This is a genomic window from Catellatospora sp. NPDC049111 (assembly GCF_040648615.1).
GTDB lineage: Bacteria > Actinomycetota > Actinomycetes > Mycobacteriales > Micromonosporaceae > Catellatospora > Catellatospora aurea.
The window spans coordinates 1-91,304 of the sequence record NZ_JBEZEB010000032.1; the positions used below are offsets into that span (position 1 = coordinate 1).

Genomic DNA, 91,304 nt, shown 5'->3' on the forward strand with positions numbered 1-91,304 from the left:
GCCATCGTTCCGCGATGGCAAAGCGCCCCTTCTGCGCCCCGCGTGGGCCGGGCCCGGCCCGACCCGGGCGGCCGACACACCATGATCGTTCGACTTGCCGGGCAAGCGGGCGAATAGGCGGTCAAGATACGCACAGGTGCCTGGCAAGTCGAACGATCATGGGTCGGCGGCTCCCGGCCCCGGCCGGTCCGCTGGCGCGATGACGGGCGGTGGTCGGGGCGGGGTCGGGCTGGCTAAGCTCGCTGCACTATGAGCGAGCACCACGAGCGGCAGGCCGAACCGGTCGAGCGCACCGGCGATGAGGTACGGAGCAACTGGGTCCAGCGCCGCCGGGACAAGATCTACAACGAGATCTCGGCCAACCGGCGCGGCGAGTACACCGTGCCGACCTGGGTCCTGGCCGCGCTCCTCGGGCTGTTCATCGCCGGCTGGATCGCGCTGATCGTCTTCAAGTGAGCTCGGCTGCCGCCACTGGGCCCGGCTGCCGTGGCCCTTCGGCTTCCAGGTCGCGGCGCTCGTGACGCTCGCCGTCCTGGCCGCGCTGGCCACGCGCTCGGGCCGGGCGGCTCCCCGCCGCATCGCCTGCTTCGCCGAACGTGCGGCCCAGCTGCCTCGAACCGTTGGGAAGGGCACCTTCTACATCGCGAAGCGATAAGAAGGTGCCCTTCCTTCGGTTCAGAGGGTGGTGGCGTGACGGCCGGCGGCGGCGCAGGCGAGGAAGTAGGCGTGGTCGCCGTCGAGGTCGCGGCCCATGGTCGAGAGTTTGACCGGGGACGCGCGCAGTGCCTCGTCGAGGCCGGTGGTGGGGACGGCCACGATCCGGTGGCGGGCGGCCAGCGGCGCCAGGGCTCGGGCCACGTCGGTGGCGAGGGGTTCGGGCAGGTCGGCGGGGACGACGAGGTCGGCGGGGGCGAGCGCGACACGGCCAAACGAGGTCAGGCTGTGATGGGACACGCCGCGGTGGCGGGCGCGGGGGTCGGCGTCGGAGATGCGCAGCGCGCCGACGGGGCGGCCGCCGAGCACGGCTGCGGCGTTGACCGCCTCGCCGGCCGCGACGCCGGAGAAGCCCCAGGTGGTGCCGGTGCCGAGGTTGCCGGGGCCCTGGCTGAGGATGGTGATGTCGGCCCGCAGCACGTGCCGGGCGGCGAGCAGCCCGGTGTGGACGTTGACGGCTTCCAGGTCGCCGCCCCAGGCCTGACCGGTGGACACGGTGCCGGCCAGGCGGTCGCGCAGCGCGTCGAGGGTGCGAGAGAACCCGGCGGCCAGCGCGCCGCCGTCGGTGAGCAGGTACGCCACTCGTGCTGCCGGCGCGTCGGCGTGGATGCCGGCCAGGATCGCGGGCAGTGCCGAGTGCAGGTCGGCCACGACGACGGGCATGCCGCCGAGGTCCTGTGCGGCGGCCAGCGCCGCGCGGTGTGGGGAGGCCTCCTCGTCGGCGGCCACGCGGATCGTCTGCAGCGGGCTGTAGCGGGCTTTGACGATGTGTCCGGGCACGGGCGTGTCCTCGGGCAGCCGTCCCGGCAGCGCGACGACCATGGCGTAGCCGCCGGTGCCGAGGCCGAGGGCGAGGGCGTTGGTGTTCAGCAGCACCTCGTCGCCGACCTCGGGCTGCCCGACCAGGTCGGGGTAGGCGAGGGCGCGTACCGTCGCGGGGTCGTCGGGGGTGCGGGCGACGAGGGCGACGGTGAGTTCCTGCGCGCCGTGCCAACTGCGGCCGAGCCGCTCCACCGTGCCTGTACGCCACCGAATCACGCCCCGACCCTATCGGCCCGCCGACCGGTCCCCGCCCACGACGCCCCAGCACCGTCCCCGTGACCGGGCGTGGTGGGGCGGAGGACAGGGCGTGAGCAGGTGTCGGACTGCGGGTGCGCGAGTGGGGGAACCAGCGCTTACCGGTTACCGTTCCGGGCGCTCGCGCTGCTAGCGTGGCGGTCGTGTCGCGCAGTCGAACCGAACGCCTGGTCAACCTTGTGATCTGTCTGCTGTCCACGCGGCGCTTCCTGACCGCCGCGCAGATCGCCGCCACCGTGCCCGGATACGAGCACAACGCCGATGACGCCCGTGAACACGAGGCGTTCCAGCGCAAGTTCGAGCGGGACAAGGCCGAGCTGCGCGCGCTCGGCGTGCCGCTGGAGACCGGCACCGCCAGTGTCTTCGACACCGAGCCCGGTTACCGCATCGCCCGGCGCGACTACGCGCTGCCGGCGATCCCGCTCGCGCCCGACGAGGCCGCCGCGGTCGGCGTCGCCGCCCGGCTGTGGCGTCACGCCGGCCTGGCCGCCGCCGCCACCTCCGGCCTGGCCAAGCTGCGCGCGGGCGGCGTCGACGTGGACCCGCATGCGACCCTGGGCGTCGAGCCCGTCGTCGCGGTGGACGCCGCGTTCGAGCCGCTCACCGGCGCGGCGCGGGCCCGCCGCGAAGTGTCCTTCCCGTACCGGGTGCCCGAGGACGACGCGCCCACCACCCGGCACCTGCAGCCGTGGGGCGTCGTCTGCTGGCGCGGCCGCTGGTACGTCGTGGGCCACGACACGGTCCGCGACGCGCCGCGCTGCTTCCGGCTGTCGCGCATCGTCGGCCCGGTGCGCCAGGTCGGCGAGGACCGCGCGTTCGAGCCGCCGGCCGACCTCGACCTCATCAGCTACGTGGCCCGCTGGTCCGGGCCGGTGGAGCGCAACCGCACCACCCGGGTGCTGGTGCGTCCCGGCCGGGCCGCGGGCGTACGCCGCTGGGCGGCGAGCTGCACCTCGACCCCCGAGGGCGACGTGCTGGAACTGCGCTACGCCGACGCGGACGGCTTCGCCGCCTGGCTCGTCGGCTACGGCGCGGACGTGACGGTGCTGGAACCGGCCGAGGTCCGCGAGGCGACCATCGCCCGGCTGCGCGAGATCGCGGGCGTGACCACTTCCGCCGAACTGGCCGAGGTGGCCTGATGGGCGGTCACCGGGCCGAAGACCGCGTGCTCGCGGCAGTGGGCATGAATGAGCCCTGCGATCGGATCAGCAGGCGCGAGGCCGCCGAGGAGATGTCATGAGCAGCGCGAAGACGTCGGCGGACCGGCTTGCCCGGTTGCTGAACCTGGTGCCGTACCTGCTGGCCCGGCCGGGTATCGAGCTGGTCGAGGCCGCCGCCGACCTGGGCGTGTCCGAGCGGCAGCTGCGGGAGGACCTGGAACTGCTGTGGGTGTGCGGCCTGCCGGGCTACGGGCCCGGCGATCTGATCGACATGTCGTTCGACGGGGACCGGGTCACCATCACCTATGACGCGGGCATCGACCGGCCGCTGCGGCTGACCCCCGACGAGGCCACCGCGCTCGTGGTGGCGCTGCGCATGCTGGCCGAGACGCCGGGCGTGGCCGACCGGGACGCGATCCACCGCGCCCTGACGAAGATCGAGCAGGCCGCGGGCGAGATCGACGCGCCGGTGGCGGTGCGCCTGCCCGGCAACGACGACCGCCTGGCCGACCTGCGCGCGGCCCTGGAGCGCGGCAACGCGCTGCGGCTGAGCTACTACTCGGCGGCGCGGGACGTGTCCAGCGAGCGCGTCGTGGACCCGATGCGGCTGCTGTCGGTGTCCGGGCGCTCGTACCTGGAGGCCTGGTGCCGTTCGGCGGGGGCGGTGCGCATGTTCCGGGTGGACCGCATCGACGCGCTGACCGAGCTGGACTCCCCGGCCGCGCCGCCGGCCGAGGCGCAGTCCGGTGACGTCGCCGAGGGCGTGTTCCAGCCCGACCCGGACGCGCCGACGGTGACACTGCGGGTGGGCCGAGGCGGGCGCTGGATCACCGAGTACTACCCGTGCGAGTCCGTGGTCGAGGTGACGCCGGAGGAGTGGCTGGTCTCGCTGCGCGTCAACGACATGGACTGGGCCCGCCGACTGGTGCTCGGCCTCGGTCCGCAGGTCGTCGTGGTCGCCCCCGCCGAACTGGCCGACTCGATCCGCGACAGCGCCCTGCAGGCGCTCGCGGCGTACGCGTAGCGCGGGCCGCAGCCGCGCCGGGTCGGCCTTGATCATCCGACTTGCCTGGCACCTGGGCGTATCTTGAGTCGCCGTTCGCCCACCTGCCTGGCAAGTCGATGGACCTTGGTGCTCGATCGGCCCGCACTGAGCCACGCAGGCGCGAGTGGGCGGCACGGCGGGGCGCGGCGGGTGGGGCAGGGGTTAGGCTGCTCGCGTGGTGGCGTGGATCGTGCTCGCGGTGGTGTTGCTGAGCCTGGTGTTTCTGGGGCTCGTGCTGCGCGTGGTGCTGTGGCGCCTGGCGGGGCTCAAGGAGGCTGCGGCGGAGCTGCAGCTGGTGGCGGCGCGGGCGCAGGAGCTGGCGAAGCTCGCCGAGGGGTTGCAGGCCCACGGCGATTCGCTGAAGGTCCGGGCTGAGCTGGCCCAGGAGCGGATCGAGCTGATCAAGGCGAGCAAGGACTCCCTGAAGATCAAGAAGGCCTGATCGCCGTTCATCGGGTGGTCGATTGCTGGTCACACCGGTTGCTGCAGAAATCTGCAGCACCTCCCGCATCGCGTTGACGCTGCTTCCGGTGATGGTCGACACTTCACCTGCGGGCGCACCCCGCCGGGCCGCGTACCATTAGTCCGGAACAAGTTGGTTCAACCCCCCTCATCTCTGACTGGAGCAATCATGGGCGCCCTTAAGCCATGGCACCTCATCCTCGTGGTCGCGGTGCTGGTGATCCTCTTCGGCTCGAAGAAGCTGCCGGACGCGGCCCGTTCGCTCGGCCGCTCCATGCGCATCTTCAAGGCCGAGACCAAGGCGCTGTCCGAGGACGGCAAGGACGGCAAGGACGCGACCGCCGAGAAGGCCGACGCCCAGGTGACCGCGCAGCAGCCGCTCGACGGCCAGGCCTCCGCCAAGCCGGTCGTGGACCCGGTCCAGCGCCAGCAGTCCTGAACCCTTCCCCCGGGCTGAAGACGTGAAGAACCCCCTGGCACGTCGCGGGCCGTCCCAGCAGGAACGCGCTGCGGACGGCTCGATGACTCTCATCGAGCACATCCGGGAGCTGCGCAGCCGGCTGTTCAAGGCCTGCCTGGGCATCGTCTTGGGCATGGCGGTCGGCATCTACTTCGCCGAGCAGATCCAGAACTTCATCAACGCGCCCTACTGCAACTTCAAGGGCACGGCGATCGGCACGGCGAAGTGCTCGTTCAACTCGGTGTCGCCGGTCGACCCGTTCCTGCTGCAGCTCAAGATCGGCCTGTACGCCGGTCTGATCGTCTCCTCGCCGATCTGGCTGTACCAGTTGTGGGCGTTCATCGCGCCGGGTCTGCACAAGCACGAGAAGCGCTACAGCTACCTGTTCACCGCGATCGCGGTGCCGCTGTTCGCGGCTGGCGCCTTCCTCGCCTTCTTCGTGGTGACCAAGAGCCTGGTCTTCTTCATCGGGCTGTCCGACAACTACGAGATCAACATCGACCTGACGGGGTACTTCGACTTCGTCACCGGTGTGATGCTGCTGTTCGGGTTCGGGTTCGAGTTCCCGCTGATCCTGCTCATGCTCAACGTTGCCGGTCTGGTGACCGGCAGACGGATGCTGGGCTGGTGGCGGGTGGCCATCTTCCTGATGTTCCTGTTCGCCGCCATCGTGACGCCGACGCCGGACCCGTTCGGCATGAGCGCGCTCGCGCTGGCCATGGCGGTGCTGTACTTCATCGTCGTCGGCGTGGCCATGCTCAACGACAAGCGTCGCAACCGCGGCAAGTCGCAGTACGCGAACCTGGGCGACGACGAGACGTCTTCACTCGACGACTACGACACCGATAGCATCACGCCCGGCGAGCGCATCGAAGCGGTCGCGCCGGTCGCCTCCGCGGAGCCGATCGAGCGACGCTACGACGACATGACCTGATCGCGGCGGCTCGTCCCGCGGCTAGGAGTAGCGGCATGGGCGAGCCGAGCGGCATGAACGAGATCGTGGTGCTGCGGAACCCCGGCGCCGGCAGAGGCCGGCACCGGGGTTCCTTGCCTGGTGTGCTGGAACGGCTCGGGGCGGCCGGGCGGCCGGTGCGCGTGCTGGACGCCGCGTCCGCCGCCGAGGCCGAGCAGGCGTGCCGCGACGCCGTCGCCGCGAGCGCGGGCGCGCTGGTCGCGATGGGCGGTGACGGCACCGTGCACGTGGCCCAGCAGGCCGTCGCCGGGACCGCCGTGCCGCTGGGCGTGATCCCCGCCGGGACCGGCAACGACTTCGCCACCAGCGCCGGGCTGCCCGCCGACCTGTACGCGGCCGCGGACGCCATCGCCGCCGCGCTGCGCGAGGGCCGCACCCGAGCGCTGGACCTGGCCCGCATCACCTGCCTCGACGGCTCCCTGCGCTGGTACGGCGCGGTGCTCGCGGCCGGGTTCGACGCCATCGTCAACGAGCGCGGCAACCGCATGCGCTGGCCCCGCGGCCCGCTGCGCTACGACCTCGCCGTGTTCCTGGAACTGGTCCGGCTGCGCCCCCGCCGCTACACCGTCACCGTCGACGGGCAGACCAGCGTGCTGGACGCGGTGCTGCTGGCCGTCGGCAACACCGCGGCGTACGGCGGCGGCATGCGCATCTGCCCCGACGCCGACGCCACCGACGGCCTGCTCGACATGGTCTGGGCCGAGCCGGTCTCCCGGGCCACCCTGGTCCGCATCAAACCCCGCGTCTACCAGGGCACCCACATCACGCACCCGAAGGTGCGCTCGCTGCGCGCCCGCGAGATCACCCTCGCCGCCGAGGGCATCGTCTGCTACGCCGACGGCGAGCGCATCGGCCCGCTGCCCGTCACCGTCACGGCCGTTCCGGCGGCCGTCCACCTGCTCTCCTGACCTGCCAGAACGCCGGTAAAGCGATGGGAAGGGCACCTTCTACATCGCGTAGCGATAAGAAGGTGCCCTTCCTTCCGCCAGGCCGGTCAGGCGGGCAGGACGGCGTCGTAGGCGATCGGGAGGTGGATCGGGCCGCGCAGCACCGGGCTGGGCCGGTATGGCGGAGGGTCGGCCACCAGGCGCGGGTTCTGCAGGCGCCTGGCGAGCTGGGTCAGTGCGAGCTGGGCCTCCAGCCGGGCCAGCGGCGCGCCGAAGCAGTAGTGCACCCCGTTGCCGAAGCCCAGGTGCACGTTGTCCGGCCGGTCCGGGTCGAACCGGTCCGCATGCGGGATGCAGTCGGTGTCCCGGTTGCCCGACGCGAGGACCAGCACGATCGGGTGGCCCTTGCGGATCGTCGTGCCGCCGATCTCGATGTCGGCGACCGCGGTCCGGTTGGGCAGGAAGTGCACCGAGCCCTCGTACCGCAGCAGCTCCTCGACCATGCGGATCGCGTAGTCCGGCTCGGTGCGCAGCCGCGCCAGCGCCTCGGGGTGGCGCAGCAGGGTCAGCCAGCCGTTGGCGATCAGGTTCACCGTGGTCTCGTGACCGGCGATGAGCAGCAGGATCAGCGCCGAGAACAGGTCGCCGCCCTCCAGCCGCCCGTCCGGGCCGTCGTCGGTGACGAAGCCGGACAGCATGTCGTCGCCCGGGTTGTCCCGCTTGCTCTGCGCCAGCTGGAACATGTACATGCCGAGCTGCTGGAACGCGTCGGTGCGCTGCTGGGTCAGCTCGGGGGAGTCCTTGCCGGTGGAGTCGACGATCGGCCCGACCCACTGGCTGAACCGCGGCTCGTCCTCGGGCGGCACCCCGAGCAGCCCCGTGATCGCCGCGACCGGGAACGGGTACGCGACGTCGTCGACGAGGTCGCACTGCTGCCGGTCGGCGAGGCCGTCGATGAGCTTCGTGACGACCTCCTCCAGCAGCGGGGTCAGCTTCTCGATGCGGTCGGGCCGGTGCGGCGGCCCGAACTGGCGCATCGCGATGCGGCGCAGCGTGTCGTGGCGGGGCGGGTCGGTGCGGATGAAGCTCGGCGGCAGGTTGCTGCCGGCCTGGGCCAGCGGTCCGGCCTTGTCGGCGTACTCCGGGAGCAGGTTGGTCGGGTCGGAGCTGATCCGCGGGTCGTGCAGCAGCGAGTAGATCTCGCGGAATGTGCTGACCACGAACGAGCCGTCGGCCTCCTGCCAGACCGGCTGGCTGCGCAGCTTCTCGTAGAGCGGCCACGGGTTGGCCCGATTGTCGAACTCGGTGATCTCCTGGAACAGGCTGGGCTCGGTCATGTCGTGTCTCCTCAGCGTCGCCGGGACGAGCGGACCAGCACGGCGCGGCGCTCGCTGGGGTCGTGGCCGGTGACCACGACGGTCGCGTCGTGGGCGGGGAACACCCGCTCCGGGAACTCCGCCGGCACCGGCGTGCGGTCGGCCGGCGGGTTGGTCATGTCGTACGGCAGCGGGAACGGCGCCGCCTGCTCGATCAGCTGCTGGTAGAAGTCCAGCCACTTGCCCTGGTTCCAGCTCACCGCGCCGACGACGCGGCCCTTGTAGCCGTACGCGGCGACGAACTGCCGGCTCTCCACGGACCCCTGCGTGATCGCGATCTGGTCGGCGATCGGCGGCACGCCCACCGACTTGATGTTGTGGCCGAACTGCAGCGACCAGAACGCGGGCATCTCCAGGTGCGGCCAGCGGTCGGTCTCGCCGCTGATCATGTTGTGCGCGGCGACCTCGGCCTGGGTGACGGCGTTGCCCCAGTGCTCCATCGCCAGGAACTGGTATCCGAACATCGGCTGCGGCTGGCGGGCCACGTCCCCGGCGACGAAGACATCGTCGGTGACCAGCCCCGCGGCGGTGAACGCGCGGCAGCCCGCGTCGCAGGCCAGCCCCCATACGCCCACGGCCAGGCCGGCGCTCTCCAGCCACTCGACGTTGCGGATGCCGCCCAGGGCGACCACGACCACGTCCACCTCGAGGGTGGTGCCGTCGGACAGCACCGCCCGGCGCACCCTGCCGTCCTCGCCCTGCAGCGAGTTGACCTTCGTGTGGGTACGCAGGTCGACGCCGTGCTCGCGCATGATGCCCGCCGAGATCCGGCCGATCACCCCGCCCAGCGCCCCCGCCAGCGGCGCGGTGCCGGCCTCGGCGACGGTGACCGGAATGCCTAGCTCGACGCAGACCGAGGCCATCTCCGAGCCGGTGAACCCGGAGCCGATGACCAGCACCCGCCTGGGCTTCGCCAGCAGGCGCTCGCGCAGCCCCGCCGCGTCCCCTCGGGTGCGGATGGTGAACACGCCGTCCAGCGCGGCCTCCTCCGGCACCGGCCACGGCCGGGCGCGCACCCCGGTCGCGACGAGCATCCGGTCGAACTCGACCTCCTGCCCGTCGGCCAGCATGACGCGTTTGCGCTCCAGGTCCAGGCCGGTCGCGGCGACCCCGAGCTTCCACTCGGCGTCGATGTCGCGCCGCCGTGGCAGCGTGGTGTCGGCCGAGGTGACGAAACCGGTCTGCACCTGCTTCGACAGCGGCGGCCGGTCGTACGGCTCCGCCGGCTCGTCGCCGATCACGGTCAGCGAGCCGGTGAAGCCCTCGGCCCGCAGCTGTTCGGCGGCCTTCAGCCCGGCCAGCGACGCCCCGACGATCACGATGCGCCCGTCGCGGCGCAGCCGGTCGCCCTTGGCCGCCACGACTTTCTCCTCCGGCGGCGGGTGCGCCAGGTCGGCCACGTCCACCTGCAGCGCCTGCACCGGGCACGCCGCCGCGGCGCGCAGCACCTTCACTCGCTGGTCGGCCGACGGCGCCGGATCGAACATGAGCGCCTCGTCGCCGACCATCCGGAACGCCTCGGGAGCCAGGAACGCGCACTGCGCATACCCCTGACACTTGGTCAGATCCACCACCACACGCATGGCCCTATTGTTCGCGCCAAGCCGCCCGAATCGGCCCGAATCAGCCAACTCCGCGCCCGACGACCCCAACTCCGCGCCCCGCCCGCCGACCCCCTCAGCCCGCCACCCGCCCAGTCGTCGACGTTGGCCTATCTCATCGAGTTTCACTCGGCTCGTTTTCGATGAGATAGGCCGACGTCGAACAAGAGCGGGCGGGTGCGGTCGTCAGCGGGAGGTCGGGAGGGGCGGGATGGGTGGGGGGAGGGCCAGGGAGAGAGCGCGGTGGAGGCCGTTGGGGCGGCCGGGGGAGGCGGCGGGCACGACCAGGGCGGCGCAGCCGGCGTTGACCGCGCCCGCGTCGGCGGGGGTGTCACCGATCATGAGGGTGCGCTCCGGGTCGACCGACAGCATGCCGCAGGCCCGCAGGAAGATCTTGGGATCGGGTTTGATGCAGCCCACCTCGTACGACAGCAGGAGCGCGTCGAACAGTGCGGTCAGCCCCCACGCGTCCAGCAGCGGGCGCAGGTCGAAGCCGATGTTGCTGACCAGCGCGGTGCGCACCCCGGCGGCCCGCAGCGTGGTCAGCGTGTTCGTCACGTCGGGGTACAGCGCCCAGCCGGCGGGCGTCAGCACCCGGGCGTAGAGGGCGTCGGCCAGCCCGGGGACGTCGTTGGGCACGGTCGCGGCGAGCCCGGTGTACACCTCGCGGTGGGCGTGCTCGTAGAGGTCGCGGTCGGCCCAGGCCATGGCCAGTTGCGGAGGCACCCGCACCGGGGGCGACACGCCCGGGAGCGCACCGGCCGTGGCCAGGCGGTCGGCCAGCACCGTGGCCTTGCCCCGGTCCAGCGTGACGCCGCAGTCGGCGGCCGCCGCGCTGACCCACGCGACGGGGTCCACGGTCATGGCGAGCGTGCCGTGGAAATCGAAGAGCACGGCATCGAGGGCGCGGTGACCGTCGATCCGTGCCGGATGAGCGTACGGCTGCGGCGGGGACTCGGGCACGTCAGCAGGATACCGACCTGCGCCGACTGGCCTCTTTCGCCTAGCCTTTGCGGTATGACGAGCCCCGCCGAGCGTCGACCCGCAACAGGGTCGGACGCCCGACCAGCCCGACCCTCGACCACCACCGAAGGCCGTAAGACCCCCGTAGCCTCGCCACTGGTCGACGAGTTCGCCGCCGGGCTCAGCTTCGCCCTCGACCCCTTCCAGCGGACCGCCTGTGCGGCCCTGGAGCGCGGCAGCGGCGTGCTGGTGTGCGCGCCCACCGGCGCGGGCAAGACGGTGGTCGGCGAGTTCGCCGTGCACCTGGCGCTGCAGCAGGGCCGCAAGTGCTTCTACACGACGCCGATCAAGGCGCTGTCGAACCAGAAGTTCCACGACCTGGTGCAGCGCTACGGCGCGGACAAGGTCGGCCTGCTGACCGGTGACAACTCCATCAACGGCGACGCGCCGGTGGTCGTGATGACCACCGAGGTGCTGCGCAACATGCTCTACGTCGGCTCGTCCGCGCTGGCCGGACTGTCGTACGTGGTCATGGACGAGGTGCACTACCTGGCCGACCGGTTCCGCGGCGCGGTGTGGGAGGAGGTCATCATCCACCTGCCCGCCTCGGTCACCCTGGTGTCGCTGTCGGCGACCGTGTCCAATGCCGAGGAGTTCGCCGACTGGCTGGTCACCGTACGCGGCAAGACCGAGGTCGTGGTCAGCGAGCACCGGCCGGTGCCGCTGTGGCAGCACATGCTCGTCGGCAAGCGCATGTTCGACCTGTTCCACGACTCCGAGGCGGCCCGCGCCCACGAGGTGCACCCGGAGCTGCTGCGGCACACCCGGGAGATCGCCCGCCGGATGGACGCGGTCGACCTGCGCCGCGGGCGCGGCGGCCGGGGGCGGCGCGGGCCGGGCCCGAACCGGCCCGAGATCGTCGACAAGCTCGACGGCGAGGGCCTGCTCCCGGCGATCCTGTTCGTGTTCAGCCGAGCCGGCTGCGACGCGGCCGTGCAGCAGTGCCTGCAGTCGGGCATGCGGCTGACCTCGCCGGAGGAGCGCGCCGAGATCCGTACGGTGGTGGAGCGGCGCATCGCCAACATCCCCGGCGAGGACCTGGCCGCCCTGGGCTACTGGGACTGGCTGGACGGGCTGGAGCGCGGCCTGGCCGCCCACCACGCGGGCATGCTGCCCGCGTTCAAGGAGGTCGTCGAGGAGCTGTTCGTCCGCGGCCTCGTCAAGGCCGTGTTCGCCACGGAGACGCTGGCGCTGGGCATCAACATGCCCGCCCGGTGCGTGGTGCTGGAGCGGCTGGTCAAGTACAACGGCGAGGCCCACGTGGACCTGACGCCGGGGGAGTACACGCAGCTCACGGGCCGGGCTGGGCGGCGCGGCATCGACGTGGAGGGCCACGCGGTCGTGGTCTGGGGGCCGGAGGTCGACCCGCGCCACGTGGCCGGTCTGGCGTCCACCCGGACGTATCCGCTGCGGTCGAGCTTCCGGCCGTCGTACAACATGGCGGTGAACCTGGTCGGCTCGGTCGGCGCGGCGCGCGCCCACGACCTGCTGGAGTCGTCGTTCGCGCAGTTCCAGGCGGACCGCTCGGTGGTCGGCCTGGCCCGCCAGGTGCAGCGCAACAACGAAGTGCTGGCGGTGTACGACACCGAGCTGGCCTGCGAGCACGGCGACTTCGCCGAGTACTTCGCGCTGCGGGTGGCCATCGCCGACCGGGAGAAGCAGCTCACCCGCAACAGCCAGCAGGAGCGCCGGGCGGCCGCGGTCGAGTCGCTGGAGCAGCTCAAGGTCGGCGACGTGATCCGCATCCCGTCGGGCAAGCACTCGGGCCTGGCCATCGTGCTCGACCCGGGCGTGGGCGGCTTCGGCGAGCCGCGCCCGGTGGTGCTGACCGAGGACCGCTGGGCCGGGCGCATCTCGGCCGGCGAGTTCGCCGGGACCGTGGACGTGGTGGGCCGGGTGCGGGTGCCGCGCCACTTCAACCACCGCGCCCCAGCCGAGCGCCGTGACCTGGCCGCGTCGCTGCGCAACCTGGACGTGGCCCGCGGCGGCGGTCGCCGCCGCCGCGGCGGCAACGGCAGCCACGAGGACCGCGAGCTGCTGGCGCTGCGCAAGGCGATGCGGGCGCACCCGTGCCACGCCTGCCCGGAGCGCGAGGACCACGCCCGCTGGGCCGAGCGGCGGCAGCGGCTGTTCAAGGACACCGAGCACCTGCGCGACAAGGTGAACAACCGCACCGGCTCGCTGGCGCGCACCTTCGACCGGATCTGCGAGCTGCTCACCGAGCGCGGCTACCTGGGCCCCGACGGCGAGGTCACCGCGCCCGGCCGGATGCTGGCCCGGATCTGGACCGAGGCCGACCTGCTGGTCGCCGAGTGCCTGCGCACCGGGGTATGGGAGGGCCTGCAGCCGCACGAGCTGGCCGCCGCGGTCTCCGTGGTGCTGTACGAGGCCCGCCGGGACGTCGACGAGCAGGCGTCGGTGCCGCGCGGCCCCGTCGCGACGGCCGTCGACGCGACCGTGCGCACCTTCTACCAGCTGGGCGTGGACGAGCGCCGGCTCGGCCTGGCCCAGACCAAGGAGCCGGACCTCGGCTTCGTGTGGCCGATGTACCGCTGGGCCAAGGGCGAGCCGCTCGCGAAGGTGCTCGCGAGCGGGCACAGCCTGGAGGGCGACATGCCGGCCGGCGACTTTGTCCGATGGGCGAGACAGGTCATCGATCTTCTTGGACAGATCGCCGACGCCACCGGTGCACCGTCGTCGCTGCGTGAGACCGCGCGGACCGCGATGGACGCCGTCAATAGAGGGGTACTTGCGTACACTGCGGCGGTCTGACCGAGTTGCCAGCGGAAACACTCTTCCGGGATCATGCCAAAAAAGCGAACATCGCTCGCTCTATGAGCCGAAAGGGTCGACCGCATGGCCGACGTGCACCATTTCACTCACGGCCTAGTCACGCCCGGCGTGGCGTACGGGCTGTCCATCCTGGGCTCCTTGCTGGGCCTGCTCTGCACGGCACGCATGCGGACCGCCACCACGGGCAAGCAGCGTTTCTGGTGGATCGTGCTGGCCGCCTGGGCGCTGGGCGGTACGGCGATCTGGGCCATGCACTTCATGGCGATGCTGGGCTTCAGCGTGACCGGGGCGCAGATCCGCTACGACATCCCGCGCACGGCGGTGAGCGCGCTGGTCGCGATCGTCGTCGTCAGCCTGGGGCTGTGGATCGTCGGCTTCGGCCGGCCCAACATCGGCCGCATCGTCGTCGGCGGCATCTTCACCGGTGTCGGTGTGGCCGGCATGCACTACATCGGCATGTTCGCGATGCGGCTGAACGGCACCGTGTCGTACGACACGGGCCTGGTCGCCGCCTCGGTGATCATCGCCGTGGTGGCCGCGACGGTGGCGCTGTGGTTCACCGTCGTGCTGACCAAGCCGCTGGCCATCGGCGGCGCGGCGCTGCTGATGGGCGTCGCGGTGTGCGGCATGCACTACACCGGCATGGCCGCGATGTCGGTGCAGCTGACCACGCCGACGCTCGGCGGCGCGACGGCCGGCGCGTCCGCGGCGAACCTGCTGGTGCCGATCGGCGTGCTGGTGCTGCTGGTGATCGGCGGCCTGGTCTTCGCGATCGGTGCGGCCCCCACCAAGGAGGACCTGGAGGCCCGCGCGTACCTCGACAGGGTGCAGGCCGCCCGGGAGGAGGCCGCCATCGCCCAGCAGCGCGGCACGGTGCGCCGTCCGACCGCGTTCACCCCGCGCGGCAAATGACCCGCCGACCCTGATCGCCTCGTCCGCCCGTGCCGCTCCGGTGGCACGGGCGGACGCGTCTGGGGGCAGGTGTCCCAGGCCTGTGGCAGGCTGTCAGGCATGACCGCACCCCTGCTCGCCATCGACGCGCCGAGCCTGTATTTCCGCGCCTTCCACGGAGTGCCCGCCAAGGCGGCGATGGCCCCGGACGGCACCCCCGTCAACGCGGTGCGCGGCTTCCTGGACATGGTCACCACGCTGGTCAAGGGCCGCCGGCCGGGCCGCCTGGTGTGCGCGCTGGACTACGACTGGCGGCCGGCGTGGCGGGTGGCGCTGATCGGCACGTACAAGACGCACCGGGTGGCCCCGGAGGGCGGCGAGGAGGTGCCCGACGAGCTGGTGCCGCAGGTCGACCTGCTGCTGGAGGTGCTCGACGCGTTCGGCATCGTGGCGTACGGGGTGGACGGCAACGAGGCCGACGACGTGCTCGGCACGCTCGCGGCGACCCAGGCCGCACCGGTCGAGGTGGTCTCCGGCGACCGTGACCTGTTCCAGCTGGTCGACGACAAGCGCGGGGTGCGGCTGCTCTACGTCGGTCGCGGCGTGGCCAAGCTGGAGGACTGCGACGAGGCGGCGGTGCTGGCCAAGTACGGCGTTCCGGCGGGCGGCTACGCCGACTTCGCGGCGCTGCGCGGCGACCCGAGCGACGGCCTGCCCGGCGTAGCGGGTGTGGGGGAGAAGACCGCCGCCCGGCTGATCGAGCGCTACGGCAGCCTGGACGCGATCGTCGCGGCGGTGGCCGACCCGGCGACGGACTTCGCCCCCGGACTGCGGGCCAAGCTGGAGGCGGCCTCGGCCTACCTGGCCGTCGCGCCGAAGGTGGTGCGGGTGGCCACCGACCTGAAGCTGCCCGAGCACGACCTGACCCTGCCCAGGGTGCCGCGCGATCCGGAGCGGCTGTTCGACTTGGCCGAGCAGTGGAATCTGGCGAGCCCGTGCCGCCGGCTGGTGGACGCCCTGGCGGAGAACGCCGCCTGAGCCCGTCCGAGTAGGCATGATCTCCGTATCCCCGGGCATACCCTGGGGATGCGGAGGCTGACAGTGACTGACATCGACGGCGACCGGCGGCAGGAGCCGGCGGAGGACCCGGACGAGCGGTGGAATCGCAACTACTCGGAGCTGCTGCAGGAGCTGCGGGTGGCGCAGACCGGCGTGCAGATCCTGTTCGCGTTCCTGCTGACGCTGCCGTTCTCGGTCGGCTTCGGCAAGATCACCGGCACCGAGCGGGTGCTGTACGTCGTCACGTTCATCTGCAGCGCGGTCGCGGCGGCGCTGCTCATCGCCCCGGTCAGCTACCACCGGCTGTCGTTCCGGGAGGGGCGCAAGCCGCAGATCGTGCGCACCGCGCATGTGCTGGCGCAGTTCGGCCTGTTCTTCGAGATGGCCGCGATCGTGCTGGCCATCTACCTGGTCGTCGACGTGGTGGCGGGGGTGCGTTGGGCGGGTTTCCTGGGCGGCGGCATGGCCCTGGTCTACATCCTGCTCTGGTACGTGCTGCCGCTGGCCACCAAGCCGTCGCAACCGGGCGACTGACCGGCCCGACCCCGGACATACGGGAAGCCCGGCTTATCTCATTCATGAGATCGGTCGGGCTTCACTTCTCACGTTAGACCGGCATATCCGGCATGTCAATCCTTGGCCAGATTATTTCTTGGCCTCGCCGAGCCGGTGCGCGACGACCACCGGGCACCCGGCGTGGTGGATCAGCGCCTGGCTGACCGAGCCCAGCAGCAGGCCGGTGAACCCGCCCAGGCCCCGGCAGCCGACGACCACCAGCAGCGCGCCCATGGACTGCTCGGTCAGCGCGGCCGCCGCGGACGACTCCATGGTGATCCGCTGCAGGTCGAGGTGCGGGTAGCGGTCGTGCCAGCCCGCCACGGCCGTCTCCAGCACCGACTCCTCCTGGGCGCGCAGCGTGTCGACGTCGTACACGAACGGCATGCCCGCCGCGCCGGTGGTGATCGGCCCCAGCCAGGCGTGCACGGCGGTGATGCCGCAGCCGCGCCGGTCGGCCTCGTCGAAGGCGAACGCCAGCGCGTCGCCCGACTGCGGCGAGCCGTCCACGCCGACCACGATCCGGCCCACCGCGCCCGCGCCCGCCTGGTCCGGGGCCGCCGGCGGACGCACCACCGCGACGGCGCACTTGGCGTGCATCGACACCTGCAGGCTCGTCGAGCCGAGCATCAGGTCGTGGAAGCCGCCGTGGCCCCGGCTGCCGACGACGACCAGGGCCGCCGACTCCGACTCCCGGATCAGGCCGTGCGCGGGGTCGTCACGCAGCACCTCGCTGGTGAGCGTGATGTCCGGCCGTATCGCCCGGACCTCGGCCATCGCGTGCTCGGTCACCGTGTGCCCGGCCGACGAGATCGCCGCCTCCGCCGCGCCGTCGCCGAGCCGCGGTCCCGGGTCCTCGCTCACGTGGACGATCCGCAGGGGCAGTTCGCGCAGCGCGGCCTCGTCGGCCGCCCAGCGCAGCGCCGTCGTGGCGGCCGGCGAGCCGTCCACGCCCACCACCACCGGCCCGGTCAGCCCGACGCTCATGGCCCGCCTCCCTGCGCTCAGCTCACTTCCACTATGTCCTTTCCCGGCCCCCTCTGAGGGGAAACTGCGCGGCCGGTGGGGTGGGCAAGATCGCCGCTTCGGGTCAGAACCTGAGGTCTCGCCGCACATTTCGCCCTCAACCGGCGATCTTGCCCACCCCACCGGCCAGGCGCGACCACTTAATGAACGTTAAGCTGGCGTCATGCCCAGCGTTACCCGACTGCTTCCCACCCCCGAAGCACATGACCTGCTCGAACTCACCCGCGAGATCGCGGACAAGGAGCTCGCGCCGCACGCCGACGACTTCGAGGCGCGCGGGGAGTTCCCCCGCGAGCTGATCCGCACCCTGGGCCGCTCCGGCCTGCTCGGCCTGCCCTACTCCGCCGAGTACGGCGGCGCGGAGCAGCCGTACGAGGTCTACCTGCAGGTGCTGGAGATCCTGGCCAGCCGCTGGGTCGCCATCGCCGAGACGGTCAGCGTGCACACCCTGGCCTGCTACCCGCTCGCCCACCACGGCACCGCGGAGCAGCGTGAGCGCTGGCTGCCCGACATGATCGGCGGCGATCTGCTCGGCGCGTACTGCCTGTCCGAGCCCGCCGGCGGCTCCGACGCGGCGAACCTGGCCACGAAGGCCACCCGCGACGGCGACACCTATCGCGTCAGCGGCACCAAGGCGTGGATCACCCACGCGGGCGTGGCCGACTTCTACAACGTCTTCTGCCGCACCGGCGGCCCCGGCCCGAAGGGCATCTCCTGCCTGCTGGCCCCGGCGGACACCCCTGGCCTGAACCCGCAGGCGCGGGAGAAGACCATGGGCCTGCGCTCCTCGCCGGTCGCCCAGATCGCGCTGGACGACGCGGTGGTGCCCGCCGAGCGGCTGATCGGCGGCGAGGGCGAGGGCTTCCGGATCGCGATGGGCGCGCTGGACTCGGGCCGGCTCGGCATCGCGGCGTGCGCGATCGGCCTGGCCCAGGGCGCATTGGACTACGCCGTGAACTACGCCCGGGAGCGGGTGCAGTTCGGCAAGCCGATCATCGACCTGCAGGGGCTGGGCTTCATGCTGGCCGACGCGTCGACGCAGATCACCGCGGCGCGGGCGCTGATGCTGCACGCGGCCCGACTGCGCGACGCGGGGCTGCCGTACTCGATCGAGGCGGCCAAGACCAAGCTGTTCGCCACGGACATGGCCATGCAGGTCGCCACGGACGCGGTGCAGGTGCTCGGCGGGGCGGGCTACGTCGCCGACCACCCGGTCGAGCGCTACTTCCGCGAGGCCAAGGTGCTGCAGATCGTCGAGGGCACCAACCAGATCCAGCGCATGGTGATCGCCCGGTCGCTGGCCAAGGACTGACCCTTTCCGTCGTACGCCGGTCCGGTCCGTGGCACGCGCCACGGCCCGGATCGGCGTTTCCTGTTGTGCCCCGGCGGACCTGGTGGTGTAATTCCTACAAAGCCGCTAGGAAAAGCAGGTGATCCGAATGATCGTCACCACCGGGGTCCGAGCCGACCATCTGAATACCGCCCGTCGCCTGGCCGACAACCCCGGGGCCTGGCCCGTCGCGCCCCGATTCGACCCGGTGCGGCGCTGGTACCACCGCCTGCTGGGCGAGCCCGGGGTGGAGGCGTGGCTGCTCACCTGGCTGCCCGGCCAGGAGACCGACCTGCACGACCACGGCGGCAGTGCGGGCGCGTTCGTGGTCGTCTCCGGCACGCTGACCGAGCGCACCGTGACCGGCGCGGACGGCTCCGCGCGCCTGACCGGCCGGGTGCTGACCGCCGGGGCGGCCCGCCAGTTCGGCGAGCACCACCTGCACCAGATCGCCAACGAGGGCCCCGGACCCGCCGTGAGCGTGCACGTGTACGGCCCCGAGCTGACCACCATGACCCGCTATCGGCTCCAGGGTGGACGGCTGCTGGTGGCCGCGGTCGACCGAGCGGGAGCACAGTGGTGAGCGTGCACGCCGACCCCGCCGCCCCCGCCGGCTCGCGCGGGATCGACCAGATCCTCGCCGAGGCGCGCGCCCGCCTGACCCGTCTCGACGCGACCGAAGCCGCCGCCGCCCAGCGCGACGGGGCGCTGCTGGTGGACATCCGGCCGGCCGCCCAGCGAGCCGCGCACGGCGGCATCCCCGGCGCGCTGATCGTCGAGCGCAACGTCCTGGAGTGGCGCTTCGATCCGCGCAGTGACGCCCGGCTGCCGCAGGCCGGCCGGTACGACCTGCCGGTGGTGGTCTTCTGCCAGGAGGGCTACACGTCCTCGCTGGCCGCCGCCGCGCTGCAGGACCTCGGCCTGCACCGCGCCACCGACCTCACGGGCGGCTTCGCCGCCTGGCAGGCCGCGGGTCTGCCGGTCACCGCCTGAGCCTGCGCGACAGGGCGCCCCCGGCGGAGCCCCTCGGGCCATCGGCCGCCGGGACGCCCCAGGGCCCGCCCAGGAAGCCTCCGCTGCGGTTCGACCGGATCGATGTGCGGGTCAGGTCACCGACAGCCACCACGCGTTCACCTCTGCTGATCTTGCACGTGCGCTGCGGTCGTGGCAGGCTGCCGGGAGCCCCGTCGACGAGGAGGAGGGCACGCCATGGCCGTCGACCCCCGGACGCTGGTCGAGGAGTGGGACGCCTGGCGTGCCGCCCGCGAGCAGGAGCTGCGTGCCCCCCACGGGTGGCTGAGCCTCACCGCACTGCACTGGCTGCCCGCCGACGAGGTCGCGCTGCCCGACGTGCCGGGACGGTGGCACGTGCAAGCCGACGGCGTGCGGCTGCTGGCCGATGCGGGCGACGGGTTCAGCCATGCGGGTGAACCTGTCGAGGGCGAGCTGATGCTCAGCCCGGCCGAGGGCGGCGTCGGCATCACGCTCGACCACGGCGACCGGCTCGTCGAACTCATCCAGCGCGGAGGGGCGTACGCGCTGCGGGTGCGCGACCCCCAGGCGCCCACCCGGACCGGTTTCACCGGCGTGCCGATGTTCGCGCTCGACGCGCGCTGGGTGCTGGACGCGATCTTCGAGCCGTACGACACGCCTCGTCCGGTCACCGTCGGCGCGGTGATCCCCGGGCTGACCCACGACCAGATCGCCCGCGGGGTGCTGCGTTTCGAGATCGACGGGATCGCGCAGGCGCTCACCGCCATGGACGCGGCCGACGGCAGCCTGTCCGTCCTGTTCCGCGACGCGACCAGCGGGGTGACCACGCACGGCGGGGCGCGCTCGCTGACGGTCGCCGAACCCGGCGTGGACGGCGCGGCGGTCGTCGACTTCAACCGCGCGGTCAACATGCCGTGCGCGTTCACCGACTACGGCACGTGCCCGCTGCCGCCGCCGGAGAACCTGCTGGCGGTCGCGGTGGAGGCGGGGGAGCGGACTCCCCGCTGAGTCACCAGTGCTGGCCGCCGTGGCCGGAGGCCAGCGCCTCGGCGTGCGCGCGGCTCTTCTTGAGCTTGCGCGGCACGCGCTCCTTCTTGTGTTTGCCGTCCTGGTGCGTGCTCAATCCGGCCAGGGCCGTGTAGCTGTCCTCGGTGGCCTGCATACGGCGGCGTCGGTACGCCATCACGGCGCCGACTCCCGCGGCCGCCGCGGACACCACCCCGGCGGTGATCCAGCTGATCTTGCTCGTTGCCATCGCCCTCTCCTTCGTGCCGCCCGCGGACGTGGACCGGCCGTGGTCCGCTGCTCGACCATAGCCCGATCGGAGAGGATATGAGGCGTTTTGCCCATTCGGCCCGCGTCCTGCGGGCGGGGCTTCCATTGACATCGGCCTATCACGTCGAATCCGGGCGCCGGATTTTCGACGTGATAGGCCAGTGTCAATGATGACGCCGCCCCCGCCTGCCAGGCAGACGGGGGCGGGGTGTCGCGAAGGAGTGGATCAGGAGGCGGGGGTGGCCGCGAGCACGTCGACCACGAAGCGCAGCGGGCCGGGCACCTGCCCGTTGTCGCCGTACGCCAGCTCCGACGGGATGTCGATCTGCACCCGGCTGCCCACCTTGACCCCGACCATGCCCTGGTCCCAGCCCGGGATGACCTGGCCGACGCCGATCGGCGTGGTGAACGCCTGCCCGCGCTTCCAGGAGGTGTCGAACTCCTCACCGGTCGTGAGGCTCACGCCCACGTAGTTCACGGTGATGGTGTCGCCGGCCTTGACCGCCGGGCCCTTGCCCGCGATCAGCGGGGTGACCTTCAGCTGCTTGAGCGACGCGTTGTCCTTGGTGACGACCGGCTTGGTGCCCAGCGCCGGGTCGGCGCCCGCGGGCAGCGGCGGGAACTTCGCGTCGGGCTGGGGAGCGTTCGGGTCCGCGGCGTTCGGGTCGGCCGCCGAGTTCGGGTCGACGCTGGCCGACGCGTTGGGCTGCGCGCCCGTGTCCTCGCCCCCGCCGTTCTTGAAGACCACGAAGGCAAAAACGATCATCAAGGCCGTGCCGACGAACGTGCCGAGCGTGCCGTACAGGATCTTCCTGCGCTTGGCCGCCTTCGCCGCCGCGATGCGGGCATCACGCCGCTCCGCCTTGGTCGCCCGCCGGGTCTCCGCCCGGTCCTTCACCTGTCCGCTCACGAGTCCTCGAATCTCCGCCGACCGTCATCACATTGTGTGGCACCTGCCACGGCTGGGCACACGCTACCGGTTCCCGCGCCGGTCCGCGCGGGTCACTGCCCGGCGATCCGGTGCGGCTCGTACGGTTTCTCCAGCGCGGCGACCTCGTCCGCGCTCAGGGTGAGCTCGAGGGCGGCCACCGCGTCCTCCAGATGCTGCGGCTTCGTCGCCCCGACGATCGGCGCGACCACGCCCGGCCGGCTCGCCACCCAGGCCAGCGCGACCTGCGCCCGGGGCACCCCGCGCTCGCGGGCGATCCGGCCCACCTCGGCGATGACCGCCTGGTCGGCCGCCTCTGTCGAGGCGTACAGGCCCTCGCCGAAGGCGTCGTCCTTGGTGCGGGCGGTCACCGTGTCGGGCTCGCGGGTGAGCCGGCCGCGGGCCAGCGGGCTCCACGGGATGACGCCGACGCCCTCGTCGAGGCAGAGCGGCAGCATCTCCCGCTCCTCCTCGCGGTAGATCAGGTTGTAGTGGTTCTGCATGGTGACGAACCGCGTCCAGCCGTGCGCGTCGGCCATGTGCAGCGCCTTGGCGAACTGCCACGCGTACATCGAGGACGCGCCGAGGTAGCGGGCCTTGCCGGCCTTGACCACGTCGTGCAGCGCCTCCAGGGTCTCCTCCAGCGGCGTGTACGGGTCGAACCGGTGGATCTGGTACAGGTCCACGTAGTCCGTGCCGAGCCGGCGCAGGCTGTTGTCGATCTCGGTCATGATCGCCTTGCGGGACAGGCCGCGGCCGTTGGGGCCCTCGCGCATCACGCCCCACACCTTGGTGGCGATGACGACCTCGTCACGGTCGGCGAAGTCGCGCAGCGCCCGGCCCACGATCTCCTCGCTGCTGCCCAGCGAGTACACGTTGGCGGTGTCGAAGAAGTTGACCCCGAGCTCCAGCGCCCGCTTGATGAAGGGCCGGGACTCGTCCTCGGGCAGTGTCCAGGTGTGGCTGCCCAGGCTCGGCTCGCCGTAGCTCATGCAGCCCAGGCTCAGCCGCGACACGTCGAGGCCGGTGCGGCCCAGTTTCACGTACTCCATAGGGCTTGATCCTTCACGCTCGGGCGGTGGCTCGCGACAGGTCGGCGAAGAAATCCGGGTAGGTCTTCGCGACGCACCGCGGGTTGTCGATCTCGATGCCGGGCGAGCGCAGGCTGAGCAGCGACAGGCTCATCGCCATGCGGTGGTCGCCGTACGTGTCGAAGCGCGTCGGCGCGGGCCGCCCCGGCCGGATCGTGAAGCCGTCCTCGTGCTCCTCGGCGTCGATGCCCGCCCGGCGCAGTTCGGTGACGACCGCGGCCAGCCGGTCGGTCTCCTTCTTGCGGATGAAGCCGATGCCGCGCACCCGGGTCGGGCCGTCGGCGTGCACCGCGACCGCCGCCAGGGTCTGCGCGGTGTCGGAGATGTCTGCCATGTCGACGTCGACGCCGCGCAGCGGGCCGCCGCCGGTCACGGTGATGCCGTCGGCGCCGCGCGACACCCGCGCGCCCATGCGCTCCAGCACGTCGGCGAAGCGTACGTCGCCCTGCAGGCTGCCCGTGCCCAGCCCGGCCACGGTGATGCGCCCGCCGGTGATCGCCGCCGCGGCCAGGAAGTACGACGCCGCGCTCGCGTCGGGCTCGATCGCGTACTCGGTCGCGCGGTAGCGGCCCGGGGCGACGCCGAGCCCGACGGTCGGCACGCCGAACGCGGCCATCACCGCGGCGGTCATCGTCACGTACGGCACCGACACCAGCGCCGAGGTCAGTTCCGCGGCCAGCCCGTCGCGCATCAGCGGCCCGGCCATCAGCAGCCCGGACAGGAACTGGCTGGACAGGTGCCCCGGCAGCGGAACGCGGCCGCCGTGCACCGGCCCGGTCACGGCCAGCGGCAGGCGGCCCGCCTCGGCCGGCTCCTCGACCCGCGCGCCGAGCGTGCGCAGCGCCTCGACCTGCGGGCCGAACGGGCGGGCGCGCAGCTGGGCGTCGCCGTCGAGCACCCCGCGCGCCGGCCGCAGCGCCAGCGCGGGCAGCAGGAACCGGGCGGTGGTGCCGGATTGGTTGGCGAACACCGACACCGGCCCGGTCGCCGCGCGCGGGTCGGTGCCGCGCACCGTCACCGTCGCGGTGTCCTCGTCGACCGTCACCTGCGCCCCCAGCGCGGTGATCGCCCCGAGCATGGCCCGCGTGTCATCGGCGAACAGCACCCCCGTCAGCGTGCTCGTCCCCTCGGCGAGCGCCGCGCACAGCAGCGCCCGGTTGGTGATGCTCTTGGAGCCCGGCAGCTGCACGGTGGTGTCCGGCGGCTGCTCCACCGGCGACAGTGCGATCACGGACGGCAGCGAGTTCTCAGACACGGCCGCCAGTATGCGCCGCCCCCACCCCCCACGCCGCCCCATGACCACGCTCTGAGATCACTCCGCCATGATCAAGACGATCTCGCGCGAACTGTTGCCTTTATGCGGCTTTCAGGCGTGTCATACCCAGAGTCACGCAAGATCGTCGCGGCTAGGAGGTGGTCAGGGGGTGGCGGGGCGCCAGGCGGTGGTGGGGAGGGGGTGCAGGCCGGGTGGGTAGGTGGAGCCGTCGGTGGTGGTCCAGCCGAGGGAGGCGATCATCAGTGCGGCGGTGGTGTCGAAGACGTTGAGGCTGTCGCCGTCGCCGGCGACGAGGTTGGCGATGCGGCCGGCGGCGAAGAGGAAGAGTTCGCGGTCGCCGTAGCGGTGGGCGGTGAGGTGGGGGATGACCGGGCGGCCGGGGCCCAGGGCGGTGACGTCGATCTCGTTGTCGGTGTGGCCCGCGTTGAGCAGGATGCAGCCGTCTTTGGCCTGAACTAGGAGTGAGGCGGGGATCGAGTCGGGGCGGCCGGTCGCGGTGACGACGACGTCCGCGTCGGCGATCAGCTCTTCGGCCGTGCCGACGCGGTAGCCCTCGTAGGAGGCCACGGCGCGCCGGGAGGGGTCGGGTTCGGCGACGAGGATCTGGGCGCCGTACGCGCGGGCGGAGCGGGCCAGGCCTGCGCCGACCTCGCCGTAGCCGACCACCAGCACCGACTTGGCGTGCAGCGTGAGGTTGGTGCGGGCGGCCAGGGTGGCCCAGGTGCTGGTGCCGACGGCGAACCGGTTGTGCAGGACCGTCTTGAGCGGCACCGCGTCCAGGTCGAACACCGGATGGCGCACCTCGACCCGGAACAGCCGGTCGATGCCGGTGCGGGTGACCTCGACACCGGCCCGCAGCCCGGGATAGCCGGCCCGGGCGGCCGCCGTCATCACCACCGCGCCCATCTCCAGCGCGTGCGTCGGAGCCCACTCCACGCACGCCACGGCCGCCCGCGTCTCGTCCGCGAAGCGGGTGAACGCCGTCTCCACGCCCTCGGCGTGCAGCCAGCCGACGACGTCCCACTGCGTGGTGTGCGGGTTGGCCGGCACGACCGCCACCTGCGCTCCCGCGCGGGCGAACGCCTCGATCGCCAGCAGCATCTTCAGATCCAGGTGCGCGGTGCAGGCCAGCCGTACGCCGTGCATCGGCGGCAGCTGCGCCGCGACGCGCGCGGTCAGTGTCATGTTGCGGCGCGCCCAGGCGATGCGCTCGTCGAGCGCGATGGCCTGCCACGCGGTGGGCGCCTGGGACACCGGGTCACCGATCCGGGTAGAGGATCTTCGCGAGTTCGCCGAACAGCGGGGTCGCGTGGTCGGTGTCCAGGGACGACCGGTTCACCTCGACCACGATGACCGCCCCGGTGTCGGGCAGGTAGAACATCGCGGTGTTGTAGCCGATGATCGTGCCGTTGTGGCCCAGCCAGCCACCCCAGTCGGCGATGCCCAGCCCGTACGACACCTGCGCGCCCTGGGCCAACGGCACCGTCTGCAGCCGCTCGCGCTGCAGGCGTTCGCTGATCAGCGCGCCGTTGGCCAGTTCGGCGGCCCAGATCCGCAGGTCGTGCAGGTTGGACACCATCGCACCGGCGGCCCCCGCGTAGCCGGGGTTGGACTCGGTGACGTCGCGCGTCGCCGCGCCGTCGCCCGGGTCGGGCGTCTCGTCGTAGCCGCGCGCGTACGGCGGTTCCAGGGCGGACGTGGCCGGGTAGCTCGTCGAGTCCAGCCCGAGCTTGTCGATGATCTCGTCGGTGATCAGGTCGCCGACCGCCCGACCGGTGACCCGCTCGACGACGGTCTCCAGCAGGATGTAGTTGGTGTTGGAGTAGTGGAAGCCCTGCCCCGGTGGGAAGTACGGCTCGTGGTTGCGGGCGATGTCGAGGGCGTCGCGCGGGCCGAAGGAGCCGGCGGGATCAGCCTGATAGCGCTTCTCGAACTCGGGGTCGTCGGTGTAGTCGTACACGCCCGAGGTCATGTTCAGCAGCTGGCGGATCGTGATCGCGTTGCCGTCGGGCCAGTCGACGTACCGGCTCAGCGGCTCGTCCAGGCCGATCAGTCCCTGGTCGACCAGGCGCAGCACGGCGGTGCCGGTGAACGTCTTGGTGATGCTGCCGATCCGGAACCGGTCGGCGGCGTTCATCACCCATCCGGTCTCCTGATCGGACACGCCGACCACGCAGATCCAGGTGCCGCGGCCGGGCACGAACACCCCGGCGGTGATGCCGGGCGCCTTCGCGTCGGCGAGGGTCTTGGTGACGGCGGCGTGCATTCGGTCGCGTTCGTCGCCGGAGAAGCCGAAGGCGGCCTGCGGGCACCCGTCCGGGGCCGCCGCGCGGGCCGGAAACAGCCCGATGGTCAGGGTCAGCACGGCCGCGACGGCCAACGCCGCCACCATGTGCCAGGTCTTCACACCCGTTCCCCCGTCCTGTTCGGGGCGTAGCCCGTCCGGGGCACAGCTGTCGGGCTCAGTTTACCGGCGACGTATCCCTAACATGGACAAAACGCCAAGGCGTGTACCCGGCTCGGCCGCCGGGGTGTGCTGGTCAGCGCTCGGCACCGCGCCGCGTCGTGTCGAGCAGCAGCACGACGAGCCCGGCGAGCGCGTCCGCGGTGTGCGCGGCCGGGCGCAGCGGCAGCACGATGTGGCTCACCACGAGGCGGATCACGGTCTCGGCGGCGAACGCCAGCTCCTCGGGCTCGACGCCGGGCGCGAACGCCGCGGCCCACTCCAGCAGCGGCACCGCCGCGGCCGCCAGGACCACGTCGGACCGTGTCGTCAGGTACGGCAGCAGCGGGTCCGCGCCGCCGCGGGAGCTGGTCAGGATGACGCGGACCAGCGGGTTCTCCGCGGCCTCGTCCAAAGCGAAGCGCACCGCCGCGGCGACCCCGGCCCGCACGTGCGACCCGTGTGCGAACAGGATCGCGCGCACACCGGCGATGAACTGCTCGATCTCGGCGTCGGCCAGCGCGTCGGCGAGCCCGGCCCGGCCGCCGTACTCGTTGTAGACGGTCTGCCTGCTCACCCCGGCCCGCTCGGCGACGCCCGCCATGCGCACCTCGGCCCAGCCCCGGGTGATGGTCAGCTCGCGGGCGGCGGCGACGATCGCCGCCCGGGTGGCGGCACGGTCGGGCCGCACGATCGGGAGCATCATCCCATGACTTTACAAAATACTCGTGATTGTCGACAGTCGATGAGCATGGGACTCTCGGCGTACACCCCTCATCGCGGAGGCGACCATGAGCGAAGCGACCTGGCGCGACCCCCGCCGCCTGCTGTGGCCGGCGGCCCTGCTCGTGCCGACACTGCCCTTCCAGGGCCTGGCCCTGGCGAGCGGCGGCCACGCCTGGGGCTGGTGGCTCACCCCCGCCGTCGTGTTCGGACTGATCCCGCTGGTCGACCTGCTCGTCGGCGACGATCGCGCGAACCCGCCCGAGGAGGCCACGGCCGCGCTGCAGCGCTCGCGCTACTACCGCGTGCTCACCTACCTCTACCTGCCCCTGCAGTACGCGGCGCTGGCCGCCTGCTGCGTCGTGTGGGCGCGCGGCGGGCTGAGCCCGTCCGCCGCGGTCGGGCTGGTGCTCAGCATCGGGATCGTCAACGGCATCGCCATCAACACCGCGCACGAACTGGGGCACAAGCGCGAGCGCCTGGAGCGGTGGCTGTCGAAGATCGCGCTGGCGCCGACCGGTTACGGGCACTTCTACGTCGAGCACAACCGGGGCCACCACGTGCGGGTGGCCACGCCGGAGGACCCGGCCAGCGCCCGGCTGGGGGAGGGCTTCTGGGCCTTCCTGCCGCGTGCAGTGCTGGGCAGCCTGCGCTCGGCCTGGCGGCTGGAGACCGCGCGCTTCCGGCTGCGCGGGCGTTCCCCGTGGACCTGGCGCAACGACGTGCTCAACGCGTGGGTCATGACGGTGGCGCTGTTCGCCGCGCTGACCGCCTGGTTCGGGCCGGTCGTGCTGCCGCTGCTGGCCGCGCAGGCGGTGGTCGGGTTCGCGCTGCTGGAGGTCGTGAACTACCTGGAGCACTACGGACTGGCCCGGCAGCAGCTCGCCACCGGCCGCTACGACAAGGTCGATCCGCGGCACAGCTGGAACAGCGACCGCATCGTCACCAACGTCTTCCTGTTCCAGTTGCAGCGGCACAGCGACCACCACGCCAACCCGCTGCGCCGCTACCAGGTGCTGCGCACCTTCGACAGCTCACCGCAGCTGCCCGCCGGGTACGCCACGATGATCGTGGCGGCGCTGCTGCCGCCGCTGTGGCGGCACATCATGGATCGGCGCGTGCTCGCCCACTACGACCAGGATCTGAGCGCCGCGAACGTGCACCCGCCGGCGCTGGCCCGGCTGCGCGCCCGGTATCCGCTGGTCGCGCCGCCGGCGGGGTGACCGCGAGACGTCGAAGGAGTTCGTGTCGTCATGGCATAGTTGCACGTAGTGTAATTTTGCGCACTGCGCAAAATCGTGCGAGGCTCCCTCGCATGAGCACCGTGTCACCACCGGAACGCATGAGCCACCGCGAGATCCTGGAGTCCCTGAGCGGGCTGCTGCTCGTGCTGTTCGTCGCCATGATCAGCTCAACCGTCGTGTCGACCGCACTGCCGCGGATCGTCGGCGAGCTGAACGGCACCCAGACGCAGTACACCTGGGTCGTCACCTCGACCCTGCTCGCCGCCACGGCCACCACCCCCGTCTGGGGCCGGCTGGCCGACATGTTCAGCAAGAAGCTCCTGGTCCAGATCGCCATCGGCATCTTCGTGGCGGGCTCGCTGCTCAGCGGCTTCGCCCAGGACACCGGTCAGATCATCGCCGCGCGCGCGTTCCAGGGCATCGGTGTCGGCGGCCTGCAGGCCCTGGTCCAGATCGTGATCGCGGCGATGATCCCGCCACGCGAGCGCGGCCGCTACAACGGCTACCTCGGCGGTGTCATGGCCGTGGCGACACTCGCCGGGCCGCTGCTCGGCGGCCTGATCGTGGACACCTCGTGGCTGGGCTGGCGCTGGTGCTTCTTCATCGGCGTGCCGATCGCCGTGCTCGCCTTCCTCCTGCTGCAGTTCACCCTGCACCTGCCGGAGGGCGCCCGCTCGAAGGGCAAGGTGGACTACCTCGGCGCCGGGCTCATCGCCGTCGGCGTGAGCACGCTGCTGATCTGGGTGTCGTTCGTCGGCGACTCGTTCGCGTGGCTGTCCTGGCAGACCGCCGCGATGGTGCTGTCGGCGCTGCTGGTCCTGGCCGTCGCCGTGCTGGTCGAACGCCGTGCCGAGCGGCCCGTCGTGCCGCTGGACGTGATCCGGCGGCGGGTGCCCGCCCTCGCCATCCTGGCCAGCCTCGCCGTGGGCATGGCGATGTTCGGCGGCGCGGTCTTCCTCGGCCAGTACTTCCAGGTCGGCCGCGGCTACACGCCCACCGAGGCGGGCCTGCTCACCATGCCGATGATGCTCGGCGTGCTGATCTCCTCGACGGTCACCGGCCGCATGGTCACCACCTCCGGCAAGGTCAAGCCGTACATCGTCACCGGTGCGATCGTGCTGGTCGTGGGCTTTTTCGGGCTGTCGTTCATCGACCACGACACGCCGCTGACGTTCGTCGGCGCGGGCATGCTGCTGGCCGGGGCCGGCGTCGGCATGACCATGCAGAACCTGGTGCTCGCGGTGCAGAACACCGCCGCGCTGAAGGACCTGGGCGCGGCGACCGGAGCGGTCACCTTCTTCCGCTCCCTCGGCGGCACCATCGGCGTGTCCGTGCTCGGCGCGATCCTCGCCGAGCGGGTCAAGTCGACCATCCTGTCCCACCTCGCGGCCGCGGGACTACCGGCCGGGGCGGGTGGCGGCTCGCTCAACCTCCAGGCCCTGCCGCCCGCGGCCCAAGCCGTCGTCCGCGAGGCGTACGGCGACGCCACCGGCCACATCTTCCTGGTGTCGGCGGCGATCGGGGTGGTCGGCGTGCTCGCCGCGCTGGCCCTGCCGAAGATCACCCTGCGGTCCAGCGTCGACCTGCCCGCACCCGCTCCCGAGCCTGAGCTGGTCGAGGCCTGACGTCCGCCGACGGCCGAGGAGGCGATGGTCATGCCCTGCGGTGCGCTGCTGGCCGGGGTGCTCGCCGTGCTGTCCTCGGCCGTCCTGGCAAGGTGCCGCAGGCGGCGACGTCCGGCGCCACCACCACCCCGTGCGGCCCCTGCCGCGTGCGTTCCGAGCCGAGGACCTGTCGGGCGTACGCCCCGACGCCGAACGCGACAGACCCGATCCGCCCGCCGCCCCCGCAACCGCAACGCCGCCGACGCGTACCCCTGACCGGCCTTCGTTCGCGCTGCAGTTTCAAGGAAAGTGCGTCAATGCCGACGCTGATTCGTGCAGTTTCCCCGAAACTGCACGAATCAGCGAGGGTTGGCCGGGCACGGGTGATACCGGGTGGTGGGGTGGGTGGGGGATCGGGCACACTCTCGCGGGTGAACTCCACCCCTGCCTGGGCTTACGCGGCTGGATGCCGTCGCGGGCGGTCCGTGCTCGAATCGGGCGCGGAGCGCTGAGATGGCGGTCGAGGTGGCGGTGCTGATCGGGTTGCAGGCCGCGGGCAAGAGCACGTTCTGCCGGACGGTGCTCGCCGACGGGCGTGCGGTGGTGAGCAAGGACGACTTCCGCAACGCCCGTTACCGGCAGCGACGTCAAATGCGGCTGGTCGGCGAGGCGCTGGCCGCCGGGCGCAGCGTCGTCGTCGACAACACGAATCCGTCCCCGGAGCAGTGGCAACCGCTGATCGACGCGGCTCGGGAGTACGGCGCGGGCGTCGTCGGCTACTGGTTCCCGCCCGATCCGGCCGGGTCGGCGGCCCGCAACGCCGCCCGCGATGACCGCACGCGGGTGCCGGATGCCGGGCTGCGCGCCGTGCTCCGCGAGCTGCGGCGGCCGAGCCTGGCGGACGGGTTCGACCGGCTGTATGCGGTGAGTTTCGACGGGGCGGGCGGGTTCCGCGTCGAGGTGCTGGAAGAGGAGCGGTGACCGTGGACGCGGACGAGTTCGAGGCCGCGCAGCGGGCGCGGGAGTACTTCCACGGGCTGACCCTGCTGCCCGGCGCGTGGACGGTGCTGCGGCTGGACGGCCGGGGTTTCTCGCGGTTCACCGAGCGGCACTTCGACAAGCCGTTCGACGAGCGCTTCGGCGAGCACATGGTGACCACGGCGACGGCGCTGCTGACCGAGCTGGGGGCGCGGTACGCGTACACCGAGAGCGACGAGATCTCCGTGCTGCTGCCACCCGGCTTCGACCTGTTCGGGCGCGGCGTGGAGAAGCTCGTCTCGATCTCGGCGGGTATCGCGAGCGCGACGTTCACGCATACCGCGGGCGTGCCGGCGCACTTCGACTCGCGGGTCTGGCTCGGCGTCTCCGTCGCCGACGTGGTCGACTACTTCTCGTGGCGGCAGTCCGACGCGGCCCGGTGCGCGCTCAACGGCTGGTGCTACTGGACGCTGCGCAAGGCCGGGCAGAGCCGCTCGCAGGCCACGCGCACCCTCGACGGCGCGACGACCTCGGGCAAGAACGAGCTGCTGTACCAGCACGGGATCAACTTCAACGAACTGCCCGCCTGGCAGCGCCGGGGGATCGGGCTGTGGTGGGAGGCGTTCGAGCGGGCCGGGCACGACCCCGTCCGCGGCGTCGACGTCACCGCCACCCGCCGCCGGGTCCACGTGGAGCGCGAGCTGCCCATGAAGGACGCGTACCGTGCCCTGATCCACCAGGTGGCCGACGCCTCCTAGTCCTCGGGCACGAAGACACCCCGGCCCGGCACTCCGATGACCACACCCTGCAGCCGCAGCACGCCGATGGCGCGCGTGATGGTGGAGAAGTGGACTGAGTACAGCGTCGCCAGTTCGTTGTAGGAGGGCAGTTGCTGGCCCGGCTGGTACTCGCCGGATTTGATGCGAGCAGCGAGTTCTACCGCGATCTTCAGATAGCTCATGGGCAACGGCATGGCGACACTCCCGGGTTGGCACCCTGCAGATTCAGGGAAGATGCAGCAAAGCCTGCGCTAATAAGTGCAGATTCCCCGAAAGTGCAGGCGAATCGCGACGGCCGAACGCTTGGTGCGGTGGGGGCCGAGTGGCGGTGATCCGGTTTCAGGGCAGGATGCCGTGGCGTAGCCACAGGGCGTAGAAGTGCTCGTCGTCCTCGATACGTCTGAGCATGTCGAGGCCCTGGGGCGAGGTCGCGGGTCGGTTGGAGATCAGCCGCGTGATGTCTTCGCCGGTGCCGGACAGCACGGCGAGCTCCAGCGCCCGGTAATGGTCCAGCCAGGCTTTCGCCCCGGGCAGGAAGTCGCGGGACAGCACCTCGCACAGTTTGGTGCCACAGGCTTCGGCGTCTTCGACGGCGCTGATGGACCATCGGTCATCTGATCCGATGTCCGGTTCGCCTGCGAGCTGTCGCGGGACCCGCAGGCGGGCCCACCACTGGGCGGTGGCGGCGGTGGCATGGGTGCGTATGCGGGGGTCGGCGTACTTGGCCTCGCGGAACAGCAGCCAGCGGCTCGTGGAGACGCCGACGTTGACGTAGAAGAGCGAGGCGTGCTGCCCGCTGCCGGTCGACCCCTGCACGTCCAGCAGCGTCGCGTCGCCCTCGGCGTCGAACCTGCGGAACGTGCCCGACGAGCGGGTGAACCCGTGCGCACGCAACAGCGGAACCAGCTGAGACTTGATCATGTTGAGGTATGCCTGGCGGACTGGTCGTTGCACCACGCCACGCTAAGGGCCAGGTCTGACGCTCACACTGTCGGCACGACTCGATCGAGGGCCTTGATCGCCGGGATGACGGATTCGCCGTACGCGGCCAGGGTGTGGTCCATGTCGTCGTGCTGGAGGTAGACGGCGAACTGGTCCACGCCCAGCTCCTTGAGCCGGGTGAGCTTGTCGATGTGGGCCTGCGCGGGGCCGAGCACGCAGAACCGGTCCACGATGTCGTCGGTGACGAACGCGGTGTGCGCGTTGTCGGCGCGGCCGTGCTCGGCGTAGTCGTAGCCCTGCCGGCCCTTGATGTACTCGGCGAGCGCGTGCGGCACCGCGCCGTGGTCGCCGTACCGGGCGACGATGTCGGCGATGTGGTTGCCGACCATGCCGCCGAACCAGCGCACCTGGTCGCGCTGGTGGGCCAGGTCGTCGCCGACGTACGCGGGCGCGGCGACGCAGATCTTGACCGTGGACGGGTCGCGCCCGGCCTGCTCGGCGGCCCGGCGTACGTGCTTGATCATCCATTCGGTGATGTCGAGGTCGGCCAGCTGCAGGATGAAGCCGTCGCCGACCTCGCCGGTCACCTTGATCGCCTTGGGGCCGTACGCGGCGACCCACACCTCCAGCGCCGACTCCTTGACCCACGGCAGCCGCATCTCGATGCCGCGGTGCGTCGCCTCACGCCCGTTGGCCAGGGCGCGGATCACGCCGACGGCTTCGCGCAGGTGCGCGATGTCGACTGGGGGCAGGCCGAGGGTGCGCCGGGCGGAGTCGCCGCGGCCGATGCCGCAGACGGTGCGGTTGCCGTACATCTCGTTGAGGGTGGCGAAGGTGCTGGCGGTGACGGTGACGTCGCGGGTGCCCGGGTTGGTGACCATCGGGCCGACGATGACCTTCTCGGTGGCGGCGAGGATGGCGCTGTAGATGACGTAGGGCTCCTGCCACAGCAGGTGCGAGTCGAACGACCACACGTGGCTGAACCCGGCGGCCTCGGCACGCTGCGACAGCTCCACGACCCGCCGTGCGGGCGGGTCCAGCTGGAACACGACCCCGATGTCCACTGTGCGCTTTCCTTTCGAGCTGACGTTCTGGCTGGTGAACGGGGGTGACGAGTTAGGAAGGGCACCTTCTTTAACGCGGAGCGTTAAGAAGGTGCCCTTCCTTTCAGAGCAGGTAGGTGGAGAGGCCGCGGGGGAGGTAGCGGCCGTGGCCTTTGTGGCCGTGGAAGGTGTTGTCCGCGACGAGGATGGTGCCGCGGGAGATGACGGTGTCGACCTTGCCGGCGATCTCGTAGCCCTCGTAGGCGGAGTGGTCCATGTTCATGTGGTGGGTGTCGACGCTGATGCGGGTGCGGCCGTTCGGGTCGTAGACGACGATGTCGGCGTCGGAGCCGGGGGCCAGGACGCCCTTGCGGGGGTACAGGCCGAACATGCGGGCCGGGGTCGTGGCCAGGGTTTCGACCCAGCGGGCCAGGGAGAGTTTGCCGTCGACGACGCCCTGGTAGAGGAGGTCGACGCGGTGTTCGACGCCGCCGATGCCGTTGGGGATCTTCGAGAAGTCACCGAGACCCAGTTCCTTCTGCTCCCGGAAGCAGAAGGGGCAGTGGTCGGTGGAGACCACGGCGAGGTCGTTGGTACGCAGGCCGCGCCAGAGGTCGCGCTGGTGGGGCTCGTGCTTGGAGCGCAGGGGCGTGGAGCAGACCCACTTGGCGCCTTCGAAGCCTGGTGCGCCGAGTTGGTCTTCGAGGGTGAGGTAGAGGTATTGGGGGCAGGTCTCGGCGAAGACGTTGCGGCCGGTGTCGCGGGCTGCGGCGACGGCTTCGAGGGCCTGGGACGCGGACAGGTGCACGATGTAGAGGGGGGTGTCGCCGGCGACCTGGGCCAGGGAGATGGCGCGGCGGGTGGCTTCGGCTTCCAGCTCAGCCGGGCGGGTGAGGCCGTGGTTGATGGGGTCGGTCTCGCCTCGGGACAGCGCTTGGCCGATGAGGACGTCGATGGCGATGCCGTTCTCGGCGTGCATCATGATCATGGAGCCGTTGTCGCGGGCTTTCTGCATGGCGCGCAGGATCTGGCCGTCGTCGCTGTAGAACACGCCGGGGTATGCCATGAACAGCTTGAAGCTGCTGATGCCCTCGGCGTCGACGAGGGAGTCCATCGCTTTCAACGACTCGTCGTCGACCCCACCGATGATCATGTGGAAGCCGTAGTCGATGTGGCAGTTGCCGTCGGCCTTGGCGTGCCAGGCGGCCAGGCCGTCCGGGATCCGCTCGCCCGTGCGCTGCACGGCGAAGTCGACGATCGTGGTGGTGCCGCCGAAGGCCGCCGCGCGGGTGCCGGTCTCGAACGTGTCCGAGGCGGACGTCCCGCCGAACGGCAGCTGCATGTGGGTGTGCACGTCGACCGCGCCGGGGATGACGTACTTGCCGCTCGCGTCCACCACCTGCGCGCCCTCGACGGGCGGGGTGCTGTCGGGCGAGAACAGCCCGGCGATCTTCTCGCCCTCGACCAGCACGTCGGCGGGATGCGCGCCGGTCGCGGTCACGACCGTGCCGCCCTTGATCAGCAGGTACACGCCGCGCCTCCTCAGGCTTGGGTCAGCGGGCCGTAGGCGTCGGGCCGGCGGTCCCGGTAGAACTGCCACCGGTCGCGCACCGTGTCCAGCAGGTCCAGGTTCAGGTCCCGGACCAGCAGTTCCGGCTGGTGCGCGTCGCCCGTGTCGCCGACGAACTTGCCCTCGGGGTCGACGAAGTACGAGGTGCCGTAGAAGTCGTCGTCGCCCAGATCCTCGATACCGACCCGGTTGATCGCCCCGATGAAGTACTCGTTGGCCACCGCCGACGCGGGCTGCTCCAGCTGCCACAGGTACGACGACAGCCCACGGCTGGTCGCCGACGGGTTGAACACGATCTGCGCCCCGTTGAGCCCCAGCGCCCGCCAGCCCTCCGGGAAGTGCCGGTCGTAGCAGATGTACACCCCGACCTTGCCGACCGCGGTGTCGAACACGGGATAGCCGAGGTTGCCCGGCCGGAAGTAGAACTTCTCCCAGAACCCCTTCACCTGCGGGATGTGGGTCTTGCGGTACTTGCCCAGGTAGCTCCCGTCCGCGTCGACCACCGCCGCCGTGTTGTACAGCACGCCCGGCTGCTCCTGCTCGTACATCGGCAGCACCATCACCATGCCCAGCTCCCTGGCGAGGGCCTGGAACCGCTCCGTCGTCGGACCCGGAATCGACTCGGCGTAGGAGTAGTACTGCGCGTCCTGCACCTGGCAGAAATACGGCCCGTAGAACAGCTCCTGGAAACAGATCACCTTCGCGCCCTGTGCGGCGGCCTGCCGCGCATACTCCTCATGCGCCTTGATCATCGATTCCTTGTTACCCGTCCAGGTCGTCTGGACCAGCGCGGCACGGATCACGCGCGACATGCGGCACCTCCTGCGAGCCTGTTGAGCCGGTACTCCAGGTAACCAGGCGAACTGCGCCGGTGTGCCCCGACGTGCCGGATGAACCATCATATTCTCGGCGAATGCCCCGAAGGCCGACGGGCCCCGGGCTGCGGCGGTGTGCGAAAGCGCAGGTGGGGGCAGAGGGGGCAGCGGAGAGTGACGCCGTCCGGAAGAATGGCCGCCCATGACCAGAGAAGGCTCATCACTGCCGGAGTGGATGCGCAAGGACGCCGAACCCGTGCGCACCACCCTGTACTGGCGCGTCACCCAGTGGTTCAGCCGCAGTCCCTGGTTCGGCGGCGCATGGCGGGCGGTGCGCGACCGGCCCCGCCTGTCGCGGCGCTTCCCCCGGACGTACGCCGTCCTGGCCTGGCTGTTCGCCGTCGCGATCGCGTTCTTCCTCGGTTACAAGATCATCGAGTACTACAACCTCATCATGGCCGGAAAGGTGTAGCCCTGGCCGCACGGGCGATCGGCCCAACGGAGTATTGCCATATGTCTCTATGGCGCTGGACACTCGTGCATCGTCGAGCGCCAGAAGGGGCAGCCATGAGTGATCCCGCGCAGACAGCAGACAGCGACTCCGCACGACTCGCCGAACTCGGCTACAAGCAGGAACTGCACCGTGGGTGGAGCGGCTTCTCCAACTTCGCCATCTCGTTCTCGATCATCTCGATCCTGGCCGGCTGCTTCACCACGTTCGGCCAGGCCTGGATGAACGGCGGCCCGATCGCCATCTCCTGGGGCTGGCCGATCATCTCCGCGTTCATCCTGATCATCGGGCTGTGCCTGTCGGAGCTGGTCTCGGCGTATCCGACCGCGGGCGGCATCTACTGGTGGGCCGCGAAGCTCGGGCGGCCGGTGCACGGCTGGTTCACCGGCTGGTTCAACCTGATCGGCCTGGTCGCGGTGACCGCGTCGGTCGACTACGGCTGCGCGACCTTCCTCAACCTGGTGCTGGCCAACACCGTGCCGGGCTGGGCGGGCACCTTCACCCAGGCGTTCTACCTGTTCCTGGGCATCCTGGTGCTGCACGCTCTGATCAACATCTTCGGAGCGCGGATCATCAACCGGCTGCAGGACATCTCGGTCTGGTGGCACGTGTTCGGCGCGGCCGTCATCGTGGCGATCCTGATCGTGGTGCCGACCAGCCACCAGAGCCCGTCGTTCGTGTTCACCGAGACGATCAACGGCAACGGCTTCAACGGCGGCAGCACCTCGGGCCTGGGCTTCTGGCTGTATGTGCTGCCCCTGGGCGGCCTGCTGACGCAGTACACCATCACCGGGTTCGACGCCTGCGCGCACGTGGCGGAGGAGACCCGCGGGGCGGCGCTCAACGCGGCCAAGGCGCTGTGGCGGTCCATCTTCTACTCCGCGATCGGCGGCTGGATCCTGCTGCTGGCTCTGCTGTTCGCGGTCAACGACGCGGGCGCGGTCACCGAGGGCTACGGCTTCGTGGGGGTGCTGCTGCAGGGCGCGCTGTCCTCGGGCTTCTTCAAGGTCGTGATCATCATCTCCGTGGTCGGCCAGTTCTTCTGCGGCATGAGCTGCGTGACCTCCATGTCGCGGATGATGTACGCGTTCAGCCGGGACGGCGCGGTGCCCGGCTGGCGGCTGTGGACCCGGCTGGACCGCAACGGCACCCCGGTCTGGGCCGTCGTCGCCGGGTGTATCGCGGGCGGGCTGCTCACCCTGCCCGCGCTGTACCAGAAGAACGGCGCGCCGATCGCCTTCTACGCGGTCGTCTCCGTCGCCGTGATCGGCCTCTACCTGGCCTTCCTCATCCCGATCATGCTCCGGCTGAAGGCCGGCGACAGCTTCGAGCCGGGCCCGTGGACCCTCGGCAAGCGCTACAAGGTGCTGGGCTGGATCGCGTCCATCGAGATCATCGTGATCTCGGTGTACTTCATCCTGCCGACCGTTCCGGCCGGGGTGCCGTTCAGCGACGAGTTCGACTGGTCCGCGGTGAACTACGCGCCGATCGCAGTCGGTACGGTGATGCTGCTGATCGGGGTGTGGTGGATCGTCTCCGCACGGAAGTGGTTCACCGGACCCCGGCGTACTGTGGATCTCCCCGCCGGGGTCGCGACCGCCGACGCCCCGGTGGCGGTGCTGGACTGAGCGCCGGGCCGCGCGGTGACCGGACGGTTGCCGCGCGGCCCGGACCTGGCCGGACGCCGCACGGGGAATCACCGTCGGGCGGTGGCTGAAGAAGGTGGAATGAGGCGTGGCTAGGCGAGACGACCCGCCCGCCCGCGCGCACGGCGAGGAGCTGGCCGCGGAGTGGGTGACGTTCCGCGACCTGCTCGTGGCGGGCCGGTCGGCTGAGGCCATCGCGCTCGCCGACCGCATCGCCGCCGAGTCGGGCGATCCGCTGCGGGTCGCCCAGGCCCTCATCGAGAAGGTCGCGGGCCTGCTCAACCAGGGCGGCGCCGCGCGCCCCGCACCGCTGCTGGACCGGATCGGCGAGCTGCTGCGGCAGGCGGGCCACCATCCGCGGCTCAGCGGCGAATACCACGTGCTCGCCGCGTACGCGGCGTTCGCGGACGGGTCGATGAGCACCGCGGTCAGCAACCTGGTGCAGGCCGAACGGATGCTGCGCGGCATGACCGAGGCCAACCAGGCCGCGGTGAGCACCTGGCACGACATGTCGGTGACGTACTCGGCGATGGGCTTCCACGCCAAGGCGGTCGAGGCCATGCGGGCGGGACGGCGCGTGTGCGTGGCCGCGGGCATCGCCGAGGCCGACTGCGCCTGCCTGGAGACGCTGGTGCGCTCGGCCGTCGCGCGCGACCACCAGGGCATGTCCGACGACTGCGTACGCGACCTGTGGGAAGTGGTGACCTTCGGCCGGGCGGCCGAGCCGGACCTGACCGTGTCCGACCGGACCTATCTGCGGTATGCCGCGGCCCGGCTCGCCGTGTTCGGCCACCGCCCCGCCGGCGAGCCCGCGCCCGGCGGGACCACACCGGACAGCCCCGACCGGTCGTTCTCGCAGGTCGTGTACCTGACCGCGGTGTGCGAGGCGATCGCGGCGGACCGGCCCGACGAGGCGTTGCGCCTGCTCGGGGAGCCCGCGGCGAGCGGCACCTGGCTCGGCGAGGCCGAGCCGCACCGGCTGCGCTCGATCGCGCTGTCGCGCATCGGCGACCACGCGGGCGCGGTGGAGGCCGAACGGGCCATGGTGCGGATCATCACCCGCGACGACGGCACGCTGCGCGACCGGTACATCGACAGCGTCAACGCCCGCCTCGACCAGGACCGGTTGCGGCAGATCGCGCAGGAGCACGCCGACGCGGCGATGAGCGACCCGCTGACCGGCCTGCCCAACCGGCGGCGCATCAAGGCGTTCGCCGCCGAACTGGCCGGGCGCGGCGCGGACGCGGCGGTGGGCCTGATCGACCTGGACGGTTTCAAGGCCGTCAACGACACCCACGGGCACAACTCGGGCGACCTGGTGCTGCAGCGTATCGCCGGGCTGCTCGCGCAGAGCGTGCGCGGCCAGGATCTGCCCGCCCGGTTCGGCGGGGACGAGTTCATGGTCATCCTGCCGGAGACCGGGCTCGCCGAGGCCCGCGAGGTCGGCGGGCGCATCATCGCCGCGGTGGTGGGCGAGGACTGGGAGGCGCTGGTGCCCGGGACCCCGGTGGGCATGAGCATGGGCTGGGCGGCGCTGCCCGCTGGCGGTGACCTCGACGCCGTGGTGCGGGCCGCCGACGAGGAGCTCTACCGCGAGAAACGCGCCCTGCGTTTGGCGTGACGAGCCTGTTTCTCGTAGACGTTGGCCTATCTCATCGAGTTTTCGGGGCTCGGAGTCGATGTGATAGGCCAACGTCTACGTAAGGCGGGGTGGTGCGGGCCCCGGAGGTCGGGGATCGGCCGGTCGGTGGAGGGGTCAGCGGACTGTCGTGCCGCGCGGGGTGCTCTCGCGGTGGGTGCGGTCCAGCGCGGTCACGTAGTAGGTGACCTGGCCGACCGGCGGCGGCGCGGCGTCGGTGAACGTGGTGCCGCCGCGTACGGTGGCGAGCAGGTTGCGCCCTGCCTCGACCCCGCAGCCCGCGCCGTCGGCCCGGTAGACGGCGTAGTACGCCGGTGCCGTGCCGCCGGCGGCGGTCCAGGTCAGGCGCACGCCACCGGAGACCCGCGCGGCGGTGAGCGAGCCCGGTGCGGCCGGTGCGGTGCCGGCGGCCATCGGTGCGACGGGGACCAGTGCGGGGTGGGCGTGGAAGTCCTCGCGCAGCCGGTCGGCGAAGCCGAGCGGGTTGGCCAGCAGTTCGTCGATGGAGAAGTAGACGTCCCCGGCGACCTCGGGGTGCTGCCGGTTGAGCAGCAGGTGGTCGGGCATCTCGGCGGCGTCACCCCAGTTCGGGTCGGCGTCGGCGCCGATGCGGTAGGCGGCCTGGCCGATGTAGAGCTGCACCCGGGTGCCCGCGACGGCCTGCGACCACCACGGCACCAGCACGTCGTATGGCGCGGCCGGGAAGCCGATCGTCCAGTAGAGCTGCGGCGCGACGTAGTCGATCCACTCCTGCTTCACCCACTTGCGGGTGTCGGCGTAGATGGCGTCGTAGGACTGCAGCCCGCTGGTGGCCGAGCCGAGCGGGTCGGTGCTCTGGTTGCGCCAGATGCCGAACGGTGAGATCCCGAAGCGCACATGCGGCTTGGCCTGCTTGATCCGGGCGGCCATGGTCTGCACGAAGTCGTCGACGTTACCGCGCCGCCAGTCGCCGAGCGTCGCGCCGCCTCCGTACGCGGTGAACTCGGCGGCGTCGTCGAAGGTCTGCCCGGCCACGGGGTAGGGGTAGAAGTAGTCGTCGAAGTGCACGCCGTCGAGGTCGTAGCGGGTGACGGCGTCCATGATGGCGTCGGCGCTGTGCTCGCGGGCGGCGGGCACGCCGGGGTTGTAGTAGAGGCGGCCGTCGTACGTCTCGACCCAGTTCGGGTGCTGCCGAGCCGGATGGGTCGCCACGAGCTGGTTCACGTTCGGCTGCATGGACACCCGGAACGGGTTGAACCAGGCGTGCAGTTCCAGGTTGCGGGCGTGTGCCTCGGCCACCGCGAAGGCGAGCGGGTCGTAGCCGGGGTTGCCGCCCTGGGCGCCGGTCAGGTACTGCGACCACGGCTCGTACGGCGACGGCCAGAACGCGTCGGCGGTCGGCCGGACCTGCAGGAACACCGCGTTGAAGCGCAGTCCCACGGCTCGGTCCAGCAGCGAGCGCAGCTCGGCCTGCTGTTGGGCGGCGCTCAGCCCGGTGGCCGACGGCCAGTTGATGTTCACCACCGAGGCGATCCACAACCCGCGCAGTGCGCGTTTGGGGGCTTCGCCGAGGGGGCAGCCGTCGGCGGCGGTCGCCGCGGCGGCGGGTGCGGGCTCGTCGGCCGGGGGAGCCGGCTGCCCGCATCCCGTGGCGGTCAGCGCGGCGGCGGTCAGCAGCGTCATGATGATGCGTCCGGTGCGCACGCCGTCTCCTGTCGATCTCTCCGAGGGCCCGGCCGGGCTGTGTCGGAAAGTTTCGCAGGCAGATTCTGCTTCGTAAAGATTAACCGATCTTTCGCTGTCGATCCGTGACACGGCCGTGCGACACGGTGCTCATCGGCGCAGTTGGGGTGCGCATGCGTGTTACATTCCCCGGGTTATAACCTCGTCCTCCCGTATATCCGAAGCGCCCGCGAAACGACCCGGGCGCTGTCCGCATTGGTGCGGTGCGGGAGGCGAAGAGTCCACACGAAGTGGACTCGCAGTCTCACCAAGGAGTATCTGACATGGCTGTCGGCACCGTGAAGTGGTTCAACGCGGAAAAGGGCTTCGGCTTCATCACCCCGGACGGCGGCGGAGCGGACGTGTTCGCGCACTTCTCCGCGATCCAGTCCAACGGCTACCGGAGCCTCGACGAGAACCAGCGGGTCGAGTTCGAGATCACCCAGGGCCAGAAGGGCCCGCAGGCGGCCAACATCCGCAAGCTCTGAGATAACGGCGGGTACGCGGTGAGCGGAACACGCGCACCGCGTACCCGTGATCGTCGTCGCCGAACTGCGGTTAATTTGGTGGCATGGCACGGCTGACCTATGACTGGTACTGCGACGAGGTGTCCGCCCAGACCGCGCTGCTGCGCGAGGTGCTGCCGGGCGACGACCTGAGCGCGAAGGTGCCGACCTGCCCGCAGTGGACACTGGCCGACCTGGTCCGGCACGTCGGCGGCAACGTGCACATGACCGACGCCGCGGTGCGCGGCGAGCCCGGTCCGCGACCCGCGATCGGCGACCCCGCCCGGGCCGGGGTGCCCGACACCGACGACCCGGACACGCTGACCGCCTGGATGCAGGACGGGGCGGACGCGTACGCCCGGACCCTGCGCGAACGCGACGCGCAGGACGTGGCCGAGATCTTCGGCATGCCGCGGACGCTGACGTTCTGGGCCCGCCGGGCCGCGTGCGACATCCTGGTGCACCGCGCGGACGCGGCGCTGACCACCGGCGCGGGCTACACCATCGCCCCCGACCTGGCCGCCGACGCCCTCGACGAGCTGCTGGAGCTGGCCGTCGACCCGCGACTGGGCACGCGGGTGTTCAAGAAGCTGCCCGAGCTGTTCGGTCCGGCACGGTCGATCCACCTGCACGCCACCGACACCGTCGAGGGACTCGACGCGGAGTGGCTGATCGAGCTCGGCCCCGACGGTGTGACCTGGCGGCACGGCCACGAGAAGGCCGACGTGGCGCTGCAGGCGCCGCTGACCGAGCTGCTGCTGATCCTCTACCGGCGGCTGCCGCTCGACTTCGCCCAGGTCCACGTGCGCGGCGACCGCGCGCTGCTCGAAGGCTGGCTGGACCGCGTCTCCATGGGCTAACAGGTGGAGTGCAGCAGCGCGCCCACTCGTACGCCCGCGTCGGCCAGCAGGTTGTAGACGCGGACCGCCTCCCGGGTCTCGGCGATGTGCACGTCGACGCCGCGCTCGGCCAGGTAGTCCTCGGTCTCCGGCATCACCTCCAGCATCAGTTGCTGGCCCTGCGACAGCACCACCGTGGTCGCCCCCGCCGCGAGCAGCGGCTCGACGTCGGCGGGCTGGATGCCGGGGGAGTGCCGGGTGCCGGTGACCCGCCAGTCCCACTCGCCGCCGCCGCCCGGATAGAGCACGGCGTCCTTGACCTCGCCCATGCCCTCGATCTCGATCTCGCCCCACGCCAGGGACAGCACCTTCGGCGATCTCCGCTCGTCCACGTCCGGCATTGTGGCACGATGCACCCGCCCGCCGTACCCGCAGAAAGGCCGCCAGGTGACCGAGCAGACCGCCGCCGCGCCTCCCCGCCTGGACTTGGAGCTGTCCGGGCACGTCGCGACGATCCGGTTCGTCAACCCGGCGCGGCGCAACGCGATGACCAACGACATGTGGGCCCGGCTGCCCGAGCTGCTCGACGAACTCGCCGGCGACCCTGACGTCCGCGTGCTCGTGCTGACCGGCGCGGGCGGCACGTTCTGCGCCGGGGCCGACATCACCGAGGTGGACCGGCTGATCGCCGACGGGGACCGCAGCCTGGCGGTGCTGGCCGAGGAGCGGCTGGCCCGGTTTCCGAAACCGACGCTGGCCGCGATCGTGGGTGACTGCGTGGGCGGCGGCTGCCAGCTCGCGGTGGCCTGCGACCTGCGCTTCGCCGCCGAGGGCAGCCGCTTCGGGGTCACCCCGGCCCGGCTGGGCATCGTGTATCCCGCGCCGACGACCCGGCGGCTGGTGGCGCTGATCGGCCCGTCGGCGGCCAAGCACCTGCTCTACTCCGCCGAGCTGATCGACGCCGAGCGTGCGCTGCGGGTGGGCCTGGTGGACGAGCTGCACCCCGCCGACCGGCTCGCCGAGCGGGTCGCGGCGTTCGCCGCGACGCTGGCGTCCCGGTCGTTGCTGACCCAGGTCGCGGCGAAGGAGATCGTGACGATGGCCGGTGACGGCCACCATGACGACACCCGGGTGTCCTACTGGCACCGCCAGATGGCCGAGTCGGGCGAGGCCGCCGAGGGCATCACCGCGTTCGTGGAGCGCCGCCGCCCCGACTTCCGCTGGTCCCCGCACTGACCCCGCCCATGGTCGTCCGACTTGCCAGGCACCTGTGCGTATCTTGAGTCCGAATACGCCCAGGTGCCTGGCAAGTCGACGGATCTTGAGGCCTCAGCGCCCGGCGGTGGCCGGGGAGTGCGTGCGGCCGCGCCCGGCGAGCACCACGATGGCGACCAGCGCGGCCATCAGTACGGCGATCACCTGGATCGGCGCGGGAGTGAACGGGGCCAGGAGCACGAGCACGACGGTGCCGGGAAATGCGTACACCACCAGGCCGCGGTGGTGCGGGCAGATCTGCAGCAGCCACAGGCTGACCAGATACACCGCGACCGGAACGGCGACGGCATAGGCCGCGACCACTCCCGACACGTGCGCGGTGTGGGTGTCGTAGTCGGCCGCGACGGCCAGCCCCGCGCCGACAGCGGCGGCCGAGGCCAGGATGAAGTAGTGGCCGTATCCCCACTGGAAGGCCCGCTTGAACGAGGTCAGCAGGTCGTGCGCCGGGCGGTCGAAGTAGAGCCACCACATCGCGAACACGATGACCAGCCCGGCCGCGGCCAGCCAGATCAGCGCGGTGGTGTAGCCGGTGCCGGACGCGGACTCGATGGCCACCGTCGCGGCCAGCACGGACTCGCCGAGCACGATCAGCGTGAACAGGCTGTAGCGCTCGGCGATGTGGTGCGGGTGCCACCGGGTCGGTCTGCCGCGCTCGGCCCACAGCGGCACCAGCAGCTCGCACACCACCAGCACGAAGAACGAGATCAGGCCCCACTCGGGCGGCAGCAGCAGCCGCAGCACCCAGCCGGCCTGGACGACCAGGATGCCGACGGCGAACCGCGTCGCGGTCGCGCGGCGGGGCGGGTCGTCGCGCCGCACCCGCAGCCACTGGGTGACCATGGCCAGGCGCATCACCACGTAGCCGAGGGTGATGAGCTTCCAGTCGGCGTGCTCGAAGGCGCGGGGCACACCCGCGGCCAGGATCAGCGCGCCCGCGATCTGCACCAGGGTGGTCAGCCGGTAGGCGACGTCGTCGTTGTCGTACGCGGAGGCGAACCAGCTGAAGTTGACCCACGCCCACCAGATAGCGAAGAACACCAGCAGGAAGCCGAGCACGCCCTGCCCGAGGTGGTTCTCGGCGACCGCGTGGTGCAGCTCGTTGGCGGCCTGGGCGACGGCGACCACGAAACACAGGTCGAAGAACAACTCCAGCGGGGTGGCGGCCCGGTGCGGCTCGTCGGGCGAGCGCGAGGTCAGCGGTCGGTACAGCGGGCTGCGGGTCGCGTCGGCCATGCTCGCAGGCTACCGCCGGTGGATCATCCGGTGTGGGCGGGACGGGCGAAGCCCTCGGGGCCCGGCGGATTGCGGCGCCGGGCCCCGGTCCACACCGGAGGGGTGATGCCTATCGCATAGACATCAAAAGATGGAAGCGCTCCCATCATGGCGTACGCACACGGAGCCGTCAAGGCCCGGATCGGCTTGCGGCCGTGGTGATCAGGCGAGTTTCGGCTGGCCGTGGCGGGTCAGCACGGTGGCGGTGAGCACGGACAGGGCCGCGAAGCCGAACATGGCCGCCGCCATCGGCATGCCGCTGGACGCGCCGAGCGCGGCCACGATCGGGCCCGCGATCGCACCGATCACCGACTGCACCGCGCCCATCAGCGCGGCGGCGGTGCCCGCCATCTGCGCGTGGCCGTCCAGCGCGAGCGCGGTGCTGTTCGGGGCGACCATGCCCAGGCTGGCGATGTAGACGAACAGCATGGCGACCACGATGGTCAGGCTGTGCAGGCCCGCGCCGCCGATCATGAGGATCCCGGCGGCGACCGCCCCGGCCAGCGCCGCGAACAGCAGCGCCCGCGGCGTGCGCCGGCCGACGAGGCGGGCGTTGAGCTGCCCGACCGCGACCAGGCCGAGCGCGTTCAGCCCGAAGATCAGCCCGTACGCCTGCGCGGAGACGCCGTACACCTCCTGCAGCACGAACGAGCCGCTGGACAGGTAGGCGAACATCCCGGCGAAGGTCAGCCCCTGCGCGGCGGTGTACCCCCAGAACCGGCGGTCGGCGGCCAGCACCTTGAAGCCGCTGCCGACCTCGGCCAGTCCACCGGTCCGGCGGCGCTCGGCGGGCAGCGTCTCGGGCAGGAACCGCCACCCGACCACCACCATCACCAGCCCGTACAGGGCGAGCAGCGCGAACACGCCGCGCCAGCTGGTGAACTCCAGCACGGCCGCGCCGATGGTGGGCGCGATCACCGGTGCGACGCCGAACACCAGGGTGAGCCGGGAGAAGAAGCGCGACGCCTCGGCGCCGGAGTACAGGTCGCGCACGACCGCGCGGGAGATCGCGATGCCGATGCCGCCCGCGAAGCCCTGGACCAGCCGCAGCGCGGTCATCACCTCGATGGTCGGGGCGAGGGTGATCAGCAGGGAGGACACGAAGAACAGCACGGTGCCCGCGATGATCGGCCTGCGCCGGCCCCAGCGGTCCGACAGCGGCCCCATGACGAACTGGCCCAGCGCGATGCCGATCAGCGCCACGGTGAGCGTGAGCTGCACGGCGGCGGGGGACACGCGCAGGTCGGCGGCGATGGTGGGGAAGGCGGGCAGGTACATGTCGAACGACAGCGCGCCGAAGGCGGACATGCTGCCGAGGACCAGGATCAGGGTGCGTCGCCGGGCCGGTGCGGGGGTCACGGTCCTTACCCAACCATCCCGGGCCGCAGTGCCGGGAGCTTTGTGACCGCGATCATGACGCGGTTGCCGCGACGGCCCGCTCGCCGTTCACCAGCCCGGCTTCGTCCTCCAGGTAACGGGGTCGGGCCGCGGCCAGGCCCGCGAACGCCTGTACGACCGCGGCGGCGACGAGGAAGCCGAGCGGCAGCTGCCAGCCGCCGGTCAGCTCGTGCAGCACACCGACCAGCAGTGGGCCGAGTGCGGCGATCAGGTAACCGGTGCTCTGCGCGAACGCCGACAGCGCCACCACGCCCTCGCCGGTGCGCGCCCGCATCCCGATCATCGCCAGAGCGAGGGGGAACGCGGCCTGGCCGAGCGCGAGCAGGGCCACCCAGGCGATCGCGCCCGCGTGCGGGGCCAGTGCCAGGCCGAGGTAGGAGGCGATCATCGCGGCGGACATCAGCAGCACCAGCGGCCGCAGGTCCCGCAGCCGGCCGGCCAGCGTCGGCATGAGCAGCGCGAACGGCACCCCGATCGCGGTCACGCCGGCCAGCAGCAGCCCTGCGTCGGTGGGCGTGAACGCCGCGTCGCGGAACATCTTCGCCAGCCAGCCCATGGTGGCGTACCCGGACAGCGACTGCGCGCCGAAGTAGATCGCCATCGCCCAGCCCAACCGGGTCTGTGCGGGCCGGACCCGGGTACGGGTCGCCTGCGCCGTGCCCGCCGACCCGGGCGTACGCCGCAGGGCGGGGCCCAGCCAGGGCAGGACCGCCACGGCGGCCAGCAGCGCCCAGACGCCGAGCCCGGCGCGCCAGTCTCCGACGGCGTGCGCGATCGGCACGGAGGCCGCCGACGCGGTGGTGGTGCCGAGGATCAGCGTCATCGAGTAGACGCCGGTCATCAGCCCCGCCCGGTGCGGGAAGTGCTCCTTGACCAGCACGGGCAGCAGCACGTTGGCGATGGCGATGCCGGCCAGCGCGATCGCGCTGGTGAGCACGAACGTCCACGGCGAGCCGCTGACCGCCCGCAGCAACTGGCCCACGGCCAGCAGGCCCATCGCGCCGACCAGGATGCGGGCCGGGGACATGCGCCGGGCCAGCCACGGCGTGAACGCGCCGAAGGCCGCGAAGGCCAGGGCGGGCAGCGTGGTGATGACACCGGCGACGGTGCCGGACAGGTGCAGGCCCGTGGTCACCTCGTCGAGCAGCGCACCGAGGCTGGTGATGGCGGCGCGCAGGTTGAGCGCGACGAGCAGGATGCCGACCAGGATCAGCGCCGCGGAGCGCGGTGCCGGTACGGCCGGTGTCGGCCGGGTCACAGCAGGTGCGATCATCGGCGACACGATCGGCGGCGTTTCGACGGCGGTGACTGGCGGTGGCATACCTCCGATCGTAGAATCATGGGATGAATTTCGGACCGGAGATGTAAGCAATGACACTGCGCACCCCCTCCCGCCAGACCCTGGTGCCCCAGGTCATCGAGCAGCTGCGTACGCAGGTCGCGACCGGCGAATGGCCCGTCGGCAGCCGCATCCCCACCGAACCCGACCTGGTCGCGGCGCTGGGCGTGGGCCGCAACACGGTCCGCGAGGCGGTGCGCGCCCTGGTGCACGCCGGCGTCCTGGAGTGCCGGCAGGGCTCCGGCACCTACGTCACCGCCACCCACGAGCTCACCGGCGTGGTCGCCCGCAGGCTGGCCGCCGCCGAGGTCGCCGAGGCCGTCGAGGTCCGCCGTGCCTTCGAGGTGGAGGCGGCGCGGCTCGCCGCGGTCCGGCGCACGCCCGCCGACCTGGAGAAGATGGACGCGCTGCTGGCCCGGCGCGAGCAGCTGTGGCGCGACGGCGACGCGGCGGCGTTCGTGGCCACCGACGCCGACCTGCACGTCGCGATCGTCGCGGCCGCGCACAACGCCATGCTCGCCGAGCTCTACGCCTCGTTCGGCGGCGCGCTGCGGGCCAGCCTCAGCCAGCAGATCGGCGAGACCCTCACCCCCGACAAGTACGTCGCCCACGACGACCTCGTCGAGGCCATCCGCGCCGCCGACCCCGACCGCGCCGCCCGCGCCGCCGGTGCCTTCCTCGAGGCCGCATAGCTTGCTTGTCGTCGGGCAGAGCCGTGCGCGCCGCGGACGAGCGCTGGCCGATTTGCAGACGATCGCCGAGGAGGGCGGATTCGACTTCGAGCGGTTGTCGAAGCTCGACCAGTGAGAATTACAGGCCGGCGAGGGAGGCCAGGACGGCTGCTTCGGCCATGGCGCGGTGGCTGGGCTGGTTGCCTCGGGACACCCACCACAGCGAGTCCTCGACCCGGCGGGCCGTGGCCCAGGCCGCCAGCCGCGCCGGGTCCTCGCCGGTGACCTCGCCGAAGATCGCGAACCGCCGCCGCAGCACGGCGGCGGGGTCCGGGTGCCGGAACGGGTCGTCGATCTGCTCGACGAGCTTCCACGGGTCGTAGCCCGGGTCGCCGTACATCGGCTTGGGGTCGATGACCAGCCACGGCTCGCGCTGACCGGCCAGGATGTTGCCGGGATTGATGTCGCCGTGCACCAGCACCCGCCGCAGCGCCGTGGTGGGCAGCTCGCGCAGCAGCCGGATGCCGTGCGCCACCAGCCCGGGATCGAAGCCGGGGCGCAGCCGCTCCATGCGCTGCTCGACCAGCCCGGCCCAGCGGGCGGTCACGTGGCTCAGCAGGTCGAACCCGCTCGCGTCGCCGACCGGCGCCGACCACAGCCGGGCCAGCAGCCGCGCCGCGACGAGCAGCCGCTCCTCGGCGGGCAGCCAGTCGCGGTCACCGAGCGTCGTGCCGGGGTCCACCCGTTCCAGCAGCATCGCGTGCCGTACGGAGTCGTGCGCGTGCAGGGTGACCACGCCGTGGCCCTGCCACACGCGCAGCGCGGCGGCCTCGCCCATCATCTCCGGATGCGGCCAGCTGATCTTCAGAACGGCCGCGCGGCCGTCGGGGAGTTCCGCGGGCGCGACCCAGGAGCAGGAGCCACCGGTCCAGGGCGCGCCCAGCCGCAGTGACCAGGCTTCGCGCAGTTCGCTGATCAGTGCCGGCAGGGAGTCCAGCCAGGCCCGGCCCTCGGCCAGGTCGCCGATCGACGCGACGACGCCCAGGGTCGGGGGCACCAGCAGTTGCGGCTCCGTCACGCGGTGAGACTACCGGCGCTGCCTACCATCGCGATGTGGACGTTCGGACAGAGTTGCAGCTCGCGGCGATCGCGGAGATCATGGCCCGCCTCGACCGGCAAGGCATCGCGGTATGGCTGCGCGGCGGCTGGGCGATGGACTTCCAGCTCGGCCGGATCACCCGCCCGCATGCCGACGTCGACTGGTTCTGCTGGGCCGTCGACGCCGACCGGCTGACGGTTGTGCTGGTGGAGCTGGGTTTCGAGGAGTACGGCGAGCACGACCGGCGGCTGCAGCGCGACTTCCTGCGCGACGGCGTCGACCTCGGCGTGGCCCTGCTCGGCCGGGATGCCGAAGGCCACGCGGTGGTGCCGGCGGGTCCGCACGCGGGCGAGCGCTGGCCGGCGGGCATGCTCGACGGCCCACCCGGTCACCTCGGCGGCCTGACCTGCCCCATAGTCAGCCCGCAGGCACAGATCGAGATCAAACAGATGATGCCGGTATGGGTGCCCGGCCTGCCCCGCCGCGACAAGGACCGCGCCGACATCGAGCTGCTGACCGCGGCGCTCACCGGCCGAAACCCGTTTGCCGGGTCCGGCGCGACCGCGCAGGATCACTGGCATGCTGACTGAGGTAACCCGGTACTACCAGCGCGGCGGCGAGACCCGCCGCCTCGACGCGGGGTCCGGGCGCTGGGAGTTCCTGCGCACCTGGGACCTGCTCGCCAGGCTGCTGCCGCCCGGCCCGCTGGCCGTGCTCGACGTCGGCGGGGCCACCGGCGTGTACGCGGGCCCGCTGGCCGCGGCCGGACACGCCGTGCACGTCGTCGATCCGTTGCCCGAGCACGTGGCGGCGGCGTCGGCGCTGCCCGGGGTGACCGCGGCCGTGGGCGACGCCCGCCGGCTCGACGAGCCCGACGCGAGCCGGGACGTGGTGCTGCTGTTCGGTCCGCTGTACCACCTGATCGACCGGGCCGACCGGATCGCGGCCTGGCGCGAGGCCGGCCGCGTGGTGCGCCCCGGCGGGCTGGTGCTCGCGGCGACGATCAGCCGGTACGCCTCGCTGCTCGACGGTTTCGCCAAGGGCCACCTCGACGACCCGGTGTTCGCCGGGATGGTGGAAGGCGCCCTCGCCACCGGCGTGCACCGCAACCCTGACGCGGTGCCGAACTGGTTCACCACCGCGTACTTTCACCGGCCGGACGAACTGCCGGTCGAGGTGGCCGAGGCCGGGCTGGAACTGGAGCGGATCGCCGCGATCGAGGGTCCGCTGTGGATGATGGCGCGGCTGCCGGAGATCCTCGCCGACGAGCAGCGGACCGCGCAGGCGCTGGCGGTGATGCGCGAGCTCGAAGGCGTACGCGAGCTGTGGGGCGCGGGCTCGCACCTGCTCACGGTCGCCCGCCGCCCGGCCTGACGGGGGTGGACACACGTCCGGGTCGGGGCCGGCGGGCTGGCCGCTGGTCCCGACCCGGTGGCAGGTCTGCGGTGAAGTCCCGGCGCGAGCGCTGTTCAGCGGCCGCGCCGGGCTCCGGTCACGCCTGGAGCGTGGCGCTGAGCGTGATCTCGGCGCCGGGCGACAGCAGGCGGGAGATCGGGCAGCCGGCCTTGGCGGCCTCGGCGAGCTTCTGGAACTGCGCCTCGTCGATGCCGGGCACGTCGCCGGTGGTGACCAGGTCGATCCGGGTCACCGTCATGCCGGCGTCGGTCTTGTCCAGGTGGACGTTGGCGTTGGTCACCACGGCGTTGGGCGGGAAGCCCGCGTCCGACAGCTGCTTGGAGAACGCCATGGAGAAGCAGCCGGAGTGCGCGGCGGCGATGAGCTCCTCGGGGTTGGTGCCCTCACCCTCCTCGAAACGGGACTTGAACGAATAGTTGCCCTGCAGGCCACCCTTGCCGGTCGCGATGGTGCCGGACCCCTCGGTGAGCGTTCCCTGCCAGCGGGCTGTTGCGGTGCGAATAGGCATGGGCCCGACGCTAGCTCACGCGGGCGCGGCGTGCCCGCGAATGGCCCCCAATATGAGACGCACGTTTGCGGGCGTGTCGCCCGCACAGGTGTCCACGAGCAGGCGCGGCTGCCGCCACGAGGTGAACTCCCGCGCCCGCACCTCGTCCCAGCTGGGCTGGAACGCCTGGTCGTGCTCGGGAATCCGGGCCTGCACCCGGCGGCGGTGCTCGGCCTCATCGCCGCACACCACTTCGATGGCGTGCATCACGGCGCCGTGCCGCGCGGCGAGTCCGCGCCACCCAGCACGCCGAGCCGGGGCGCTGAAACGCCGGGGCAAACCTGACGGGAAGTGTCAGGATATGCCGCGACGATGGACCCATGCAGGAGAACCTTCACGGAAAGATCGCCCTGGTGGCGGGCGCGACCCGCGGGTGCGGGCGGGCGATCGCGGTCGAACTCGGCCGGGCGGGTGCGACCGTCTACGTCACCGGTCGCAGCACCCGCGCGCAGCGGTCCGAGATGGACCGGCCGGAGACCATCGAGGACACCGCCGACCTGGTCACCGCGGCCGGCGGCGAGGGTATCGCGGTGCGTGTCGACCACCTCGTGCCCGACGAGGTCAGGGCGCTGGTGGCGCGGGTCGACGCCGCGCACGGGCGGCTGGACATCCTGGTCAACGACGTATGGGGCGGCGACGGCTATGCCGAGTGGGGCAAGCCGCTGTGGGAGCAGTCGCTCGACGGCGGCCTGCGCATGCTCGAACTCGGTCTGCACACCCACATCATCACCAGCCACGCCGCGCTGCCGCTGCTGGTCCGTAACCCGGGCGGGCTGGTCGTCGAGGTCACCGACGGCACCGACGAGTTCAACCGCAAGTACCGCGACTCCTTCTTCTACGACCTGACCAAGACCTCGGTGTCGCGGATCGCGCTGGCCCAGTCCGCCGAGCTCAAGCCGTACGGCGGGACCGCGGTCGTGGTCACGCCGGGTTTCCTGCGCTCGGAGGCGATGCTCGACCACTTCGGCGTCACCGAGCGGAACTGGCGCGACGGGGCGGCCAAGGAGCCGCACTTCATTCTGTCGGAGACCCCCGCCTACCTGGGCCGGGGCGTGGCGGCACTGGCGGCCGACCCCGACCGCGCCCGGTGGACCGGCAGCTCGCTGTCCAGCACGGCGCTCGCGCGGGCGTACGGGCTCACCGACGTGGACGGCTCGGTCCCCGACATCTGGAGCTACTTCGCCGAGCACGGCACGGCCGAGAACGGCCCGATCGACCCTGCCGGCTACCGCTAGCCGGTGGTCGGGCACCCTCCGTGAGCGGTTGGCGGCGGATATGGCGTGACGCGGCCACATCAATATTGATGTACGTACAGCAAAAAAGATGTGGCCGCGCGCCGAGGTATGGCTGCGCGACTCAGGCGTGGCGGGCGGCGATCGCCGCGCCCACGGCGGCGAACTCGGCCCGCAGCTCTGCGGGGGCCAGGATCTCGACCTCGGCGCCCAGCGGAAGCAGCTGGCCGAGTGCGACGGTCGGTGACTCGACGGCCAGTTCCACCTCACACCAGCCCTGCGCGTCGGGCGGGCCGGTGTGCCGGATGGCCTCGCCACGGGCCGCGGGGTCGGTGACCAGCGGCAGCAGGCGCAGGCCGCGCGGGCTCACCCGGAGCCGGACCAGGTCGCGCAGCAGCGAACGGTCGAACGAGGCGGCCGACTCCGCCCACCACTGCGCGAGCCGGAACTGCTCGGGCCGCTCGAACATCTCGCCCGCCGCCTCGACGGCGATGACCCGGGCCAGCCGGTAGGTTCGCACGGCGTCGTCGGCCGGCACCCGGGCCACGAGGTACCAGACACCGGCCTTGAGGACCAGGCCGTACGGCTCCAGCTCGCGGCGTACCGAGCTGTCGGCGCGCCGGTAGCGCACGGTGATGCGGCGCTGCTCCCATACCGCCTCGGCGACGGTCATCAGGTGCGGCAGCTCCTCGCCGCGGTGGAACCAGCCGGGCGCGTCCAGGTGGAATCGCTGGGCGATGGTGCGGGCCCGGTCGCGCAGCGGTTCGGGCAGCGTCGCGAGCACCTTGGCCTGCGCGGCCAGCAGGACCGAACCGAGGCCCAGTTCGGCGAGCGCCTCCGGGGCCGCGCCGGCGAACAGCGCTGCCGCCTCCGCGCCGGTGAGCCCGTCGAGCCGGGTGCGCCAGCCCTCCAGCAGCCGGATGCCGCCGGCACGGCCAGGCTCGGTCCACAGCGGCACCCCGGCTGCCTGCAGCGCGGCGACGTCGCGGTACACGGTGCGCACCGAGACCTCGAACAGCGACGCCAGCTCGGCGGCCCGCACCGAACGCCGCTGCTGCAGCGTGAGCAGCAGCGACACCAGCCGGGAGGCCTTCATCCGCGAGGGCTCGGGTTCGCGTGCTCGCGTGCCGGACCCGGCGAGCCGCACCGGGTCCGGTCGCGCCCGCGGGCCGTCCGCCTGCCGCTCACAGCCCGGCCACGAACCCGTGCATGCAGCGGGTGACACGGACTAGGTTCTCCGCGCTGCGGACCGGGTCGTCCGGGTGCTCCAGCGCGTGGTCCGCGCCGGGCAGCTCCAGGCAGGCCAGGCCCAGGTCGTCGGCCAGCCGGGGGTCCCAGGAATGGTCGCCGGTGCCGCCGATGAGCTGGGTGGGCGCCTCGGTCGCCCCGAGTGCGTCGACCACCGAGGGGTGGAACAGCAGCGGCGTCAGCCAGATCGCGGGCAGGCGGCGCTCGGCGGCGACGGGCGCGGCGAACGTGCCCAGCGACTTGCCGACCAGCATGATCCGCTTCGCGGACTCGGCCTCGACGGCGGCGACGGCCTGTGCGACGGCCCAGGCGGCGCGCTCGTCCATGTCGATGGTGGCGGGCGGGGTCCACCACAGCTCCCGCACGCTCCAGCCGTGATGGGCGAGCACGTTGCGGGCCAGGTGCAGCAGCGGCCGGGCAGGCGTGTAGCCGCCGCCGGGCAGGATGATCGCCAGCCGGTCGGGGTCGGCCTGGTGGCGGTCGGGGAATCTCGGCCAGGGGTGCGCCGTCTCCGGGCGGGTCATGGCCCGATCCTAGGTCGGTTCGAGCGCGGGCGGCGGCCCACGCGGTCGGACCTACACCGGCAGCGGGCCGTCCCGGGTCCGGATTTCGCGCGGACGTGACCGCCGACCGGGCCGCGTTGTCGGGCTGATCGTCCAAGGTGCGCGTATCGATCAACTTCTTATGATCGTGGTCGATGTGGGCGACTGTCTCACCTGGACTGCTGGAGGAAACGTGCGCAAGTGGTATGCGGCGGCAATGGCGGCGCTGGGCCTGGCGGTGCTGCTGGCGGTGCCCGGCGCCGCGGGCGCGGGGGCGGGCGACACGGCGCGCGGCTGCGAGCGGCACTTCGACGCCGCGGTGGCGGACTTCGACGCGGTCTTCCTGGCCAAGGACCTGCCCAAGGTCATGGCGTACTACCACGACGACGCCGTGCAGATCGGCTCCAACGGGGCGTACCGCAAGGACAAGGCCGCCATCCAGGCCAACTTCACCGGGCTGTTCACCTATGACTTCACGGCCACGTTCCCCGAGGTGAAAAAGCACGTCGACGGCTGCCGCGGCGCGACGCTGGTGGTCGACTTCACGCTGGCCATCCCGTCGGTGGGCTTCAAGCAGCACTTCTACAACGCGCTCACCTTCGTCCGCGAGCGCGGCAAGTGGAAGATCATCCTGGATGTCAGCTCGCCGCTGCCGGTGGTCTGAGCGAGGCGCCCCGCCGCCATCGCCGACCGTTCGCCGGTCGGCGGTGGCGGGTCAGGTTGGTGACGTAACCCTCCCGGGGCTGGCGCCCGAGGGCCTCCACGCGGCATGGTGGCGGTCCGCGATCGGGTGACGAGGGGGTGCGGGCGGCGATGCCGGTCGGAGAGCACGTGGTGGCACGGGCACGTGAGCACGTCGCGGCCGGGACGCTGTCGGCCGCGCACGATCTGCTGTCCGCGGCGCTGGGCACGGTGCCCACCGACCCGGCCCAGGCCACCCCGGTCGTCGCCGAGGCGGTGGTGCTGCAGACCGGAGTGCTGCTCGGGCTGGGGGAGCCGTACGCCGCCCGGGGCTGGGCCGCGTACGGTTTCGCGGCGTCGCGGGCGCTGTACGGCGAGCGCGACCGGCGCACCCTGCACGCGCTCGGGCTGCTGGCCGCGGTGCTGGCCAGGGTGGGGGTGCATGCCCGCGCGGTGCAGCGCTACCTGGACCTCATCGCCGCGTACGCCGACCTCGACGGGCCGGACTCGGACCGGGTGCTGGCCGCGCGCGGCGACCTGGCCACCGTCGAGCACGCCCAGGGCCACTGCGTGACGGCGCGGCTGCGCCTGGCCACGGTGATCGACGAGCACCGGCGGCGGCACGGCTCGGCGCATCCGGTCGGCATCCGGATGCAGCTGCGGCTGGCTGCCATGTGGCGCGACTGCGGCGGCTTCAACGACGCGCACGAGCTGCTCACCGAGGCCCGCGAGCATGCCGCGGGGCTCGACCCCGCCGATCCGGTGCACACGATGATCACCGCGGCCGCCCGGGCCGTCGCCGACCCGCGCCACCGGTGCGGCGTCGGCCTGATCCCGGACACCCCGATCTCCCCGGTGGAACTCGCCGGGCAGCAGCGCCCGGCCCGGCCCGCGGAACCGCTGCCGGCTGTCGCGCCACCGCCCGACCCGGCTCCGGAGGACTCCTGGGCGCACCGGCTGCGCGACGTCGAGGCGCCTGCGGCGTGGACGGGCGACGTGCCGCCCGTCGCGCCGGACGAGACCGCCCGATGGACGCCGCCGCAGGAGGAGCAGGCCGCGGTGTGGGACCACCTGACCCCGGCCGGGTACGAGCCCCCGTCGGTGCTCGCCGCGCCCGCCTTCAGCTCGACCGTGTACCTGCCGCCGTACCTCACGCAACCGCCCGCGCAGTCCGCCGAGCCGGAGCGGGCCGCGGGCCGCCGGAAGGCCGAGCCGGTCGCGCGGCGGCTGCCGCAGCACACGTTGGTGCTGGTGGCGGCATGTGTCGGCATCGTCGCGGTCGCGCTGCTGTTCATGCTGCTGGTCAGCTCGGTTTCGCCGTAGCCGCGCACCCTCTAATATCGACGGCGGGCTCTGGCGGCCCCGGGAGCCGGGCCGCCCCTGATCTCGCCGACCGCGCCGTGCCGCGTCGGCGTCCTGTCTCGTACCAGCGTGGGGTCCTCCGCGTGGGCAGCGGGTGGCTTCGCGCGTCCCAGTGAGGGGATTCGCTCATGTCCAGGCCCACCGTGAGGGCAGCGCTGACGGCGCTGCTGGGCACACTCGTGGCCGCGACGGCCGTCGTCGTGGCCGCTCCCACCGGCAGTGCCGCCGCCGCCCCGACCCGCATCATGGCGCTCGGCGACTCGATCACCGGCTCGCCCGGCTGCTGGCGGGCGACGCTGTGGAACCGGCTGCAGAGCACCGGCTACACCAACATCGACATGGTCGGCACGCTGCCGGCGCAGGGCTGCGGGGTCGCCCACGACGGCGACAACGAGGGCCACGGCGGCTTCCTGGCCACCAACATCGCCAACCAGAACCAGCTGGTCGGCTGGCTGTCGGCCACCCTGCCGGACGTCGTGCTGATGCACCTCGGCACCAACGACGTGTGGTCCGACCTGCCCAGCACGCAGATCCTCACCGCCTTCGGCAAGCTGGTCGACCAGATGCGGGCCAGCAATCCGGCGATGAAGATCCTGGTGGCGAAGATCATTCCGATGAACCCGTCGAGCTGCGCCGAGTGCGCCGCGCGGGTGGTCTCGTTCAACAACGCCATCCCGGCCTGGGCGGCGGGCAAGACCACCGCGCAGTCGCCGATCACCGTGGTCGACCAGTGGACGAACTTCAACACCGCGACCGACACCTACGACGGGGTGCACCCCAACGCGGCCGGCGACCAGAAGATGTCGGACCGCTGGTACCCGGCGCTGACCGCGGCGCTCAGCGGGGTGACGCCGTCGAACCCGCCGTCCCCGTCGGCCTCGCCCAGCCCGTCGGCCTCGCCGTCGCCCTCGGTCTCGCCGAGCCCGTCGCGCCCGCCGTTGCCGTCCCCGTCGGGCGCCGCCGGCAAGTCGTGCACGGCGACGTACGTGATCGTCGGGCAGCAGTGGCCGGGCGGGTTCCAGGGTGAGCTGCGGGTGGTCAACAACGGCACGGTCGCGATCAGCGGCTGGTCGGTGCGGTTCACCTTCCCGAACGGCCAGGTGATCACGCAGAGCTGGAACGGCCAGTTCACCCAGACCGGTTCCTCGGTCACCGCGCTCAACGTCAGCTGGAACGGGCTGCTGGCACCGGGCGCGGGCACGGCCGCCGGTTTCCTGGCTAGCCAGACCGGCACCAACGGCACCCCCGTGCCTGTCTGCACCGGCCTCTGATAAAAATGGACAAAAAGGGCGTATCCGCAGTACGGATACGCCCTTTCCCCGCACCGTCGCTGACGCCTGCCGCCGTGTCGGCAACCGCCCTGGGCAACGTGGTACAACTGGGGGTCGTGAATCGGCGGATCATGTCCTTCAGATTCGGGTGAATACGGCCGGCCTGCGCCGGCTGTCGCTTTTACAGCCGGCGGCGGAGGGGAGGCCTCGGTGGCTCAGCAGCCGCTGGGCGAGACGCGCGTGCCATCGCGCGATCGCATCCTCACCATCCCCAACCTGATCAGCTTCGCCCGCCTGCTCGGCGTGCCGGTCTTCCTCTACCTCTTCCTGGTCGCCGACGAGATCGGCTGGGCCGTGGTCGTGCTGGGCCTGGGCGGCACCACCGACTGGATCGACGGCTACCTGGCTCGCCGGCTCGGCCAGGTGAGCCGCGTCGGCGAGCTGCTCGACCCGGCGGCCGACCGCCTCTACATCCTCGCCACGCTGCTCGCGTTCACCGTGCGCGACATCGTGCCCTGGCAGTTCACGGTCGCGCTGCTGGCTCGCGACGTGCTGCTGATGCTGACCTTCCCGGTGCTGCGCAAGCTGGGCTACGGCCCGCTGCCCGTGCACTACATCGGTAAGACGGCCACCTTCATCCTGCTGATGGGCTTCCCGATCCTGCTGCTCGCCTGGGCCGTGCCGACAGGCCCGATGCACACCATCGCGTACGCGAGCGGCTGGGCGCTGTGCTGGTGGGGCATCGTCCTGTACTGGATCGCGGGCATCTTCTACCTGGTGCAGTTCGCCGCGGTGGTGCGACGCTCCCGGCAGGTGGCGGCATGAGCGAGCGCAGCGAGCGAATCGGCAGGCTCGGTGCTGCCGTCGGTGAGCGCAGCGAGGTGACGGCGTGAGCGGCGGCCCGGAGTCGGAGCTGTCGCGGCAGGTGTCCACGCCGCCGTCGGGGCAGCGGGTGTGGCAGACGGACATGCTGACCGACCTGTTCCAGGACCCGCTCGACGGCGGATACACCGACGCGGCTCGTGCCCGCCGCGAGCGCGGACCGCTGCCGCCCGCCGCCCGGTGGACCCGCCGCGGCTTCACGGTGATCGCCTGCATGCTCATCGGCGTGCTGCTCACCGTGGCCTACCAGCAGGTCATCGCGCGGGCGCCGGCTCGGGCCACCACCCGCACCGAGCTGATCAAGGACATCCAGCGGCGCACCGCGGACACCGACAAGCTCGACCAGACCGCCGAGGGCCTCCAGGACGAGGTGAACCGGCTGCGGGAGCAGGCGCTGGACGACACGGCCATCGGCCGGCTGCGCGAGCTGGAGGCCGCGACCGGGGTGCGCAAGGTCACCGGCGACGGCGTGGTGGTCACCCTCACCGACGGTCCCAACGCGGGCACCGAGCGGCTGGCCCGTGTGCTCGACTACGACCTGCAGCAGGTCACGAACGCGCTCTGGGCCGCCGGCGCGGAGGCGATCTCGGTCAACGGCCGGCGGCTGACCTCGGTCACCCCGATCCGCACCGCCGGTTCGGCGATCCTGATCGGCAACGCGCACATCATCGGCCCGTACTCGGTGGCCGCGATCGGGCCCTCGGACATGGCGGACAAGTTCAACGACTCGGCGGCCGCGGAGAACTTCCGCAACCTGCGCGACGACAAGCGTTTCGAGGTCGGCTTCGACGTCGACGAGAAGGACGACCTGGAGTTGCCGGCGGCGGTGATGCCGCGGCTGCAGTTCGCCCGCGTGCCGCAGCCCTCGCCCTCCGGCTCGCCCGGACCCTCAACCTCGCCCTCGGGAGGTGGCAAGTGATCGCAGTACTGGCGTTGATCGCCGGGGTGGTGCTGGGCGTCGTGCTCAACCCCACCGTTCCGGACGCGCTGCAGCCCTACCTGCCGATCGCCGTGGTGGCCGCGCTGGACGCGGTCTTCGGCGGCCTGCGAGCCAAGCTCGACGGGATCTTCGACGACAAGCAGTTCGTGATCTCGTTCATCTCGAACGTCCTGGTCGCGGCCTTCATCGTGTACCTCGGTGACAAGCTGGGGGTGGGTGGCCAGCTGTCCATCGGCGTCGTCGTCGTGCTCGGCGTGCGGATCTTCGGCAACGTGGCGGCGATCCGGCGTCGGCTGTTCAAGGCTTAGGTGCAGCGGTGAGCGACGAGAAGACTCAGCCGATCGACCCCGGGCAGGGCGACGAGCCGACCGTGCCCGTGTCAAGCACGCCCGCCGACGCCGCGGACACCACTACGCCGGACACGGCGGCCGACGCCCCGGAGCCCGGCGACACGGACGAGCGGCCGGAAGCGGCGGACGCCCCCGACGACACCTCGAACGACGCCCCGGACGGGGCCGCGAAGCGGCGGCTCAGCGGCGCGGGCGCCGTCATCGGCCTGCTGCTGGTGCTGCTCGGCTTCACGCTGGCGGTCCAGCTCAAGAGCAACTCCGCCGACGAGGGTTACCAGTCGCTGCGCGAGGAGGACCTCTACGTCATCCTCGCCGACCTCGACTCGCGGGCGGCCCGGTTGCGCCAGGACATCGCCGAGCTGGAGGCGAACAAGCGCGAGCTGGCCTCCGGCGCGTCCAGCCGGGAGCAGATCCTCAAGGAGGCGCAGGAGCGCGCCGACGACCTGGGCATCCTGGCGGGCACCCTCAAGGCCCAGGGCTCCGGCATCACCCTGACCTTCTCCGACGGCGCCGAGCCGATCACCGCGGAGCACCTGGTCAACGCGGTCCAGGAACTGCGCGGCGCGGGCGCGGAGGCGATCCAGGTCGACGGGACCGGCGGCTCGGTGCGCGTGATCGCATCCACCCACTTCGTCGGCGCCGGCGGCGGTGGCATCGAGGTCGACGGGGTGCGGCTGACCGGGCCGTACACGGTGACCGCGATCGGCCCGGAGGACCTGGACAAGGCCATGGAGTTCCGCGGCGGGGTGGTTGACGATGTGCGCGGCGACGGCGGTAACGTGATCGTCAGTGATCCGCACCCGGTCGACATCACCACGGTGCGGGGCACGCCGAACCTGGAGTACGCGAAGCCCGTCTCCTGACGGGCACGGCCACACGACGGCCTGGAGCGAAAGGGCACGACCGTGATTCCTGAGGACCTGAAGTACACCGCCGAGCACGAGTGGGTCACCACGAAGGGCGGGTCGGTCCGGGTCGGCATCACCCATTTCGCGCAGGACGCGCTGGGCGACATCGTGTACGTGCAGCTGCCCGAGACAGGCCAGGTCGTGGCGGCGGGCGAGTCCTTCGGCGAGGTCGAGTCCACCAAGAGCGTCTCGGAGATCTACGCCCCGCTCAGCGGCACCGTGACCGCCCGCAACGAGGCTCTCGTCGACTCGCCCGACCTGATCAACACCGACCCGTACGGCGAGGGCTGGCTCGTCGAAATCGAGATCGCCGATCCGTCCGCGCTGGATGCGCTTCTCGACGCGGCAGCGTACCGTGAGCTGACCCAGAGCTGAACCTTCATTCAGGGGCGTGAATCGGGACCCGCGAGTCCGGTTGACCCTTCATTTCCAGGGTCGCTAGGCTCGCTCCCTAAGCTCGCCGCTGACGTCGAGTAATGCCCTACCCGGTGCCCATAGCAGTTCCACGGATACGTGGCCGATATGACCGTGAGGTGGTCCGATGACGCGACCAGACGACGAGTTCCCCCAGCTCGACGTCACGTCGACCCTGCACCTCGGCTCCCTGGAGGAGGCGCTGGAAGGGCCGGAGTCTGACGTAGTCCCGGGGCGGGTCTCGGGACAGCTGCCGCCGGGCATGGCCCTGCTGGTGGTGCGTCGCGGCCCCAACGCGGGCGCCCGCTTCCTGCTCGACCACGACGTGACGACGAGTGGCCGTCACCCCGACAGCGACATCTTCCTCGACGACGTGACGGTCTCCCGCCGGCACGCCGAGTTCCACCGGGACGGGTCCACGTTCACCGTGCGCGACGTGGGCAGCCTCAACGGCACGTACGTCAACCGGGAGCGGGTCGAGTCGGCCACGCTCAACAACGGCGACGAGGTGCAGGTCGGCAAGTTCCGCCTGCTGTACGTGGCCGGCCCGCGCGCCGAGGAGGCATGACAGCAGCGGTGCCGGCGTCGGCCGGCGGCGGGAGCGGGGCGGCGCGGGCACAGGCGCTGATGAGCATCGGTGAGGTGCTCGGGCTGCTGCGTTCCGATTTTCCGGACATCACCATCTCGAAGCTGCGATTCCTCGAGACGGAGGGTCTGGTGGAGCCGCAGCGCACGTCGTCCGGTTACCGCAAATACAGCCGCGAGGATGTGGCGCGGCTGCGTTTCATCCTTGCCGCGCAGCGTGACCAGTATCTGCCCCTGCGCGTCATCCGCGAGCAGTTGTCCGAAGGCGCGCACCTGACCCAGGCGCGTCCGACCCTGGTCGCGGTCGGCGACGACCACCGGCCCGAGGCCGTGGCTGAGCCGGTCGACGAGCGGCTGCGCCGCCAGGAGCTGTGCCGTCGCGCGGGGATCACCGAGGCGCTGCTGGCCGACCTGGAGCGGCACGGGCTGGTCACCGCGCGGGCCGGGGAGTGGTTCGACGGCGACGCGCTGGCGGTCGCCGAGGTCGCCGGGCAGCTCGCCGAGTACGGCGTCGAGCCTCGGCACCTGCGGGCGTACCGGGTCGCGGCGGACCGGGAGGCCGGGCTCTACGCCCAGCTGATCGCGCCGCTGATGCGCCAGCAGGATCCCACGGCCCGTGCGCGGGCGGCCGAGACGATGCGCGAGCTGACCGTCCTGTCGCAGCGCCTGCACGTGGCGCTGCTGCGTTCCGGGCTCAACGACGCGCTCGGCGGCTGACCGGCGGTCGTACGAGCCGACGGTGTGCGTGGGCGTGTAGCGTGCAGTAGGAGAGGCTGAGAGGCGCAGTGTCGTACGGTCCGCCGCGAGGCGGGCCCGCCGGACACCGGCCCCAGGCAGACGCGACGGAGGCGAGACGGTGCGCGAGCTGAGCGTGATCGGGGTAAGGGTCGAACTGCCCACCAACCAGCCGATCGTCCTGCTGCGTGAGGTGGACGGGGACCGCTACCTGCCGATCTGGATCGGCGCGGTCGAGGCGACGGCGATCGCCTACGAGCAGCAGGGGGTCAAGCCGGCCCGGCCGCTCACTCATGATCTCCTCCGGGACCTGCTGCAGGCGCTGTCGGCGCCGCTGAAGGCCGTGGAGATCGTCGAGCTGAAGGACAGCATCTTCTACGCCGACCTGCTCATCGGCGACTCGGTGCGGGTGTCCGCGCGGCCCAGCGACGCGATCGCCCTGGCGCTGCGGGTGGGCGCCCCGGTGCGCTGCGCGGAGCGCGTGCTCGACGAGGCCGGGATCATCATCCCGGACGAGCAGGAGGACGAGGTCGAGAAGTTCCGTGAGTTCCTGGAGCAGGTCCGGCCGGAGGACTTCGCCTCCTGATCAAGGAGGCCGGAGCACCCGTTAACGAGCGGGTCACCGAAAAGTGACGCTCCGGGTCTCGAATGTGGCGTGTCGCGGCGTTACCTCCCCGCCGGTCGGCGCGATCCGCTATAGGCTGGTCCAAGTCGACACTCAGCGGGAGGTAGTCGCATGAACCAGCTCCATGATCCGCAGTCGCCTGGTAGTGAGCCAGGTCGTCCCGGTGGTGCGGCCGCGTTGCGCGGCGGTGTCGCGGAGGATGCGGACTCGGACGTGCAGGGCGGTTCGCTCGGCTATCGGGGCGTGACGGCCTGCCACGCGGTGGGCATCAGCTACCGGCAACTGGACTACTGGGCCCGCACCGGGCTGGTGGTGCCGAGCATCCGCGACGCGTCCGGCTCGGGCACCCAGCGCCTCTACTCGTTCCGCGACCTGGTCGTGCTGAAGGTGGTCAAACGGCTGCTGGACGCCGGGGTGTCGCTGCAGAACATCCGGCGCGCGATCGAGACGCTGCGGGCGTACGACGCCGACGACCTGGCCACCATCACGCTCATCTCCGACGGCACCTCGGTGTACGACTGCCGCTCGCCGGAGGAGGTCGTGGACCTGCTGCAGGGCGGGCAGGGCGTGTTCGGCATCGCCATCGGCGGCGCGTTCAAGGAGATCCAGGGCTCGCTGTCGCACCTGCCCGCCGAGCGCGGCACCGAGGTCGAGGAGGCGACGGTCACCCCGTTCGCGCCGGCCGTGCTGCCGCTGGGGGTCACCGACGAGCTGGCCGCCCGCCGGGCGCGCCGCCGGGCCGGCTGAGTTTCCGGCACCCCCGTGTGACCGGCGTCACGGCCGGGCGGTAAGAACTTCCCATGCTGGTGCAACCCGACGTCCTGCGTCGTTGGCTGTGGACGGCGGCTGCCGCCGTGGCGGCGTACGCGCTGCTGACCTTCGCGGTCGAGGCCACCTGGTCACCGCTGGTGGAGCGCGATGCCGTCGTCAGCGCGGCCGCGCACCGGCTGGCGCTGGAGTATCCGATGTGGCGGTCGGCGATGACCGCGGTCACCCGCACCGGTGACACCGTCGTGCTGCTGTCGGTGCTCGCATTCACGCTCGGATTCCTGCTGCGCCGCCGGCTGCTCACGCAGCTGGGATTCGTGTGCGCGGCGGTGGCGGCCAGCGCGGCGTTGCGGCTGACCGTGCACGCGCTGGTGGCCCGGCACCGGCCGGAGGAGATGCTGGGCCTGGCGGCCGGCTGGTCCTACCCGTCCGGGCACACCAGCCACTTCGCGACCGCGGCGTTGCTGCTGCTGGTGCTCGCCTGGCCGCTGCTGCGGGCCCGGTGGCAGCGGGTGGCGCTGGTGGCGGGGGTCGGCGGCTGGGCGCTGCTGGTGGGGGCGAGCCGGGTGGCGCTGGTGGTGCACTGGCCGTCCGATGTGCTCGGCGGCTGGCTGGTCGCGCTGGCGGCGGTACCGCTCGCGATCGTGACTCACGCTATGTTGCGTAATCACTCCCGTCCGTAATCTTACATTGTCGTACGTGCATATCTGCTGCCAGTCTGGTCACCCGGCGGTCCACAGGGGACCGCGGGAGACGCGAGGGGTGGCACCGATGGCACGACGCTGGCTGGTGACGGGATGCTCGACCGGGCTGGGCCGGGCGCTGGTGGAGCGGTTGGCGCAGGCGGGTGAGCGGGTGGTGGCCACGGCCCGCCGGCCCGAGACGCTGGCCGACCTGGCCGAGCGATACCCCGGCACGGTGCTCACGCTGGCGCTGGACGTCTGCGACCCGGTCGCCTGCGCGGCCGTGGTGGCCGCCGCGGCCCGGCACTTCGGCGGCGTCGACGTGCTCGTCAACAACGCCGGGTACGGCCAGTGCGGCGCGGTGGAGGAGGTCTCCGACGGGGAGTTGCAGGCGCAGTTCGCGACCAACGTCTACGGGCCGTGGCGGCTGGCCCGGCTGGTGCTCCCGCTGTGGCGGGCGCAGGGCGGCGGGCACGCGATCTTCGTCTCCTCGATCGCGGGCATGGTGCCGTTCCCCGGGCTCGCGGCGTACACGGCCAGCAAGTTCGCGCTGGAGGGCCTGGCCGAGTCGCTGGCCCAGGAGTCCGCGCACCTGGGCGTGAAGGTCACCATCGTGCAGCCCGGTGGGTTCAGCACCCTGTACGGCGTGTCGGCGGCCATGCCGCGCCAGCGCGTGGCCGCCTACGAGCAGGTCGAGGGACCGATGATCGAGGGCCTGCGCGGCATGCGCGGCAACCCTGACCTCAACCCGCCGGAGCTGTTCGCCGAAGCCGTGCACCGCCTGGTGGACCTGCCCGAGCCCCCGCTGCGCCTGCCCGTCGGCGAGGACGCCGGCCAGTTCCTCACCATGGCCCTGACCGCCCGCACCAAGGAATTCGAGGACGTCACCGCCGCCCGCCTCCACGTGGCCGCCTGAGCCCGGGTCAGTCGCGCAGGGCGTCCTCGACGCCGGTCTCGTGGCGGCCCAGGAACACCGGGTCGCGGTCGGTGACCACGTCGAGCATGGCTTTCACGCAGGCGCCCTGCTCACGTACGACCGCCTTGGTCCAGAAGGAGCCGAAGCGGCGGGCGGTGTCGTCGCCTACCCCGGTGGCGTCGATGCCCGCCTCGCGGCACAGCGCGACGGCCCGGTCGATGTGGTAGCTCTGGGTGATCACGATGAGCTGCCGCACCCCGAACACCCGGACGGCCCGCTGGCAGGAGTCGTACGTGTCGAAGCCGGCGTGGTCGGCGACCACCTTGCGGTCGGGCACCCCGCGGTCGATCAGCCACTGGCGCATGGCGTCGGGCTCGTCGTAGGTCCACTGGCCGTGGTCGCCGGAGACCAGCACGGCGCGCACCTTGCCGGTCTCGTAGAGGCGGCGGGCGATGTCGAGGCGGGCCTCCAGGAAGCCCGACGGCGAGCCGTTGTCGTGCACCTGCGCGCCCAGGACCAGGGCGACCGGGGCCTCGGGCACGTCCTGCGCCGTGTACACGTGCCCGGCGGCCTGCCAGCGCACCCAGCCGATGCTGCCCACCAGCGCGAGCACCGCGGCGAGCACGCCGAGCAGCACCGCCCGGCGCGCGACACGCCACCCGCGCCGCCTCGCCGACTCGGCCACCGTGCCGGCCTCCGGCAGTTCGGGCGCGCCGGTGCCGTTCTCGGGATGTTCCAGGTGGGACGCCATGCGCGGCATCATCGCGCATGCCCGCCACGCTGGGCGACCCGCATCCGGGGCCACTAGGGCGATTCGCGGCTGTTGAGGTGATATCGCCGCTATGGTGAGTCAGGACGGAACCTAGCCACGGGGGGCAGGTATGACCGCGGCCGCGGTGCTGACCACGGCCCTCGCGCAGCGGCGCGAGCGGCCCGGGGCAGACCTGGCCGAGTCCGCTGCGGACCTGGTGGCGGCCGCGACGGCGATGGCCCGGCGGTTCCGCGCGGGCGGCGTCCTGCACGCCTTCGGCGACGACGACGCCGACGCCCGGCACATCGCGGTCGAGTTCGTGCATCCGGTGATCGTCGGCAAGCGCGCCCTGCCCGCGGTGGCCCACCACGCCTCCCGAGCCGCCCACCGACTGCGCCACGCCGCCCCGGTCGACCTGGCCCTGGCCGTATGCGACGCCCCGCCGGTCGGGGAGGCCGACCCGCAACGCGGCGAGGCCTCGGTCGCGGCGACGCTGGCCGCGGCGGGGGAGCGCGGGCTGCTCACGGTGGCGCTGGTGGGGCGGTTCTGGGCGGGGCCGCGGGTGGACCACCTGCTCACCCTGCCCGCCGACGACCCGCTCGTGCTGCGCGAGCTGCAGGTCTCGGCGTACCACCTGCTCTGGGAACTGACCCACGCGCTGCTCGAACACGGCCCGGACGGATCCACGCCATGAGGCACGCCATTCCGGCGGAGCTGCGGGCCGTGGCCGACCTGGCCGGCGGGTCGTGTGTGACCTGCTCCGACACCGCTGTGCCGGCGACCGTGGTGCTGCTGCTGGCGGGCGGGCTGGCCCTGGCCGACGCGGGCGCGGGTCCGGAGGAGATCAGCGTCGCGCTGGTCGCCGCGCGGGTCGGCGACACCGTGCTGGTGCACGCGGGCGAGGCCATCCGGGTGCTGCCGGAGGTGGCCGGGTGAGCAACGCCGCCCCGGCGCACCTGGGCGCCCTGTACCCCTTCCTGTACGCGCAGCCCGCGCCGGCCGTGGACGCGTTCACGGCCGAGCTGGTCGTCTCGACCACGGGCAAACTGCGCGAGGCGGCGGCGCTGCGCGCCCAGGTGCTCACCGAGCAGGGCGAGGCGCTGGCCGCGTGCGCGCGGGCGCTGGCCGTGGCATTGGACACCGGCGGGCGGCTGTTCGCGTTCGGCAACGGCGGCAGCGCGACCGACGCGCAGGCCTGCGCCGATCTGTTCGCGGACCCGCCGGCGGGATACGGCGCGCCGGTGCTGGCGGCGTACGCGCTGAGCGTCGATGTGGCGGTGGTCAGCGCGCTGGCCAACGACGTCGGCGTGGAAGCGGTGTTCGCCCGGCAGGTCGCCGCGCACGCCCGGCCCGGTGACGTCGCCGTGGGCTTCTCCACCAGCGGGAACTCGCCGAACCTGGTCGCCGCGTTCGACCAGGCGCGCCGCTGCGGCATGGTCACCGTCGGGTTCAGCGGGGGCGGCGGGGGACGGCTGGCCGAGCCGGGCGCCGTGGACCACCTTTTCGTCGTGCGGTCGCCGTCGGTGCACCGCATCCAGGAGGCGCAGACCACCGCCTGCCACGTGCTGTGGGAGCTGACCGTGGCGGAGCTGGCCGGTTCCGTATGACACAGGGGGTGTTCGCTGATGACCGCAACACAGGCACAGCCTGCTGACACCGATGAGCAGCCGATCCACATTCTCTGGATCAACGCCGGGCTCAGCTGCGACGGCGACTCGGTCGCGCTGACCGCCGCGACCCAGCCCAGCATCGAGGAGATCGCGCTCGGTGCGCTGCCGGGCCTGCCGAAGATCGCGGTGCACTGGCCGCTGATCGACTTCGAGTGCGGGCCGGACGGCGGCGCGGACGACTTCCTGTCCTGGTTCCACAAGGCCGACCGGGGCGAGCTGGAACCGTTCGTGCTGGTGATCGAAGGCTCCATCCCGAACGAGTCGATCAAGGAAGAGGGCTACTGGGCCGCCTTCGGCACCGACCCGGCGACCGGGCAGCCGATCACCACCAGCGAGTGGCTGGACCGGCTCGCGCCCAAAGCGCTGGCGGTGCTCGCGGTCGGCACCTGCGCCACGTACGGCGGCATCCACGCCATGTCCGGCAACCCGACCGGGGCCATGGGCGTGCCCGACTACCTGGGCTGGGACTGGCGCTCGACGGCGGGCATCCCGATCGTGTGCGTGCCGGGCTGCCCGATCCAGCCGGACAACCTCGCCGAGACCATCACCTACCTGCTCTACCAGGCGGCCGGGCAGGCCCCGATGATCCCGCTGGACGACAAGCTGCGCCCGCAGTGGCTGTTCGGGCAGACCGTGCACGAGGGCTGCGACCGGGGCGGCTACTACGAGCAGGGCCAGTTCGCCACGCACTACGGCACGCCCGAGTGCATCGTGAAGATCGGCTGCTGGGGCCCGGTCGTCAAGTGCAACGTGCCCAAACGCGGCTGGATGAACGGCATCGGCGGCTGCCCGAACGTGGGCGGCATCTGCATCGGCTGCACCATGCCGGGTTTCCCGGACAAGTTCATGCCGTTCATGGACGAGCCGCCCGGCGCGACCGTGTCCTCGGCCGGCAGCGGCGTGTACGGCGCGATGATCCGCCGCCTGCGCAACATCACCGGCAAGACCGTGGACAAGGAGCCCAAGTGGCGGCACCGGGGCACCGAACTCACCACCGGCTACCACCGCTGACCAGCGGCCGTACCAACTCAGAAAGGCGTTGAGGACGAGCATGGCGACGCAGACGGCCGCGGAGGGCCTCGTCGAGATGTCGTGGGATCCGATCACCCGGATCGTCGGCAGCCTCGGCATCTACACCAAGATCGATTGGAAGGCCCGCCGGGTCGTCGAGTGCTACAGCACCTCGTCGGTGTTCCGCGGCTACAGCATCTTCATGAAGGGCAAGGACCCGCGCGACGCCCACTTCATCACCAGCCGGATCTGCGGCATCTGCGGCGACAACCACGCCACCTGCTCGGTCTACAACCAGAACATGGCGTACGGCGTGCAGCCGCCGCACCTGGGCGAGTGGATCGTCAACCTGGGCGAGGCCGCCGAGTACATGTTCGACCACAACATCTTCCAGGAGAACCTGGTCGGGGTCGACTACTGCGAGCGCATGGTCCGCGAGACCAACCCGAGCGTCTGGGAGAAGGCAAAGGTCACCGCGGCCCCGCACGCCGCGCAGCACGGGTACAAGACCATCGCGGAGATCATGACCTCGCTGAACCCGCTGGAAGGGGAGTTCTACCGCGAGGCGCTGCAGGTCAGCCGGTCCACCCGGGAGATGTTCTGCCTGATGGAGGGCAGGCACGTGCACCCGTCCACGCTGTACCCGGGCGGCGTCGGCACGGTTGCCACGGTGCAGCTGTTCACCGACTACCTGTCCCGGCTGATGCGCTACGTCGAGTTCATGAAGCGGGTCGTGCCCATGCACGACGACCTGTTCGACTTCTTCTACGACGCGCTGCCCGGCTACGAGGAGGTCGGCCGGCGGCGGGTGCTGCTGGGCTGCTGGGGCGCGCTGAACGACCCCGACCACTGCGACTTCACCTACGAGCGGATGAGCGAGTGGGGCAAGAAGATGTTCGTCACGCCGGGCATCGTGGTCGACGGCAAGCTCGTCACCAACGACCTGGTCGACATCAACCTCGGCATCCGCATCCTGCTCGGCAGCTCCTACTACGACGACTGGCAGGGCCAGGAGGTCTTCGTCAAACGGGACCCGCTGGGCAACCCGGTCGACGTGCGCCACCCGTGGAACCAGCACACACTGCCCAAGCCGCAGAAGCGCGACTTCGACGGGGCGTACTCCTGGGTCATGTCGCCGCGCTGGTTCGACGGCAGCGACCACCTGGCCCTGGACACCGGCGGCGGCCCGATCGCCCGGCTGTGGTCCACCGCGCTGTCCGGCCTGGTCGACATCGGCTACGTCAAGGCGACCGGGCACAGCGTCGTGATCAACCTGCCGAAGACGCTGACCAGGCCCGAGGCCACCTTCGAGTGGAAGATCCCGAAGTGGAGCAACGCGCTGGAGCGCAACCGCGCCCGCACCTACTTCCAGGCGTACGCGGCCGCCGTCGCGCTGCACGCCTGCGAGAAGGCGCTCGCCGAGGTGCGGGCCGGGCGCACCCAGACCTGGGAGCCGTTCAAGGTGCCCAAGGACGCCAACAGCGTCGGCTTCACCGAGGCCGTGCGCGGCGTGCTGTCGCACCACATGGTCATCCGCGACGGGAAGATCGCCAACTACCACCCGTACCCGCCGACGCCCTGGAACGGCAGCGTGCGCGACCGCTTCGGCACGCCGGGCCCCTACGAGGACGCGGTGCAGAACACCCCGATCTTCGAGGAGAACTCGCAGGAGAACTTCAAGGGCATCGACATCATGCGCGCGGTACGCAGCTTCGACCCGTGCCTGCCCTGCGGCGTGCACATGTACACCGGCAACGGCTCGGTGCTCAAGAAGCTGCACACCCCGCACGCCTTCGCGTCCGGTGCGACATCATGAGCGAGCGGAGCGAGCGAATCATGGGCACAGCTCGGCTCATGACGACGCCGGAGGCGGCGGCATGAGCGATCAGCACATGGACCGGGTGATGGCGCTGGACCCGCACACGGTGGGCGTACGCGTGGAAGGGCTGCTCGGGGAGGTCGAGAGCGCGGGTGGGCAGGCCGCCCGCACCGCCGCCGACGGGGTGGTCCGCGAGTTGCTGCACCTCAACGAGGCCGGGCTGGCCCGGCTGCTCGACGGCCTGGTCACCGTGCCCGGCGTCACCGAGGAGCTGCGCGTGCTGGCCGAGGACGAGCTGGTCGGCGGCCTGCTGGCGCTGTACGGCCTGCACCCGGTGCCGATCGAGGAACGGGTCCTGGTGGCGCTGGACCGGGCCCGCAGGCGGCTCGGCCGCGAGTTCACCCTGGTCGACATCGACGCCGCGGGCACCGCCCGGATCGCGACCGCGGGCGGTTGCGGCAGCGGCTGCGGCAGCACCGGCGAGACGGCCGGCGAGCTGCTCTCCCGGCTGGTGCAGCAGGCCGCGCCCGAGATCGTCGAGGTGGTGCTGGAGGAGGCCCCGGCACCGCAGAAGCTGCTGCAGATCGGCCACCGGCCGAAGGCGCCGACCGGCGCGCCCGCATGACCGCCGGCCTGCGGCGTTATCTGACCGCGCCCGCGCCGCCCGCCATCGTCGCGCAGGCGGCGCCGGAGCGCTGCGAGCTGTGCGCGGCCGTGATTCCGGCCGACCACGACCACCTCGTGGACCTGGCGAACCGGTCGCTGCCCTGCGCCTGCCGGCCATGCCACCTGCTGTTCGCGCCGGACGGGCCGCCCGCGGGGGAGTCCGCGGCAGCGCGCCGGTTCGCGGCGGTGCCGCGCGAGCACACGGCGCTGCCGGACTTCCCGCTGTCCGACCTGGACTGGGCGGCGCTGGACGTGCCGGTGCGGCTGGCGTTCGTCTTCGTCAACAGCACCCTCGGGCAGCCGGTGGCACTCTACCCGAGCCCGGCCGGGGCGGCCGAGTCACAGCTGCCGCCGGAGGTCTGGGCGAAGGTGCTGGCCCGGCATCCGGACACGGCCCAGCTTCCGCCCGACGTGCTGGCGCTGCTGCTGCACCGGTCCCCGGACGGCCCGGAGGCGTACCTGGTGCCGATCGACGTCTGCTACCGCCTGGTCGGCCTGGTCCGGCTGCGCTGGCGCGGCTTCGACGGCGGGCAGGAGGCGTGGGCGGCGATCGACGGCTGGCTCGCCCAGGTCCGGGAGAATGCCGGCACGCCCGTGGGGGCAGGTCATGGCTGAGCTGTCGTTCGCCTGCGTGGACGCGCAGGCGCTGCCGTGGGCCGCCGGGCCGACGCTGCGCTTCCGCCTGCGGATCACCGCCCCGGCGGAGGTCCGCGTGCACGCGCTCGTGCTCAGCTGCCAGCTGCGCATCGATCCGCGTGCCCGGACCTACTCCGAGCCCGAGGCGCAGGGCCTGGACTACGTCTTCGGCGCGCCCGCCCGCTGGGCGACCAGCATGCAGGCGCTGCACTTCGCCACCGTCGGCGTGACCGTGCCCGGGTTCACCGGCGAGACCGAGTTCGACCTGATGGTGCCCTGCACGTACGACCTCGAACCGGGGCTGGGCAAGTATCTGCACGCGCTCGCCGAGGGCACGGTGCCGATGACGTTCCTGTTCAGCGGCACGCTGTTCGAGGCCGGGCCCGGCGGGGTGCAGGTCGGGCGGGTGCCGTGGGACCGGGAGGCGGCGTACGCGCTGCCCGTCGCCGTGTGGCGCGAGCTCATGGACCTGTACTTCCCGGACACGGCCTGGCTGCGGCTGCGCCGCGACACCGTCGACGCGCTGCTGCGCCACCAGGCCCGGCACGCGGTGCCGACGGCCGACGAGGCGCTGTCCGCCCTGCTCGCGGCGAAGGAGGACGGCCTGTGCCCGACAGCGCGCTGAGCGAAGCGTTCGAGCAGGCCCGCGCGGTCGCCGACGCGGTGCTCTACGAGGGCTACCTGCTCTACCCGTACCGTGCCGACGCGGCCAAGAACCAGCTGCGCTGGCAGTTCGGCGTCCTGGTCCCGCCCGCCTACGCCGACGACGCCCTCGGCGAGTACACCTGGTGCCAGACCCAGCTGCTGGCCGAGCCCCGCCCCGACACCCGCCTGCACTGGCGCGTGCGCTTCCTCCAGGCCCAGTCCCGCACCGTCGAGACCGACACCGGCGACGGCTACCACCCCGTGCCCTCCGCCGAGGTCGACGGCACCATTCACCTCCCCTTCGACGAAACCCTCGAACAATCCGCCGACCTCGACCTCGACCTCTCCCTCGCCGACCTGGTCGGCGACCACGTGTACATCTTCGACATCCCCGGTGGTACCGAAACCGAACAGCTGTCCCCATCGGTCCGCCTCCGCCGTGTACGCCACCCCCTGCGCGCCGAACTCCGCCTCCACGCCGAGCCGCTTCCCGGCCCCTACGGCCTGCTCCGCCTCACCGCCACCGTCACCAACCGAACCGAAAGGAAGGGCACCTTCCCATCGCTATCGGTAGAGGAAGGGCACCTTCTTAACGCCTCGCCGGAAGCGGCGCAGGTGGGCGGGCTGGGGCGGCCGGAGGCGCTGCGGCACTCGCTGATCGCGGCGCACAGCGTGTTCGCGCTGACGGCGGGCAACTTCGTGTCGCTGCTCGATCCGCCGGAGTGGGCGAAGGCGGCCGTGCGGGAGTGCCGCAACGTCAGGACGTGGCCGGTCATGCTGGGCCCGGAGGGCAGCCGCGAGGTGATGCTGTCCGCGCCGGTGATCCTGTACGACCACCCGGTGGTCGCGCCGGAGAGCCCCGGCGACATGTACGACGCGCTGGAGATCGACGAGCTGCTGGTGCTGCGTACGCTCACCCTCACCGACGAGGAGAAGCGCCGGGTACGGGCCACCGACCCGCGTGGCGAGGCCCTGCTGGGCCGGGCCGAGACGCTGCCGCCCGAGGTGTTCGAGCGTTTGCACGGGGCGATCCGGCAGCTGCGCCCGGTGCCCGCCGCCGGGCTGCCCGACGTGTTCGCCGCCGACCGCCCCTGGTGGGACCCGGGCGCGGACTCCTCCGTCGATCCGGCGACCGACACCGTCGTCATCGACGGCACGCCGGTCGGCCAGGGCAGCAAGGTGCGTCTGCACCCGGGCGGGCGGCGCAGCGACGCACAGGACATGTTCCTGGTCGACCGGGTCGCCACCGTGCAGGCGGTGCTGCTCGACGTCGACGGCTCGACGCACCTGGCCGTGACCCTCGACGACGACCCCGCCGCCGACCTGCAGGTCCTGCAGGGCCGGTTCCGCTACTTCGCCCCCGAGGAGGTCACGGTGGTGTCCGCATGAGCGAGCATCGCGAGCGAATCACAGGGCTGGGGACTCGTGCCGGCGACGAGCGCAGCGAGGAGCGGGCATGAGCGAGCATCGCGAGCGAAGCACGCGCAAGGTGCTGGTGGCCGGGTTGGGCAACATCTTCCTGGGCGATGACGGCTTCGGCGTCGCGGTGGCGTCGCGGCTGCTGGCCGGGCCGTGCCCGACCTGGCTGCGGGTGGCCGACTACGGCATCCGCGGCGTGCATCTGGCGTACGACCTGATGGCCGGCTACGACGCGACCGTCCTGATCGACGTCGACTGCCGCGGTGACGCCCCGGGCACGGTGCGGCTGCTGGAGGTCAGCGCCGCCGACCGCGCCGCCGGGCGGGCCGACGAGGGCCCGGTGCTGGTCGACCCGCACGGCATGCAGCCGCAGCGGGTGCTTGACCTGCTGGACAGCTGCGGCAGCGCCCCGGGCCGGGTGCTGCTGGTCGGCTGCGAGCCGGCCGACCTGAGCGAGCGTTTGGGGCTGAGCCCGCCGGTCGAGGCCGCCGTGGAGCCCGCCGTGGCGCTGGTACGGCAGTTGTGGGAGCTGGGCCTGGCCGCGCTGACCGACGCGCTGCCGTTGCCGGCGGGGCTGATCGCCGCCGCGCCGGCCGAAGAGGATCGAGAGACAGGAGTACGGGTGTGACGCTCAAGAAGGTGATGGCCGGGCTGGTGCTGGCCGGGGTGACGGCGGTGCTGGTGCGCACGTTCCCGGACATGAAGCGGTACCTCAAGATGCGCAGCATGTGACAGGGGAGGTGTCGTGTCACGGCACGATCGATGGGGCCGGATCGGGGTGTGGAGCGCGGCGTGGACCGAGGCGCTCCGGTCCGGCGGCGAGGCGCTGAGCGGCGAGTTCACCGACGCGGCGGCCGAACTGGACGACCTGGGCTACGGCACGCTCTGGCTGGGCGGGGGACCGGCGGTCACCTACGCGCGCCCGGTGCTGGAGGCGACCTCCCGCATGACGGTGGCCACCGGCATCCTCAGCATCTGGGAGCACGGGCCGGCCGAGGTCGCCGCGCAGCGAGCCGAACTCGAACGCGCCTTTCCGGGCCGGTTCGTCCTCGGCCTCGGGGTGAGCCACAGCCGGCTCACCGAGCACTACGCGCACCCGTACACCGCGATGACGGAGTATCTGTCCGCGCTGGACGCCGCGGCCGAACCGGTGCCGGTGCGCGACCGCGTGCTGGCGGCGCTCGGCCCGCGCATGCTGGCGCTGGCCCGCGACCGGGCCGCGGGCGCGCACCCGTATCTCGTGACGCCCGAGCACACCGCACAGGCCAGGGAGATCCTCGGCATGCAGGCGGTGCTCGCGCCCGAGTTCAAGGCGGTGCTGGACACCGATCCCGAGCGCGCCCGTGCGGCGGCCCGCGGCCACCTGTCCTTCTACCTCCAGCTGCCCAACTACACCAACAACCTGCTGCGGCTGGGTTTCACGGAGGACGACCTGCGCGCGGGCGGCAGTGACCGGCTGCTGGACGCGGTGTTCGCGATGGGGGACGAGACCGCCATCGCCCGCCGCGCGGCCGCCTACCTGGACGCCGGTGCCGACCACCTGGCGGTGCAGGTGGTGACCGCCGAGGCGGGCCTGCCCCGCGAGCAGTGGCGGCTGCTTGCCGCCGCGCTGCCTCTGGAAGCCTGACCGCCGAATGCGTGCGAAGCCTCGGCCGCCGGGAAGTGGCCGCCGGGGCTTCGTTTCCCGAGTGGGGCGACCGGCGTTGGGCATTCGGGAATAAGGAGATAAAATGCACGAAATCGGACTTTGTGAAAGCATCCTCGGCGCGGTCACCCAGCGCGCCGAAGGTCGGCAGGTCAACCGGGTGAAGGTGCGCATCGGCGTACGCCACGGCGTTGCCGAGCCGGCTCTCAAGCAGGGCTTCGCGCTGGTCGCGACCGGCACCACCGCCGACGGCGCGGAGATCGACATGGTGGCCGTGCCCGCGCACGTGTCCTGCTCGGCCTGCGGCCGGGCCGAGCAGTCCATGGACATGCTGCCCGTCTGTGCCTTCTGCGGCAGCGCCGACGTGGTGGTCACCGGGGGCGACGACCTCATCCTCGAGGAGCTCCACCTCGTCGACCTGCGGGCCTGAGCGTATGTGCCTGGGCATTCCCGGCGAGGTCGTCGAGATCATGGCCGACCGACCGGACCTGGCGCAGGTCGACGTCAGCGGCGTACGACGCGCCATCAACATCGGGCTGTTCGAGCCCGGTGAGATCAACGAGGGCGACTGGGTGCTGATCCACGTCGGCTTCGCGCTATCCAAGATCGACGAGGCCGAGGCGACGGCCGCGATGGACTTCCTGAAGAGCCTCGGGGACGCGTACGCCGACGAGCTGACCGCCCTGCGAAGCTCCACCATCGACTGAGCGAGGCGACGATGCGTTTTGTGGACGAGTTCCGCGACGCCGAACAGGCCCGAGCACTGGCGGCCCGGATCGCCGCCCGGTGCGAACCGGGCCGCACGTACAAGTTCATGGAGGTGTGCGGCGGTCACACGCACACCATCTACCAGCACGGCCTGGAGGACTACCTGCCCGAGCAGGTCGAGCTGGTGCACGGGCCGGGCTGCCCGGTCTGCGTCATCCCGATGGGCCGCGTCGACGACGCGATCGCCATCGCGCAGCGCCCCGAGGTCATCCTGACCTCGTTCGGCGACATGATGCGGGTGCCCGGCGGCGACGGCTCCTTCCTGGACGCCAAGGCCGCCGGGGCCGACATCCGCATGGTGTACTCGCCGCTGGACGCGCTGAAGATCGCCCGGCAGCACCCGGACCGGCAGGTCGTGTTCATGGCCATCGGCTTCGAGACGACCGCCCCGTCGACCGCCGTCACGGTGCTGCGGGCCAAGGCGGAGGGGCTGACCAACTTCTCCGTCTTCTGCAACCACGTCACCATCCTCCCGGCGATCAAGGCCATCCTGGACTCGCCCGACCAGCGCCTCGACGGCTTCCTCGGCCCCGGGCACGTGTCCACGGTGATCGGCTGCGAGCCCTACCGGTTCATCGCCGAGCAGTACGGCAAACCGCTGGTCGTCGCCGGGTTCGAGCCACTGGACATCCTGCACTCGATCGACATGCTGCTCGCCCAGCTCGCCGAGGGCCGCTGCGAGATCGAGAACCAGTACAGCCGGGTGGTGCCCTGGGACGGCAACCCGACGGCCCTGAAGGTGCTCGGTGACGTGCTCGAACTGCGCCCGTTCTTCGAGTGGCGCGGCCTGGGCTTCATCTCGCACAGCGCGCTGCGGCTGACCGAGGCGTACGCCGACTTCGACGCCGAGCGCCGCTTCGACGTGCCCGGCGTACGCGTCGCCGACCCGCAGTCCTGCCAGTGCGGCGAGGTGCTCAAGGGTGTGCTCAAGCCGTGGGAGTGCAAGGTTTTCGGCACCGCCTGCACCCCGGAGACCCCGATCGGCACCTGCATGGTGTCGCCCGAGGGCGCCTGCGCGGCGTACTACAACTTCGGCCGGTTCCGCCGCCAGCGGCTGCTGCAGGTGACGGCCCGGTGAGCGGCGAGGTCACCATCGACGGCCCGGTCACCGAGGCGGGCGCGAAGGCGGTCGCCGGCGTCAGCGAGCAGGCCGTCATGGAGCGGGTCGCCCGCGCCCGCCGGGCCCGCGCCCGGGTCCGCGAGGAACGCCTCACCATGGCCCACGGCGCGGGCGGCAAGGCCACGCAGAGCCTGGTCGAGGCCGTGTTCCTGGAGGCGTTCCACAACCCGCAGCTGGCCGCGCTCGACGACGCGGCGGCGCTGACCGTGGGGGGCACCCGGCTGGCCTTCACCACCGACTCGTACGTGGTGTCGCCGCTGTTCTTCCCCGGCGGCGACATCGGCGAGCTGGCCGTCAACGGCACCGTCAACGACCTGGCCGTCGCCGGCGCCCGCCCGCTGTTCCTGTCGGCCGGGTTCATCCTGGAGGAGGGTTTCCCGGTCGCCGACCTGACCCGCATCGTCACCTCGATGGCCGCCGCCGCCAAGGCCGCCGACGTGCGCATCGTCGCCGGGGACACCAAGGTCGTGCAGCGCGGCCAGGCCGACGGCTGCTACATCACCACGGCCGGGGTGGGGCTGCGCGAGCGCGCCCACGACCTCGGCGTCGACCGGGCCCGGCCCGGTGACGTGGTGCTGGTGTCCGGGCCGGTCGGCGACCACGGCATGACCGTCCTCATCGCCCGCGGCGACCTGGACCTGGAGGTGGACCTGCGCTCGGACACCGCGCCGCTGCACGGGGCGACCGCGGCGCTGCTCGACGCGTGCGGGGCGGGCGTGCGCGCCATGCGCGACGCGACCCGGGGCGGCGTCGCCACGGTCCTGAACGAGATCGCCCGCGCCGCCGAGGTGGGCATCGTGGTCGACGAGGAGGCGGTGCCGGTGCGCCCCGGCGTACGCGGCGCGGCCGAGCTGCTCGGCATCGACCCGCTCTACGTCGCCTGCGAGGGCCGCTTCGTGGCGGTGGTCGCCCCGGACGCGGCCGACGCGGCGCTCGCCGCGCTGCGTCGGCACCCGCTGGGCGAGCAGGCCGCCGTCATCGGCCGCGTCGACGACGACCCCGCCCACCTGGTGCTGCTGCGCACCCGTTTCGGCGGCACCCGCATCATGGACCTCCTGGTCGGCGACCCGCTCCCACGCATCTGCTGACACAGCTCGCACCTGCCCGCGCCCGCACCGACGCCGCTGCGTACTCCCGCACCCCTCCTTTTTCATAGACGTTGGCCTATCTAGTCGAGTGCGATCGCGATTTTTTCGATGAGATAGGCCAACGTCTGTGAAAGGGCGGTGGAGCGCGACGTTCGTGGGCGGTGTCGGCGCGGGTGGGAAGGGAAGATCGCCGTTTCCGGTCAGAAGCCTGGGCCCGATCCCAGGTCCTGGCCGGAAACGGCGATCTCCTTTCCGGGAACCGGCCGCCGCGACGGGGAGGAGAGGCCGCGGCGGCCGGAAGGTCTCAGGACAGCATGATCTGCCACTGGCTCCAGAACGCCTGGGCGATCAGCACCACTGTCACCAGCAGCCACAGCGCCGGGCCGACCGCGTGCACGTCCACGGCCAGGTCCACCGCGCCGCGCAGGCGAGCCGGCACCCGCAGGTGCCCGTGGTGCAGGTTGTACAGCGTCGCGTACCAGAACAGCACCACCACCGCGACCCACACCACCATGCAGTACGGGCACAGCGCGCCGATCCGGTACATCGACTGGAACATCAGCCAGAACACGAAGCCCAGCGCGAACGTCGCCCCCGCCTGCAGCCCGAGCCACACGAAGCGCGGCAGCCGCACCCCCGCCAGCACCAGCACACCCAGCGTCACGACGACGGGGAACGTGCCCAGGCCCAGCAGCGGGTTCGGGAAGCCGAACGCCGACGCCTGCTCGGTGATCATCACCGAGCCGCACGACAGCACCGGGTTGATGCTGCACGAGGGCGTGTACGAGGGATCGGTCAGCAGGTGGATCTTCTCCACGGCCAGGGTGAACGCCGCCGCCGTGCCCAGCACGCCGGTGACGGTCAGGATCCAGCCGATGGCGCGGTCGACGGTGGTCCGCCGCGGCGCCAGGTGCTCCTCGACTCCGGCCTGCTCGGCGTGCCCGCGCTGCTCGATCGTGGTCATGCTCACCCCGCCAGCGCCGTGTCGATCGCGGCCTTCAGGTTGTCGTACGTCGCCGCCGGCTCGAACAGCTTGCCGTTGACGAAGAACGTCGGCGTGCCGCGCGCCCCGGCGGCCGCGCCGTCGGCCCGGTCGGTCTCGATCCGGTCCCGCACTTGCTGCGACGCGACGTCCGCGCGGAACTTGGCCATGTCCAGCCCCAGCTCCTGGGCGTAGCCGTCGAACGTCTTCGCGTGGTCGGTCTGCTGACCGCCCCAGGCCTGCTGGGTGGTGAACAGCTTGTTGTACATCGCCTCGAACTTGCCCTGGTTGGCGGCGGCCTCCGCGGCGGCGGCCGCGTTCATCGCGTTGGGGTGCATGTCGAGCGGGAACTCCCGCACCACGTAGGTGATCTTCCCGGCGTACTCCTTGCGCAGCTGCTCGACGGCCGGGTAGGCGCGGCCGCAGGACGGGCACTCGAAGTCGAGGAACTCGACGATGGTCACCTTGCCGTCGGCGGCCGTGGACAGCTGGTGCGAGTCGGCACGGACCGGGTTCGAACCGGCCGCGGCCGGCTCGGAGCCGCCCTTCATGGCGAAGAACACCGCGCCGCCGACGATCAGCGCGACCGCCGCGAGCACGCCGAGGGTGAACTTCAGGTTGGTGCTCATACCGCCGCCGGCCGGCGCCTTGAGATTCTTGCGTCCCTTGCCGCCGGTCTTGTCCGGCCGCCGCGAGGCGGGTCGGGTCGTCGCGGGCATCGCGTCACCTTTCCACAGGAAGATGTGGGGGAATGATGGATCTCCGCTGGTGGGGGCGGCCCAGCTGTCTGGGGACTCTATCCATGACGGCTGGGCGAATCCTGGGAGAACGCAGCGAATCGCCTGTGCCGTGTCGCGCGGATCACGCCGCGGCGGTCACTTCCGCGCGGATCCGGTCCAGCGTCGCCGTCAGCGCGTCGCCGTTCACGCCGAACTGGGTGACCTTCGCGGCGGCCGCCCGTACGGCGTGGGCGAGGCAGTCCTGCCGGGGCAGGCCGTACGCCCGCAGTGACAGGAAGACCCCGGCCAGGATCTCGCCGGCGTGGGTGGTGTCGACCGGCTCCTCCCGCGTCGCGCGCACGCGCGTCAGCTGCCCGTCCTGGCAGTATCCGGCGCCCTCGGGGCCGAACTTCACGACCGCCGGCACCGGCGGGTGCTCGTGCCCGCCGAAGAGCAGGCGCTGCTCCTCCTCGTTCATGAAGATCAGGTCGGCGCCGCGGCACACCTGGCGGCACAGCGCGCCCTCCCGTTCGGCGAAGTGCTCGAACATGTCCACCGAGATGGTGGCGCGCGGCAGGACGCGGCGCAGGTGCACCAGCCAGGCGAGCTGCTGCTCGGGCGGCGCCGTCGCCAGGTGGACGTGCCGGGTGAGCCGGTAGGCCGGCGGGAAGCTGTCCGGTGCGGCTTCGGTGGCGATGCCGAAGTCCACGCTGAAGGTGCGCCGGCCGTCGGGGTGCTGGTCGATGTAGAACCGCGGCGAGCGGCCCCGGGCCACCCGGACGCCGAGCAGGTTCACGCCGAGGCTGCGGATCGGCGCCAGGCTCAGGTCGTCGCCGACGGTCGCCACCACGCCCACCTGCGTGGCATCGAGCACGGCCGCGCCGCGGGCGCAGGCGTACGCGGCTCCGCCGGGCGACACGGCGCTGCCGTGGGGAGTGCGGTCCTCATTCAGGCCGATGTGCCCTACGATCACCAGCTTCATGAGTCAGCCTCTGCAGAACGGCGGAATCGGCTCGCGAAAGGAATGATCGCGTCGCCGGTGGCGACGTCGAATATACGCACGGCATGACATGCCACTCGAATGCCATGCCAGCGCGGATGATCGTCCATCCCGGTGCCGGATGAGCGGCCGAGTACATGAACGACTTTCGTGCGGTCGGTCGTCACTTCCGTCCGCCGAAAGTTGATAGACGTCGTTGCATGCCGGCGGTAACGTGATCGGCACTCAGGGTGCGCATCGCTGCGCGGTATTCCTCTATTGCTCGCACGTCCAGTGGAGACGGCATGGAATTCGCGGTTGCGGTGGCGGGCATCATCGGTGCGCTGGTCGCACTGGTGACGCTCGGGGTGAACGTGAGCCAGTACCGCCTGCAGCGGGGTGCGGTCGCGGCGCCCGGCCGCAAGGTCGAATCGCGTGAGGCGCACAAGATTCTCGACGAGATCGACGAGGATCCGGTGCGCGCGATCGCCGCCGATCACATCTTCATCCAGTCGGACAAATCCGGGGTCGGATACATCGTCACCCAGCCGATAGCCGTGTATCTCGACATGCACACCGCCAGCTGTGTGCCCGCCAAGAGAGCGGTGCTCGCCAGGTCGCTTGCCGACTTCGTCGAAGAGGGCCTCGGCACGGATCTCAAAGGCGTATTGATCGCGACGCCGCGGGAGGGCAACCTGCTCGTCGGATCGAGTGTCGCGGAGCTGCTCGGCTCCGACTTCCTTATGATTCGTACCGGCCGCGCCCCGCGCTTCGGATATCCGATCGAGGGGACGTTCCTTCCCGGTGCGACCGCCGTCATCGCCGACGATCTCTGCATGGAGGGATCGTTCCTGGCGACCTGTGTCAACCATCTGCGGGCCTACGGACTGAACGTGTCGGACGTCTTCTGCCTGTTCGAGCGGATGGACGGGGACGCCCGCGAAGGGCTGGCCGAGGTCGGCGTGGAACTGCACTCCAAGTACCAGATCGACGACGACGAACTGAAGCAGCTGAAAGGTGTCGGACGGCTGCGTCCGGCGGCTCCGGCGGGCCCGCTGCCGTCGCAGGCGGGCGGCGGTCCCGCCCGGCCGGCCGGCAACGACTGACGGCGCGACGTGTCTCCATCAAGAAAGGCTCGCACATGACGTCCATGGATTCCGGGGCTGATCTCCGCTCGCTCGGGGAGAAGGGGTTCCTGTCCGGATTGCTGGGTGACCTTTTCGTCGATCCCCGGCTCATCGGGGGATTCGGGCACGACGCCTCCGTGATCGAGATGGCGGACTCCCCGTTCGACCTCATCCAGAAGATCGACCGCGCGTCCCGTCCGGTCGCGCTCTCCCTCGGCCTGGCCGGCTACGAGACCTGGGGAAGGATGGCCGTCACGGCCAACTGCAGCGACATCCTGGCCTCCGGCGGCCGCCCGCTGTCCGTCATGATCGCGATCATGGTCCCGGGCGAGGAGACCGCGGCGAACGTCAGGGACATCGTCTTCGGGGCCGCCGCGGAATGCCGCCGCAACGGGGTTGTGTTCGCCGGCGGCGACACGAAGGAGGCCGCCGACGCGCACGTCGTCGGCACGGCGGTCGGCACCGTGGCCGCCGACCGCTTCCTGCCGCGCAACACGGCGCAGCCGGGCGACCGGATCTTCTGCGCCGGCCGGGTCGGCGGGTTCGCGGGCTCCTACTTCATGATCCGTGACGTCTTCCAGGGCCGACCCGTCCCGGAGGCCGAGGGTTACATCGAGTACCTGAGCACGCCCACGGCGCAGTGGCGCTCCGCCGGTGCGGTGAACGCGGGCGGTTACGCCCGGTGCGGCATGGACGCCAGTGACGGCCTGCTGGACGTGCTGCAGACGTTCGTGGCGGCGGGCGTGCGGGTCGAGATCGACCTGGAGGCTGTGCCGTACCACCCCTATGCCGTCGAGTGCGCGAAAGCCACCTCGATCCCGCTGACCCAGCTGATGTTCGGCGGCGGTGACTGGAACATCCTCTACTGCGTGCCCGGCTCGCGCGCCGACGAACTCGCCCGGGTGGCCGAGGCCGAAGGCCTGCCGCTGTACGCCATCGGCCGGGTCGTCGAGGGCGACGGCGTCGTGGCGGTCGACCGCGACGGCGCGGAGTTCGCCATTCGCGGGGTGGTCAACGAGCACTTCAAGAACCGCATCGAGGACGCCGGCAGCTTCATGGATCACATCGAGAAGGACAACTTCCTTGTATGAGTGAGTTCGTGGTCAACCTCCATGTCACCGAGCGGTGCAACTACGGCTGCACCTTCTGCTTCGGCAAGTGGGGGCTGGGCGCGACCAGAACGGAGATCTTCGATGACGCGGCCGTGGGGGAGGCCGTCGTCCGGGACCTGTTCGACCACTTCGGCGGCGGGCCGGACGGGATCCGGTTCAACTTCGTCGGCGGCGAGCCGGCCCTGCTCAAACGGCTGCCCGAGCTGGTGGCGGTCTGCCGGGAGCTCGGCGCCCAGGTCTCGTACGTCAGCAACGGCCTGATGCTGCGGCGGTTCGACGTCGCGTGGACCGCCGCCAACGTCGACCTCGTGGGCATCAGCGTCGACTCGCTCGTGGACGAGACCAACCAGCGCATCGGCCGGCTGGACCGGCACCGGGGCATGCTGGACCCGGCGTTCCTGTACGGCTACGTGTCGCGCCTGCGGGAGGCCGCCGGCACCCGGATCAAACTCAACACGGTCGTCTGCGCGGCCAACCACCAGGAGGACCTCTCGCCGCTCATCGAGGCCGTGCGGCCGGAGCGGTGGAAGATCTTCCAGGTGCTTCCGGTGTACGGCGACCGCGAGGCCGTCACCGCCGCCCAGTTCGGCGCGTTCCTGGATCGCCACCGGCACTTTGACAAGGTCATCGTCAGCGAGGACAACGACGAGATGACCGGCTCGTACGTCATGGTCGACCCCCTGGGCCGGTTCTTCTGGCACGTCGAGGGCGAGCGGGGCTACCGCTACTCCCGGCCGATATCCGAGGTCGGGGTCGGCGAGGCCTTCGCCGCGGCCGGCATCTCCTGGGACAAGTACGAACGTCGTTACCGTCCGGAGCAATGACAGGTCGGGTATCGTGTGCGCCCATGCCTAGAACGGTCGGCGTACGCGCCACGGTGCGTGACATCGCCGAGGAGACGGGCCTGTCCATCGCGACGGTGTCCCGGGTGCTCAACGGGGCGCCCAACGTCGCGCCGCACACGCGTGACCTGGTGCTGAAGGCCGTGCACCGGCGCGGGGACAGGGCCCCGCTGCGCCGCGGCGAGCTGCCCCCGGCCTCCGGCGCCGTCTACGTGCGCTGCCCATACGTGCTCACCGACTACTTCGGGCTGATCGTCAGCTCGATCGCGGAGACCATCGAGCTGCACGGGCGGCAGATGGTGCTCAACGCGGGCGAGGCCGCGCAGCCGTCCCCGGTGCTGTCGACGCTGGCCGACCGGCCGGACGTGGCCGGGGCGATCCTGATCCTGCCGCCCGAGTCGCCCGACGACCTGGTGCGGCTGCGCGACCAGCAGTTCCCGTTTGTGGTGATCGACCCGCGCACGCTCGCCCCGAAGGACATCGTGACCGTGTCCGCGGCGCACTTCGCCGGGGCGCGGCGGCTGATGTCGCACCTGGTGGAGCTGGGCCACCGCCGGGTCGGCATCATCGGCGGCCCGCCGGAGTGGCTGGCCAACGACGCCCGCATGGCGGGATACGTCGCGCCGCTGGCCGACGCCGGGGTGCTGCCCACTGCCGAGCTGGTGCGCCACGTCAACGAGCCGAACACCGACAACGGCTACCGGGCGGCGGGGGAGCTGCTGGACCTGCCGGACCGGCCGACGGCGCTGGTGGCGTTCAACGACAAGATGGCCGTCGGTGCGCTGGCCGCGGCGCATGAACGCGGGTTGCGGGTGCCGCAGGACCTGTCGATCGCGGGCTTCGACGACATCGACGTGAGTCGGGCGACGACGCCGATGCTGACCACGGTGCGCCAGCCGCTGCAGGAGATGGGCCGGATGGCGGTGACGATGCTGATGCGCCTGCTGGACCGGCACACCCTGGAGGCCGTGCACGTCTCGCTCGGCACCGAGCTGGTCATCCGCGACTCGACGGCGGCCGCGCCGCCCCGCTGACGCGTCGAACGTTATAGGAAGGATGCCTTCCTTTTCTCCGCAGGCAGCGGCAGTTTCATTTTGTTTCAGCTAAACAGGGCTGGATACTGCTGTCTTTCTCGGACATTCCAGAGTCTTGACACGCCCGAATGCCTTATGTTTCAGTGCTGTCAACAGGACGTCAATCATTCTGTTACATCGGTTACATCGACGCTCCTGCGTAACAGGAACAGCCCGGGCCGGGTCGGCGGCAGCCCCACCGCCGCCCGGTCCTCCACCGCCCCACGCGAGGAGTCGCGACGCGCCACCTCTCACGCGGCGCGCCCGGCGAACCCCGCGCCCCTGTCCTGTCATGGCTCGCCATGGCTTCGTCGAAAGGAGGGTCCCGCGTGTTCCGTCCCCGGTCAGGCTGGACCACCACCATCGCGGTCACCGCCACGGCGGCGACCGCGTTCCTGGTGACCGGTTCGGTGATCGCCCCCTCGGCCTACGCGGCCGGCGAGAGCGTCAGCGTCTGGCTCACCACCACGTCCGACTCCGGTGGCCGCACGGTCACCCGCGGCCTGCAGCAGCAGGGCAACATCGCCTTCGGCCCCGCCGGCGGCAGCGCCAACCACACCATCACCGTCAACGAGGGCACCACCTACCAGCAGTTCGAGGGCGGCGGCGCGTCCATCACCGACACCACGGCCTACCTGCTGCGCGGCGGCCCGATCAGCGCGGCCACCCGCGACCAGGTGATGAGCAAGCTGTTCTCGCCGACCGACGGCATCGGCCTGTCGTTCGTGCGCAACCCGATCGGCGCGTCCGACCTGTCCCGGCCCGGCAACATCTCGCTCGACGACACCTGCTGCAACCTCAACGACTTCGGCAGCAACGGCTACGACACCAACGTCCGGCTCCTCACCCAGCAGGCCAAGAACCTCAACCCGGCCCTGCGGGTCAAGGGCGTGCCGTGGAGCGCGCCGGGCTGGATGAAGGACAACGGCCGGATGGACCAGATGGGCTGGCTCAAGGCCGAGTACTACCCGATGTACGCCCAGTACCTGGTCAAGTACATCCAGAGCTACCAGGCCATCGGCGTGCCGGTGAACTACATCTCCGTGCAGAACGAGCCCAACTGCTGCCAGTCGGGCAACCCGACCGCGATGAACTACCCGGGCATGAGCTGGAACACCTCCGGCCTGACCGAGTTCACCAAGAACCACGTCTACCCGGCGTTCCGGGCCGCGGGCATCACCACCAAGGTGCTCATCCACGACTGGAACTACGGCGACTACGCCAGTATGAGCGCGGGCACCCTGGCCGACACGGGCATCCGCAACGACCCGCTGTTCGGCGGCATCGCCTGGCACGGCTACTTCGGCGACCCCTCGGTCGGCACCCAGGTGCACAACCAGTACCCGTCGGTCAAGCAGTTCAGCACCGAGCACTCGGGCGGCACCTGGATCGGCAACCAGCACAACGAGGACATGGCCGACATCGTCAACTACGCCCGCAACTGGAGCGGCAGCCTGGTCAAGTGGAGCCTGGCGCTCAACCAGTTCATGGGCCCGCACAACGGCGGCTGCGACGTCTGCACCGGCCTGATCACCGTGCAGGAGGGCGGCTCCCGGGCCGGCCAGGTCGACTACACCATCGAGTACTACACCACCGGCCACCTGACCAAGTTCGTCAAGCCCGGCGCCTTCCGCATCGACTCGACGGCCAACGGCACCATCCAGAACGTCGCGTGGAAGAACCCGGACGGGTCCAAGGCCCTGATCGCGCACAACGGCGGCACCTCGTCGCAATCGGTGCGGGTCAACTGGGGCAACCAGTCCTTCGTGTACACCCTGCCGGCGCGGACCACCGCGACGTTCACCTGGTCGGGCACCCCGGGCAGCAACCCCGGCGGCGGCACCGGCCCGATCACGGGGCTGGCCGGCAAGTGCATCGACGTGGCCGGGGCGGCGACCGCCAACGGCACCGCGATCCAGCTCTACACCTGCAACGGCACCGGCGCGCAGTCCTGGACCCGCGATTCCAGCGGTCGGCTCAGCTCGCTCGGCAAGTGCCTCGACATCGTCGGCCCCAACGCCGCCAACGGCACGCTGACCCATCTGTGGGACTGCCACACCGGCACCTCCCAGAAGTGGACCTACAACAGCTCGACGCAGCAGTTCGTCAACCAGTTCTCCGGCACCTGCCTGGACGTGAAGGACAACAGCTCCGCCGACGGCGCGCGGCTGCAGATCTGGTCCTGCACCACCGGCGCGAACCAGAAGTGGACGTTCTCATGAGGCGGCGGCTGATCATCACGACGCTGACCGCGTCCCTGCTCGCCGGAGTCGGCGCGGCGGCAGTGGTCGTGCTCGGCAGCACCACGGCGCAGGCCGCGGTGACCTCCGGGACCACGTACACGGTGGTCAACAAGGCCAACGGCAAGTGCGTCGACGCGCGGGCCGCGGCCAGTGCCAACGGCACCGCGGTGCAGCAGTACGCCTGCAACGGCACCGCCGCGCAGCAGTGGCGCTTTGACGCCACCAGCGGCGGCTACTTCAAGGTCGGCACCGCGCCGGCCGTCAACCAGGTCTGGGACGTCTCCAACGTCTCGACCGCCGACAACGCCGCGATCCACCTGTGGCTCTACGGCGGCGGCAACAACCAGCAGTGGCAGGCGGTGCAGGAGGCCGACGGGGCATACCACTTCGTCAGCCGGCACAGCGGCAAGTGCCTGGACGTGCCCGCCGCCTCGACCGCCGACAGCGTGCAGCTGGTGCAGTACACCTGCAACGGAACGGGAGCGCAGTCATTCTTCCTCAACCCGGTCGGCGGCCCGCAGCCCTCGCCCAGCACCGTGCCGCCTAACCCGAACAACCCCGACCTCGGCCCGAACGTGCGGATCTTCGACCCGTCGATGTCGGCCTCGACCATCCAGTCCCAGCTGAACAGCGTGTTCTCGGGGCAGGAGACGAACCAGTTCGGCACCCAGCGCTACGCCCTGATGTTCAAACCGGGCAGCTACAACGTCAACGTCAACGTCGGCTTCTACACCCAGGTCCTGGGTCTGGGCTTCTCGCCGGACGCGGTGAACATCAACGGGTCGGTGCACGTGGAAGCCGACTGGTTCCCGCCGAACAACGCGACCCAGAACTTCTGGCGCGGGGCGGAGAACCTGTCGGTGACCCCGAACGGCGGCACCGACCGCTGGGCCGTGTCGCAGGCCGCACCGTACCGGCGCATGCACGTGCGCGGCAACCTGCTGCTCGACGACGGCGGCTGGGCCAGCGGCGGCTGGTTCTCCGACGTCAAGATCGACGGCCAGGTGAACTCGGGCAGCCAGCAGCAGTGGATCTCGCGCAACTCGCAGTTCGGCAGCTGGGCCGGGTCCAACTGGAACATGGTGTTCGTCGGCACGCAGGGCGCCCCGGGCAACACGTTCCCGAGCCCGCCCTACACCAACGTTGGCGCGACCCCGGTCGTGCGGGAGAAGCCTTTCCTGTACGTCGACAGCGCGGGCGCGTACCAGGTGTTCGTGCCCGGCCTGCGCAGCAACAGCACCGGCACCACCTGGGCGTCCGGCACTCCGGCGGGCACCTCCCTGCCGATCAGCCAGTTCCACATCGTGAAGGCCGGCGCGACCGCGGCCTCCATCAACGCGGCCCTGGCGGCCGGGCAGAACCTGCTGTTCACGCCCGGGGTGTACCACGTCAACGACACCATCCGGATCACCCGGCCCGACACCGTGGTGCTGGGCCTTGGCCTGGCCACCATCATCCCGGACAACGGGGTCATGGCGATGTCGGTCGCCGACGTGGACGGCGTCAAACTCGCGGGCATCCTCATCGACGCCGGCAGCACCAACTCGGCCACGCTGATGCAGGTCGGCCCGGCCGGTTCCAGCGCCAACCACGCGGCCAACCCGACCTCGCTGCACGACGTGTTCTTCCGCATCGGCGGCGCGGGCGTCGGCAAGGCCACCACCAGCCTGGTCATCAACAGCCACAACGTGATCGGCGACCACACCTGGATCTGGCGCGCCGACCACGGCTCCGGCGTCGGATGGAACACCAACACCGCCGACACCGGCCTGGTCGTCAACGGCAACAACATCACGTTCTACGGCCTGTTCGTCGAGCACTACCAGAAGTACCAGGTGATCTGGAACGGCAACGGCGGCCGGACGTACTTCTTCCAGAACGAGCTGCCCTACGACCCGCCGAACCAGGCGAGCTGGATGAACGGCTCCACCCGCGGCTACGCGGCGTACAAGGTGGCCAACACGGTCACCAGCCACGAAGCCTGGGGCCTGGGCAGCTACTGCTACTTCAACGTCAACCCGGCCGTGGTGGCCGAGCGGGCGTTCGAGGTGCCCACCTCGGGCACGAGTTTCCACAACATGGTGACCGTCTCGCTCGGCGGCACCGGAACCATCAACCGCGTCATCAACAACACCGGCGGGACGGCCAACTCCGGCAACAACGTCGTCAACCTCGTCAGCGGCCCGTAAGGCCGAAGGCGAACGTCACCTCCCGGCCGTCCGGCGATGCCCGGACGGCCGGACTGACAGGCAAATCAGTACCACCCACATATCCGAGCTCTGGAGGAAGTCCATGAGTGCAGCAACACCCGGCGTCCGTCGCCGTCTTCTCACGATCGCGGGCCCGCTGCTCGCGACCGCGCTCGTGCTCGGCACCGCGGCCTGCGGTGGCAGTGACGATCCGGCGAAGCCGGGTGGCAAGGTCAAGCTGACGATCGCGACGTTCGGCGAGTTCGGTTACAAGGACTTGTACAAGGAGTACATGGCCGCGAACCCGAACGTGGAGATCGTGGAGCGGATCACCAAGGCCGAGGACCACCACAAGAACCTCGCCGCGCACCTGGCGACCAACACCGGTGCCGCGGACATCGAGGCGATCGAGGAGGGCTGGGCGGGTCAGTTCACGGCCAACCCGGGCAAGTTCTACAACTGGACCGACTACGGCGCGAACGACATCAAGTCGCAGTGGCCGGCGTGGAAGTGGCAGCAGGGTTCCTCGGCCAAGGGTGAGGTCGTCGGTCTGGGCACGGATGTCGGCGGTATGGCGATGTGCTACCGGCGGGACCTGTTCGAGAAGGCGGGTCTGCCGACCGACCGCGAGGCCGTCAGCGCGTTGTGGCCGACGTGGGAGAA

Annotated in this window: 96 protein-coding genes; 65 read left to right on the forward strand and 31 right to left on the reverse strand. The window is 71.5% G+C overall.

Going from position 1 to position 91,304, the window contains the following annotated elements; translation table 11 throughout:
* Window positions 1-249 precede the first annotated feature (249 nt).
* Window positions 250-456 carry a hypothetical protein gene (locus AB0B66_RS31210; RefSeq protein ID WP_360536704.1) on the forward strand — a complete coding sequence of 69 codons (207 nt, stop codon included), beginning with the start codon at window positions 250-252 and terminating at the stop codon, window positions 454-456.
* Between the two features lie 219 nt (window positions 457-675).
* Here AB0B66_RS31210 and AB0B66_RS31215 read toward each other — a convergent pair whose 3' ends face one another.
* A complete protein-coding gene (locus AB0B66_RS31215; protein ID WP_360536706.1) occupies window positions 676-1,752 on the reverse strand; it encodes a DUF3866 family protein in 1,077 nt (358 codons plus the stop codon).
* Window positions 1,753-1,934: 182 nt separating this feature from the next.
* Here AB0B66_RS31215 and AB0B66_RS31220 point away from each other — a divergent pair, with 182 nt between their 5' ends.
* From AB0B66_RS31220 to AB0B66_RS31245, 6 genes are all read left to right on the forward strand, one after another.
* Window positions 1,935-2,930: a WYL domain-containing protein gene (locus AB0B66_RS31220; protein ID WP_360536708.1), complete on the forward strand. Its 996-nt coding sequence runs from the start codon at window positions 1,935-1,937 to the stop codon at window positions 2,928-2,930.
* A 97-nt stretch (window positions 2,931-3,027) separates the two neighbouring features.
* A complete protein-coding gene (locus tag AB0B66_RS31225) occupies window positions 3,028-3,975 on the forward strand; it encodes a YafY family protein (RefSeq protein WP_360536710.1) in 948 nt (315 codons plus the stop codon).
* Window positions 3,976-4,171: 196 nt separating this feature from the next.
* Window positions 4,172-4,438 carry a hypothetical protein gene (locus AB0B66_RS31230; protein WP_360536712.1) on the forward strand — a complete coding sequence of 89 codons (267 nt, stop codon included), beginning with the start codon at window positions 4,172-4,174 and terminating at the stop codon, window positions 4,436-4,438.
* A gap of 189 nt (window positions 4,439-4,627) precedes the next feature.
* Window positions 4,628-4,897, forward strand: a complete 270-nt coding sequence (gene tatA, locus AB0B66_RS31235) for a Sec-independent protein translocase subunit TatA (RefSeq protein ID WP_203697203.1) — start codon at window positions 4,628-4,630, stop codon at window positions 4,895-4,897.
* Between the two features lie 22 nt (window positions 4,898-4,919).
* Entirely contained in the window at window positions 4,920-5,852 is a 933-nt protein-coding gene (gene tatC, locus AB0B66_RS31240) for a twin-arginine translocase subunit TatC (RefSeq protein WP_360536715.1), read from the forward strand.
* A gap of 35 nt (window positions 5,853-5,887) precedes the next feature.
* On the forward strand, window positions 5,888-6,799 hold the full coding sequence (locus tag AB0B66_RS31245; protein WP_360536717.1) for a YegS/Rv2252/BmrU family lipid kinase: 912 nt from the start codon (window positions 5,888-5,890) through the stop codon (window positions 6,797-6,799).
* An 86-nt stretch (window positions 6,800-6,885) separates the two neighbouring features.
* On the opposite strand, the gene AB0B66_RS31250 is transcribed toward AB0B66_RS31245, so the two are convergent.
* The 3 genes from AB0B66_RS31250 to AB0B66_RS31260 all read right to left on the reverse strand — a co-directional run bounded on the left by AB0B66_RS31250 (window position 6,886) and on the right by AB0B66_RS31260 (window position 10,718).
* Window positions 6,886-8,115, reverse strand: a complete 1,230-nt coding sequence (locus tag AB0B66_RS31250) for a cytochrome P450 (protein ID WP_360536719.1) — start codon at window positions 8,113-8,115, stop codon at window positions 6,886-6,888.
* Window positions 8,116-8,126: 11 nt separating this feature from the next.
* Window positions 8,127-9,737: an FAD-dependent oxidoreductase gene (locus AB0B66_RS31255; RefSeq protein ID WP_360536721.1), complete on the reverse strand. Its 1,611-nt coding sequence runs from the start codon at window positions 9,735-9,737 to the stop codon at window positions 8,127-8,129.
* A gap of 204 nt (window positions 9,738-9,941) precedes the next feature.
* Window positions 9,942-10,718, reverse strand: a complete 777-nt coding sequence (locus AB0B66_RS31260; RefSeq protein ID WP_360536723.1) for an HAD-IA family hydrolase — start codon at window positions 10,716-10,718, stop codon at window positions 9,942-9,944.
* Between the two features lie 54 nt (window positions 10,719-10,772).
* On the opposite strand from AB0B66_RS31260, the gene AB0B66_RS31265 reads away from it, so the two are divergent.
* The 4 genes from AB0B66_RS31265 to AB0B66_RS31280 all read left to right on the forward strand — a co-directional run bounded on the left by AB0B66_RS31265 (window position 10,773) and on the right by AB0B66_RS31280 (window position 16,055).
* A complete protein-coding gene (locus AB0B66_RS31265) occupies window positions 10,773-13,550 on the forward strand; it encodes a DEAD/DEAH box helicase (protein WP_360536725.1) in 2,778 nt (925 codons plus the stop codon).
* An 84-nt stretch (window positions 13,551-13,634) separates the two neighbouring features.
* Entirely contained in the window at window positions 13,635-14,483 is an 849-nt protein-coding gene (locus AB0B66_RS31270; RefSeq protein WP_360536727.1) for an MHYT domain-containing protein, read from the forward strand.
* Window positions 14,484-14,582: 99 nt separating this feature from the next.
* Window positions 14,583-15,500 (forward strand): 5'-3' exonuclease, encoded by a 918-nt coding sequence (locus tag AB0B66_RS31275; protein ID WP_360536729.1) that lies wholly within the window; start codon window positions 14,583-14,585, stop codon window positions 15,498-15,500.
* A gap of 63 nt (window positions 15,501-15,563) precedes the next feature.
* Window positions 15,564-16,055, forward strand: coding sequence for a DUF6328 family protein (locus AB0B66_RS31280; protein WP_360536731.1), 492 nt, complete (start codon window positions 15,564-15,566; stop codon window positions 16,053-16,055).
* Window positions 16,056-16,166: 111 nt separating this feature from the next.
* On the opposite strand, the gene AB0B66_RS31285 is transcribed toward AB0B66_RS31280, so the two are convergent.
* Entirely contained in the window at window positions 16,167-17,063 is an 897-nt protein-coding gene (locus AB0B66_RS31285; protein ID WP_360536733.1) for a universal stress protein, read from the reverse strand.
* 202 nt (window positions 17,064-17,265) lie between these two features.
* Between AB0B66_RS31285 and AB0B66_RS31290 the strand changes: the two genes are divergently transcribed.
* The 4 genes from AB0B66_RS31290 (at window position 17,266) to AB0B66_RS31305 (ending at window position 20,433) form a co-directional block, all read left to right on the forward strand.
* Window positions 17,266-18,414 carry an acyl-CoA dehydrogenase family protein gene (locus AB0B66_RS31290; protein ID WP_360536735.1) on the forward strand — a complete coding sequence of 383 codons (1,149 nt, stop codon included), beginning with the start codon at window positions 17,266-17,268 and terminating at the stop codon, window positions 18,412-18,414.
* A 127-nt stretch (window positions 18,415-18,541) separates the two neighbouring features.
* The gene (locus AB0B66_RS31295) at window positions 18,542-19,015 is read left to right on the forward strand and encodes a cysteine dioxygenase family protein (RefSeq protein ID WP_360536880.1); all 474 of its coding nucleotides are present in this window, start codon (window positions 18,542-18,544) and stop codon (window positions 19,013-19,015) included.
* Window positions 19,012-19,425 (forward strand): rhodanese-like domain-containing protein, encoded by a 414-nt coding sequence (locus AB0B66_RS31300; protein WP_360536737.1) that lies wholly within the window; start codon window positions 19,012-19,014, stop codon window positions 19,423-19,425. Before AB0B66_RS31295 ends, AB0B66_RS31300 begins: the two co-directional genes overlap by 4 nt.
* Window positions 19,426-19,641: 216 nt before the next feature.
* Window positions 19,642-20,433, forward strand: coding sequence for a DUF1684 domain-containing protein (locus AB0B66_RS31305; protein WP_360536739.1), 792 nt, complete (start codon window positions 19,642-19,644; stop codon window positions 20,431-20,433).
* A 1-nt stretch (window position 20,434) separates the two neighbouring features.
* Here the strand turns inward: AB0B66_RS31305 and AB0B66_RS31310 are convergent, their stop codons facing one another.
* The 7 genes from AB0B66_RS31310 to AB0B66_RS31340 form a co-directional block, all read right to left on the reverse strand.
* On the reverse strand, window positions 20,435-20,680 hold the full coding sequence (locus tag AB0B66_RS31310) for a hypothetical protein (RefSeq protein WP_360536741.1): 246 nt from the start codon (window positions 20,678-20,680) through the stop codon (window positions 20,435-20,437).
* Between the two features lie 246 nt (window positions 20,681-20,926).
* On the reverse strand, window positions 20,927-21,610 hold the full coding sequence (locus tag AB0B66_RS31315) for an FKBP-type peptidyl-prolyl cis-trans isomerase (RefSeq protein ID WP_360536743.1): 684 nt from the start codon (window positions 21,608-21,610) through the stop codon (window positions 20,927-20,929).
* Between the two features lie 92 nt (window positions 21,611-21,702).
* Complete coding sequence (locus AB0B66_RS31320; RefSeq protein WP_360536745.1) at window positions 21,703-22,680, reverse strand: aldo/keto reductase; 978 nt, start codon at window positions 22,678-22,680, stop codon at window positions 21,703-21,705.
* Between the two features lie 13 nt (window positions 22,681-22,693).
* Window positions 22,694-23,974: a 3-phosphoshikimate 1-carboxyvinyltransferase gene (aroA, locus tag AB0B66_RS31325; RefSeq protein ID WP_360536747.1), complete on the reverse strand. Its 1,281-nt coding sequence runs from the start codon at window positions 23,972-23,974 to the stop codon at window positions 22,694-22,696.
* Between the two features lie 162 nt (window positions 23,975-24,136).
* On the reverse strand, window positions 24,137-25,249 hold the full coding sequence (locus AB0B66_RS31330; protein ID WP_360536749.1) for an NAD(P)-dependent oxidoreductase: 1,113 nt from the start codon (window positions 25,247-25,249) through the stop codon (window positions 24,137-24,139).
* Between the two features lie 4 nt (window positions 25,250-25,253).
* Complete coding sequence (locus AB0B66_RS31335) at window positions 25,254-26,402, reverse strand: serine hydrolase domain-containing protein (protein WP_360536751.1); 1,149 nt, start codon at window positions 26,400-26,402, stop codon at window positions 25,254-25,256.
* 133 nt (window positions 26,403-26,535) lie between these two features.
* Entirely contained in the window at window positions 26,536-27,144 is a 609-nt protein-coding gene (locus AB0B66_RS31340; RefSeq protein WP_360536753.1) for a TetR family transcriptional regulator, read from the reverse strand.
* 85 nt (window positions 27,145-27,229) lie between these two features.
* Here AB0B66_RS31340 and AB0B66_RS31345 point away from each other — a divergent pair, with 85 nt between their 5' ends.
* The 4 genes from AB0B66_RS31345 (at window position 27,230) to AB0B66_RS31360 (ending at window position 31,745) form a co-directional block, all read left to right on the forward strand.
* Complete coding sequence (locus AB0B66_RS31345) at window positions 27,230-28,384, forward strand: alkane 1-monooxygenase (RefSeq protein WP_360536755.1); 1,155 nt, start codon at window positions 27,230-27,232, stop codon at window positions 28,382-28,384.
* A 92-nt stretch (window positions 28,385-28,476) separates the two neighbouring features.
* On the forward strand, window positions 28,477-30,030 hold the full coding sequence (locus AB0B66_RS31350; protein WP_360536757.1) for an MDR family MFS transporter: 1,554 nt from the start codon (window positions 28,477-28,479) through the stop codon (window positions 30,028-30,030).
* 492 nt (window positions 30,031-30,522) lie between these two features.
* Window positions 30,523-30,990 (forward strand): ATP-binding protein, encoded by a 468-nt coding sequence (locus AB0B66_RS31355; RefSeq protein ID WP_360536759.1) that lies wholly within the window; start codon window positions 30,523-30,525, stop codon window positions 30,988-30,990.
* Window positions 30,987-31,745 carry a tRNA(His) guanylyltransferase Thg1 family protein gene (locus tag AB0B66_RS31360; RefSeq protein ID WP_360536761.1) on the forward strand — a complete coding sequence of 253 codons (759 nt, stop codon included), beginning with the start codon at window positions 30,987-30,989 and terminating at the stop codon, window positions 31,743-31,745. Before AB0B66_RS31355 ends, AB0B66_RS31360 begins: the two co-directional genes overlap by 4 nt.
* On the opposite strand, the gene AB0B66_RS31365 is transcribed toward AB0B66_RS31360, so the two are convergent.
* From AB0B66_RS31365 to AB0B66_RS31385, 5 genes are all read right to left on the reverse strand, one after another.
* Window positions 31,742-31,960 carry a winged helix-turn-helix domain-containing protein gene (locus AB0B66_RS31365; protein ID WP_360536763.1) on the reverse strand — a complete coding sequence of 73 codons (219 nt, stop codon included), beginning with the start codon at window positions 31,958-31,960 and terminating at the stop codon, window positions 31,742-31,744. The two genes, AB0B66_RS31360 and AB0B66_RS31365, sit on opposite strands and share 4 nt — an antisense overlap.
* Window positions 31,961-32,105: 145 nt before the next feature.
* Window positions 32,106-32,720 carry a DUF4304 domain-containing protein gene (locus tag AB0B66_RS31370; protein ID WP_360536765.1) on the reverse strand — a complete coding sequence of 205 codons (615 nt, stop codon included), beginning with the start codon at window positions 32,718-32,720 and terminating at the stop codon, window positions 32,106-32,108.
* Between the two features lie 29 nt (window positions 32,721-32,749).
* Window positions 32,750-33,772 (reverse strand): TIGR03842 family LLM class F420-dependent oxidoreductase, encoded by a 1,023-nt coding sequence (locus tag AB0B66_RS31375; protein ID WP_360536767.1) that lies wholly within the window; start codon window positions 33,770-33,772, stop codon window positions 32,750-32,752.
* 103 nt (window positions 33,773-33,875) lie between these two features.
* Window positions 33,876-35,282: a dihydropyrimidinase gene (gene hydA, locus AB0B66_RS31380; RefSeq protein ID WP_360536769.1), complete on the reverse strand. Its 1,407-nt coding sequence runs from the start codon at window positions 35,280-35,282 to the stop codon at window positions 33,876-33,878.
* An 11-nt stretch (window positions 35,283-35,293) separates the two neighbouring features.
* On the reverse strand, window positions 35,294-36,133 hold the full coding sequence (locus AB0B66_RS31385; protein ID WP_360536771.1) for a nitrilase-related carbon-nitrogen hydrolase: 840 nt from the start codon (window positions 36,131-36,133) through the stop codon (window positions 35,294-35,296).
* Window positions 36,134-36,338: 205 nt separating this feature from the next.
* On the opposite strand from AB0B66_RS31385, the gene AB0B66_RS31390 reads away from it, so the two are divergent.
* The 3 genes from AB0B66_RS31390 to AB0B66_RS31400 all read left to right on the forward strand — a co-directional run bounded on the left by AB0B66_RS31390 (window position 36,339) and on the right by AB0B66_RS31400 (window position 39,914).
* A complete protein-coding gene (locus AB0B66_RS31390; protein ID WP_360536773.1) occupies window positions 36,339-36,608 on the forward strand; it encodes a hypothetical protein in 270 nt (89 codons plus the stop codon).
* 95 nt (window positions 36,609-36,703) lie between these two features.
* On the forward strand, window positions 36,704-38,275 hold the full coding sequence (locus AB0B66_RS31395; RefSeq protein ID WP_360536775.1) for an amino acid permease: 1,572 nt from the start codon (window positions 36,704-36,706) through the stop codon (window positions 38,273-38,275).
* A 106-nt stretch (window positions 38,276-38,381) separates the two neighbouring features.
* On the forward strand, window positions 38,382-39,914 hold the full coding sequence (locus AB0B66_RS31400; RefSeq protein WP_360536777.1) for a GGDEF domain-containing protein: 1,533 nt from the start codon (window positions 38,382-38,384) through the stop codon (window positions 39,912-39,914).
* A gap of 135 nt (window positions 39,915-40,049) precedes the next feature.
* Here the strand turns inward: AB0B66_RS31400 and AB0B66_RS31405 are convergent, their stop codons facing one another.
* Window positions 40,050-41,615, reverse strand: coding sequence for a family 10 glycosylhydrolase (locus tag AB0B66_RS31405; protein ID WP_360536779.1), 1,566 nt, complete (start codon window positions 41,613-41,615; stop codon window positions 40,050-40,052).
* 302 nt (window positions 41,616-41,917) lie between these two features.
* Here AB0B66_RS31405 and AB0B66_RS31410 point away from each other — a divergent pair, with 302 nt between their 5' ends.
* Window positions 41,918-42,121, forward strand: coding sequence for a cold-shock protein (locus AB0B66_RS31410; RefSeq protein ID WP_360536781.1), 204 nt, complete (start codon window positions 41,918-41,920; stop codon window positions 42,119-42,121).
* A gap of 83 nt (window positions 42,122-42,204) precedes the next feature.
* A complete protein-coding gene (locus AB0B66_RS31415; RefSeq protein WP_360536783.1) occupies window positions 42,205-42,999 on the forward strand; it encodes a maleylpyruvate isomerase family mycothiol-dependent enzyme in 795 nt (264 codons plus the stop codon).
* Here the strand turns inward: AB0B66_RS31415 and AB0B66_RS31420 are convergent.
* Window positions 42,996-43,370, reverse strand: coding sequence for an Mth938-like domain-containing protein (locus AB0B66_RS31420; protein ID WP_360536785.1), 375 nt, complete (start codon window positions 43,368-43,370; stop codon window positions 42,996-42,998). The two genes, AB0B66_RS31415 and AB0B66_RS31420, sit on opposite strands and share 4 nt — an antisense overlap.
* Before the next feature lie 55 nt (window positions 43,371-43,425).
* On the opposite strand from AB0B66_RS31420, the gene AB0B66_RS31425 reads away from it, so the two are divergent.
* Window positions 43,426-44,214 carry an enoyl-CoA hydratase/isomerase family protein gene (locus tag AB0B66_RS31425; protein WP_360536787.1) on the forward strand — a complete coding sequence of 263 codons (789 nt, stop codon included), beginning with the start codon at window positions 43,426-43,428 and terminating at the stop codon, window positions 44,212-44,214.
* Between the two features lie 93 nt (window positions 44,215-44,307).
* On the opposite strand, the gene AB0B66_RS31430 is transcribed toward AB0B66_RS31425, so the two are convergent.
* From AB0B66_RS31430 to AB0B66_RS31440, 3 genes are all read right to left on the reverse strand, one after another.
* The gene (locus AB0B66_RS31430) at window positions 44,308-45,486 is read right to left on the reverse strand and encodes a low temperature requirement protein A (RefSeq protein ID WP_360536789.1); all 1,179 of its coding nucleotides are present in this window, start codon (window positions 45,484-45,486) and stop codon (window positions 44,308-44,310) included.
* 201 nt (window positions 45,487-45,687) lie between these two features.
* The gene (locus tag AB0B66_RS31435) at window positions 45,688-46,884 is read right to left on the reverse strand and encodes a multidrug effflux MFS transporter (RefSeq protein WP_360536791.1); all 1,197 of its coding nucleotides are present in this window, start codon (window positions 46,882-46,884) and stop codon (window positions 45,688-45,690) included.
* A 52-nt stretch (window positions 46,885-46,936) separates the two neighbouring features.
* Window positions 46,937-48,196, reverse strand: a complete 1,260-nt coding sequence (locus AB0B66_RS31440; RefSeq protein WP_360536882.1) for an MFS transporter — start codon at window positions 48,194-48,196, stop codon at window positions 46,937-46,939.
* Window positions 48,197-48,294: 98 nt separating this feature from the next.
* On the opposite strand from AB0B66_RS31440, the gene AB0B66_RS31445 reads away from it, so the two are divergent.
* On the forward strand, window positions 48,295-48,954 hold the full coding sequence (locus AB0B66_RS31445; protein ID WP_360536793.1) for an FCD domain-containing protein: 660 nt from the start codon (window positions 48,295-48,297) through the stop codon (window positions 48,952-48,954).
* 118 nt (window positions 48,955-49,072) lie between these two features.
* Here AB0B66_RS31445 and AB0B66_RS31450 read toward each other — a convergent pair whose 3' ends face one another.
* Window positions 49,073-50,011: an aminoglycoside phosphotransferase family protein gene (locus tag AB0B66_RS31450; RefSeq protein WP_360536795.1), complete on the reverse strand. Its 939-nt coding sequence runs from the start codon at window positions 50,009-50,011 to the stop codon at window positions 49,073-49,075.
* Between the two features lie 35 nt (window positions 50,012-50,046).
* Between AB0B66_RS31450 and AB0B66_RS31455 the strand changes: the two genes are divergently transcribed.
* Window positions 50,047-50,622, forward strand: coding sequence for an aminoglycoside adenylyltransferase (locus AB0B66_RS31455; RefSeq protein WP_360536797.1), 576 nt, complete (start codon window positions 50,047-50,049; stop codon window positions 50,620-50,622).
* Window positions 50,612-51,406 carry a methyltransferase domain-containing protein gene (locus AB0B66_RS31460; RefSeq protein ID WP_360536799.1) on the forward strand — a complete coding sequence of 265 codons (795 nt, stop codon included), beginning with the start codon at window positions 50,612-50,614 and terminating at the stop codon, window positions 51,404-51,406. Before AB0B66_RS31455 ends, AB0B66_RS31460 begins: the two co-directional genes overlap by 11 nt.
* 118 nt (window positions 51,407-51,524) lie before the next feature.
* Here AB0B66_RS31460 and AB0B66_RS31465 read toward each other — a convergent pair whose 3' ends face one another.
* On the reverse strand, window positions 51,525-51,956 hold the full coding sequence (locus AB0B66_RS31465; protein ID WP_203698443.1) for an OsmC family protein: 432 nt from the start codon (window positions 51,954-51,956) through the stop codon (window positions 51,525-51,527).
* A gap of 15 nt (window positions 51,957-51,971) precedes the next feature.
* Window positions 51,972-52,202 carry a hypothetical protein gene (locus AB0B66_RS31470; protein WP_360536802.1) on the reverse strand — a complete coding sequence of 77 codons (231 nt, stop codon included), beginning with the start codon at window positions 52,200-52,202 and terminating at the stop codon, window positions 51,972-51,974.
* A 113-nt stretch (window positions 52,203-52,315) separates the two neighbouring features.
* Between AB0B66_RS31470 and AB0B66_RS31475 the strand changes: the two genes are divergently transcribed.
* A complete protein-coding gene (locus AB0B66_RS31475; RefSeq protein ID WP_360536804.1) occupies window positions 52,316-53,230 on the forward strand; it encodes an SDR family oxidoreductase in 915 nt (304 codons plus the stop codon).
* 121 nt (window positions 53,231-53,351) lie between these two features.
* Here the strand turns inward: AB0B66_RS31475 and AB0B66_RS31480 are convergent, their stop codons facing one another.
* Together AB0B66_RS31480 and AB0B66_RS31485 are read right to left on the reverse strand one after the other, a co-directional pair.
* Window positions 53,352-54,323 (reverse strand): WYL domain-containing protein, encoded by a 972-nt coding sequence (locus AB0B66_RS31480; RefSeq protein WP_360536806.1) that lies wholly within the window; start codon window positions 54,321-54,323, stop codon window positions 53,352-53,354.
* Window positions 54,324-54,411: 88 nt separating this feature from the next.
* Window positions 54,412-54,999: an alpha/beta hydrolase gene (locus AB0B66_RS31485; RefSeq protein WP_360536808.1), complete on the reverse strand. Its 588-nt coding sequence runs from the start codon at window positions 54,997-54,999 to the stop codon at window positions 54,412-54,414.
* 211 nt (window positions 55,000-55,210) lie between these two features.
* Between AB0B66_RS31485 and AB0B66_RS31490 the strand changes: the two genes are divergently transcribed.
* From AB0B66_RS31490 to AB0B66_RS31555, 14 genes are all read left to right on the forward strand, one after another.
* Window positions 55,211-55,681, forward strand: a complete 471-nt coding sequence (locus AB0B66_RS31490; protein WP_360536810.1) for a nuclear transport factor 2 family protein — start codon at window positions 55,211-55,213, stop codon at window positions 55,679-55,681.
* 170 nt (window positions 55,682-55,851) lie between these two features.
* Window positions 55,852-57,021, forward strand: coding sequence for a hypothetical protein (locus AB0B66_RS31495; protein ID WP_360536812.1), 1,170 nt, complete (start codon window positions 55,852-55,854; stop codon window positions 57,019-57,021).
* A gap of 167 nt (window positions 57,022-57,188) precedes the next feature.
* Window positions 57,189-58,331, forward strand: a complete 1,143-nt coding sequence (locus AB0B66_RS31500) for a cellulose binding domain-containing protein (protein ID WP_360536814.1) — start codon at window positions 57,189-57,191, stop codon at window positions 58,329-58,331.
* A 210-nt stretch (window positions 58,332-58,541) separates the two neighbouring features.
* Window positions 58,542-59,156 (forward strand): CDP-alcohol phosphatidyltransferase family protein, encoded by a 615-nt coding sequence (locus AB0B66_RS31505; RefSeq protein WP_360536816.1) that lies wholly within the window; start codon window positions 58,542-58,544, stop codon window positions 59,154-59,156.
* Between the two features lie 64 nt (window positions 59,157-59,220).
* Entirely contained in the window at window positions 59,221-60,132 is a 912-nt protein-coding gene (locus tag AB0B66_RS31510) for a DUF881 domain-containing protein (protein ID WP_360536818.1), read from the forward strand.
* A complete protein-coding gene (locus tag AB0B66_RS31515; protein WP_203698454.1) occupies window positions 60,129-60,461 on the forward strand; it encodes a small basic family protein in 333 nt (110 codons plus the stop codon). Before AB0B66_RS31510 ends, AB0B66_RS31515 begins: the two co-directional genes overlap by 4 nt.
* A gap of 8 nt (window positions 60,462-60,469) precedes the next feature.
* Window positions 60,470-61,366: a DUF881 domain-containing protein gene (locus AB0B66_RS31520; RefSeq protein ID WP_360536820.1), complete on the forward strand. Its 897-nt coding sequence runs from the start codon at window positions 60,470-60,472 to the stop codon at window positions 61,364-61,366.
* A gap of 42 nt (window positions 61,367-61,408) precedes the next feature.
* Window positions 61,409-61,786: a glycine cleavage system protein GcvH gene (gene gcvH, locus AB0B66_RS31525; protein WP_360536822.1), complete on the forward strand. Its 378-nt coding sequence runs from the start codon at window positions 61,409-61,411 to the stop codon at window positions 61,784-61,786.
* A gap of 166 nt (window positions 61,787-61,952) precedes the next feature.
* Window positions 61,953-62,393, forward strand: a complete 441-nt coding sequence (locus tag AB0B66_RS31530) for an FHA domain-containing protein (RefSeq protein ID WP_120315525.1) — start codon at window positions 61,953-61,955, stop codon at window positions 62,391-62,393.
* Window positions 62,390-63,127, forward strand: a complete 738-nt coding sequence (locus AB0B66_RS31535) for a MerR family transcriptional regulator (protein WP_360536824.1) — start codon at window positions 62,390-62,392, stop codon at window positions 63,125-63,127. Before AB0B66_RS31530 ends, AB0B66_RS31535 begins: the two co-directional genes overlap by 4 nt.
* A 139-nt stretch (window positions 63,128-63,266) precedes the next feature.
* Complete coding sequence (locus AB0B66_RS31540) at window positions 63,267-63,731, forward strand: bifunctional nuclease family protein (RefSeq protein WP_203698458.1); 465 nt, start codon at window positions 63,267-63,269, stop codon at window positions 63,729-63,731.
* A gap of 150 nt (window positions 63,732-63,881) precedes the next feature.
* A complete protein-coding gene (locus tag AB0B66_RS31545; RefSeq protein WP_360536826.1) occupies window positions 63,882-64,517 on the forward strand; it encodes a MerR family transcriptional regulator in 636 nt (211 codons plus the stop codon).
* 53 nt (window positions 64,518-64,570) lie between these two features.
* Complete coding sequence (locus tag AB0B66_RS31550; RefSeq protein ID WP_360536828.1) at window positions 64,571-65,221, forward strand: phosphatase PAP2 family protein; 651 nt, start codon at window positions 64,571-64,573, stop codon at window positions 65,219-65,221.
* A gap of 88 nt (window positions 65,222-65,309) precedes the next feature.
* Window positions 65,310-66,137 (forward strand): SDR family NAD(P)-dependent oxidoreductase, encoded by an 828-nt coding sequence (locus AB0B66_RS31555; protein ID WP_360536830.1) that lies wholly within the window; start codon window positions 65,310-65,312, stop codon window positions 66,135-66,137.
* Window positions 66,138-66,144: 7 nt separating this feature from the next.
* Here the strand turns inward: AB0B66_RS31555 and AB0B66_RS31560 are convergent, their stop codons facing one another.
* Complete coding sequence (locus AB0B66_RS31560) at window positions 66,145-66,888, reverse strand: ElyC/SanA/YdcF family protein (RefSeq protein WP_360536832.1); 744 nt, start codon at window positions 66,886-66,888, stop codon at window positions 66,145-66,147.
* Between the two features lie 130 nt (window positions 66,889-67,018).
* Here AB0B66_RS31560 and AB0B66_RS31565 point away from each other — a divergent pair, with 130 nt between their 5' ends.
* The 15 genes from AB0B66_RS31565 (at window position 67,019) to hypE (ending at window position 79,375) form a co-directional block, all read left to right on the forward strand.
* The gene (locus AB0B66_RS31565) at window positions 67,019-67,582 is read left to right on the forward strand and encodes a hypothetical protein (RefSeq protein ID WP_360536834.1); all 564 of its coding nucleotides are present in this window, start codon (window positions 67,019-67,021) and stop codon (window positions 67,580-67,582) included.
* Window positions 67,579-67,824, forward strand: coding sequence for a HypC/HybG/HupF family hydrogenase formation chaperone (locus tag AB0B66_RS31570; RefSeq protein ID WP_360536836.1), 246 nt, complete (start codon window positions 67,579-67,581; stop codon window positions 67,822-67,824). The genes AB0B66_RS31565 and AB0B66_RS31570 overlap by 4 nt, the downstream gene beginning before the upstream one ends.
* Window positions 67,821-68,495 (forward strand): SIS domain-containing protein, encoded by a 675-nt coding sequence (locus AB0B66_RS31575; protein ID WP_360536838.1) that lies wholly within the window; start codon window positions 67,821-67,823, stop codon window positions 68,493-68,495. Before AB0B66_RS31570 ends, AB0B66_RS31575 begins: the two co-directional genes overlap by 4 nt.
* 18 nt (window positions 68,496-68,513) lie before the next feature.
* On the forward strand, window positions 68,514-69,569 hold the full coding sequence (locus tag AB0B66_RS31580) for a hydrogenase expression protein HypE (RefSeq protein WP_360536840.1): 1,056 nt from the start codon (window positions 68,514-68,516) through the stop codon (window positions 69,567-69,569).
* Window positions 69,570-69,609: 40 nt separating this feature from the next.
* Window positions 69,610-71,385: a nickel-dependent hydrogenase large subunit gene (locus tag AB0B66_RS31585; protein ID WP_360536842.1), complete on the forward strand. Its 1,776-nt coding sequence runs from the start codon at window positions 69,610-69,612 to the stop codon at window positions 71,383-71,385.
* A gap of 61 nt (window positions 71,386-71,446) precedes the next feature.
* A complete protein-coding gene (locus AB0B66_RS31590) occupies window positions 71,447-72,013 on the forward strand; it encodes a hypothetical protein (protein WP_360536844.1) in 567 nt (188 codons plus the stop codon).
* Window positions 72,010-72,669 carry a DUF5947 family protein gene (locus AB0B66_RS31595; RefSeq protein ID WP_360536846.1) on the forward strand — a complete coding sequence of 220 codons (660 nt, stop codon included), beginning with the start codon at window positions 72,010-72,012 and terminating at the stop codon, window positions 72,667-72,669. The genes AB0B66_RS31590 and AB0B66_RS31595 overlap by 4 nt, the downstream gene beginning before the upstream one ends.
* Entirely contained in the window at window positions 72,662-73,315 is a 654-nt protein-coding gene (locus AB0B66_RS31600; RefSeq protein ID WP_360536848.1) for a DUF6084 family protein, read from the forward strand. The genes AB0B66_RS31595 and AB0B66_RS31600 overlap by 8 nt, the downstream gene beginning before the upstream one ends.
* A complete protein-coding gene (locus tag AB0B66_RS31605) occupies window positions 73,297-74,724 on the forward strand; it encodes a hypothetical protein (RefSeq protein ID WP_360536850.1) in 1,428 nt (475 codons plus the stop codon). The genes AB0B66_RS31600 and AB0B66_RS31605 overlap by 19 nt, the downstream gene beginning before the upstream one ends.
* 67 nt (window positions 74,725-74,791) lie before the next feature.
* A complete protein-coding gene (locus tag AB0B66_RS31610) occupies window positions 74,792-75,382 on the forward strand; it encodes a hydrogenase maturation protease (protein WP_360536852.1) in 591 nt (196 codons plus the stop codon).
* A gap of 117 nt (window positions 75,383-75,499) precedes the next feature.
* Window positions 75,500-76,381, forward strand: coding sequence for an LLM class F420-dependent oxidoreductase (locus AB0B66_RS31615; protein ID WP_360536854.1), 882 nt, complete (start codon window positions 75,500-75,502; stop codon window positions 76,379-76,381).
* 103 nt (window positions 76,382-76,484) lie between these two features.
* Window positions 76,485-76,829, forward strand: a complete 345-nt coding sequence (locus AB0B66_RS31620; RefSeq protein WP_170212936.1) for a hydrogenase maturation nickel metallochaperone HypA — start codon at window positions 76,485-76,487, stop codon at window positions 76,827-76,829.
* A gap of 4 nt (window positions 76,830-76,833) precedes the next feature.
* Window positions 76,834-77,106 carry a HypC/HybG/HupF family hydrogenase formation chaperone gene (locus AB0B66_RS31625; RefSeq protein ID WP_203699236.1) on the forward strand — a complete coding sequence of 91 codons (273 nt, stop codon included), beginning with the start codon at window positions 76,834-76,836 and terminating at the stop codon, window positions 77,104-77,106.
* Window positions 77,107-77,117: 11 nt separating this feature from the next.
* Window positions 77,118-78,245: a hydrogenase formation protein HypD gene (gene hypD, locus AB0B66_RS31630; protein ID WP_360536857.1), complete on the forward strand. Its 1,128-nt coding sequence runs from the start codon at window positions 77,118-77,120 to the stop codon at window positions 78,243-78,245.
* Window positions 78,242-79,375 carry a hydrogenase expression/formation protein HypE gene (hypE, locus tag AB0B66_RS31635; protein ID WP_360536859.1) on the forward strand — a complete coding sequence of 378 codons (1,134 nt, stop codon included), beginning with the start codon at window positions 78,242-78,244 and terminating at the stop codon, window positions 79,373-79,375. Before hypD ends, hypE begins: the two co-directional genes overlap by 4 nt.
* Before the next feature lie 304 nt (window positions 79,376-79,679).
* On the opposite strand, the gene AB0B66_RS31640 is transcribed toward hypE, so the two are convergent.
* From AB0B66_RS31640 to AB0B66_RS31650, 3 genes are all read right to left on the reverse strand, one after another.
* Complete coding sequence (locus AB0B66_RS31640; RefSeq protein WP_360536861.1) at window positions 79,680-80,339, reverse strand: vitamin K epoxide reductase family protein; 660 nt, start codon at window positions 80,337-80,339, stop codon at window positions 79,680-79,682.
* Between the two features lie 2 nt (window positions 80,340-80,341).
* The gene (locus tag AB0B66_RS31645) at window positions 80,342-81,076 is read right to left on the reverse strand and encodes a thioredoxin domain-containing protein (protein WP_360536863.1); all 735 of its coding nucleotides are present in this window, start codon (window positions 81,074-81,076) and stop codon (window positions 80,342-80,344) included.
* Between the two features lie 142 nt (window positions 81,077-81,218).
* Window positions 81,219-82,058 (reverse strand): PfkB family carbohydrate kinase, encoded by an 840-nt coding sequence (locus AB0B66_RS31650; RefSeq protein WP_360536865.1) that lies wholly within the window; start codon window positions 82,056-82,058, stop codon window positions 81,219-81,221.
* A 302-nt stretch (window positions 82,059-82,360) separates the two neighbouring features.
* Between AB0B66_RS31650 and AB0B66_RS31655 the strand changes: the two genes are divergently transcribed.
* From AB0B66_RS31655 to AB0B66_RS31685, 7 genes are all read left to right on the forward strand, one after another.
* Complete coding sequence (locus tag AB0B66_RS31655) at window positions 82,361-83,161, forward strand: hypothetical protein (protein WP_360536867.1); 801 nt, start codon at window positions 82,361-82,363, stop codon at window positions 83,159-83,161.
* 35 nt (window positions 83,162-83,196) lie between these two features.
* A complete protein-coding gene (locus AB0B66_RS31660) occupies window positions 83,197-84,273 on the forward strand; it encodes a thiamine-phosphate kinase (RefSeq protein WP_360536869.1) in 1,077 nt (358 codons plus the stop codon).
* A complete protein-coding gene (locus AB0B66_RS31665) occupies window positions 84,270-85,118 on the forward strand; it encodes a viperin family antiviral radical SAM protein (RefSeq protein ID WP_360536871.1) in 849 nt (282 codons plus the stop codon). The genes AB0B66_RS31660 and AB0B66_RS31665 overlap by 4 nt, the downstream gene beginning before the upstream one ends.
* Window positions 85,119-85,141: 23 nt before the next feature.
* The gene (locus AB0B66_RS31670; RefSeq protein ID WP_360536872.1) at window positions 85,142-86,170 is read left to right on the forward strand and encodes a LacI family DNA-binding transcriptional regulator; all 1,029 of its coding nucleotides are present in this window, start codon (window positions 85,142-85,144) and stop codon (window positions 86,168-86,170) included.
* Window positions 86,171-86,538: 368 nt separating this feature from the next.
* Window positions 86,539-88,431: a ricin-type beta-trefoil lectin domain protein gene (locus AB0B66_RS31675; RefSeq protein WP_360536874.1), complete on the forward strand. Its 1,893-nt coding sequence runs from the start codon at window positions 86,539-86,541 to the stop codon at window positions 88,429-88,431.
* The gene (locus tag AB0B66_RS31680; protein ID WP_360536876.1) at window positions 88,428-90,641 is read left to right on the forward strand and encodes an RICIN domain-containing protein; all 2,214 of its coding nucleotides are present in this window, start codon (window positions 88,428-88,430) and stop codon (window positions 90,639-90,641) included. The genes AB0B66_RS31675 and AB0B66_RS31680 overlap by 4 nt, the downstream gene beginning before the upstream one ends.
* A gap of 103 nt (window positions 90,642-90,744) precedes the next feature.
* On the forward strand, window positions 90,745-91,304 hold a 560-nt coding region (locus tag AB0B66_RS31685), incomplete at its 3' end, for an extracellular solute-binding protein (protein ID WP_360536878.1).

What these genes read in the sequence shown, in the direction of transcription:
- AB0B66_RS31210 (WP_360536704.1), top strand. Translation starts at nt 250, where the DNA reads ATGAGCGAGCACCACGAGCGGCAGGCCGAACCGGTCGAGCGCACCGGC.
- AB0B66_RS31225 (WP_360536710.1), top strand. Translation starts at nt 3,028, where the DNA reads ATGAGCAGCGCGAAGACGTCGGCGGACCGGCTTGCCCGGTTGCTGAAC.
- tatA (WP_203697203.1), top strand. Translation starts at nt 4,628, where the DNA reads ATGGGCGCCCTTAAGCCATGGCACCTCATCCTCGTGGTCGCGGTGCTG.
- AB0B66_RS31245 (WP_360536717.1), top strand. Translation starts at nt 5,888, where the DNA reads ATGGGCGAGCCGAGCGGCATGAACGAGATCGTGGTGCTGCGGAACCCC.
- AB0B66_RS31250 (WP_360536719.1), bottom strand. Translation starts at nt 8,115, where the DNA reads ATGACCGAGCCCAGCCTGTTCCAGGAGATCACCGAGTTCGACAATCGG.
- AB0B66_RS31255 (WP_360536721.1), bottom strand. Translation starts at nt 9,737, where the DNA reads ATGCGTGTGGTGGTGGATCTGACCAAGTGTCAGGGGTATGCGCAGTGC.
- AB0B66_RS31265 (WP_360536725.1), top strand. Translation starts at nt 10,773, where the DNA reads ATGACGAGCCCCGCCGAGCGTCGACCCGCAACAGGGTCGGACGCCCGA.
- AB0B66_RS31270 (WP_360536727.1), top strand. Translation starts at nt 13,635, where the DNA reads ATGGCCGACGTGCACCATTTCACTCACGGCCTAGTCACGCCCGGCGTG.
- AB0B66_RS31275 (WP_360536729.1), top strand. Translation starts at nt 14,583, where the DNA reads ATGACCGCACCCCTGCTCGCCATCGACGCGCCGAGCCTGTATTTCCGC.
- AB0B66_RS31285 (WP_360536733.1), bottom strand. Translation starts at nt 17,063, where the DNA reads ATGAGCGTCGGGCTGACCGGGCCGGTGGTGGTGGGCGTGGACGGCTCG.
- AB0B66_RS31290 (WP_360536735.1), top strand. Translation starts at nt 17,266, where the DNA reads ATGCCCAGCGTTACCCGACTGCTTCCCACCCCCGAAGCACATGACCTG.
- AB0B66_RS31295 (WP_360536880.1), top strand. Translation starts at nt 18,542, where the DNA reads ATGATCGTCACCACCGGGGTCCGAGCCGACCATCTGAATACCGCCCGT.
- AB0B66_RS31305 (WP_360536739.1), top strand. Translation starts at nt 19,642, where the DNA reads ATGGCCGTCGACCCCCGGACGCTGGTCGAGGAGTGGGACGCCTGGCGT.
- AB0B66_RS31310 (WP_360536741.1), bottom strand. Translation starts at nt 20,680, where the DNA reads ATGGCAACGAGCAAGATCAGCTGGATCACCGCCGGGGTGGTGTCCGCG.
- AB0B66_RS31320 (WP_360536745.1), bottom strand. Translation starts at nt 22,680, where the DNA reads ATGGAGTACGTGAAACTGGGCCGCACCGGCCTCGACGTGTCGCGGCTG.
- AB0B66_RS31340 (WP_360536753.1), bottom strand. Translation starts at nt 27,144, where the DNA reads ATGATGCTCCCGATCGTGCGGCCCGACCGTGCCGCCACCCGGGCGGCG.
- AB0B66_RS31345 (WP_360536755.1), top strand. Translation starts at nt 27,230, where the DNA reads ATGAGCGAAGCGACCTGGCGCGACCCCCGCCGCCTGCTGTGGCCGGCG.
- AB0B66_RS31350 (WP_360536757.1), top strand. Translation starts at nt 28,477, where the DNA reads ATGAGCACCGTGTCACCACCGGAACGCATGAGCCACCGCGAGATCCTG.
- AB0B66_RS31355 (WP_360536759.1), top strand. Translation starts at nt 30,523, where the DNA reads ATGGCGGTCGAGGTGGCGGTGCTGATCGGGTTGCAGGCCGCGGGCAAG.
- AB0B66_RS31365 (WP_360536763.1), bottom strand. Translation starts at nt 31,960, where the DNA reads ATGCCGTTGCCCATGAGCTATCTGAAGATCGCGGTAGAACTCGCTGCT.
- AB0B66_RS31385 (WP_360536771.1), bottom strand. Translation starts at nt 36,133, where the DNA reads ATGTCGCGCGTGATCCGTGCCGCGCTGGTCCAGACGACCTGGACGGGT.
- AB0B66_RS31390 (WP_360536773.1), top strand. Translation starts at nt 36,339, where the DNA reads ATGACCAGAGAAGGCTCATCACTGCCGGAGTGGATGCGCAAGGACGCC.
- AB0B66_RS31395 (WP_360536775.1), top strand. Translation starts at nt 36,704, where the DNA reads ATGAGTGATCCCGCGCAGACAGCAGACAGCGACTCCGCACGACTCGCC.
- AB0B66_RS31410 (WP_360536781.1), top strand. Translation starts at nt 41,918, where the DNA reads ATGGCTGTCGGCACCGTGAAGTGGTTCAACGCGGAAAAGGGCTTCGGC.
- AB0B66_RS31415 (WP_360536783.1), top strand. Translation starts at nt 42,205, where the DNA reads ATGGCACGGCTGACCTATGACTGGTACTGCGACGAGGTGTCCGCCCAG.
- AB0B66_RS31430 (WP_360536789.1), bottom strand. Translation starts at nt 45,486, where the DNA reads ATGGCCGACGCGACCCGCAGCCCGCTGTACCGACCGCTGACCTCGCGC.
- AB0B66_RS31440 (WP_360536882.1), bottom strand. Translation starts at nt 48,196, where the DNA reads ATGATCGCACCTGCTGTGACCCGGCCGACACCGGCCGTACCGGCACCG.
- AB0B66_RS31445 (WP_360536793.1), top strand. Translation starts at nt 48,295, where the DNA reads ATGACACTGCGCACCCCCTCCCGCCAGACCCTGGTGCCCCAGGTCATC.
- AB0B66_RS31460 (WP_360536799.1), top strand. Translation starts at nt 50,612, where the DNA reads ATGCTGACTGAGGTAACCCGGTACTACCAGCGCGGCGGCGAGACCCGC.
- AB0B66_RS31465 (WP_203698443.1), bottom strand. Translation starts at nt 51,956, where the DNA reads ATGCCTATTCGCACCGCAACAGCCCGCTGGCAGGGAACGCTCACCGAG.
- AB0B66_RS31470 (WP_360536802.1), bottom strand. Translation starts at nt 52,202, where the DNA reads ATGCACGCCATCGAAGTGGTGTGCGGCGATGAGGCCGAGCACCGCCGC.
- AB0B66_RS31475 (WP_360536804.1), top strand. Translation starts at nt 52,316, where the DNA reads ATGCAGGAGAACCTTCACGGAAAGATCGCCCTGGTGGCGGGCGCGACC.
- AB0B66_RS31480 (WP_360536806.1), bottom strand. Translation starts at nt 54,323, where the DNA reads ATGAAGGCCTCCCGGCTGGTGTCGCTGCTGCTCACGCTGCAGCAGCGG.
- AB0B66_RS31485 (WP_360536808.1), bottom strand. Translation starts at nt 54,999, where the DNA reads ATGACCCGCCCGGAGACGGCGCACCCCTGGCCGAGATTCCCCGACCGC.
- AB0B66_RS31500 (WP_360536814.1), top strand. Translation starts at nt 57,189, where the DNA reads ATGTCCAGGCCCACCGTGAGGGCAGCGCTGACGGCGCTGCTGGGCACA.
- AB0B66_RS31530 (WP_120315525.1), top strand. Translation starts at nt 61,953, where the DNA reads ATGACGCGACCAGACGACGAGTTCCCCCAGCTCGACGTCACGTCGACC.
- AB0B66_RS31535 (WP_360536824.1), top strand. Translation starts at nt 62,390, where the DNA reads ATGACAGCAGCGGTGCCGGCGTCGGCCGGCGGCGGGAGCGGGGCGGCG.
- AB0B66_RS31545 (WP_360536826.1), top strand. Translation starts at nt 63,882, where the DNA reads ATGAACCAGCTCCATGATCCGCAGTCGCCTGGTAGTGAGCCAGGTCGT.
- AB0B66_RS31550 (WP_360536828.1), top strand. Translation starts at nt 64,571, where the DNA reads ATGCTGGTGCAACCCGACGTCCTGCGTCGTTGGCTGTGGACGGCGGCT.
- AB0B66_RS31555 (WP_360536830.1), top strand. Translation starts at nt 65,310, where the DNA reads ATGGCACGACGCTGGCTGGTGACGGGATGCTCGACCGGGCTGGGCCGG.
- AB0B66_RS31560 (WP_360536832.1), bottom strand. Translation starts at nt 66,888, where the DNA reads ATGGCGTCCCACCTGGAACATCCCGAGAACGGCACCGGCGCGCCCGAA.
- AB0B66_RS31565 (WP_360536834.1), top strand. Translation starts at nt 67,019, where the DNA reads ATGACCGCGGCCGCGGTGCTGACCACGGCCCTCGCGCAGCGGCGCGAG.
- AB0B66_RS31570 (WP_360536836.1), top strand. Translation starts at nt 67,579, where the DNA reads ATGAGGCACGCCATTCCGGCGGAGCTGCGGGCCGTGGCCGACCTGGCC.
- AB0B66_RS31580 (WP_360536840.1), top strand. Translation starts at nt 68,514, where the DNA reads ATGACCGCAACACAGGCACAGCCTGCTGACACCGATGAGCAGCCGATC.
- AB0B66_RS31585 (WP_360536842.1), top strand. Translation starts at nt 69,610, where the DNA reads ATGGCGACGCAGACGGCCGCGGAGGGCCTCGTCGAGATGTCGTGGGAT.
- AB0B66_RS31590 (WP_360536844.1), top strand. Translation starts at nt 71,447, where the DNA reads ATGAGCGATCAGCACATGGACCGGGTGATGGCGCTGGACCCGCACACG.
- AB0B66_RS31595 (WP_360536846.1), top strand. Translation starts at nt 72,010, where the DNA reads ATGACCGCCGGCCTGCGGCGTTATCTGACCGCGCCCGCGCCGCCCGCC.
- AB0B66_RS31600 (WP_360536848.1), top strand. Translation starts at nt 72,662, where the DNA reads ATGGCTGAGCTGTCGTTCGCCTGCGTGGACGCGCAGGCGCTGCCGTGG.
- AB0B66_RS31610 (WP_360536852.1), top strand. Translation starts at nt 74,792, where the DNA reads ATGAGCGAGCATCGCGAGCGAAGCACGCGCAAGGTGCTGGTGGCCGGG.
- AB0B66_RS31620 (WP_170212936.1), top strand. Translation starts at nt 76,485, where the DNA reads ATGCACGAAATCGGACTTTGTGAAAGCATCCTCGGCGCGGTCACCCAG.
- AB0B66_RS31625 (WP_203699236.1), top strand. Translation starts at nt 76,834, where the DNA reads ATGTGCCTGGGCATTCCCGGCGAGGTCGTCGAGATCATGGCCGACCGA.
- hypD (WP_360536857.1), top strand. Translation starts at nt 77,118, where the DNA reads ATGCGTTTTGTGGACGAGTTCCGCGACGCCGAACAGGCCCGAGCACTG.
- AB0B66_RS31640 (WP_360536861.1), bottom strand. Translation starts at nt 80,339, where the DNA reads ATGACCACGATCGAGCAGCGCGGGCACGCCGAGCAGGCCGGAGTCGAG.
- AB0B66_RS31645 (WP_360536863.1), bottom strand. Translation starts at nt 81,076, where the DNA reads ATGCCCGCGACGACCCGACCCGCCTCGCGGCGGCCGGACAAGACCGGC.
- AB0B66_RS31650 (WP_360536865.1), bottom strand. Translation starts at nt 82,058, where the DNA reads ATGAAGCTGGTGATCGTAGGGCACATCGGCCTGAATGAGGACCGCACT.
- AB0B66_RS31655 (WP_360536867.1), top strand. Translation starts at nt 82,361, where the DNA reads ATGGAATTCGCGGTTGCGGTGGCGGGCATCATCGGTGCGCTGGTCGCA.
- AB0B66_RS31660 (WP_360536869.1), top strand. Translation starts at nt 83,197, where the DNA reads ATGACGTCCATGGATTCCGGGGCTGATCTCCGCTCGCTCGGGGAGAAG.
- AB0B66_RS31665 (WP_360536871.1), top strand. Translation starts at nt 84,270, where the DNA reads ATGAGTGAGTTCGTGGTCAACCTCCATGTCACCGAGCGGTGCAACTAC.
- AB0B66_RS31670 (WP_360536872.1), top strand. Translation starts at nt 85,142, where the DNA reads ATGCCTAGAACGGTCGGCGTACGCGCCACGGTGCGTGACATCGCCGAG.
- AB0B66_RS31680 (WP_360536876.1), top strand. Translation starts at nt 88,428, where the DNA reads ATGAGGCGGCGGCTGATCATCACGACGCTGACCGCGTCCCTGCTCGCC.